Here is a 114854-nt window from a genome sequence, read left to right as displayed (position 1 = left end):
GCAAGGCGGGGCTGAACGCTGCGATCTTTCGGGGAAAGCACGACCAGCGTGTCATAGACGTTGTTCAAGACCTGCACGGTCTCGCGGCCGGTAATGGCGGCGGGATCGAGGGTGAGGATATTGCTCATGGTCGTGGCGACGATGAGCTGGTCCTTCGGCGTTTCGGCAAAGGCGCTGAGCGGCATGGCGCCGATCAGCAGGGCGCCAAGTGCTGCGGTTGCAAGAAAATGTTTCATCTTTCCTCCCAATACGGCCGGTTCATACGGCCTTTCCACGTTTTGATCCACACGCCCGGTTCCTCCTCGGGCGTCGCAGGATCAGCCAAGAATCTCTCTGACCGGAGCTGCGAGCGCCCGGCCGATTGCCGCCGTTGCCGGCGCATCCAGATGCACGCCATCTACAGGTGAGGCGCTGGCGACCGACCCGGCATCGAAGAAGGCATGTCCGAGTTCGGCGGTGAGTTTGCGGTAAAGCGGCGCAAGCCTGAGCGATTGCCCTACATCCCGCCCGCCGGCAGGTTCGCCGCCCGGGCCTGCGACGCAGGGCGGCGGGGAGACGATCAGCAGTTTCGGCACGGCCTCTCGCGGTTTGTAAATGAAGGTCTCGACGATCTGCGCCAGCCGCCGCATGCCGGAAACTGCGGCTTCCGCCCGCCCGCCATGCACCGGCTTGATGTCGTTGGTGCCGAGCATGATGATGACGAGATCGAGCGGCATGTGGCAGGACAGCGCGATTTCCAGCGCCCGCGCGCCGTTGCGGCAGGCCGGGCCGGCATGGTCGTCGTAACAGGTGGTGCGCCCGCCAAGTCCTTCCGGGTGAACCTTCACCTTTCCGGAAAGCGCGGCCTCCAGAACCTCCGGCCAGCGGTGTTCGGCGGGGTGCCTCAGACCCGTGGCCGGGTCCGCGCCCCAGGTGAGGCTGTCTCCGAAGGCGAGCACCGTTTTCATGGCCCGTTACCTCACCCGGTTGTTGTCGATGAAGGTAAAATCGATGTCCTCGCCAAGACCCGGCCGATCAGGAACATGCACGAAGCCGTCGCCATCCATCGGGTCGGACAGCGACTTCAGATAATCGTGGCCGTCATCATATTCGAGGAAGGGGTGCAACAGGCCGCGCTCATACCAGCGGCAATTCTTGGTGGCGGCGACAACATGCAGGTTCATGGCGGTATTGCCATGCACCTCGCATTCCATGCCGAAGGCTTCTGCCAGATGCATGGTCTTCAGCGCCGGGGTGATGCCGCCGACATCGTTGACGCCGGTGCGCAGAATATCGCAGGCGCCGGCCTTGATCCATTCGGCCCGGTGCCAATGCTTGCCGGCCGCACTTTCCGGGCCGACGACCGGAATATCGAGATTGTCGGAAAGCCATTTGTAGGAGGACAGAGATTGCTCATCCATTGGCTCCTCGATCCAGTCGAAGCCGAGTTTTTCGAGGCCACGCCCAAGCGCCAGCGCATCGGTGCGGGAATACCAGTGGAAGGCATCGATCATCAGGCGAATATCGGGGCCGACCGCCTCGCGCACGGCGGCGCAGGCCTTGAGGTCCATCTTCACATCCGGCGCCCAGCTGACCGGGGGCATCCAGGTGTGCAGCTTGATGCCCTTGTAGCCGCGCTTCACCAGCGTTTCGGCAAAGCGGCCGTAGTCCTCAGGTGTCGCAAGCCCGCCTTCAAGCTCGTCGCCGCACATGATGGAGCCATAGGCCAGCACCTTGTCGCGATAGCCGCCGATCAACTTGTATACAGGTTGGTTGAGCGAGCGGCCGGCAAGGTCCCACAGGGCGCAATCCACCACCGCCAGCGTGCGGTCGGTCAGCTGCGCGGCCGAACCACGCTGCCAGTGAGCAAGGTCCTGCCATAGCCGTTCGCGGTCGCGATGGTCCTCACCGATCAGAACTTTCTTGACGAATTTTTCGATGACATGCGGGCGAACGATCTCCGGCGCGGTGAAGGAGTGACCTTCCTGACCGTCTTCGGTGCGGATGGTCAGCATGGCCTGTTCCACCTGATGCGCCGGACCCGGATGCGCGTGACCGGCACTGTCCGAGTGCCGACGGGTCGTCGTGCGGAAAACACGGACCTCGACGTCGGTGATGATCATAATTCCTCCCTCATGCAGGTATGGCAGCGTTTGCGGTTGCTGCAATGTCATACATGTATGCGTTATTTGTCAACATGTATGATAATCTGTATTACATGTTGATGCGGAAAATCAAGACCATTTGCGCACCGTGTTGCGCAGCTCTTCAATGTGAGAGGGCGACTGAGGGATATCTTGCCCTTCGGAGAAGAAGGTCCGACGGGGGCGTGAGCGCGGCCTATTCCAAAGGAGGGGTGGTAATCCATAATTTTAGTAGACTATTGAATCGCGCAATGATCTTTCAACAAAGGCCGGGACTATAAACGAACATGCCGTGCCAGGCGTGCCTGTCATCATGCATTCTGCATGGGTATGCGCCGCATTGAACGGCTGTCCGGAACGGGGATGGCTGCATCTGCGCTGCTGAGCTTCAACACTCATTTCCGGACCTTACAGCCATGCCCCTTTCCCATATCTCCCACTTCGCCTTTCTGGTTCCCGGCAATTATCACGATGATGATCCTGCCGACGGGCTGGAAGAAACCCTGCAGCTTTTCGAAGCCGGAGAGGTGCTGGGTTATCACAGTGCCTGGGTTCGCCAGCGCCATCTGGAAAGGGGCGTTTCATCGGCGGCAACTTTCCTCGCGGCGGCATCGCAGCGCACGAAACGGATCGGCCTCGGCACCGCTGTCATTCAGCTTGGTTACGAAAATCCCTTCAGGCTGGCGGAAGATTTGGCCACCGTGGATGTCCTGTCGCGTGGGCGATTGAATGTCGGGGTTTCGGTGGGCGCGCCGCCCTTCGCCCATCTCATTTCGGATTATGTCGATACGGTTCCCGAGGCGGACTACAGCCATGCCCGCGCCGAAAAGCTGGCGAGGGCCTTGAGATCGGAACCGCTATCCAGTGAGACGGAAGCGGGCAATGCGGCCGGTGCGCAGGTGCCACGCCTGCGGCCAGTCGCCGAGGGGCTGACGGATCGGCTATGGTATGGCGGCGGATCGCAAAATTCCGCGCGCTGGGCCGGCAAGACGGGCTTCAATCTCCTGACGGGCAATATCGTCAGCGGCGAAAATACCGATGATTTTCTGACCGCGCAGGCGGCATTGGTCAGCCGCTTCCGGCAGGAATGGGCGCATGAGCGCCAGCCGCGTGTCGCTCTTGGCCGCGTGATCCTGCCGACCGATAGCGCGAGCCCCGCGACCCGCCGCCGTTATCAGGAATTCGCCGCCGAGCGTGACAGGCGCACGACCACGCCGCATGGCGCGCGCCGCACGCTTTTCCTGCCCGATATCGTTGGGACGACGGACGAGATTCTGGAGAAGCTTTCGCGCGATCCCGTTCTGCCGCTCGTCTCGGAATTCCGTCTGGAACTGCCCTATGAATTCCAGCCGGAAGATTATCGCCAGATCGTCACGGATTTCGCCGCCGTCCTGCCGCAGCTTTCCGGCGGGCGGCCGGTTTTGAGAGTGGCGACGGGCCAATAATATGTCCCGTTCCCGCCATTCCCGTTTCCAGCGGGAAGTGGCGGGAGATGGGTATATGACACCTTCAACAGCGCCGTATCTGCCGTTCAATCTGGATAAAGCAGGCCATAGCGGTCGCGGATCGTCGCGCCTTCATATTCGCGCGGGTAAATACCGCGATCCTGCAACACCGGCACGACCTTTTCGACGAATTCGGCAATATCGTCCGGCGCGCGCGGTGGCTGCAGGGTGTAACCATCCACCGTGCCATCCTGCCAGAGGTCGATGATGCCATCCGCCACTTCTTCCGGCGTGCCGAGCAGCAGCCGGTGATGCCCTTCGGAGCGGCGCACGGCCTCACGGGCGGTGAGCTTTTCGTGGGTCAGCAGTTCGGAAAGGCCAAGCCCCATGCCAACGGCCCATTGCCGGTTCTGGTCGGGAATGAAGCGCTCGCCATCGAGTTTTATATCCGGGTTGAAGTCGCGCGGATCAATGCCGTTTTCCTTGGCGAAACGCGCCAGAAGCCCGTCTTCCGAGCCTGTCCCGCTGAAGAGTTCATGCTTGCGCAGCGCTTCCTCACGGGTCTCGCCCAGAATGACGACAAGGCCCGGAACGATGCGGATGCCGGAGGGATCGCGGCCGAGGGAGATGGCACGGTCGCGGACCTTTTTGCCGAAGGCCTGACCTGCCGGGCGTGACAGGATGTTGCAATAGATGATCTCGCCATGGCGTGCCGCCAGATCGATGCCGCCTTCGGAGGCGCCGGCCTGTGCGATGACGGGATGCCCCTGCGGCCCACGCGGAACGTTGAGCGGGCCTTTCACATGGAAATATTTGCCCTCATGATCGATGGTCTCGGCCGTTGCCGCATCCCAGAAACGCTCTTCCGGCACCTCGCCTTCGCGGCGCGGATCCCAGCTCGACCAGAGTTTTTTCGCCACGTCGAGAAATTCGGTGGCCTTGGCATATCTCTCGCTGCGCGGCGGCAGCGGATCGTTGCCGAAATTGGCGGCGACATTGGGATTGAAGGAAGAAACGATATTGACGATCAGCCGGCCGCCGGTGACGAGGTCGATGGATTGCGTCCGCCGGGCGAAATTATAGGGCGAATTATAGGTGGAAGACACCGTTGCCACAAAGCCGATGTCCGGCACCTGTGCGGCAAGCGATGTCGAGAGAATGAGCGGATCGATGGTGTGAAACGGGCGGCTTGCCGGGTCGGTCAGCAGTGCGGGGTGGTCGGAAAGGAAAACGGCGTCGAACCGGCCCTTATGGGCCAGTTCAGTCAGCCGGCGATAATAGCCTATGTCGTTGATGTCGTGCCGGTCTCCGCTCCGGTATTTCCAGGCATTGGCGAGGTATCCGGTGGTGTTGATGCCGACATTGAGATTGAGCCGGCGTTTGGTCTTGCTCATGCTGCCACGTTTCTTTCAGGTCTGTTGGATTGCCGGCCTGTATGACCGGCGCAATTGCGGGAAGCGTAACAGCCGGGGGGCCGGTCGCGAGTTAAAAATCCTTGCTGCGCGGAGAAGAAAAACTTTCATCCGTGGCAGCACCCAAGCGGCGGTCGAATGTGAGGGATGGGTGCGGCAGGCTGGGGAATCCGACCCGAAATCCTGCCATTATCGAAAGGATATTCCGTCGTCTTGGCGAACCAATCACAAGATGGAAACGAATTTCCTCAATCGCGCCTGAAATAGTACACTTTATCTATAGAAAATATTTTATGGCGTGTAGCGTGCCGTTCAGATCGCAATTTCGAGGACGAACGCCATGGCTGATGCCGCCCTTCGCCAGATAACCCAACCCGTAACCGTGTGGTACACACGCTGCCCGGCGCCCACGCCGCTTTCCATCGCGGCGCAACTGGGCTGGATCGAGGACAGTTTCGGTGCCCATGGCATCTCTGTTTCCTCCATTCGCGACGCGGCCGATCCGGCCATTCGCCAGAGCCATTTCGATCATCGTCTGGACTGGTCTTTCCGTCAGGGCGGCAATATTCCGCCGATCTGGGCGAGATCCGGCGGCCGGAAAACACGGCTGGTGGGGTTGACGAGAACCGACGAGTTTCAGGCCGTCATCGCCTTGCCAGCAAGCGGAATAAGCAAGGGCAGCGACCTGAAGGGACGGCGCATCGGCCTGCCGAAACGGCCGAATGAAACCATCGATTTCCAGCGAGCGACATCGCTCAAAGGCATCGTTTCGGCGCTGACGGTCTCGGGCCTCGCCGTTGCGGATGTCGAGCTTGTCGATCTCACGGCGAAAGAGCCGGTGTTGCTCGATCCGTCTGACGACAGGTTCCATGGTCTGCGCCGGCGGTTTCCTTATGGTGAGGAGATTGCAGCGCTGCATCGGGGCCAGATCGATGCGTTTTTCGTCAAGGGTGCGGAAGGCGTCACCGTCGCCAATCTCATCGGTGCGCAGGTCGTGGTGTCGACGGGGTTTCACCCCGATCCGAAAATCCGCATCAACAATGGCACGCCGCGCCCGTTGACGGTGGACGCCACCTTTGCCGATGAGCGGCCCGATCTGGTGGCGGAACTCGTCGCCACCGTACAGCGGGTTGCCCAATGGGCAAATGACAATCCGGCGGAAGCCGTGCGTTTCATCGCCCGCGAGATCGGCGTCAGCGAGGAGGCGGTTCTGGCTGCGAATGGCCCGGATGTACACCGCAATCTGAGGCTTGATCTCGATCCGGCCGAGCTGGATGCACTGAGCCATTTCAAGGATTTCCTGCTGGAATGGAGATTCATTCCGGCGGATTTCGATGTGCAGGACTGGGCCGATCCACGCGCCCTTTCTTTCGAGCAAGATGCTGCGCAACGCAGTGCGGGAAAGTGAGGGCGTCATGACAGCCACCATTCTTGTAACGGGCGCAACCGGCAAGCTCGGCCGACGTGTCGTCAGCCGTCTCTTGCAGAAAGAGGCGAAGGTTCGGGTGCTGACCCGCAGGCGCGAGGATGCGCTCAAGCTCTGGGGCGACAGGGTCGATATCTCGGAGGGAAATTTCTCCGACCCGGCCAGCCTGAAGGAGGCCTCGCGCGGTATCGAGACCGTCTTTCTGCTTTCCCCCATCGGTGAAACGCTGGCGGCGGACCAGAATGCGGTCATCGATGCCGCCCTCTCCGCCGGAGCGTCGCGGATCGTGAAAATATCCGGCTCCGACTGGACCATTGAGAATGCCGTACATTCCATTTCGGGGGCGGCGCATGCTGAGGTGGAACGGCATCTGGCCGCAAGCGGCATCGCGCATACCGTGCTGCGGCCGAATGCCTGGATGCAGGTTGCGCTGGAACCCGTTGTCGCTGCGCTGCGCAAGGGTGAGGATGTGCCCGCCCGCTTCGGCAATGCGGCCGTTTCCTTCATCAATGCCGACGATATTGCCGACGTCGCCGTTCACGCCCTGACATCAAGCGCGCCGGTTTCCGGCACTTTGGTGCTGACCGGCGGGGAAGCCCTGACGGCGCTGGAAATCGCCCGCATCGCTGCGCGCATCCTGCATCGTCCCGTCGGGGTTTCGCACAATGCCGCCCCGGCCTTTCCGCCGCATATCGGTGCGTTCGAAGAGAAGGCGATCGGGGAATTCGGGCAACTCATTCGCGAAAATCTCGCGGCATCCGTCAACGACATTATCCAGCAGATTACCGGCCGGTTGCCCCGCAGCGTCGAAGACTATCTGCACGCTCGGTTGGTGGCGGTTGCCCCGAAGGGCGACGATTCCGAAGGAGAAAAGACATGGCGCTGACTGTTCCGCTGCCTGAAGGTCCCGAGCTGAAAGATCTGGAACTGAAAAGCCCGGCTGATTTCGAAGACAGCCCGCTCAGCCGGGCGGTGAAGCAGCCGCTGATGCTGGGCCTATTCCTCAATCTGCAGGACATCAATTTCTCCAGCCTGCCGACCAGCAACAGCTGGACCTTCGATTACAATGTCGAACTGGTGAAGCGCGCGGAGGAGTTAGGTTTCGAGATCGCCTTCAGCCGCACGCAATGGCTGCCCAAGGGCGGTTATGACGGTGAATCCTCGCTCGACAGCTTCATCGCGCTTGGCGCCATGGCGGCGGTCACGAAGAGCATCCTTCTGATCTCCACCATCCATGTGCTTTATGGGCCTCTGCATCCGCTGCATCTCGCCAAATATGGTGCGACGCTGGATCATATCGCCAAGGGGCGCTGGGGTATCAACATCGTCACCGGCCACCGCGCCATCGAGCATGAAATGTTTGGCTGGCAGCGTATCGACCACGACAAGCGCTATGACATGGCCGGCGAATTGTTCGATGTTCTTCATCGCCTTTGGGGTGAGACCGAGAATTTTTCCTATGAAGGCAAGCTCAATCCCTGGGCGATCAACAATGGCTGGATCACGCCGAAGCCTGCTTTCGGACGCCCGCCGCTGGTGACCGCGACAGGTTCGCCCGCCGGTATCGATTTCGCCGCCCGGCATTCCGATCTGGTTTTCGTCACTTCGCCCGGCGGCGCGCATATAGACAGCGCGCTGGAAACGCTTCCCAATCATGTTGCGACTATCAAGAACCGCGCCAAGGCCTATGGCCGGCAGGTGAAGACGATCATCAACCCGATCATCGTCAGCCGCGATACGGAGAAGGAGGCAATCGCCTATGCGGATGCCATCGAGGCCGGAAAACCGCAGCCCGGCACCCGCGCCTTCGCCACCAATAATTACGACAGCGACGCCCATGCCTGGCGCGGCCGCGGCGATGCGCGCCATAAGCAGGGGCGCAATCTTGGCGGCAATATCGAGATCATCGGTTCGCCAGAGCAGGTGGTAGAGCAGCTTGTCGGTCTGAAAAAGGCCGGGATCGATGGGGTTCAGCTGAATTTCTACGATTTCCGCGAGGACCTCGATTATTTCGCCGAGCGCATTTTGCCGCTGATGAAGGAGGCGGGCCTGAGGCTCTGACGCCTCTCCCGCTGCATTTTCCAGTCCCGAAACCCACACTTCGCAATTGCCTGATTGCGGAAACGATATTTTTTACACTGAGGAGATGCCGTGAATATCGCCGTCGATCCCGTCAAAACGCCCGCACCCAAAATCATAGACCGGATTGGGACCTATGTTCCCGAACTCGTCTCCATCCGCCACGATCTGCACCAGCATCCGGAAATCGGTTTCGAGGAGGTCCGCACCTCCGGCATCGTCGCGGAAAAGCTAGCCTCTTGGGGCATCGAGGTGCATCGCGGTTATGGCAAGACCGGCGTGGTCGGCGTGCTGCGTGGTAGCCATGCGGGCAACCGCTCCATTGGGCTGAGGGCGGATATGGATGCCCTGCCGATGCCGGAGGAGACCGGTCTGCCCTACGCGTCGGTCTATCCCGGCAAATTCCACGGCTGCGGGCATGATGTGCACACCACCATCCTGCTCGGCACCGCCCGTTATCTGGCGGAAACCCGCGATTTTGCCGGCACGGTGGTGTTCATTTTCCAGCCGGCCGAGGAAGGTCTTGGCGGCGCGCGCGCCATGATCGCCGATGGGTTGTTCAAGGATTTCCCCGTTGACGAGATTTACGGGCTGCACAATTCCTCCCATGCCGCGCCCAATCATTTGAAGGTTTCGCGCGGCACCATTCTGGCGGGGGCGGATTTCTTCGATATCCGGCTGAAGGGCAGGGGTGCCCACGCCGCTCACCCCGATGTTTCGCGTGATCCGGTGCCGGCGACCGGCGAACTGATCCAGGCGCTGCAAACCATCGTCAGCCGCAATGTGTCGCCGACCGATCCCGCTGTCCTGTCGATCACCCGCATCGAGGCGGGATCGGCCTATAACGTCATTCCCGAAACGTCAGCGATTGCCGGCACGGTTCGGGCTTTCTCCGACAGCGTGCGCGAAACCATAAGGGAGCGCATCCGCACGATTTCCGATCACATTGCCGCAGCGCACGGCCTCACCGCCGAGGTGGATATTCGCGACATATTCTCGGTTCTCACCAATGACGATGCATCGGTGGGGATCGTCGCCGGCGTGGCGCGTGAGGTTCTGGGAGACGAGCGCGTTTCCACCGAGCCCGGCCGCTTCATGGGCAGCGAGGATTTCGCCGATCTCCTGAAACACGCGCCCGGCGCGTTTTTCACCCTCGGCCATTCCGGCACGGTGCCTGCCCATAATCCCGGTTTCATCGTCGACGACGCCATTCTGCCCGTCGGCGCCACTCTGTTTGCCCGGCTGGTGGAAACCCGGCTGAAACCTGCCTGAACATTTAAAAACAAGCCTGCAAGAGGAAACATCCATGGATATTACGAGACGTAAGACATTGCTTTTGAGCGCAGCGTTAACCGGGGCAATGCTGTTGCCCTCCCTGCCGGCTCTGGCGGCGGAAACGCCGAAAAAGGGCGGCATCGTCACCCTTGCGGGTCTTGGCGAGCCGACGACGCTGGTGCCGCTTTCCGATTCCAATACGCGCACCCGCGCCATTTCCACGAAAATCCTCGAAGGGCTGGTGCGGTTCGACAGCGAGTTCAAACCGCACCCGGTTCTGGCCGAAAGCTGGGAAACATCGGCTGACGGGCTGCGCCACACTTTCAAGCTGCGCAAGGGCGTCAAATGGCATGACGGCAAGGATTTCACGTCGCAGGATGTCAAATTTTCCCTGCTGGCCTTCAAGAAGGTTGGCCCACGCGGGCGCATCACTTTCGCCAATGTTGCCGATATCGAAACGCCCGATCCGCTGACGGCCGTGGTGGTGCTTTCCAAGCCCGCGCCCTATCTCCTGCGGGCGCTGACGGGCGGCGAAACACCCATTCTGCCGGCCCATGCCTATGCTTCGGAAAATTATAACGAAAGTCCCAATGGTAACGCGCCAGTCGGCACCGGCCCCTTCGTCTTCGAGGAATGGAAGCGCGGCAGCTATGTGAAGCTGAAGAAGAATCCGAACTACTGGCAGGCCGATCTTCCCTATCTCGACGGTTTCGTGGCCCGTTTCGTCGCGGATTCGGCTTCCACCACCATTTCCGTGGAGACGGGCGAGGCGGATTATACCGCTGATGTGTCCTACAGCGATCTGGAGCGTCTGCGGCAAAATCCGAAGCTTGCCGTGGAGGTCTATACCGACTCCTATCTCAACAATGCCGCCGTGTTCGAATTCAATCTTGAAAATCCGATCCTTGCCAAAAAGGAGGTCCGGCACGCTTTGGCCCATGCCATCGACCGCGATTTCATCAACGATGCCATTTTCTTCGGGACGGCAAAACCGGCCGGTTCGAACATTCCGGCTGTCTTCACCGCCTATAATGACGAAAAGCCTTTCACCTATCCCTTCGATCTCGCCAAAGCGAACGAATTGCTGGACAAGGCCGGCTACCCGAAGGGTGCTGATGGCACCCGTTTTTCGCTGCGGCTGGCCTTCCTGCCTTCCGACGTCTTCCGCAAAACCGCCGAATATCTCCGCTCATCCTTCGGCAAACTCGGCGTGAAGGTGGATATTGTCGAAGGCGATCTCGCCACCTTCATCAAGCGGGTCTATACGGAGCGCGGTTTTGACCTGACGGTGAACGGCATCAGCCGGCTGTTCGATCCGACGGCGGGCGTGCAGCGCCTCTATTGGTCCGACGGGATCAAGAAACCCGCGCCCTATGTCAACGCCGCCCATTACAATAATCCAAAGGTGGATGATCTTTTCCGTGCCGCCGCGATTGAAGTGGACGAAACGAAACGGGCGGGGCAGTTCCACGATATCCAGAAAATCACCGGCGATGACCTGCCGAATTTCTCGATCGTCGCTTTGCCGACCGTCATTCTGCGGAACACCAATCTGAAATCGCTCGTGACGACCATCGACATTGCTTATGGCGATCTGGCGACGGCCTGGAAAGGCGAGTGAGCGTTTGTCAAAAGGGGTATCCAAGCTCCGTCACCCCGGACTGGATCCGGGGTACAGCGCGATCAAGTCCTTGATCGCGAGAGACTCCTCTCACGGCGCAGACGCGCCGTGGCTGGATGCCGGGTCAAGCCCGGCATGACGGAGGAAGGGTCTGCGATCATCACCATTAACCCGGCAATTTTGCCGGGTTTTTTATTGCCGAAATCCGCCTTCCATCCTTTTTTGCACCTTCGCGCGGCGCGCCCGTTTCAGGGAAAAACTTTGCGCAGGAAACAGGTCGGGTAAAACAGCGATGCCACACGTGAAATTTTCGAAAAAATAAGTTTCATCAATAATTTAGCGCAAAGCAATTCTTCGCCGCGAAGCAAGAATTGCTTTCTGGACCCGCACTCTGGCCACCGGCACTGTGAGCTGGAAATCTCACCCTCGCATGATGGATGCCATGGCCAAGGATACGCTTTTTTTGATCGCCCCCGGTTTTGAAGACCCCAAACACCCCGGTGTCCGCTTCGTCTGCCCGCATTGCAACCAGATCGAAGGCCTGCTTGCCGCCTTTCCGGATCTTGCCACCGGGATCGATATCCGCCGCGTCGGTTTCCAGCGCCCGCGTGAGGCTGTCATCGCCGCCGTGGGGGAGGAAAACCAGTCGCTGCCGCTGTTCATCTTCGCAGGCGACGCGCCTAGCGACGCTACGGCCAAGGGCGAGACGCATTTCATTCAGGACACCAAACGCATTTTGCAAATCCTCGCCGAGCGCCACGGTTTCCCGCAGCTGCACTGAGTTGCCGCGCCCACTATCGGATTTTTTCGGAGACAGACATGACCATTTCCAGACGCCAGTTTCACAAGATTGCACTTGCCGCCGGCGCTTTCGTCGCGCTTCCAGGAGGTTCCTTTGCCGCTGCCGAAGAGCCGGTTTCGGGCGGCACGCTCAAGATTGTTTATTTTCCCGAGCCGACCCAGCTCGTGGCGATCAATACCAGCGCGGGCGGTCCGCAGTTTATCGGCTCGAAGATTTATGACGGGCTTTTGACCTATGATTACGAGCTTTCGCCCAAGCCGAGCCTCGCCAGGGAATGGAGCGTTTCGGCCGATGGGCTGGAATATGTCTTCCATCTGCAGCCCAAGGCGAAGTTTCACGATGGCAAACCGGTGACATCGGCAGATGTGGAATTTTCCATTCTGCGGCTGAAGGAAGCCCATCCGCGCGGTCGCGCTACTTTCTCGCATGTTGAAAGTGTCGATGCGTCCGATCCGCTGGTCGCGAAAGTGAAGCTTTCCAAGCCGGCGCCGGGCCTGATCACCGCGCTCGCCTCGTCGGAATCGCCAATCGTACCGAAGCACATCTTCGAGACCTTCAAGCCGACGGATAATCCGAAACCCGCCCAGATCATCGGCAGCGGCCCCTTCGTGCTCAAGGAATGGGTGCCGGGCAGCCATATTCTTCTGGAGAAGAATGCCGACTACTGGGATGCGCCGCGTCCTTATCTCGACCGCGTCATCATCCGCCTTATCAACGATGCGGGGGCCCGCGCTGCGGCACTGGAGACCGGAGAAGGCGATATCGGCCCGAACCCGGTGGCGCTTGCCGATCTGGAGCGGCTGAAATCCATTCCCACATTGAAGGTGGATGACCGCATCTATGCCTATGCCGGCCAGCAGAACCAGCTGGTGATCAACCTTGAGAACGAATATCTCAAGGAATTGAAGGTCAGGCAGGCCATTGCCCATGCCATCGATGTTCCGGCGCTCATCGATACTGTGCTTTATGGCTACGCCGTGCCATCGCCGACGCCGATAAGCCCCGGCCTTGCGAAGTTCCACAATCCGGATATCGGTTTCGCCAAGTTCGATGTCGCACAGGCTGAAAAGCTGCTGGATGAGGCCGGTTTCCCGCGCAAAGATGGCGGCAAGCGCTTCAAGCTTCGGGTTACCACCAACCCGTTCAATCCACAGACCTATTCGGATTTCATCGCGCAGGCGCTGTCGAAAATCGGCATCGAAGCGGATATCCAGAAATTCGATTTCGGCACCTATGTGAAGGTGGTCTATACCGACCGTGCCTGGGACCTTTCTGTGGAATCCCTCTCCAATACCTTCGATCCGACAGCGGGCGTGCAGCGCGTCTACTGGAGCAAGAACTTCAAGATCGGCCTGCCATTCTCCAATGCCAGCCACTACGCCAATCCGGAGGTGGACCGGCTGCTGGAAGCGGCGGCGGTGGAGCCGGATATCGAAAAACGCGCCGCCTTCTTCAAGGAGTTTCAGGCCGTTATCGCAAAAGATCTTCCCGTCATCAATCTCGTCTCCCCCATCCAGCCGGTCGTCGGCAGCGTGCGCATCAAGGATTATGCGACCGGGGCGGAGGGGCTGAGCGGCAATCTCGCCAAGGCCTGGGTGACGAAGGAGGCGTGAGCGCCTCCCAACCCTTCGGTTCAGAGCGAATAAGAGGTCATTTCCATGAGCAGAAAATCCGAGAAGCTGGTTCTCAATGCCTTCATCTATCCGGGCGGACATCACGAGGCGGCCTGGCGGCATCCGGATTCGGAGCCGCACCGCGTCACCGATATAAGGCTCTATCAGGATATCGCCCGCAAGGCCGAGGCGGCCAAGCTGGATGCCATCTTCTTTGCCGATGCGCCGGTGCTGGATGCCAATATCCGCTTTGCCGCCCGCCACCGGCTGGAGCCGATCACCATGCTGGCGGCCCTCGCCGCCGTCACCGAAAAGATCGGCTTCATAGCCACGGCTTCCACCACCTATTACGAGCCGTATAATCTCGCGCGGCTGTTCGCGTCCGTCGATCATATCAGCGGCGGCCGGGTGGGCTGGAACATCGTGACGACCTCTGCGGATGCGGCCGCCGGCAACTTCAATCTCCAGAAGCATCCGCCGCATGCGGATCGTTACCGTCAGGCGATCGAGTTCGTGGATGTGGTGACGAAGCTCTGGGACAGCTGGGAAGATGACGCCATTGTTGCGGATAAGGAAAGCGGCCTTTTCGCCGATACCGACCGCATCCATCCGGCCAATCACGATGGCGAGTTCTATCGGGTGCGGGGCGCACTGAACGTGCCGCGTTCACCGCAGGGCCGGCCGGTCTATGTGCAGGCTGGCTCCTCGGAGGAAGGGCGTGGTTTCGCCGCCCATTATGCCGAGGCAATCTTTACCGCGCATCAGACTCTGGAGAGTGCGCGGTCTTTTTATTCCGACATCAAGCGACGCGTCGCGGCCACGGGGCGCAATCCCGCCCATGTGAAAATCCTGCCGGGCATCAGCCCCTTCATCGCGTCAACCGAAGAGGAGGCGCGCAGACTCGAGGCGTCTTTCAACGATCTCATCCAGCCGGCCTTTTCTCTCGGGCAATTGCAGCGCATCACCGGCATCGATCTCTCATCGGCCGATCTCGATCAGCCTTTGCCGAAGGAGGCCGTGGAAGCGACGCGGGCTCAAGCGGATAGCAGCCGCCATCAGCTGGTTCTCGATGTCATCGACCGGGAAAATCCGACGATCCGGCAATTGCTGCACCGGCTTGCCGGCGGACGTGGCCACAAGGTGATTTCCGGAACGCCGGAGCAGGTGGCGGACTGGATAGAGACCTGGTTCCGCGAGGGTGCGGCCGATGGCTTCAATATCATGCCGCCATGGCTGAATGGCGGGTTCGACAACTTCGTCGACGGGGTCGTGCCGATCCTTAAACAGCGTGGGCTGTTCCGTGAGGATTACGAGGGCGACACGCTGCGTGACCATTATGGCCTGCCCCGGCCGGAAAATATCTATGCGGCGAGAGAGTTGCAAAGGGAACGCGCCTGAGGTGGGACGGGCGTGTTCAGGCGGCGGCCTCGAGAGAGCGCATATCCTCGCGCAACAAAGCGAGTAGAGATGCGACCTCCGGCAGCCGCCGCCTGTCAGGACTGGTCAGCAGGTGATAACGGCTGGCGGTCGGCTGCGGTGCGCCAAAGGGAGCGATCAGCCGGCCGTTTTTCAGTTCCTCCGAAATCAGGGAATGGCGCACGAGGCCGATACCGTGGCCGGATGAAATCGCCTCTATCAGCGCCGTCTGGCGTGAAAAACGCGGGCCGGTCACAGAGAGCCTGAGTGGAATGCGGCAGGCGCGAAGCCAGTTCGCCCATTCGAAGGCCGGGTCCAGGCCATTGCCGCGCAACATCGCAAAACCGAGATCTCGCAAGCGTTCCGGTTCGTCTGCAAGCCCATGGCGAGTAGCGAATTCCGGGGTGCAGACGGCGCTGACGGTATCGGCGAAAAGCGGCTCATGAATGAAGCCCGGAATCTGCGCATGGGTGGCGACGATGGCGCAATCGGCATCGAAATGGGTGAGATCGATGGTTTCGCTCTCTAGGGATTCAATGGAAAGCTCCACATCTCCGAGCGCCGGAACGATGCTGCCAAGCCGCGGCGCTAGCCAGCGGGCGGCAAAGCAACCTTCCGCCAGAACCTTCAGTTGCGGTCGGGCGTTCGAAACCATCAGGTCGGAAAGACTGCCGATCATGGTCTCGAAAGCATCGGCAAGGCCGGGATAAAGCGCGCTGCCGGCATCGGTCAGCAGCAATTCACCGCGCTGGCGGCTGAAAAGCGGCTGGCCGAGATGGGTTTCGAGAATACGGACCTGCTGGCCGATGGCGGCGGTGGAGACATGCAGCTCCTCCGCCGCCCGCGAAAAGCTCGCATGGCGGGCGGCGACGACAAAGGCGCGCAAGGCGGTCAGCGGTGGCAGCCGGGAAAGTGTCGGCAGGCGAAAAGCCGCCCGGCTCCCGGCGGGAGCGATAAACTCCGTTCTCATTGCTGTTCCTCCTTTGCCGCGCATTCTCGGTATGGTCAGAATACCCGGCCTTCCCTGAGATGCGTCGTTGTGCCGTTGAGATAATAATCACCGATCACCCGCGCCTTGTGGGCAAGCGGATTGTGATTGTAGACCGTGCGGATATTGCGCCAGTGGCGGTCGAAATTCCGCTCGCTCGATGTCGCCGAGCCGCCGCCGAGTTCATAGAGATTGGTGGCGACCGTCAGCGACAGCTGCGAGGCGATGATCTGGGTGCGGGCTGTGGCGAGCGAGCCTTCCAGCAGGGCTGCCTCTATCGCCTCTTCGTCCCCGGTGGCGAAGGCGGCGGCGGTGCGGTCGAGCGTTCTTGCCGCTTCGCGGATCAGGGTCTTCACCGCGAAAGCACCGGCGCTGATTTCGCCGAGCATCTTCTGCACGAACGGGTCCTGATTGGCGGTTTCGGCGCTGCTGTGAAGCGTGGTGCGCGCCTGGCGCAGCACATAATCCACGCCGTCCTTCAGCGCGCCCTGAACGGCGCCGGCGGCCGAGGCGGCGAGATGCAGCTGCCGCATGGCCGAGCTGTGGCGGCCGATCTGGCTGCCGAGCTTGCGGGTCGTCAATTCATGCGGCAGCACCTCGACATTTTCCAGCAGAACACCGCCGCTTGCCGTCATGCGCTGGCCCATGCTGTCCCAGTCGTCGAGAATGGTGATGCCGGCGCGATCAAGCGGAATGAGAACGCCAATCGGTTGTTCGTCATCGCCAATGGCGCTGAAGGTGCCGAAATCGGCAAAGGCCGTGCCTGTCGCATACCATTTGCGACCATTCAGCCGGTAGCGGTCGCCATCGGCACTCAGCCGCGTGGTGATTTCGCCGGGGCGTTTGGTGCCCTGTTCGGTGCTGGCGCCTGCGAAGAGCTTGCCGGCAAGTACATGTTCGAGATGCCGCCGGTCCTCGAGCTCGATGGGTGCGAGAGCAAGGTTTTCGGTGAAATTGAAATGGCTGCGCAGCGCGTGCGGAATATTGCTGTCGGCTTCGCCGAGGATCATCAGCACTTCAATATAGTCGGCAATCGAGCCGCCCGGTCCGCCCTTGGCTTCGGGAACGCGCAGCGTGCCGATCTTCGCCTCCTTGATAAGGGCGAAGATATCGAAAGGAAGTTCCCGCTGGCGTTCGCGACGGGCGGCATCCTTGGCCGCGATGGCCGCAATGTCCTTTGCCCGGGCCAGAATCTCGTCACGGCTCGGTACGCCGGAATTGTCGGTGGTGGTTGTCTGCAGTTTCGGATTGGACATTGCGGTTTTCCCTGAGCGGATGTGAGGGCCTGCGGCACGGGTGCGCCGCAGGCATGGTCTTCTGGACGATCAGGCGACCGCGCGCGGCTTGAGCGCCGGGCGGTGTGCGGCCTCGAGATTGCGCGGCACGCGGCCTTCGACGGGATGGCTCGGATCGTTGAAGCCGGGCGTGGAGGGATGGCCGGTCGTCACAAGGCTGTCGACCAGCGCTTCATCTTCCGCATCGATCTTCACATCGAGCGCGCGGATATATCCGTCCCAGTGCTCTTCGGTGCGCGGGCCGGTGATGGCGGCGGTGACGAACTTGTTGTTCAGCACCCAGGCAAGCGCGAAATCCGCCGCCGAAACACCCTTCGAAGCGGCATGGGCTGCGACCTTCTGCGCGATCTCGACCGATTCCGGACGCCATTCCGTTTCCAGAACACGCTTGTCGCCACGGCCAACACGGGTATCGGCGCCCGGCTGTTCGCCCGGCTGGTATTTCCCGGTCAGCACACCGCGTGCGAGCGGTGAATAGGACACGACACCAAGGCCATAATGATTGGCCGCCGGCAGCTGCTCGGCTTCGGCCGTGCGGTTGACGATGTTGTAGAGCGGCTGGCTGGCAACCGGCCGGTCGATGCCGAGCTGGTCGGCCAGATGCGAAATTTCGGCGATGCGCCAGCCACGGAAATTCGAAACGCCGAAGTAACGCAGCTTGCCGGCGCGGATGAGATCGGCGATGGCGCGCACCGGCTCTTCGAGCGGCGCATCGAAGACGGCGCGGTGGAAATAGAGGATGTCGATATAATCGGTGTTGAGGCGGCGCAGCGAATTCTCGACGGTCTCGATCACCCATTTGCGTGAATGGCCGCCAAGATTCGGGCCCTTGGTGTGGGAATTGACGAATTTCGTCGCCAAAACCCAGTGATCGCGGCTGGCCTTGATGCCGCGGCCGACGACTTCTTCCGACTTGCCGTCGTGATAGACATCGGCGGTGTCGATGAAATTGATGCCCTGCTCGCGCGCCTTGTCGATGATGCGGAAGGCCACGTCATCCGGCGTCGGGCCTCCGAACATCATCGTGCCGAGGCTCAGCGGTGAAACTTTCAGCGCGCTGCGTCCGAGATAGCGATAGTCGACCATTATGGTTGCTCCTTCAGTTTATTGGGCATGGTGGCAGGCCACGGCGTGGTTCTTGCCGAAAAGGGTGTAATCCGGCGCTTTTTCGCGACAGAAATCGGTTGCAAGCGGGCAGCGGGTGTGAAACCGGCAGCCGGATGGCGGGTTATGCGGGCTCGGCAGGTCGCCGGAAATCGGCGCGGCCTGCTTGCGGCGGGCGGGATCGGGAACGGCAGCGAGAAGGGCGCGCGTATAGGGGTGCTTCGGGGAAGCCCAGAGTTCCGATGTCGGCGCGCTTTCGACGATCTTGCCGAGATACATGACCAGCACGCGGTCGGAGAAATAACGAACCACGGAAAGGTCGTGGGAAACGAAGAGATAGGAGAGCGAAAGCCGCTTCTTCATCTCCACCAGAAGATTGAGGATTTGCGCCTGTATCGAAAGATCGAGCGCCGAAACCGGCTCGTCGCAGACGACCAGTTCCGGTTCCAGAACTAGCGCGCGGGCAATGCCGATGCGCTGGCGCTGGCCGCCGGAAAATTCATGCGGATAACGGTCGAGCGAATCCGCGGGCAGGCCCACCTGTGCCACGATGGCCTCGACGATCTCCCGCTGGCGCGCCCGGTCACCGATGCCATGCACTTTCAGCGGGCCGGTGAGGATGGTGCGCACCGTCTGGCGCGGGTTGAGCGAGGCGAAGGGGTCCTGAAAGATCATCTGGATGCGGCGGCGGATGCCGCGCAGTTCGGATGACGTCATTGCCGTCACATCAGCGCCCTTGAAGGTGATCCGGCCGGAAGATGGCTCGACCAGCCGCATCAGTGACTTGCCGAGCGAGGATTTGCCGCAGCCGGATTCGCCCACCAGAGCCACTGTCTCGCCCGCCTCGATATCGAGGGAAACATCGTCGACGGCGCGCACGGTGCCGCGTCCGCCCGCATAATGGGTGGAAAGACTATGCACTGACAAGAGCGCCATCGGGTACCTCGTGGGATATGGGAGCAACGAAGGGGCAGGCGGCGTAACGGCCTTGTGAGATTTGCCGCAGCGGCGGTACGAACTGCCCGCAGAAGCCGCGGGCGCTCGGACAGCGCGGCCGGAAGGCGCAGCCGCGTTCCCCCGTGGCGGAAACGATGGAGCCCGGAATCTCGATGAGCGGCCCGTCGCGATAATGCTGCCCGTCTTCCGCACGCGGCGAGGCGGCAAGCAGGCCGCGCGTATAGGGATGGTAGGGGTTTGAGAAAACCGGTTCCGGCAATCCCTCCTCCACCTTGCGGCCGGCATACATGACCATCACCCGGTCTGCCCACTGCGCCACGATGCCGAGATCGTGGGTGATGAGGATGACGGCCATGTTGAGATCGCGGCGCAGATTGTCGAGCAGTTGCAGGATCTGCGCCTGTATCGTCACGTCGAGCGCTGTCGTCGCCTCGTCGGCGATCAGCAATTTCGGGTTGCAGGCGACGCCGATGGCGATCATCACGCGCTGGCGCATGCCGCCGGAAAGCTGGTGCGGATAATCGTCTACCCGGCGGCGGGCGTCTGGAATATTGACCAGTTGCAGAAGCTCGATGGCGCGTTTGCGCGCCTGATGCCGGTCGATCTTTTCATGGATGCGCAGCACCTCGATGATCTGTTCGCCAACAGTTAGGACCGGGTTCAGCGAGGTCATCGGCTCCTGAAAGATCATGCCGATATCCCGGCCGCGAATGCCGCGCCACTGACGCTCGGAAAGCGGCAGCAGGTCGCGACCCTCGAGCAGAACCCGCCCGCCGGTCTTGGCGTGGGAGGGCAGGAGGCCAATCAGGCCAAGCGCGGTCAGGGATTTGCCGGAGCCGCTTTCGCCGACGATCGCCAGCATTTCGCTGGGGCTGACATCGAAACTGACGCCTTTGACCGGTTGGGCGGAGCCGAAGCTGACGGAGAGATCATGGACTTCAATCAGTTTGCTCATCGGCGTTCCTCCGAAAAACGGGGGTTGAGCGCATCGTTGAGGCCATCGCTGATGAGGTTCAGCGAAATGACGGTGAAGACGATGGCAAGGCCGGGAAGGGCGGTCAGATACCAGGCGGTGCGGATGACATCGCGGCCGGAACCGATCATCGACCCCCAGGAGACACGGTTGGGATCGCCAAGTCCCATGAAGGAAAGGGCTGCTTCCATGAGGATAGCGCCGGCCACCATGACGGAGGAGGTGACGATGATCGGCGGCAGGGCATTGGGCAGGATTTCCTGAAAGACGATGCGCGCATGGCCGTAACCGAGGCTGCGGGCGGCGAGCACATAGTCCTTTTCGCGGATGGCGCGGAACTCGGCGCGCGTAAGGCGCGCCACCAGCGGCCAGGTGATGATGCCGATGGCCGATGTAACCGTGGTGACCGACGGCTGGGCGATGGCGACGAGCACGACGAGCAACACGAAATTCGGCAGGGTCTGAAAGATTTCGATCAGCTTGACGAGAATATCGTCAATGACGCCGCCGAAATAACCGGCGAATGCGCCGACCGCGATGCCGATCGTCAGCCCGATCAGAGTCGCGACGACCCCGACCGTGAGCGAGATGCGCGCGCCGTGCACGATGCCGGCCAGAACATCCCGGCCCATGGAATCGGTGCCGAGCGGATAGGCGGCATTCTGGCCGGGCCACAGGAATGGACGGGCCACCATTTCCAGGGGATCGCCGGGATAGATCAAGGGGGCAATCAGCGCGGTGACGATGACGGTTGCGAGAAACAGCAGCCCGACGATGGCGTTGGGATTGGTGAGGAAGATTTTCAGTTCCCGCCGCAGGCCACGCCGGGGCACGGAGATGGAGCGGGCCGAAAGCGCATCCGGCGCATGGATATAGGGCCAGGCTTTTTCTTCCGGTTTCTTCGGTTTGGGATTGTTGTCTTCGACGCCGAGTTCGGCCGTGCCGAGGACAGCGGTGGTATGGGAGGAATTCATCGGCTTTCTCCGATGCGGGGGTCAAGCCAGGCCTGCAACAGGTCCACGGCTGCATTGACGATGATGACGACGAGGGAGGAGAGAAGCAGAATGCCGAGCAACACGCTGAAATCCCGCGCCATGACGGCTTCGAAAGCAAGACGGCCAAGGCCCGGCCAGCTGAAGACGGTTTCGACCACGACTGCGCCGCCGAGCAGGCCGCCGATATGCATGCCGGCCATGGTGGTGATGGGGATGAGCGCATTGCGCAGGATATGGCGCGTCGTGAGCCGGAGCGGAGAGACGCCCTTGGCGCGCGCCGTGCGCACATAGTCCTGGGATTTCACTTCCAGCATCGCCGCGCGGGTAAGGCGGGCATAGATGGCCAGAAAATAAAGCGCCAGCGAAAGGGCAGGGAGAACGATATAACGCAGCCTGTCCAGCAGGGCGTCGAGACCGGTAAGACTGCTGCCGATTGTGCTGTCGCCGCCCGAGGGAAGCCAGCCGAGCTTCACTGAGAAGATCAGGATCAACATCAGGCCGATCCAGAAACCCGGCACGGAATAGAAGATCAGCGAGCCGATGGAAATGATCCGGTCCGGCAGCTTGCCGGAAAAAAGCGCCATGATCGAGCCGAGAAACACGCCGACGAAAATCGCAATGCCGAGTGCCGCGCCCATCAGGGCGAGTGTACCGGGCAGACGCTGGCCGATGAGGTCTGCCACCGGCATGCCGTAACGCGGCGAAAAGCCGAGGCTGAATTGCGCGAGATTGCCGAGATAATTCATCAGCTGATGCAGAACCGGCAGATCGAGCCCGAAGCGGTTGCGGATTTCCGCCATGGTTTCGACGGTCGCTGAACCCGCTTCCGCGGCCAGCACATCGGCGGCATCGCCGGGCGCCAGTTGCAGCAGGAAAAAGTTCAGGATGACGATACCGAGGACCGTCGGGACGGCCTGAATGGCCACCCGCCTTGCCTGCGATAAAATCCGTTTCGAATTCGACATCGGCTCCAGTCCGTAAGCGTGGAAATATGAAATCGGCCCCTGAAGGCGCTGGTATTAGTTGACTAATTTTATGGAATTTGTCAAAGAGTAATAGAATTATTTTCTGAAATTTACGGAAATATGCGCCATAAAGAAAAGATAATTCCTGTTTATGAGAATGGTTGGTTCTTCATGCCAAGCTCGCTCTCGTCTGCGGAACAAACTTCTTCCTAAGCGCGGCCGTTCAGTTTGCCGGTTTTTCGCCGGTTCAATCAAGGAGAGGGTATCGCATGACTGTTTTCAACCAGACGACGCGGCGTGGATTTCTGCTGGCGTCCGTGGCCCTTGGCGTGGTGTCGCTGCCGGGGCTGAAGCTAAAGGCCGCAGAGCCGGCGCGTGGCGGCACGGCCACTTTGCTGATTTCGTCGGAACCGCCGGTGCTGACGACGATTGCGCATACGGCCTATAATTCCGTCTATATATCGCCCAAGGTCACCGAAGGGCTGTTGACCTATGATTTCGATCTCAATCCCAAGCCGCTGCTGGCCAAATCATGGGAAGTGAGCGCGGATGGTCTGCGTTACACCTTCAATCTGAGGCCCGGCGTGAAATGGCATGACGGCAAGCCTTTCACCTCCGCCGACGTGGCCTTTTCCATCAACACCATCAAGGAAGTGCATCCGCGCGGCCGCAATACATTCCTGAACCTCACTGCTGTCGAGACGCCGGACGAGCTGACGGCGGTTCTGGTTCTTTCCAAACCTGCGCCCTATCTGATAACCGCGCTTGCCGCCGCCGAAACGCCCATCGTGCCGAAACATCTTTATGAGGGTACGAAGGTGACCGAAAATCCGGTCAATCTCGCACCCATCGGCACCGGTCCGTTCAAGTTCAAGGAGTGGGTGCGCGGCAGCCATATCGTTTTTGAGCGCAATGCCGATTATTGGGATGCGCCGCGCCCCTATCTCGACAAGCTCATCGTCCGCTTCATTCCGGACGCTTCGGCTCGCGCGATTGCCATCGAAACCGGCGAAATCGATCTCGCGCCCAGCACGCCGGTCGCCTATAGCGATCTTGACCGGCTGAAGGAACTGCCAAGCCTCGGCTTCGAGACCAACGGCTATCAATATACCAATTCGATCAGCCGCGTGGAATTCAACCTCGAAAAGGACGTGTTCAAGGATGTTCGCGTCCGCCGTGCCTTCGCGCATGTGATTGACCGCAACGTCATCTTCAACACCGTCAATTTCGGTTATGGCGCGACGATTACCGGGCCGATCAATCCGAAGCTGACGAAATGGTTCGTGGATGATCTGAAGACCTATCCGATCGATCTGAAGGCGGCGGAAGCGCTGCTGGATGAGGCCGGATACAAGCGCGGTGCGGATGGCATCCGTTTCAAGCTCAATCTGGACTATGTGCCGAGCACCGAGGCCTATCCTCGCGGTGCGGACTATATTCGTCAGGCGCTGGCGAAGGTCGGCGTGGACGTGACGGTGCGGACGCAGGATTTCGCCACCTATACCAAACGCATCTACACGGATCGCGATTTCGATTTTGCCTATGAGGGCATGAGCAATCTCTTCGATCCGACCGTCGGCGTCCAGCGGCTCTACTGGTCGAAGAACTTCAAAAAGGGCGTGCCCTTCTCCAACGGTGCTGCCTACAGCAATCCGAAGGTGGATGCGCTGCTGGAGGCCGCCGCCATCGAGATCGATCCGGACAAGCGTGTCGCGCAATGGAAGGAAATCCAGCAGATTCTCGTCGAGGACGTGCCGGCCATCGATATCGTTGCGGCACCGGAGATCACCATCTTCAACAAGCGCATTGCCGATCACACCATCGGCGCGGAAGGTGTGGCGGGAAGCCTCGCCTTCGCGCATATCGCCGCATCCTGATCGTTTCACCAGACCCGGCCCCCTTTGCTGCGGGCCGGGACTTTTCCCTTTCATCGAGGCTAAAGCCATGAGCACGACACTTTCTGAAATCTGGTACACACGCTGCCCGGTGCCCACGCCCGTGGGGCTGGCGGCACAGCTCGGTTATCTCGAGCAGACCTTCGAGGAGGTCGGCATAGCGTTGAAATCCATCATCGATTCGCCTGACCGTTCCGTCCGCCAGAGCCATTTCAACCACACTCTGGAATGGTCCTTCCGCCATGGCGGCAATGTGCCTCCCATCCGCGCCCGCTCGGAAGGGCGCAATACGCGTCTCATCGGGGTGACGTGGACGGATGAGTTTCAGGCAATCATCACCCTGCCGGAAACCGGTATCCGCTCGCTTGCCGATCTCGTTGGCCGCCGTTTCGGCGTGCCGCGCAGACCGGAAGGCATTGTCGATTTCATGCGCGCGACGGCGCTGAAGGGCATTGTATCGGCGCTTTCGCTGGAAGGTCTGAAGGTTGAGGATGTCGAACTCAAGGACATCGTCATCAAGGATTCGGTGCTGGCCTCGCAGGAAGGGCCGTCGTTGTTCGGCCTGAAGCGCCGGCAGTCCTTCGGTGAGGAGATCATCGCGCTGTTGCGGGGTGAGGTCGATGCGATTTTCGTGAAGGGAACGGCTGGTATTGCCGCCGCGAACCTGATCGGTGCGGTGCAGGTGGCGGAGTTCGGTTTTCATCCCGATCCTAAGATCCGCATCAATTCCGGTTCTCCGCGGGTGCTGACGGTTGACGGACGGCTTGCCGATGAGCGCCCCGATCTGGTGCAGCGGCTGGTTGGCGCCATTGGCCGGGCCTCGCTATGGGCGGAACAGCACCCGGAAGAGACGCGCCGTTTCATCGCGCGCGAGGCCGGCGCGACGGAGGAGCAGGTTCTGGCCGCCAATGGCGCTGAGGTTCACCGCCATCTCGGTCTCGGCCTCGATGCCGATCTTGTCGGCGCCGTCGGCCATTACAAGGACTTCCTGCATCAATGGGGCTTCCTTGAAAACGACTTCGATCTGGGCGACTGGATCGACGACCGTTTCGTTCCGGCAAATGAAAGGGCGGTGGCATGAGCATTGCACTTTCCGCCGTTGCGACCGCGCCGGCGCAGCGGCCAGATCCCGTCGCCGTTGCAACCGCGCTGGCCGGGGATTTCAGCCTGACCGCTGCGGACCACGATAAAAGCGGCGAATTCGCCGCCGGTAATTTCGGGGCGCTTTTCAAGTCCGGCCTGCTGGGTCTCGTCACGGCTGAAAAGGATGGCGGCTGGGGCGAGGGCATGGAAACGGCGCATGCCGTCATTACCGCAATTGCCAGGGGCGATCCATCGACCGCCCTCATCCTCGCCATGCATTACAGCGTTCATGCCGCGATCCGGCGCGGCAAGTGGCCAGCAGCACTTGCTGCAAAGGTACTGGCCGCCAATGGCAGGGAACCGGCGCTCCTGAACAATGCGCAGGCGGAGCCGGGTGTCGGTTCGCCCGCCCATGGCGGCCTGCCGGAAACGACGGCGCGGATCGAGGGCGATTTTTGGGTGGTCAATGGCCGCAAGAGCTTCGTCACCGGCCTGCCGGGCCTGAAATGGGCGATCGTGCTTGCCGTGACGACGGAAGAGACGTCGCGCCTCATCCAGCTTCTTGTTCCTCTCGATGCGGCTGGCATCGCCCAGGAAAAAGCATGGGAGGCGACCGGCATGTATGCCACGGCCAGCCATGATCTGGTGCTGGAAGATGTAAAGGTGCCGCTTGCCGATATCGTCGCCGAACAGCCGGCGGATGAGCCGCTGCGGCGCGATGAAGCGGACGGGTATAATTTCTTCGTGCTGCTGGCCTCCGTCTATCACGGTGTCGCGCTTTCGGCGCGGGACGATCTGTTGCGCCATCTGAATGGCCATGTTCCGGCAAGTCTTGGCGCACCGCTGTCCTCCATCCCCCGCATTCAGGAGGGTCTCGGCCAGATCGAGGTGCTGCTTGCGGCGAACCGACGCCTCCTTCTCTCCGTCGCCCGCGATGTCGATGCGGGGGAGAGGGTGGGAACCGATGCACTGGCCGTTCGCCATGTGGTCATCGACAATGCGGTTGCGGTGACGGATCTGGCACTGGAGCTTGGCGGCAATCGTGGCCTGCGCCGGGATTACGACCTTGAACGCCATCACCGTGACGCCATAACGGCAAGGGCGCATGCGCCGCAGAGCCATATGATCCGAACGATCCTCGGTCGTCAGAGCATCAAGGCGGCGGGCGGTTGACCGACGAAGCAAAAAGGCGGCCTTGTCCGAGGCGGGCCGCCCATCTTCAAGCCACGCCCATCAATCCCGCAGCAGCGGCAGCAAGCTGTCGCCCTGCCGTTCGATTTCCTTGAGATAGGGCGTGTCGGAAAGAACGAAATGGCTGATGCCCAGCGCGCGGTATTTGCGCAGTGACGCTGCGACATCTTCCGCCGAACCGACAAGCCATGTGGTTCCCGCCCCGCCGCCGCCGAACTTGCCGGGCGCGGTGTAAAGATTGTCGTCCAGCACGTCGCTCTCACGATGCAAATCCAGCAGGCGGCGCTGGCCGACCGCCACGACCTGAAGATGGTCGTTCCAGCGTACGCCATTGTTTGCGGCCATTTCGGCAACTTTCGCTTCCGCATCGCGCCATGCCTCGGCCGTGGTTTTTCGCACCAGCGTGGTGATCCGCAGGCCGAATTGCAGCGGCGGCAGATCGCGGCCGAGCTTTTCGCTGAAGTTTCTCAGCCGCTCGATCCTTTCGCGCACGCCGGCGAGCGGTTCTCCCCAGAAAAGCTGCACATCGGCTTCGGTTGCGGCAACCTGCTCGGCTGCTTCGGAAGCGCCCCCGAAATAGAGTTTGGGATGCGGCCTGCCTTCGCGCGCGGCGACGCGTGGCGAAACGGTGGAGTTCGTCACCCGGAAATGATCGCCATTAAAAGTTACGTTTTCCTCGGTCCAGAGCCGCCGCACCAGCCGCATGAATTCTTTCGTGCGGGCATAACGCTGCTTCTGATCGCCTTCTTCATCGCCATAGGCGGCAAGCTCATCCCTGCCGGAAACGATGTTGATCCGAACTCGACCGCCGGAAAGCTGGTCGAGCGTGGCGGCGGCCGACGCGAGGTTGGCGGGCTTCCAGTAGCCGGGACGGATAGCGATCAGCGGCTCGAATGCGGTGGTGCGGGCCGCAAGCGCCGCCGCCACCGTAAATGTATCCGGACGTCCCCAGCCGGTGCCGAGCAGCGCGCCTTTCCAGCCATGGGTTTCAAGCGCTTTGGCATGGCTCGTCAATGTATCGAGACTATTGTGATTTTCGCTGACGGCGTCGCCCCGGTGGCCGGGTTTGACGTCGTTGGGGATGTACCAGAGAAATTCGCTTGTGCTGCTCACATTATCCGCCTGAATTTTCGTTTTATGGTGCGGTGGAATGGCCCTGCTGACGTTTGGCCTTCACCGCTTGGGCCTACGGGAGGCGCAAACCTCCGCAGGTGCGAGAATGGCAAAGCGGCGGCGGCCCGGCGAAGCAGCGACGTTTCTTTTGTCATGCGGTGGAGGAAAAGCTTTCCGTCTGGAAAGCCTATATTGCACATATTTTCTATATAAAAAATTTGAGGAAATGATTCCCTCTGGACGAAATTATTTCTGTCATGGAGAACGCATTTTCTGCATGATCGAAATTGTCTGGATCGATTTTTCGCAAGGCTCCAAAAGGTGAGCAAGGCAATAGTCGACGGAAATCGCGAAATTCACCATGCTTGCGACATACCGCCCACAACCCATGGAGCAGGCATGTGTACCACCTTGATTGTCCCTGGCCTGAATGGTTCGGATGAAGGACATTGGCAGCGGCACTGGTTGCTGGATGATCCCGACTCGCGGCTGGTCGATCAGGACAATTGGCAATGCCCGGTTCTCGAGGACTGGCTCGATCGTCTCGAGGCCGCGCTGGCGACAGTCGAAAGCGCTTATATCGTCGCCCACAGCCTCGGTTGTCTGCTGGTAGCGAACATGGCGTCTCGCCCCTCGGCCGCCAAAATCAAGGGCGCGCTTCTGGTCGCACCCGCTCATCTCGATCGCGTGGAGGCGATGCATCCCTGTATCGTCCGGTTCGGTGCGTTTCCGCAGCAACCGCTTGCGTTTCCCAGCCTCGTCGTGGGCAGCATGAACGATCCCTATATGGATTGCGAGGAGCTCGCGCGCAGTGCAAGTCTGTGGGGGAGCGATCTCATCAATCTCGGCGCCGTCGGACATATCAATATTGCCAGCGGCTACGGACGATGGCCTGAGGGTTATGCTCTTCTCGAACGGTTGAAGGCAGATGGCGCACCTGCAAAGGCGGTGGCCGGATCGCGGCTGCGCAGATTGGCTGCCCTGGGCGACGCGCATTTTTAGAGAAAGGCTAGGGCTTTCCAGTCTTCCTTGGCGCATGGGATGAGTGCGGGTTGGTTGATCGCTTCTTTTGGTTTCGGCATCGTTTACAACCTTTGGGCGCTTTATTGGCGATTTTTACCGATGGAATTTTGAATTTCGCCTGAAGATTGTTTTTGAGTGGCCGCATTTATTTTCTATAAAAAATATAGAAAAGCATTTCTTCGCTCCGGTCGGTTTTGCCGTCACCTTTCATTGGTCATCAAATCAGGAAAGGGGTAAGGAAATGTCCAGGATCAAGCTTGTAACGTCGGCTCTCGGCGGGTTGTTGTTGTCGACGGTATCGTTGGCCACGGCTGGGGCTTCGGAAGCGCTGGTAACGGCCGACTGGCTGAAGGAAAATCTCGACAATCCGAAAGTTCGGGTCTTTGAAGTCAGCGTTGATACGGGTGTCTATGAGCGCGGGCATATTCCCGGTGCGGTGAACCTCAACTGGCATACGGATCTCGTCGACAAGGAAAAACGCGACATTGCCGCACGCGACAATTTCCAGTCCCTGCTGCAGAAGGCCGGCGTGGGTGACGATACGACGATCGTTCTATATGGCGATAACAACAACTGGTTTGCCGCCTGGGGGGCGTGGATTTTCGAAACCTACGGTCTGGGCGACCGGGTGAAACTGCTGGATGGCGGTCGCAAGCTCTGGGAAGCGCAGGGACTGCCTTTCGACACATCCGCACCGGCAACGGCCGAAACGAAACTGAAGCTTGCCGAGCCCGACACCTCGGTCCGGGCGCGCTTTGTGGACGTCGTTGCGGTGGCCGAGGGCAAGCACAACATCAAGCTGGTGGATATCCGCTCGGCGGATGAATATTCCGGCAAGATTTTCGCGCCGGATGGCGTCAAGGAACTGTCCGTCCGGGCCGGCCACATTCCCGGTGCCGTCAATGTTCCTTGGGGCACAATCGTCAACAAGGATGGAACCTTCAAATCGGCCGAAGAGATCAAGGCGATCTATGCCGAGAAGGGCGTCGACGGCTCCGCGCCCATCATCACCTATTGCCGCATCGGCGAGCGTTCCAGCCACACCTGGTTCGCGCTGAAAAAGATCCTCGGTTACGACGTCCGCAATTATGACGGTTCCTGGACCGAGTACGGAAATGCGGTCGGTGTGCCGATCAGCAATCCGACGGGAACGGTCTGGACGGGCAAATAAGCCTTAGCTGCCTTCATCCGTGAGCCGGCGCGTCGGGTGGCGCGCCGGCATCCATTCTTCCTAAATCGCCGGTATTCCATGCGCTCGACCCTTTCCCGCCTCGTGGCGCTTGCCATCTTATGTGCCGTGACGGTTGCTGCTTATCGAGTGGAGCTGCTTGAGAACGGCAGGCCGCTTGCATTTTCCCTTCTGGCCGGGGCCGCTTTCGGCATCGTGATGCAGCGCGGACGGTTCTGCTTTCTCTGCAATTTTCGCGATTTCATCGACGGCAGGCGTTCGGACGGTGTTGTGGCTATTCTTGTCGCCCTGCTGGCGGGCGTGGTGTTTTACCAGATCGTCATCGCGGCATGGATGCCGGTGCCGCAACCCGGCCGTCTGCCGCCCAATGCGCATATTGGCCCCGTCGGCTGGATTCTGGCGGTGGCGGCGACCGTCTTCGGTTTCGGCGCAGCACTTTCCGGCTCCTGCCTGTCAGGGCATTTTTACCGGCTAGGCGAGGGGGCGTTCGGTTCCGTACTTGCCATAGTGGGAGCGGGGGTCGGTTTCCTGCTGGCGTTTCTCAGCTGGAATTTTCTTTATACGGTCAGCATTTTCGACGATTGGCCCATCTGGTTGCCGCATCATCTGGGATACGGCCCGGCGCTGCTGATCGCCTGCACTGTGTTGATCGTTCTGATCCTTCTCGTTCTGTTTTTCGATAAAGCCGCCCCCGCTTCTGCGGCCGAGGCCCCGGAAAACCGGCTGCAACAGGCATTCCGAAGCGCCTTCATCGACCGCTGGCCGCCCGTCGTCACAGGGGTTCTCGTCGCGGCCATCAGCGCCTTCTCCTATTTCCGCGTCGCACCGCTCGGGGTGACGGCCGAACTTGGCAGCATCGTCAGAACGGCAGGGGCTGCGGCGGGTTGGGTGCCGGAAACGCTTGCGGGGCTCGACACGGTGCGGGGATGCATCAGTGCCGTTAAAACGACGATCCTGTCGCCGAACGGCCTGTTCGTTTCGGGACTGATATTTGCAAGTCTCGCGTCTGCGCTTTCGGCAGGAAAATTTCAGCCCGCATGGCCTTCCGCCGGTGGCTTGGCAACACGGTTTGCCGGTGGCGTGCTGATGGGCTGGGGCGGCATGACAGCGCTTGGCTGCACCATTGGCGTGCTGCTGTCGGGCATCCATGCGGGCGCGCTTTCCGGCTGGGTATTTCTTGTTTTTTGCGGTTTGGGCGCATTTGCCGGCCTTTTTCTCAAGCGCCGGTTTGCCCTGCCGTGAGGCCGGACACCTGAAAATCACCGCCGTCGCAAGATGAAGCGGCGATGGCCCCATTATCGGCGGCCGGAAACGGATTTTTTTCCGCCGCCGCAACCTTAGTCCACATTTGCCGGCGATCCTCCAATTATAGAATAGTAATTTTATGGAAAATATTGACGATTTCGGACGGTCGCCCGAGGATAAGGGGAGTTGAGCAAAGGAGGCGCACATGCCGCAGGGACTTCATGCGTTTACTTTCGATCTGTTCGGTTTGACCCGGCGTCAGCCGCGGGAAGAGGAACAGGTCAGCCTTCATCCTCTGGATCATTCCGGACGCATCAGGCAGGAGAAAAGCGATCTCGAACTCGAACGGGAAGAGATTTGCGAAATGAACTTTGCGATGCTCGGCCTTTATCCGGTCTTCTGACGACCATCAGCGAGGGCTCCTTTTCCCTTCGCAGCGCCGTTTATCCGGGAGAGAAACTCTCCTCGCCGGATGGAAATTGGAACAAAATTTCTTAAACGCGCCGGGGAATTGGCTACCCTTTTATCATCAAGCGCATTGCCCGAGGGCAGATTGCAAAGGACCTGCCGATGAGCACATCCGATAAACCACTCGATTTTCTGTGGTTCATACCCACCTCAGGCGATGGTAGCTATCTCGGCTCGGATGATCTTTCGCGTCCTGCCGATCCCGGCTATTTCCGGGAAATAGCCCAGGCCGCCGATCGGCTCGGTTATTCAGGCGTACTCATCCCCACCGGTGTCGCCTGCGAAGAATCCTTCATCCTTGCGGCCAATCTCGCTGCCTATACCGAAAAGCTGAAATTCCTCGTCGCCATCCGTCCGGGCGTCGCTTCGCCCGCCTATTATGCGCGGCTTGCTTCGACGCTCGATCGCGTTTCCCATGGCCGGCTGCTTCTCAACATCGTGGTTGGCGGCAGCGCGCAGGAATTGGCCGGTGACGGCATTTTCCTGCCGCATGACGAGCGTTACGATCACGCCGATGAGTTCTTCCAGGTGTTCAATTCGCTGATCGAAACCGGCAAGGGAAGCCTCGACGGCAAATATATCAAGGCGGTGGACGCGAAACTCGGCCTGCCGCCGGTGCAGGAACCGCGCCCGCCGCTTTATTTCGGCGGCTCTTCCGATGCCGGCATCGAGTTTTCGGCCGGTATCACCGACAAATATCTCACCTGGGGCGAACCGCCGGCGCAGGTGGCGGAAAAAATCGCCAAGGTGCGCGCCGCCGCCGCCAAAAAGGGGCGCAAGGTTACCTTCGGCATCCGTCTGCATTTCATCGTGCGTGAAACCGACGAGGAAGCATGGGCCGATGCCGAGCGGCTGATCTCGAAGCTCTCCGACGAAACCATCGCATCCGCTCAGGAGGTCTTCTCCAGGGCTTCGGATTCCGTCGGCCAGGCGAGAATGCAGGCGCTGCACAATGGCCGGCGCGACCGGCTGGAAGTCTCTCCGAATTTGTGGGCAGGCATCGGTCTCGTCCGTTCGGGTGCGGGCACGGCGCTGGTCGGTTCGCCGAAGACGGTGGCGGCACGGCTCAGGGAATATCAGGCGCTGGGCATCGATACCGTCATCGCCTCGGGTTATCCGCATCTGGAGGAAGCCTATCGGCTATCCGAACTGCTGTTTCCGGAAATCGGGCTTGGCGGGCCTCGCAACCAGATACGATCTTCTTTCGGCGCGAAACAGGTTTTCGGTGGCGGCGGTCATGGCGGCAACGTCAAGCTGGTGTCCGGATCCTGATCCTTCGAGGGGAGGCGACCTGTGCCTCCCACCTTTTCGGCAGATAACCTTGCAGTGGGAATAAATCGGACGGCGGCACATAAAACATTATTTCTATAGAATATTATCATTATGGAAAACGATGTCTATTTCATCCCCCGCTGCCGCTGCTAGCTATTGAACAATTCAGCTGTTTTCAGGAGCAACCCGATGACATTGCAATATGCGGCCAAGGATCAACAATTCATCAACCTCCGCGACCCGGTCGCCGGCAGGGCGGCGGATGCCGACAGCCTCAAGGCGGCGCTGAGAACGCTGGGCGGCGGTGTCAGCGTGATTACGGCGGGTGAGGGCGACGAGCGAACGGGCGCGACCGTGACCTCGGCCACCGCTTTGTCGGTCGATCCGCCGCGCATTCTGGTGGCGCTCAACCGATCCTCATCCACATGGCCGGTGGTGCAGCGTTTCGGTCATTTCGCCGTCAACATCGTCGGGGCGAACCATCAGTTCGTCGCCAATCAGTTTGCCGGCATCGGCGGCCTGAAGGGTCCGGACCGGTATCGCGGTGCGGAATGGACACGGCTGTCGAGCGGTGCGCCCATTCTCGAAGACGCTGTTGCCGCGATCGATTGCACCATTGAAGAGACGATCGAACGGCACAGCCACGTCATCGTCATCGGCAAGGTTGAGGCGATCCGCATCGGCTCCGGCCATTCGCTGCTCTATCAAAACGGGCGTTATCATTCTCTGGACTGAGCGCCGGTCGTTCGGCGCTTTCACTTTGTCATTCTTTGAGGGAGTTGAGCATGGGATCCGTCACGCCTCTCGGCGAAAGACTTCGTTTCGTTCCTCCACGCCTCGGCGCGGATGTCGATGTGCTGACCGTTGCCTGCACGATCGCCGAAAACTGCGCCGTTGAAAGTCCCGGGCAAATCCATGCGCGGATCGCCCGTTCCGGTCTTCTTGCTCTTTCCGTTCCAACGGAACTGGGCGGGACGGACATCACCAACGATGTTCTCTCGCAGGCGCTCGCCATCATTTCCGCAGCCGATGCGGCGGCGGCGCATGATCTCGTCGAACATTTCACCGCGCTTGAATTCATCAGGAATGCCGGCAGCGAAGACCAGCGCAAGGCGCTCTTCGCCCGTCTCGATCTTGGCGAGACCTTCGCACTGGCAATATCTGCCGCGGATCTGGATCAGGCCGTTACGGTGACGGAAGACGACTACGCCCTGCGGCTTCCCGATAACGTTGCGGGGTCGGTGAGGGGCCACGCGGACTGGATTGTCGTGCCAGCCGTCAACACGGCCGGGCAGCCTTTGCTCGTTGTTCTGCGCAACCGCCCCAATACGTCATGGGAAGGTCTGTTACGCGCGGATCAGGTGGTGTTTCTGGCTCAGGGCGCCGGAAATCTGGCCGTTTCCGTTTCCACCCTTTTGAAAGCCGCCGTGGCTCTGGGGCAGAAGCAGCGTGAACTTTCGGCGCTGCTGATCGACAGGCTGGCCGGCGATGGCGCGGCGCGACCCGTGATAGGCGAAATATTTCTCGCCATCGAACTCCTGAAGGCGCAAATATCCAGCCTTGCGGCCAATATCGATGCGGCCCAGGTGGGAGCGGAAAACGTCACCTTTCGTTCGGTTCGCAACAATGCCATCACGCTTGAAATCCTGATGGCGCGCCTCGGTCTTGTCGAAGGCGTCAGTGAAGCCGGGCTGATCGCGTCGCTGGACGACGATCTGCGCAGGCAATAGGCGAAGCTCGAATGAAGGGCCGTGCGGAATCCTATTCGCCGGCCGGAATGGAGCGGGCGTTCTGCCCGTCCTTGGCCACGAATTGTGCGAGTGTCATGTTGTCCAGAATGGTTGCGATGGCGTCACGCACGTCCGTCATCGAAACCCTGACCTGACAGGTCTCCGGATCATCGCAGTCGTCACAGGCTTCAAAGGCCGTGCGGCTTGCACAGCGGATGGGGGCCAGAGGTCCGTCCAGCGTGCGGATGACCTGCCCGATCATGATTTCCGATGGCATTTTCGACAGCGAATAACCGCCATTCGGGCCCTTCTTGGAGCGCAGAATGCCGCTATTGCGCAGCTCCAGAAGAATAGTATCCAGGAATTTTTTCGGGATATTGTTGCGGGTCGCAATTTCGGTCACGAAGGCGGTCTCGCCCTGGGGCAACCGCGCCAGATCGACAAGAGCCTTTAATCCGTATTTGCCTTTTTTGGTCAACATCGCATGATCCGAAAAGAGAGTCGGCACGTTTTACGGCGCCGGGCCATATTATTCCTAACTTACTAAGTAGTTTTTAGCGAATTCCGGCGCAAGCCCGTTTCGTCCGGGTTTGGCGTTGAAAGCGGCCTGTTGCACCCATTTTGGGCCATTCCTTCGGCTTTACCGATGGCTTTGTCAGGGCTGGCTTCCGAAAACATCACTGAAAACAATATTTTCTCTGATCGCGCTGCAACGTGGAACGATCATCCTTTATTAGAATATAAAATCGGTAGACAAAGTATGCATCAAAGACACGCGAGGTGATGATGTATACGCTCAGTTTGCTGGACAAGAGCCCGGTTCCAACGGGTGAGGACGCGGCGAGTGCATTCCGCGACACGATCAATCTTGCCAGACGCGCCGAAGAGCTGGGTTACCGCCGTTTCTGGGTGGCCGAACATCACAATTCGCCGGAGCTTGCCGGTTCCGCACCGGAAGCGTTGGTTGCGTGGATATTGGCGAAGACCTCCCACATCCGCGTCGGCTCGGGCGGCGTCATGTTGCAGCACTATAGCCCTTACAAGGTCGCCGAGGTTTTCAACGTGCTGTCGTCGCTCGCGCCCGGCCGGGTCGATCTCGGCATAGGCAAGACACCGGGCGGGTTGCCGCTGGCGACGTCGGCCTTGCAGCAGGCCTATGATCCTGCCCGTAAACCCGATTTCGAAACGGCCTTCAGTGAACTCACCACGTTTTTGTCCGGCGCCGCGCCGCAGGACCACGCACAGGCCGGGCTGCGGGCAACACCTGTACCGCCGGTCGCTGCGGAACGATTCCTGCTCGGCGCCAGCCCGGAAAGCGCAAGGCTTGCGGCTTCAAGGGGATGGAATTTCGTCTTTGCCGGCCACCTCAATGGCGATGCGGAGGTTCTTCGCCGCAGCCTCTCGGCTTTCCGGGAAGAAAGCGGCGGAAGCGCTCCGATCCTTGCCCTGTCGGCTTTTGCGGCCAGTGACCCCGCCCATGCTGCGAGACAGGTGGAAGGTCAGCGCATCTACCGGGTATTCCTCAGCGACGGCCGGGCATTCAACCTCGGCCGGCGTGAACAGGCGGAGGAATTCGCCCGCCAGTCCGGCGATACCGATTACCGCATCGAAGAGCGAAAACCCAACGTCCTGCATGGCGGGCCGGAGGATATTCACAAGGCGCTTCGTGCGCTTTCCGAGGAGCACGGCATCGAGGAATTCATCATCGAGCCACCGCATGTCGGGGCCGATCAGCGGCTTGCCTCGATAGAACTGCTTGCCACGCATCGCCTTTCCCGGGCGGCGTAATTTTCTCTGAGGAGGGAATGACATGACGAGAAAGAAAATCCGTTTCGGCATCATGCTTCAGGGCCCCGGCGGGCACATGAATGCCTGGCGGCACCCCAAAAGCCCGGTGGATGCCAGCGTCAATTTCGACTTCTTCAGGAAGACCGCGCTGAAGGCGGAAGCGGCGGGCATCGCCTTCGCTTTCGTGGCGGACGGGCTCTATATCAATGACAAGTCGATCCCGCATTTCCTCAACCGGTTCGAGCCGCTGACGATCCTTTCGGCGCTGGCCTCCGTGACCTCGAAGATCGGTCTCGCCGGCACCGTTTCGACCTCCTATAGCGACCCCTTCACCATTGCTCGCCAGTTCGCCTCGCTCGATCTCCTGAGCGGCGGCCGCGCCGGGTGGAATGCCGTGACGACGCCGCTTGAAGGTACGGCGAAGAATTACAGCCGCAACCACCCCGAACATGCGCTGCGTTACGAGATTGCCGACGAATATCTCGAAGTGATCAAGGGCCTGTGGGATAGCTGGGACGACGACGCTTTCCTGCGCAACCGCGAGACAGGACAGTTCTTCGACCGCGCCAAACTCCACACGCTCGGCCATAAGGGCCGTTTCTTCCAGGTGGAAGGCCCGCTCAATATCCAGCGTTCGCCGCAGGGGCAGCCGGTCGTGTTCCAGGCCGGCTCCTCCGATGCCGGCATCGGTCTTGCGGGCAAACACGCGGATGCGGTCTTCACCAATTCCGCTTCGCTTGAGGAAAACCAGACTTTCCTCAAGCGTGTGAAACAGAGCGCCGTCGCGCAGGGCAGGTCGGCTGCCGATGTGAAGATTTTCCCCGGCATCGGCCCGATTGTCGGCGAGACGCAGGAGGAAGCGGAGGCGAAATACGACGTCATTCGCAACCTCATCACCATCGAGGATGCGCTGGCCTATCTCGGCCGTTTCTTCGATCATCATGATTTCAGCGTCTATGCGCTGGATGAGCCTTTCCCCGAACTCGGCGAGATCGGCAGGAACAGTTTCCGCTCCACGACCGACCGCATCAAGCGGCGCGCCAAGGAAAAGAACCAGACGCTGCGCGAGGCGGCGCTGGAGGCAGCGACCCCGCGTGAAGGTTTCATCGGCACACCGGACAAGGTGGCCGACGAAATCATCCGCTGGGTGGAGCACGATGCGGCCGATGGCTTCATTCTGGGCTTCCCGGTGATTGCCGAGGGGCTGGACGATTTCATCCGTCTCGTCATCCCGGTGCTGCAACGGCGCGGTTATTTCGATCCGCATCTGGAAGGGGTGACGCTGCGCGACCATCTCGGCCTGCCTTTCAGGGAAAGCGTCTATTCCCGCCGCGAAAACGGGTCGGACAGGGCTATCGCCTGAGCTTGCAGCCGGGCGGAGACGATTGCCGCACGGTGCAGATTTCAAGACGCGGCGCGTAGCGAGCCGCGCAGGAGACAGAACAATGAATATCCGCATTGACGGCGCGCGTCCGCAGGACGACGCCGAACGGGGAATCCTTGCCTTCATCGATGAGAGCATGGCCATCCGGCATGATCTCCACCGGCATCCGGAGCTTTCGCTCAAGGAAAAACGCACGGCGGCGCTCATCGCCCGCTATCTCTTGTCGTTCGGATATGAGGTGACGGAAGGTGTCGGCGGCCACGGCGTTGTCGCCACGTTGAAACGCGGTCATGGCGAAAAACGTATCGGAATCCGCGCCGATATCGACGCCCTGCCGATTGTCGAGGAAACCGGCCTTGCCTATGCCAGCCAGACGCAGGGCGTCATGCATGCCTGCGGTCACGATGGCCATACGACGATCCTGCTTGCCGCCGCCCGGTATCTTGCCGAAACATCGAATTTTTCCGGCACGCTGACGCTGATCTTCCAGCCTGCCGAGGAGATTGGCGCCGGGGCAAGGGCAATGATAAAGGACCGGCTTTTCGAGCGGTTTCCGGTCGATGCTGTCTTCGGGCTGCATAATTGGCCGGGTGTCGACACCGGGCAGTTCGGTTTCGTCGAAGGCCCCGCCATGGCCTCCGTCGACAAGGCGAAGGTGCGGATTGTCGGCAAGGGCGGGCATGGCGCCGCGCCGCATGAGACGGTCGATCCGGTTCTCGCCTCGGCCAGTTTCATCACCGCCCTGCAGAGCATCGTTTCGCGCAATGTCGATCCGCGCGAGATGGCGGTGCTGACGGTCGGTTCCATCCATGGCGGAACCGCCTCCAACGTCATTCCCGAGAGCGTCGAGCTTCAGATCACCGCCCGGGCTTTTTCGCCTGCCGTGCGTGACAGGCTGGAGGAGCGGCTTCCGGTGCTGGCCAAAGCGCAGGCCGAGAGCTTCGGCGCGAAGGCCGAGGTCGCCTATTCCCGCGGTTTCCCGCCGGTCATCAATCACATCTCTCAGACGATCTTCGCCCGCGATGTCGCCAAACGGCATTTCGCCGCCGGGCAAGTTGCCGAAGCGTTCCAGCCGCGCACGGCGAGCGAGGATTTCGCCTTCATGCTGCAGGAGCGGCCCGGCTCTTATCTCTTCATCGGCAATGGCGACAGCGCGCCGCTGCACAGCCCCCACTACGATTTCAACGACGCGATCATCGCGCCGGCAGCACGCTTCTGGGTGCGGCTGGCGGAAGCCTATCTCTCCTGACGCGAAAATTAGGACAAGGACATGAGCGACAGTTTTTTCTACACATCGGTCAAGGATCCGCTCGCAACCCCGCTTCTGGAGGAGTTGCTGTTCGAATATGACAGCCGTTACGGCACATTCTTCAATGCGGAAGGGGCCAAGGCGGAGCTGAACAAATATCCGCCGGAAGCCTTCAGCCCGCCATCGGGCAATTTCCTGCTGCTCCTGCGTGACGGCAAAGCGATCGCTGGCGGCGCCTTCATGCGTTACGACGACGAAACGGCGGAATTCAAGCGGGTCTGGACCCATTCCGCCCATCGCCGGCAAGGACTTGCGAAAATCGTGCTCCGGGAACTGGAGCAGCAGGCGATCCGGCAGGGTTATGCCCGCGTATATCTGACCACCGGTTTCCGTCAGCCGGAAGCGGTCGGCCTTTATCTCACCAATGGTTATCGCGCTTTGTTCGATACCGCGGCCGATCCCGAGACGATCCGGTCGTTGCCCTTCGAAAAATTTCTTTCCGACACGGCCACCTCCATCCCGGATGGTGCGCCAATAAAGGCCGCCCGGCCGCAACTTTCACCGGCTCATCCCTGAAAGGCTTTCTCCGATGACAATAGCCTCCGATTTTCCGCATGTTGCGGTGAGCGAACAGAAGGGTGAGCCGGCCAGGCACGGCTATGCGCATTTTCGCGTCGTCCCCGCCCGTTATCCGCTGCGCACGGCGGGCACCGTGCTTGCGGTTCTCATCATTGCCGCCATCCTGCATTCCGTCTTCGGCAATCCCCGCTGGGGCTGGAACGTGTTTGCGGAATGGTTCTTTGCCGAACCGGTGCTTGTGGGGCTCGGCCGCACACTGCTGCTGACCGTGCTTGGCGCTTTTCTGGGTTTCGTGCTCGGCACGGTTCTGGCGCTCGCCCGTGTTTCGGGTTCGCCCCTGCTTGTCGCGATCTCCTGGACCTATATCTGGATATTCCGTTCCATTCCGCTAATCGTGCTTTTGCTGATTCTCAACAATCTCGGCTATCTCTACGAGACCGTGACGATCAGTGTGCCCTATACCGGCATCAATTTCTTCAGCTGGAATACCACGCAGCTGATGACACCCTTTGCCGCAGCGGTTCTGGGGCTGACATTGCATGCCGCGGCTTTCTCATCGGAAATCGTGCGTGGCGGTATCCTCTCGGTAGAGCAGGGTCAGCTCGAAGCGGCGGCCTCCCTCGGCCTGCCGCGCCGCCGACAGTTTTCCCGGATCGTGCTGCCGCAGGCGATGCGGACCATTTTGCCCAATGGTTTCAACGAGATCATCCTGCTCGCAAAGGGCACGTCGCAGGTCTATATCCTCGCGCTGCCGGAGCTGTTCTATACGATCCAGATCATCTATCGCCGCAATCTGGAAGTGATCCCGCTGCTGATGGTCGCCACCGTCTGGTATCTGGTGATCCTGACCGCGCTTTCCATCGTTCAGCACCACATCGAACGCCACTTCTCGCGCGGCGCGCTGCGCAATCCGCCGCCCTCGCTGTTTGCCACGCTCTATCGCACATTCCCGCCGCGCAAGCCTTTGCCGGAAGCGGTGGAGACGCCAGCGCTCGCCATTGAAAGACCTGAACGACCGGCTGCCGCCAGGACGGGAAGTTTCCAGCTCGGCAATCGTGGCGGTTCGGTCAATATCCACGGCGTTTCCAAGTCCTTCGGAACACTGAAGGTGCTGGACGATGTCACGCTCTCCATTCCGGCAGGCAGCGTCACCACCATTCTCGGCCAGTCCGGTTCCGGCAAGTCCACCTTGCTGCGCTCCATCAACCATCTGGAGCGTGTCGACGACGGTTTCATCGCCATCGACGGTGAACTGGTCGGATATCGCCAGAAAGGCGACACGCTTTATGAGCTGAAGGAAAAGGACATTCTGAAGCGCCGCGTCGAAGTGGGCATGGTGTTCCAGAGCTTCAACCTGTTCCCGCATCTGACGGCGCTTGAAAACATCGCCGAAGCGCCCGTCGTTGTTCGCGGCATATCGAAAGAACAGGCGGAAGCCGAGGCGCGCGATCTTCTGGCCCGCGTCGGTCTGGCCGAAAAGGCCGGCGCTTATCCTCGTCAGCTTTCCGGCGGGCAGCAGCAGCGCGTGGCGATTGCCCGGGCTCTGGCGCTGCGGCCGAAGGTGCTGCTCTTCGACGAGCCGACATCCGCGCTCGACCCGGAGCTGGTCAATGAGGTTCTGGATGTCATCAAGGAGCTGTCCCGCTCCGGCGTCACCCTCATCATCGTCACCCACGAAATCGGCTTTGCCCGCGAAGTCTCCGACAGGGTCGTCTTCATGGAACAGGGTCGCATTCTCGAAACGGGCACGCCGGAGAAGGTGTTCAACAAGCCGGACCACCCGCGCACGGCCGAATTTCTCGCAAAAGTTCTCTAATCAACAACAAAGGAAACACTCACATGGCATTTTCATCGAAATTATTGTCCCTGCTTGCCGGCGGTCTTTTCACCGCCACCGCTGCGCTCATCCCGGCCGCACATGCGCAGGAGGTTGACCTGTCGCCCGAGCAGAAGGGACGGGTGCGCGCCGAAAAAGTGGAAGAGGCAATCAAGCTTCTGCCCGCCGGCCACAAGTTCATTGCCGACGGAAAGCTGACGGTCGCGACCGTTCCCTTCCGCCTGCCGCTGGTGGATTATGCGAGCGACACAAAAACGCCGATCGGCGTGGAGCCGGATATCGCCCAGCTGGTCGCCGACAGCCTTGGCCTTGAGCTGCAGCTTGTGCCCATCGCTTGGGCGGACTGGCCGCTCGGTCTTGCATCCGGCAAATATGACGCCGTTACTTCCAACATCACGGTGACGGAAGCCCGCAAGGAAAAGTTCGATTTTTCCAGCTACCGCAACGATCTGCTCGGCTTCTACGTCGGCAATAACAGCAAGGTCACGTCCATCGGCAAGCCGGAGGATGTCGCAGGGCTGAAGGTCATCGTCGGGGCCGCCACCAATCAGGAGCAGATCCTGCTGAAATGGATCAAGGACAACAAGGCGAAGGGGCTGGCCGATACCGAGGTGCAATATTATGACGATCAGGCCGTGCTTGACGTCGCCCTGCAATCCGGCCGCGCGGATGCCTATCTCGGCCCCAACGCGACCTCTGCCTTCCAGGCGGCAAGCCAGAAGAAGACGAAGCTTGTCGGCACCTTCTCCGGCGGCTGGCCGGAAGCGGCCGAGATCGCCGTCGCTTCGAAAAAGGACGCAGGCATAGCCGAGGCCATCACCGCCGCGCTGAACGCCCAGATCAAGAACGGCAATTACGGCAAGGTTCTCGCTCGCTGGAATCTCGGTTCCGAAGCCATCACCGAATCCCACACCAATCCGCCCGGCCTGCCCAAGAGCTGAGGCCAGATTTTCGAAAAAGCTGAGTTGAAGGTAGGACATCACTCAGCCGGTAGCGCGGGCATCCTCCCGTCCGCGCTACCTCCGTCCCGCAGTCATTCTATCGGGCATTCTATCGGGAAACCACAATGACCTTCACCTCTCGTCTCGCCACGGCCACGCTCGGCGTCGTTCTCTCCATCGTCGGTCTTGGGTCGGCTTTCGCAACCGATGTCTTCGACCTGTCGCCGGATCAGCCCGGCCGCATCCGGGTTGAGAAAGACCCCGGCGCAATTGCCGCCGTTCCGAAGGATTTCAAATTCGTCACACCGGGCAAACTCACCGTCGCGGTCGCACCCGGCGGACCGCCGCTCGCAACCTATGCGACGGATGCAAAAACGGTGGTCGGCGCAGATCCCGATTATGCGCTTGCGGTGGCCGACAGCCTCGGCTTGGAGCTGGAACTGGTGGCGGTCGCCTGGGCGGACTGGCCGCTGGGGCTCGCCTCCGGCAAATACGATGCGGTGATCTCGAATGTGGGCGTTACAGAGCAGCGCAAGGAGAAGTTCGATTTCTCCACCTATCGTCAGGGCCTGCACGGATTTTTCGTCAAGGCAGACAGCGGCATAACCGCCATCCGCGAGCCGAAGGACGCGGCCGGCCTGAGGATCATCGTCGGCGCCGGCACAAATCAGGAGCGCATTCTGCTGAAATGGAGCGACGAAAACGTCGCCGCCGGATTGAAGCCGATCGAGCTGCAATATTACGATGATGAAGCGACCCGGCTTGTGGCGCTTTCAGCGGGGCGGGCGGATGTGATCGTCCAGCCGCATGCGCAGCTGGTCTTCATCGCCGCGCGCGACAAGACCATCAAGCGTGTCGGAACACTCTCGGCCGGCTGGCCGGAGCGGTCCGATGTCGCCATCACCACCCGCAAGGGATCGGGACTGGCCGATGCGCTGACGCTTGCCACCAACGATCTGATCAAGAGCGGCGCTTACGCGAAGATTCTGGATCGTTGGCAGCTATCGGAGGAAGCCCTGCCGGAATCGCGGACCAACCCGCCCGGCCTGCCGAAAAGCTGATCGTTCGAACACATGCGGCGGACTGCAATACCCGCAGGCTCAGGCCTTGCGGGTATTGTTTTGTCCGTCAATTCTGGGCGGGAAGGGCGCGAACGAGCTTTCGCAATTCACCGACGAAGGGTTTGAAGAAGCGCGAGAGCGGCCGGGCCGTGTTGGTGGAAACGGCGACATTCATCGTTACTTCAGGCATGAACGGGCGCACCGTCACCCCCTCGAAACTGTTCCAGCGCACCAGGCCGTCGACAAGGGCGATGCCGATGCCGCCGCGTACCAGCGGTACCGCGCCGACCGATGAGGTGACCTGCACCGAGATATCCCGCATAAGCCCGTCGCGTTCGAAGGCTTCATTGAGCTGCGGGCCGATCTCGTCCGCATGGTTGCCATAGGAAATCAGCGGCCTGCCGGCGAGGTCGCGGGGCGTCACCGTCATCATTTCGGCGAGAGCATCATCATGCCGCATCACCGCCACGACCGGTACGGAGGCGAGAATTTCGCTGCGCACCGTCGGCGCCTGAATGGTGGAGAGCGTTACCGCAAAATCGATGTCACCCAGCAGCAATTGCTCGGCAATCTCTTTTTTGGGCAAGGCATTGAGGTGGATTTTGACGGTCGGATGCGCCTGCCGGAAGGCAAGCAGCGCCTCGGGTAGCACGGAATAGGTGACCGGCAGGCTGGCCCCGATGCGCAGAAGGCCAAGCTTGCGCTCGCCGATGGTGCGCGTCAGCTTTTTCAGAACCTCAAGTTCGCGAAAAACCCGATCGGCATCCTCATAGATCAGATGCGCTTCCATCGTCGGCACCAGCCGCCCGCCAATGCGCTCGAACAGCTTGTAACCCAGCTGGCTTTCCAGATGGTGCAGCACCTTGCTGACGCCGGGCTGGGAAACGGCAAGCGAATTGGCGGCCGCCGTCACGGAGCCGTCGCGCATGATGGCGCGGAAAATTTCAAGCTGTCGGGCGTTCATGGAAACCTCCGGCGTCATCTCTTCCATAACCCAAGGTTCTGTTCAAGCGACCATTTGCGATTGGCGGCAAACCTTCTGCCGTGGAAATCTGTGAGGGTGCAGGAGAGGTGCCTGCGAAGGTTTCGGGAAAGGAAACGCGGATGCTGGCCAGACTCAGGCGCATTGCCGAAGAGCGACGCGCGGCTTGTCCTGTCCTGATCGACGGCATGCCGGTCGAGGCGCTGGAGGGCGACACAGTGCTGACGGCGCTGATGCTCTCGCGCGGCTTTGCCCGTTTGTCCGAGTTCGCCGATGGCGAGCGGGCGGGGTTTTGTCTGATGGGCGCCTGTCAGGATTGCTGGGTCTGGACGGGTGAAGGCGAGCGGCTGCGCGCCTGTTCCACCGCCGTACTCCCGGGCATGGATATCAGAACCGAGGTTCCGGAGGGGTTATGGCCGATTTACGCGTCGTGATCGTGGGCGCCGGCCCCGCCGGTACACGTGCCGCCGAGATGCTGGTGCGGGCGGGGCTCCGCCCCGTCGTCATCGATGAGGGAGATCGCAGCGGCGGCCAGATTTATCGCCGCCAGCCGCAAAATTTCCGGCGTTCCTATGCGGCCCTTTACGGCACGGAAGCGGGCAAGGCGAAGGCTTTGCACGAGACATTCGACGGGCTTTCTGACCACATCGATTACCGCCCGCAGACCCTGGCATGGGCAATCCGCGACGATCGCATTCATATTCAGCGCGCCGAGACATCCGAAGCTCTGGATTTCGATGCCCTTATCATCGCATCGGGTGCGACCGACCGCATCATGCCTTTGCCGGGCTGGACGAGGCCGGGATGTTTTTCGCTTGGCGCTGCGCAGATATCCCTGAAAGCGCAAGCCTGTGCGATAGGTCGGCGGGTGGTTTTCATGGGCACCGGGCCGCTGCTTTATCTCGTGGCCTATCAATATATGAAGGCAGGCGCGGCGCCCGTGGCGGTGCTGGATACCACACCGTTTTCCACGCAGATCAAGGGTCTGCCGGGGATGATGGCGCGACCGTCGCAGCTCCTCAAGGGCATGCGGCTCGTTGGGGCCCTGCTGGCTGGCGGGGTGAGGATCGAGCGGGGTATCGTGCCGTTCGAGATTCTCGGTGACGCCGAGAGCGGCGTGACCGGTATCCGCTACCGGGATGCGTCCGGTGAGGAAACACGCCTCGCCTGCGATGCGGTCGGTATGGGCTATCATCTACGGGCGGAAAGCCAGCTTGCCGATCTTGCCGGTTGTCGCTTCTCCTTTCATCCGCTGATCCGGCAATGGTTGCCGGATGTGGACGATATGGGGCGCAGTTCGGTGCCGAATGTCTATCTGGCAGGCGATGGCGTGCGTATTCTCGGTGCAGATGGTGCGGAAGCCTCCGGGCGGCTTGCCGCCTTCGCGCTTCTTGAGGATCAGGGTTTGAAGCCATCACGCACGGAGATCGGCCGCTGCCGGAAGCAATTGAGAGCTGCGAGGCGCTTTGCGCAGGGAATGGCTCGAGCCTTCCCCTGGCCGCACCAGTTGGCGCAGGCGCTTGCTGACGACACGATCATCTGCCGCTGCGAGGTTGTGACGGCGGGAGAGCTGCGCGCGAGCGTCACCGGCAAGGGCGCAACGGAAGTCAATCGCTCGAAAGCTTTCTCGCGGGCTGGCATGGGCCGGTGCCAGGGGCGGTTCTGCGGGCAGGCGGGACAGGAGATTGTCGCCGCCGCCTGTGGTCTGCCGGTGGAATCGGCGGGACGGCTGCGCGGGCAGGCGCCCGTAAAACCGTTGCCGCTGGCGATTGCGAGGGGAGACGATAATGCGTAACGCGCTTGCGGAGGCGGATGTCATTATTGTCGGCGGCGGCATTGTCGGAACCGCCACGGCGTTTTTCCTGCGGCAACGGGGCGTCAGCGTCATTCTGCTGGAGCGTTTCCTTGTGGGTCAACAGGCGAGCGGCACCAATTTCGGCAATGTCCGCCGTCAGGGCCGTTACCTCGGGCAGCTTCCGCTCGCCAACAGATCGCGGGATATCTGGAGCCGCATCCCGCAACTGACCGGTGCGGATGTGGAATTCATGCCCGTCGGCCATATCCGGTTTCTCTGGGCGGAAGAACAGATTGCCACGGTCGAGAAATACCGCGACGATGCCGCGCAATATGGTCTGGAACTGCATGTCCTCCCGCGCGAGGTCATCCGGCAGAAATTCCCTTTCATCGGACCGGAAGCGGTTGCCGGATCATGGTCGCCGCATGATGGTCACGCCAATCCGCGCCTCGTTGCGCCCGCCTTTGCCCGTGCGGCGCGGCGGGATGGCGCAACGATCGTAGAAAATTGCGAGGTTCTGGCCATCGAAAAGGCCGGTGAGGATTTCCGGGTGACGACGGAGGAAGGGGATTATCGCGCGCCCGTGGTGCTGGTCGCCAGCGGTGCATGGGGCGGCGGGTTTGCCGGCGCTTTGGGGGAAGCGGTGCCGCTGGAAGTGGCCGGCCCGCAAATGGGCGTGACGGAACCCTTGCCATGGTTCATTCACCCGGTCGTTGGCGTCTCCACCAAAATTCCCGGCGAAGTGATCTATATGCGGCAAATCCCGCGCGGAAATGTCATTTTCGGTGGGGTGAAACGATGCGCCGCCGCGCTGGACGAACGCCGGGCGAAATACGATCCCGCCGGGCTCGATGCCCAGCTGCGTCAGCTTCTGCGGCTGGCACCCGCCTTGCGCCATGCCCGGCTGATCCGCACCTGGTCCGGCGTGGAGGGCTATATGGCCGACGACCTGCCTGTCATGGGAGACAGTGCCGCAACCTCCGGCCTCTATTACGCTTTCGGTTTCAGCGGCCACGGTTTCCAGATCGGCCCGGGTGTCGGCGACGTGATGGCGGAGCTGATAGCGACCGGAAAGACCACGACGCCGATTGCGGATTTTCACATCGGCCGTTTCCGTCGTGGTCAGCCTGCCGCATCCCATTAAGGGAGGGTCAGAAATCCGCGACCTTGCCCCAGGACGAATTCAGGAATCGGCTGGGGTGATAGGGGGCGGCATCGACGATCGGGTTCGAGCCCGTCACGATATCGGCGATCAGATGGCCGGCGCCCGGCCCTATACCGAAACCGTGGCCGCTGAAACCGGCGGCGAGAATGAAGCCGGGCAATTCGCTGGTTTCGCCAATGGCGGGCACGCCATCGGGCGTGCTGTCGATGAAACCGGCCCAGGCGGCGGAAATCTGCGTTTTGCCGAGGGCGGGCAGAAGCTCCAGCGCCCTTCTATGGGTCTCGCGGATGGCGGCGGCATTGGGTTTCGGGTCGAGGATACGAACCCGTTCCATCGGTGTCGGCGCATCGAGCCGCCAGCGTTTCAGCGTCTCGTGGCCGCCGCGAATGCCTTCCAGCCCGCCCGGCCGCAGGCTTCGCCAGCGCTTGAGGAACATCGGGATGAATTCACGGGCAAACCGCATCTGCTGCGCCGTCGGGTCGATGCGCCCCAGCCCGCTGATGGCGAGCGTGTAACCGCCGTCTTTTCTCTTCGTTGCCGAAACGGCGGCGGTGTGCAGCGCATCTGGCAGCCCTTCCGCACCCGGTGTGACGGAGAGGATGGAAGAGCGGACGGAGGCCTGCGGGAAACGAATGCCGAGCTGCCGGCAGAAGGACGACGCCCAGGCCCCGCCGGACATGATGGCGGTTTTGGTACGGATCGTGCCTTTTTCGGTGACGACGGCGCTGACCCGGCCGCCTTCTGTCTCAAGCCCGCGTGCGGCGCAATTCTGATGCACCGTGCCGCCCAGCTTGATGATGGCGCGCGCCACGGCGGGCGCCGCCATTGAAGGATCGGCCGTGCCGTCGGTCGGCGAAAATACGCCGCCCTTCCAGCGCTTTCCCGTGGATCGGCCGCGTTCGCTCGCTTCATCGGCACTCAGCATATGGGTCGTCACCCCTGCGGTAATGGCAAAGTCGCGCCAGCGCGCCCAGCCGGCAAGTTCGGCCTCATTGTCGCTTAGGTAAAACAGCCCGCAGCGGCGAAAACCCGTGTCCTCGCCGCTCTCTGCGCCAAACTCTTCCCAGAGCGCCAGGCTCTTGGTGGAAATCGGCAATTCGCGGGCGTCGCGGTTCTGCTGGCGGCACCAGCCCCAGTTGCGGCTGGATTGCTCGGCCCCGATCAGGCCTTTCTCGACCAGCGCCACTTTCAGGCCGCGCCGGGCAAGATAATAGGCGGCGAAGACACCGACGATGCCGCCGCCGATAATGACGGCGTCTGCGGATGTGGGCAGTTCCGGCGATGTCGTGATCTGTTGCAGCGGGGCGGGCATGGTCGGACTCCTTGTATTCGTCCTAATTTACCTCAGCCGGCGTGTAAACGCTGCCAGACTGGGCCTCTTGCCGGAATCTCCTGCTGTTGGGCGACGCCTCTGCAACTCTTTATGCTGCATCAAAAAAATATCCCCACGTCGACAGGGCTCGCCCATGTGGTAAGATTTCCTTTGCCGCGCCAGAATTTTATGCCGCGTGTTCAAAAAACAAAAAAGGGGTTCCGCACGTGATGAAACTTGACCGGATCGATATCAAGATCCTCTACGAATTGCAGAAAAACGGTCGCATCACCAATGTCGAGCTGGCGGAGCTTGTCAATCTGTCGCCAAGCCCCTGCCTGATGCGGGTGAAGAAGCTGCAGGCGGAAGGTTATATCGAGGGTTATTCGGCGCAGATCAACATCAACAAGCTCGGCCAGACGCTGACGGTGTTTACGGAAATCACGCTCAAGAACCATCGCCAGATCGATTTCGCCCGCTTCCTCGGCGTTGTCGAAAAGATCGACCAGGTGGTGGAATGCCACCTCGTTTCGGGCGGTTACGACTACCTGCTGAAATTCGTCACCTCTGGCATCGTCGAATATCAGTCGATCATGGAGCGGCTGACCGATATGGACGTGGGCATCGACAAATATTTCAGCTTCGTGGTGCTGAAATCGCCGATCATCAAGTCGCATATGCCGCTGACCAGCCTGTTTCCGCTGTGAGGTGGAGGGAGCGCCTCAGACATCCGCAGAACCGATGGATTTGGCACGGGCGTTGCATTCACATTCCGTCACCCCGGACTTGATCCGGGGTCCAGCGCGATCAAGTCTTTGATCGCATGAGACTCATTTCACGACGCAGACGCGTCGTGGCTGGATGCCGGATCTAGTCCGGCATGACGGAGGAGAGGTTCTCTTACCTGTTTGGCATTGGTCCAGCTCACCTTTTCGAAAACGCCCGCACCAGTTCCGCATCCTGCTGGAGATTGTCGAGCCATGTCGGGTCGAGTTTCGGCACGGAGGAGAACAGCAGTTTCGAATAGGGGTGGGATGGCGCTTTGATCGCTTCGGTTTCCAGATGCTCCACCTTCTGCCCGCCATACATCACGACAATCTCGTCGCAGATGGTCTCCACCACCGAAAGATCGTGGCTGATGAAGATGTAGGAGAGGTTCAACTCCCGCTGCAGTTCTCCGAGAAGATCGATGATCGCGGCCGCCACCACGGTATCGAGCGCCGAGGTGATTTCATCGCAGATGATGAGCGAGGGTTCGGCGGCTAGTGCGCGGGCGAAATTGACGCGTTGCTTCTGCCCGCCGGAAAGGCCGGAGGGGTGGCGGTGACGCACCGAGCGCGGCAGCTTCACCATATCGAGAAGCTCATCGATCCGGGCGTCGCGCGCCTTGCCCTTCATGCCGTGATAGAAGGTCAGCGGCCGGCCGAGAATATCCTCGATGGGTTTCGACGGGTTGAGTGCGGTATCGGCATATTGGAACACGATCTGCATCCGGCGTAGCTGGTCGCCGGTTCGACGCCGTGCATCCGCATCCAGTTCTCGGCCTTCGAAGATGACATGGCCGCCGGCCGCCGGCAGAATGCCGGCAATGGCGCGTGCCAGCGTCGATTTTCCGCAACCGGATTCGCCGATGATGCCGAGATTACGACCGGGATAGACCGAAAGGCTGACGCTATCCACCGCACGCACCAGCGGCATCTTGTCTTCGCCCTTCGTTCCGTAACCGGCGATCAGCTTTTCGATATCCAGCAGCGGCGTTGCCTGCTCCTGTTTGGCGGGTGTGATGACACGCGCCTTGTCGTGAAAGGCCGTCAGCAGTTCCTTCGTGTAGGGATGCTGGGCATTTTCGAGGATATCCGTGGTCGTGCCGGTTTCCTGAACCTCGCCGCCTTTCAGTACAACGATCCGGTCGGCGATCTGGGCGACGACGGCGAGATCATGCGAAACATAAACGCCGCCGATGCCGTTCTTGCGCATTGCCGATTTGAAGGCGCGCAGCACCTCGATCTGGGTCGTGACGTCGAGCGCGGTGGTCGGCTCGTCGAAGATCACCAGCTTCGGGTTGCCGATCAGCGCCATTGCGGCGGAGAGGCGCTGAAGCTGGCCGCCGGACACCTGATGCGGGTAACGCTCGCCGATGGTCTCGGGGTTGGGCAGCGATAGCGCCTTGAAAAGTTCCACCGCCCGCGTGCGTGCTTCCTGCGGCGGCATCAGATGGTGGATGCGGGTGACTTCGATGACCTGATCGATGATCTTTTGCGCCGGGTTGAAGGCGGCGGCGGCGCTTTGCGGCACATAGGCCACTTTTGTGCCGCGGACTTTGGCGCGTTCAGCCTCGGAAAGCTGCACCATGTCCTGGCTCGCCACCTTGACGCTGCCGCCGGAAATGCGGCAGCCTGGCCGGGCATAGCCCATCAGGGTCAGCGCGATGGTGGTCTTGCCGGAACCGCTTTCGCCGATCAGTGCGACGATTTCGCCATCGGCGATGTCGATGTCCACGCCCTTGATGATGTCGATACGGCGGCCGGAATCGGTGGTAGCCTCGACTTTCAGTCCACGGATTTCAACGAGATTGCTCATTATTCGCTCCTGTCGCGGATTTTCTGCGGCAGATTGTCGATCAGCAGGTTGACGCTGATCGTCAGGCTGGCAATGGCCAGCGACGGGAAGATGACGGCGGGGGCTGCAAACGGCAGGCCGCCGATGTTTTCACGCACCAGCGCGCCCCAGTCCGCATTCGGCGGCTGCAGGCCGAGGCCGAGGAAGGAAAGGCCCGACAGAAGCAGCACGATGAACACGAAGCGCACGCCAAGATCGGCCAACACGGGCCGGACGATGTTCGGCAGGATTTCAGAGCCGATGAGGTAGAACAGGCTTTCGCCGCGCACCCGGGCGACGGTGACGAAATCCATGGTGTTGACATTGACGGCGAGCGCCCGGGCGAAACGATAGGCGCCCGGAGTATAGATGACTGAGAGCGTGATGATCAGCACCGGAATGGAAGAGCCGACGGCGGCGACGACCACGAGGCCGAAAAGCTTGCTCGGAATGGAATTCACCGCATCGAGAAACCGGCTGAGCGCCGCATCGAACCAGCCGCCGATGACGGCGGCGCACATGCCGAGCACGACGCCGGAGGTGCAGGCGATGGTGACGGCGGCGAGCGATATGCCGACCGTGAAACGCGCGCCCATGAGAATGCGGGAAAACACGTCGCGGCCGAGATAATCGGAACCGAGCCAGAGATCGGAGGTCATCGGCCCGAAATAATCGAGATCGACGATTTCACCGACCGGATGCGGAATGAGATAGGGCGCGAAGATTGCGACCATGGCCCAGACAAAAATGACGAGAAAGCCGAAAACGCCGACTGCGTTGATCTTGTAACCCAAACGCGAGGTCCCCGAAGTTGTTTTGATATTGTCGGCCATCAGCGCAGCCTCGGATTGGACATGATGGCGATGATGTCCGCCGTCGTGATGAGGAGGAGATAACCGACGCAGAAGATCATCGCGCAGCTCTGGATCAGCGGCAGGTCGCGGGTCGCGACGCCATCGACCATCAGCTTGGCGATGCCGGGATAATTGAAGATCGTCTCGACGATGATGACGCCGCCGACGAGATAGGAAAGCGACAGCGCCACCGCATTGACGATGGGACCGAGCGCATTGGGAAGCGCATGGCGAAGCACGATGCGCATGCGCGGCGCGCCCTTCAAAAGCGCCATCTCCACATAGGGCGTATCGAGCGTCTCGATGACGGCGGCGCGGCTCATGCGGATCATCTGTGCGGAAACGACGAAGGTCAGCGTGATGACCGGCATGGCATAGACCCGCAGCACATCGAAAAGCGTGTGAACTTCGCTGACCAGCGACAGCGCCGGAAGCCATTTCAGATAGACGGCGAAAAGCAGCACGGCGAGTGTGGCGATCATGAATTCCGGCACCGAAATGACGCCGATGGTCAGCACGGTGACGGCCCGGTCATAAAGCGTTCCGCGCAGCATGGCGGAGCTGATGCCGAGGGTCAGCGCCAGCGGCACGGCGATGATGGTGGTAATGCCGGCAAGCTTCATGGAGTTGACGAAGCGTGGGCCGATAAGATCGGCAATCGCCATGTTGTTGGCGTAGGATGTGCCGAGTTCACCCTGCAGCAGGCCGAGAAGCCAGCGGACGAAACGCAGGAGGGCCGGATCGTCGAGATGCATGGCGGTGCGCAGGCCGGCCACGGCCTCCGGCGTCGCCGCTTGGCCAAGAAGAATCGTCGCCGTGTCGCCGGGCAGCAGGCTGGTGGCGGAAAAGACGATAAACGAGACGATCAGCAGCGTCGTCAGCATGACGACCAGCCGCCTGGCGATAAGGGATAATATCCGGCTGTTCATTCACATGCTCCTGCGACGTGCCTGATTGTGGAGGCTTTCCGCAATGACGGAAAGGCTGCCGGGCGCATTTTCGCGCCCGGCTCCATGGTCTATCAGGCTTCGAGCCAGACGTATTCCGCAAAGGCATAGCCCATCATGCCGCCGAGCGGATTGGCTTCCAGCCCCTTCAACTTGGAGGTGATGGCGTCGACGTTCGAAATATAGGCGGGAATGATGGTGCCGGCTTCGTCGGCGATCATCGTTTCCAGTTCGAAGTAGATCTGCTTGCGCTTGTCCATATCGAGCATGCCGCGTGCTTCGAGCATCAGCTTGTCGAATTTCGGCGACTTGTACTGGCTTTCGTTCCACGGTGCGTCGGAAGCGTAGAGCAGGGAGAACAGGATGTCCGGTGTCGGGCGCGGGTTGATGTTGCCGAAATGGACCGGCGCCTTAAGCCAGTAATTGCTCCAGTAACCGTCCGAAGGCACGCGCTGCACATCCAGCTTGACGCCGATTTCGGCGGCGGAAGCCTGGATGATCATCGCCATGTCGACGGAAGAGCTTGCCGCATCCGATGCGATGACCGGAATGGATTGGCCAATGAGGCCGGCCTTCTGGAAGTGGAACTTCGCCTTGTCAGGATCGAAGGCTTTCGGCTTGAGGTCGGGATTGTGATAGGGGTTCATCGGCGGAACCGGCTGGTCGTTGCCGACTTCACCCAGACCGCGCAGCGCCGCCTTGACGATCTGCTCGCGATTGACGATCGACTTCATGCCGGCGATGAAATCGGCATTGTTGCCCGGCGCCTGGTCAAGACGCATGTTGAGGTTGGTGTAGTTCCCCGATGTCGTCTTGGAAAGAACGACACCTTCCTGCTTGTCGAGCAGGCGAAGTGCACGCGGGTTGATCGAAGCCGCAAGCTGGATATCGCCGGAGAGAAGGGCGTTGACGCGAGCATTGTCGTCCGAAATCGCCATGAATTCGAAACTGTCAATGTGAGGGCCGCCGGACTTCCAGTAATTGGTGTTCTTGCTCATGATCGAACGCACGCCCGGCTCGAATTTTTCGAGCTTGAAAGCGCCAGTGCCGTTGCCCTTGGAGAAATCCGTGGTGCCGTCGGCAACGATCATGAAATGGTGCAGGGCCAGAATGGATGGCAGGTCGGCATTCGCGTTCGCGAGCGTGATTTCGACTGTGCTCTTGTCGAGAGCCTTGAAGCCGGTCATCTGCGCGGCAATCTTTGCGACCTTGGAACCGACGGCCGGATCAAGATGGCGCTTCAGCGAATAAACCACGTCGTCGGCCGTCAGAGCCTTGCCGTCGTGGAAGGTGACGCCGGAACGCAGCTTCACCGTCCAGGTTTTGGCGTCCTTCGTTTCGATAGCTTCGGCCAGCTCCAGCTGTGGTGTTCCGGAAACATCGAGGAAGCTCAAACGGTTATAGAGCGCGCAGCAACGGACATAATCCGTCGAAAGCGAGGCTTTTGCCGGATCGAGCGTATCGGCGGTGGAGGAGGACCAGCCGGCAGCTTTCAGCGTGCCGCCGGAAACCGGTGTTGCGGCCACGGCATTTGAAGCGCGGCCGAGGATGGCCGAACCGGCGGAAAGGGCGACGCCGCCCGCCAGCAGCATGTGAAGCAGCTCACGCCGCGTTGCGCCGCGTCGGATCGCCTGTTCAACGGCGGCATCGTCGGAGCGGGTCCAGTTTGTAATCCTGTCACTCATGGTCTTCCCCTTTTGTATGATTTGTTGAAATGCGTCAGAAGAAATTTCCGGCATGCCGCATCCCAGTTCGCGGCACGCCATTGTCGGGGCGGCTCAGCCGCCCGTCTGTTTCACTGCTTCGGCAAGGCCGGCCATGGAGGTGAAGTGGTAGTCCGGCTCGGTAAAGTTTTCCGGCTCGATCGTACCGCCATATCCTTTCTGGGCGTGGCGACGCTCGATCCAGCAATTTGTCATGCCCAGTTTCCGGGAAATGCCGATATCGTGGTACTGGCTTTGTGCGACGTGCAGAATGTCGTCCTTCGACGCGCCCTCGCTTTCCACAAAGGCAAAGACCTTTTCGAAGAAGGCGGGATCGGGTTTTTCGGTGCCGGTGTCATCCGCCGTGAAAGCGGCATGAAAGGGATTGCCGAGTTCCTTCGAGAAATATTCGAAGGCCCAGCGCTGGGCGTTGGTCATCGCGATGAGGCGATGCGTCTTGGCAAGCTCGGCCATGGCGGCGCGGCTGTCTTCAAAGCCTTTCCAGCTTTTTGCCGCATCGCGCAGGCGTTCACCGAATGCGCGTTCCGCCGGTAGGCCAAGTTCGGGAGCGATGATCAGGTATACGCGGACGAGGTCATCCGGAAACAGGTCGGTCGCGTCGGAATAACGGGCCGCGCGGTAAAGCGCGAGCGTCTTTTCACCATCGACCTCCACGCCGTTTTCCGCGCCGATTGCGGCCAGCGTCGATTTCAGGCCGCCTTCGAAATCGATGAGGGTCCCCACCACGTCGAAGCTCATATATTTGAAGTCGCTCAGTTTTTTGGGCAATGTCGGTCTCCGCTTTGCCGCCTCGGCCTCTTGGGGAGCCTGCGGCAGATTATTCTGTTCCCGGACGGGATCCTTGCCCCGTTCCCATTTGCGATTACGCCCTTTTTTATGGCGTTTAGTGCCGTTTGCATTAATAGTTTGGCACTTTCGGCACGCCGGATTCGCCGAAATGGATCGGCTCTTCGGCAGAATATTGCGAATATGCGGTGCATTGCGACATTTCGAGAGGGTGCCGCAACGCCACCCGGCTATCGCCTCAGGCCATGGCGGCCCGTACCGCGGGGTCTTCGAGCGTCTGGTCGAGGGTCTTCAGCGTCCGCTCGATGATGGCGTCGATCTCGCTGTCGGTGCAGCAGAGGGGCGGCGCGTAACCCAGAATACCGTTCGCAAAGGCGCGCACAATCAGACCGTTTTCCCAGGCGCGGTCGAAAACCTTGCGTGCGGGGGCCGCAGCGGCCGGCAGCGGCGTTTTCTTGTCCTTGTCGGTCACGAGTTCGACGGCGGCGAGCATGCCGCGCCCGCGGACATCGCCGACCAGCGGATGGCCTCTCAGGCTCTCAAGCCCCGCCATCAGCCTTTCACCGGCGCGGCGGCCGTTTTCCAGCAGCCCGCCCTCGTAAAGTTTCAGCACTTCGAGGCCGACGGCGGCGCTGACGGGATGGGCGGAATAGGTGTAGCCATGCCCGATTGCGGCCTCGCCTGCGAAGTCGGCTATTGTATCATAGACGTGGTCCGCCATGAAGACGGCGCCCATCGGCACGTAGCCGGAGGTGAGACCCTTGGCGGTGGTGATGAAGTCCGGCACGATATCCTCGTCGGCACAGGCAAATAGCGGCCCCGTGCGGCCAAAGCCGGTGATGACTTCGTCGGCGACGAAAAGGATGCCATAGGACCGGCAGAGGTCGCGCATGGCCTTGATCCAGCCGGGAGGCGGCACGAGAACCCCGCCGGAACCCTGGATCGGCTCCGCATAGAAGGCGGCGACGCGGTCCGGACCGATCGTCTCGATCTTGTCCTTCAGGATTTGCAGGGAGGATGCGATGATGGCGGCAGGGTCGCTTCCCACCGGGTTACGGTAGGCGTAGTGCGACGGGATTTTGTGCTGCCAGTCGTAGGGCACGCCGAAACCGGCATGGAAAGCGGGCAGGGCGGTGAGGCCCGAACCGGCGGTGGTGGAGCCGTGATAACCCTGTTCGATGGAAATGAACTGGTCGCGCTGTGGCTGGCCCTTGGCATGCCAGTAATAGCGGATGAACCGAATGGTGCTGTCCACCGCATCGGAACCGCCAAGCGTGAAATAGACGTGGTTGAGATCGCCCGGCGCGCGGTCGGCAAGTTCCGAGGCCAGCCGGATGGCCGGTTCGCTGCCAATGTCGAAATAGGCCGTCGCATAGGGCAATTCCCGCATCTGCTTTGCCGCCGCCTCGACGATGCTGTCATGGCCGTAACCGGCATTGACGCACCAAAGGCCGGCAAAACCGTCGATGAGCTGATGGCCAGTCATGTCGGTGACCGTGGCGCCCTTTGCCGATTGCAGCACCCGCACGCCCAGCTTCTCATGGCCGCGGAAGGAGGAGACAGGGTGCACCAGATGGGCGCGATCCAGTTCGATCAGTGAATTGCTTAACATGGGGTCTCTCCGGATTCAGCCCAGCGCCTGGCTGGTCAATGCGAATGTTTTCAGTTTTTTGTCAGCGGGGATTTCGGTTTTCGACCGGCGCATGGCGATGCCGCCGCCGACATGGCCAAGACCGCGTTCGGCAAGCCAGGGGGCAAGGCCCGTATCGGCGGTAGTATCCACGCGCAGGAATGCGCCGGGACGTTCAGAAAACACGAATGCGATCAGTTCTTTCGCGATTTCAGCATTTTCCGCCACGACCGGGCCGATGACTTCGCCGCGCCCGAAGGCGCGAAGTGCTGCAAAGCCCTTGATGACGCCCTGTTCCTGCACGAGTGCGAAACGCGCCCTTTCGGCAAGTGCTGCAAAAAGGGCCGTGCGATCCGCACCGAAAGCCTGCGCATCGAGCGCGGCGAGTTCGGCCGGATCAATGGTTTCCGCCCAGGTGACACCTTCCGGCCTGTCGGTTGCGGCCGGAATGCCCTGATGCTGGAGCACTTCGCCGCAGGCGGCGAAGCCCAGCTTTTCATAAAGGGGCAGGCCGTCGGCCGTGGCTACAAGACGGCACTCGCGATTTTCTGCTGCGTCCATTGCCGCGCCCATCAACTGGCGTCCAAGGCCGCGGCCGCGCATGCTCTCGTCCACGATCACCATATTGACGGTGGCGCAGGTGTCTCCGAGAATTGTCGCCATGGCGGTTCCGACGACACGCCCGTTTTCCAGGGCGACGAACCCCTTGCTCAGGGAAAGGACCAGCGCCCAGTCTTCTTTCCGGTGCGGCCAGCCGGCCTGGCGGGAAAGTTCAACAGCCGCGTCGAGGTGGTCCGGTTGAAACGTTTGGATATCGATCAGGCTCGCCTGCATGCCGGAACTCCGTTTTTCTGCTTATTCATTGATAGACCGATGCCGAAAGAAGATTGTCCCGACAAATGGGAAGGTTCGATATGTTTCGCTGTTGCTTTTATCCGCCGCCGCATCTTATGCCGCATCTTGTCCGCACCCGGCCGTAAACCGGGGACCGGCGGCGGCTTCCGGTTTGCCTCAACGCAACTCTCTGCCAAACTGGCGGCTGCATACGCAACAATCTGCTTCCGCGAATGGCAATTGCGGTGCGTCGACCGGGCAAAGGCTTTCTATGATCAATTCATTCCGGCACGGCCGATCCCCAAGCAAGGATGACGACGACATGACCATCTTCCGCCCGAAATACATCTCTTTCGATTGCTACGGCACGCTGATCAATTTCCAGATGGCAGAGGCCGCCCGCGATCTTTATGGCGATCGTCTCGATGAAGCGCAGATGCAGCAGTTCATCAAGAATTTTGCGGCCTATCGTCTGGATGAGATCATGGGCGACTGGAAGCCCTATGCCCAGGTGGTTCACAATTCGCTTTCGCGCAGCTGCAAGCGCAATGGCGTGGCCTTCAAGGATGAAGATGCCACCTTCGTTTACGAGCGCGTTCCGACCTGGGGCCCGCATGCCGATGTTCCGGCCGGGCTTGCCAAGGTTGCGAAGGAAATTCCCCTCGTCATCCTGTCCAACGCCATGAATTCGCAGATCATGTCGAATGTCGAAAAGCTCGGTGCGCCCTTCCACGCGGTCTACACCGCCGAGCAGGCGCAGGCCTACAAGCCGCGCTTCAAGGCTTTCGAATATATGTTCGACATGCTGGGCTGCGGTCCGGAAGACATGCTGCATGTTTCCTCCTCGTTCCGTTACGACCTGATGTCGGCCCATGATCTCGGCATCAAGAACAAGGTCTGGGTCAATCGCGGTCACGAGCCCGCCAATCCCTACTACGGTTATGTCGAAATCGCCGATATTTCCGGCCTGGCAGGCGTGGTTGGATTGTAAGGAAAGGTCGGGACCATGAAGTTCGTCTCCTATTGGCACGATACCGCGCCGCAATTTTCAGGTGCCGCGCAAGGTCCCGTCGAAGGTCATTACGATGTCGCCGTCATCGGTGGAGGTTTCACCGGTCTCGGGGCCGCGCGCCAGCTGGCCAAGGCCGGTGCGCGGGTGGTCGTTCTTGAAGCGGAGCGGGTCGGCTGGGGCGCCTCCGGCCGCAATGGCGGGCATCTCAACAATGGTCTTGCCCATTCCTATCTCTCCGCCAAGGCCGAGCTTGGCAAGGAACGCGCGATCGCCCTCTACAGGGCGCTCGATTCCTCCATCGATACGCTGGAGGGGCTGATCGCGGAGGAGGGCATCGATTGCAACTTCCGCCGCTCGGGCAAGCTGAAGCTCGCCTCCAAGCCGCAGCATTTCGAAGGGCTGGCGAAGAATTTCGAGGCGCTGCATGCCGAGGTCGATCCCGATACCGCGCTTCTTTCCGCAGCCGATCTCAAGTCGGAGATCGGCTCGCCCTTTTATGGCGCCATGCTGTCGAAGAAGAGCGCCATGATGCATATGGGTCGCTACGTGGCCGGCCTTGCCGAAGCCGCCAGCCGTCATGGCGCGGTGATCTTCGAAAATGCGGCGGTGACGAAGCACATCCAGAACGGCAGGACCCATGAACTGGAAACCTCGCGCGGCAAGGTGACGGCCGACAATGTTCTGGTGGCGACCGGCGCTTACACGCCGCCCGGCTTCGGTTATTTCCGTCGCCGCATCATCGCCGTCGGCAGTTTCATCATCGCCACGCGGCCGCTGACGGATGCCGAGGTTCAGGCCTCGGTTCCGGGTAACCGCACCTATGTCAACTCGATGAATATCGGCAATTATTTCCGGCTCGCGCCGGATAACCGGCTGATCTTCGGCGGCCGTGCGCGCTTTTCCGCCACGTCGGACCAGCGTTCAGACGCCAAAAGCGGTGCGATACTGACGGAAAGCCTGCATCGCATCTTCCCGCAGCTTGTCCATGTGCCGATCGATTATTGCTGGGGCGGTCTGGTGGACATGACCAAGGACCGTTATCCGCGCGCCGGTTTCCATGACGGCGTCTGGTACGCCATGGGCTATTCCGGCCACGGTGCGCAGCTTTCCACCCATCTCGGCATGATCATGGCCGACGCCATTCTCGGACGGCCGGATAACAACCCGCTGAAGGGACTGGAATGGCCGGCGGTGCCGGGTCATTTCGGCAAGCCGTGGTTCCTGCCGCTGGTGGGCTTTTATTACAAGATGCTGGACAAGATTCAGTAGAGTGCGGTCGCTTCCTGTCGCTCAGGCTTCTTACGAACCATCCTCCACATTCGACGTCATCCTCGGGCTTGTGTGGAGGATTTGTGGTTTACTGGATGCATCAGCCGGGCATCGCAAACCCGGCTGATGCAGGCAGGCGGCCGTTTTTTCGGGCTGGTTTAGACAGCCGAGGACAAGCAAGGCCCTGCCTGCTCCCTTTGACCCCGAACGGTTGATCGGGCTTTTGCCCGCACCACAAGCCTGGGAGCAAGGCCATGATACACGATATCGCCGTCGTCGGCATTGACGTTTCCAAGCAGTATTTCGACATCCATATCCACCCCGCCGGTAAAAGCTTTCGTTGCGGTTCGTCACCGCACGAGATCACGCAGCTTGCCCGGCGTCTTTGGGAGCTGGGGCCGGTCGCCGTCGGCCTCGAAGCCTCGGGCGGCTATGAAAGTAGGCTGGCCGATGGTCTTCATGCCGCCGGCCTTGAGGTTTATATCGTCGCCCCCGCCCGCGTGCGCAGCTTTGCCCGCGCCATCGGCCAGCTGGCCAAGACCGACCGCATCGATGCGGCCATGATTGCGCGTTATCTGGCGGCGGTGCGGCGTGACCTCACACCCTACGCGCCTGATCCGGCTTGCCGCAGGATGCATGCGATCAGCGCCCACCGCCGGCGCCTGCTGGCCGAAAGGAGTGGGCTCGTCAGCCAGCTCGACACCATCGACGAACCGCTGGTGCGCGACCTGATCGAGGAGCGTCTGCGGACCATCGCACAGGATATTGCCACATTGGATGCGGCAATCGACGATGTGCTGACGCAGACGCCGAGGCTGCGCAAAAGCCATGCCCGCCTTCGCCAGGTCACCGGCGTCGGGCCGGTCCTGGCAACGGCGTTGCTTGCCGACATGCCGGAGCTGGGAAAAGTCTCTGCAAAAGTCGCCGCCGCCCTTGTCGGGGTGGCGCCTTATGCTCGCCAGTCGGGCGCAACCGAACGAAACGGGCGATGTGCAGGGGGCAGAAAACATCTGCGCGACATCGCCTATATGGCCGTACTCAGCGCCATCAAGGTCAGAGACCCTGTTCTTGGCGGCTTCTATCAACGGCTCAGAATGCGCGGCAAGCCTTTCAAACTCGCCATCATCGCAACCGTGCGAAAGCTCATCACAATCCTCAACGCAATCGCTCGATCAGACCCGGCATTCGCACAGTAGATCCACGGTTGCTTGTCCCGAGGATCTGTCCACCTATCGTAAAATCAATCGGTAGCAGATGCTCGGGACAGGCCCGAGCATGACGGAGGAGAGGTTTGTGGGCGTTCCATCAGTCTAACAGCAGCTGTCCGGCCGTTTTATTGCCTCCACACAAAAAGAAGGGCCGCAGAGCGGCCCTTTAGGCGGGGAGAAGGAAGCGGGCTCAGGAAAGCCCGCCAATATGAAACGTCTTGATCTCCAGATATTCCTCGATGCCGACCTGTGCGCCCTCACGGCCGAGGCCGGATTGTTTGACGCCGCCGAAGGGGGCGACTTCGGTGGAGATCGCGCCGGTGTTGAGGCCGACCATGCCGAATTCCAGCGCCTCACCCACGCGCCAGGCGCGTTTCAGGCTTTCGGTATAGAAATAGGCGGCGAGGCCGAAGGGCGTACCGTTGGCGATGGCGATGGCTTCTTCTTCCGTCTCGAAACGGAAGAGCGGTGCTACCGGTCCGAAGGTTTCTTCGCTTGCCAGCCGCATCCCGGTCGTGGCGCCGGTCAGCACCACGGGGGCGGTATATTGCGGACCTTCCGGCAGATCGTGCGGCCTGGTGATGATCTTCGCACCCTTGGAGACCGCGTCATCGATATGGGCGCGGATCTTGGCGATGGCCGGCTCGTTGATCATCGGGCCGATGGAAACGCCTGCTTCCGTTCCGGGTCCGACCCGCATGGCGTCGACACGATCCGCCAGTTTTTTCGCAAACGCGTCATAAACGCTCGACTGCACGAGAATGCGGTTGGCGCAAACGCAGGTCTGGCCGCCGTTGCGGAATTTCGAAACCAGCGCGCCTTCGATGGCGAGATCGAGATCGGCATCGTCGAAAACGATGAAGGGCGCGTTGCCACCCAGTTCGAGTGACAGGCGTTTGACGCTGTCGGCAGCCCCCCGCATCAAAAGCGAGCCGACACGGGTGGAGCCGGTGAAGGAAATTTTCCGCACCGTCTCGTTGGCCATGATTTCGTTGCCGATTTCCGTCGGCATACCGGTGACGATGTTGATGACGCCCGCGGGAATGCCGGCCCGTTCGGCGAGCACGCCGAGCGCCAGGGCCGAATAGGGCGTGAATTCCGAAGGTTTGATGACCACGGTGCAGCCGGCCGCAAGTGCTGGCGCGACCTTGCGGGTGATCATGGCGTTCGGGAAGTTCCACGGGGTGATGATGCCGCAGACGCCGACTGCTTCTTTCAGCACCACGATACGCCGATCCGGCGTCGGTGAAGGAATGGTGCCGCCACTGATACGCCGGGCCTCTTCAGCAAACCATTTGACGAAGGATGCGCCGTAGCGGATTTCGCCCTTCGCTTCATCCAGCGGTTTGCCCTGTTCGGTGGTCAGGATCAGGCCGAGATCGTCGACATTGTCGATCATCAGCGCGAACCATTTTTCCAGAAGCGCTGCGCGCTCCGCGTGGGTCTTTTTCTTCCACGGTCCGAAGGCGGCATTGGCGGCTTCGATTGCCGCACGGGTTTCCGCGCCGCCCATATCCGGCACGGTGCCGATGACCGCCTGCGTCGCCGGGTCGATCACGTCGACCGCCTTGCCCGATGCCGCCGCCTTCCATGCGCCGCCGATCAAGCCCGTCTGGCGAAAGAGTTCCTTGTCCTTCAAACCCTGCATCATAATTCTCCGAAATCAGTCGAGTGCCGCGAGAACCGCGGCGGTGATGGCGTCTGTCTTGTCCTTGCCCGGCACAGTGCCGATACCCCGGCCGGTCGCCGTTTCCAGCGCCGTCATGATACGCACGGCCGCGTCTTTTTCGCCGAGATGCTCGAGCATCATCGCGCCGGACCAGATGGCGGCGATGGGGTTGGCGATGCCGAGATGGGCGATATCCGGGGCCGAACCGTGCACCGGCTCGAACATCGAAGGCGCGCTGCGGTCGGGATTGATATTGGCGGAGGCGGCAAAGCCGAGGCCGCCCTGAATGGCTGCGCCGAGGTCGGTCAGAATGTCGCCGAAGAGGTTGGAGGCGACGACGACATCGAGGCTTTCCGGGGCCATAACCATGCGGGCCGCCATGGCGTCGATGTGGTAGCTGGAAACCTCGACGTCTGGATACTCGGTGGCGAGCTTGTGAGTCACCTCGTCCCAGAACACCATCGAATATTTCTGGGCATTGGACTTGGTGATGGAGGCAAGCTTGCCGCGACGCTTCTGCGCCTGTTCGAAGCCGAAGCGCAGGATGCGCTCCACACCCTTGCGGGTGAAGATCGAGGTTTCGACCGCAACTTCATCGTCGGTGCCCTGATGCACGCGGCCACCGGCGCCGGAATATTCGCCCTCCGTGTTCTCGCGGATGCAGAGAATGTCGAAGCCATCGGCCTTCAAAGGCCCCTGCACGCCGGGCAGAAGCCGGTGCGGGCGGATATTGGCATATTGCACGAAAGCCTTGCGGATCGGCAGCAGCAGGCCGTGCAGCGAGACCGAGTCCGGCACTTCCGCCGGCCAACCGACTGCGCCGAGCAGAATGGCGTCGAAGCCGCGCAGTGTTTCGATGCCGTCCTTCGGCATCATCACGCCGGTTTCCTTGTAGAAGGCGCAGGACCAGGGGAATTCCGTTCCTTCAAGCGCAAAACCGGAGGTTTTGGCGGCGGCGTTGAGCACCTGCCATGCGGCGTCCGTCACGCTTTTGCCGATGCCGTCTCCGGGAATGAGTGCGATGCGATGCGTTTTCAAGACATTTCCCCTGTTACAGTCCGATAAGGACGCTTTTGCTCTTGCGGTTGGCGAGATAGGCCTCGCGGCCGAGATCCTTGCCGATGCCGGAGCGCTTGTAACCGCCTGTCGGTAATATGTGGTCGCGGGAGCGGCCGTAACGGTTGACCCAGATCGTTCCCGCCTGAATGGCGCGTGACAGGCGCATCACACGCGAGATATCACGGCTGAAAAGACCCGCCGCCAGACCGTAAGTCGGATGATCGGAAAGCGCCAGAGCCTCTTCTTCCGTCCGGAATGTCTGCAGCGTCAGCACCGGCCCGAAGATTTCTTCGGTGACGGCGGGCGATGTCTGGTCGACATTGGCGATCAGCGTCGGCTGGTAGAAATAGCCGGGGCCGTCCATGATCGCGCCGCCCGTCAGGCATTCGCCGCCATGGGCGACCGCGGCCCGCACGATACCGTCGATGCGTTTGCGCTGCACCTCGGAAATAATAGGTGAATATTGCGTCGTCTCGTCCCATGTCGGGCCGGGCTTCACCGCCTTCATGCGGGCGATGATCGCGGCGGAAAGGGCATCTGCCGCACTTTCCTCAACGATGATGCGGGAACCGGCCACGCAGGCCTGCCCGGCATTGGAGAGAATATTGCCGGCAATTGCCGCCGCCGCCTTCTCGATATCGGCATCGGCGAAGACGAGTTGCGGGCTCTTGCCGCCGAGTTCCAGCGTCATGGGCCTGATGCCGGTGCGGGCGATATTGGCCATGATGGCCGAACCCGCGGCCGTGGAGCCGGTGAAGCTGACCTTGGAGATATCAGGGTGTCCGGTGATGGCATTGCCGGTCACGGGCCCGTCGCCCAGCACGATGTTGATGAGACCTGCCGGCAATCCGGCCTTGATCGCCAGCTGCGCCATGAAGATGCTGGAGAAGGGCGTCATTTCCGATGGTTTCAGCACCACGGCATTGCCTGCCGCGAGCGCGGGGCCGAGCTTCCAGCCGGCCATGGAGACGGGGAAATTCCACGGCGTGATGGCGCCGACGACGCCATAGGGTTCGGTCATGATCATGCCGAGGCTTGCATCGTCGGTCGGCACCAGATCGCCGCCTTCCTTGTCCGCGAATTCGGCGAAGAAGCGGATCTGTTCGGCGGTGACGGCGATATCGCCGGCGATCAGCTGGCCCACCGGTCGTGTCGAGGACAGCGCCTCGATTTTCGCCAGCGTCTCGGCTTCCTGTTCGATCAGGTCGGCCCAGCGCTGCAAGACCTTTGTGCGCTCGCGCGGGCGCACGCCGCCCCAGTTGCTGCTCTTCAACGCGGCCTTGGCAGTCTGTACTGCCTCATCGACCAGGGCCCCATCCGCCTTGGGGCAACCGGCATATTCGATGCCGTCCGAAGGGCGGTGCATGTCGATGCCGTTTGCCGCTGGAACCAGCCGGTCGCCGATGAAGTGGCCGATCGGCAGGGATAAGCTGTCTGGATCGAAGCTGAGCGTCATGTGGAATCCTCTTTGGATATGCCCCAACGCTAATCCCTGATGGCAAGCAGCATCGACCGACTGCGGCGCGGGCGGTGAATGAAAATCCTGTTTTGCCACCGGCAGACAGCGCAATCTTCGGCGGCCGGTATATGCCGCAGGTCAAACGCCGTAGCGGGCGCTTATCCGGTCGAAAATCCCGGCCATCCGCTCGCTAAGGGGGCGGGGATCATCGCCCTCGTTTTCGACCGCTTCAAACACCCGGTGTTTCAGGAAAAAGCGCCATCCCACGGGCGATTTTTGCAGGAATTGCGTCAGAAGATCATAACGTTCCCGGGTCCATACCGCCTCGAAGGCGAGCCGCTCCGGTCCGTAGCTAATGATATCGTCCGTCTTCCGGCGCGGCGAGGCGCGCAGGGCAGCCGTCGCCTCCTCATTGATCTCGTCACCGTTGAGCACCACCCCATAGTGTCTCGCAGCATTTTCTGCCGAGACCGCACCACGCCGCACATCGCGCAGCACGGCCTGCTGCGGGCGGGTGAAGGGGTCGCCGTAACCGCCGGCTCCCGGTCCAACGACTCGAATGACATCGCCCGGACCGCAATGAACGATATCGGTATTGCCGAGCGAGATTTCGCCCTCGGTATCGGGATTGCGGAGGAAGCGGGAAATCAGCCCCGGACCTGCGCCATTGACACCCCAGCTCGCCATCACCGAACGGTTGCGGTTGCGGGCCGTGACCACCGTTTCCGGGGAGGATATTTCAAACTCCATGACAGCCGAAAGCCCGCCGCGAAAACGGCCCGCCCCGCCGGTGTCGCGTTGCAGCCCATAACGGCGGAAAAGGATCGGTACTTCCGCTTCGCTGATTTCAATCGGCGTGTTGCGCAGAAAACCGGTGGCGCCGCCCGCGCCGTCGCTGCCGTCGCAGAAGGGCGTGCCGCCGCCGCCGCCGCCGACCGGGCCGATGGAGGCCATGACCGGGCGGCCGTTCCTGTCGCTGGTCTTGATGTTCATGATGGCGTTTCCGCCGGGTGAGGCGGCGGGAATAAGCTCCGGCAGCGCCTTTGCAAAAGCGCCGATGGTGACGATCTGGGTCATGGCGCAGGTCAGCGAACGCATGCCGACGGCGGCCGGGCGCTGGCAATTGACGATCGTGCCTTCCGGCAGCACGGCCCGCGCCGGGCGCAGGGTGCCGGCATTCAGGAGCAGGCTGTTATCGAGCGTATAAAGCACATAGGTCAGTCCGACCATGACGAGTGAATGCCGCTCGCGGCCGCCGGTTGGCATGTTCAGCGACGAGCCGAGCTGCGGGTCGCTGCCGGTATAATCGAGGACGGCTTCGCCGCCGCGGATTTTCAGCGTCAGCGCCACGCGGCATGGCCGCCCGCCGACGGAATCCTCATCGGCATAATCGGCAAAGAAATAGTCGCCATCGGGCACCCGGGTGAGGATTTGCCGGGTCTGCTCTTCCGCATAGTCGAAAATCTGGCGCACACCGTCCAGAAAATCGTCAAAGCCGAAACGGGCGACGATCTCCTGCATCTTGCGTTCGCCGATATTGACGGAGGCGATCTGGGCGTGGAGGTCGCCGATATTCTGCTCCGGCATGCGGACATTGGCCTTCATCATGTCGATGATGAAGGGATCGAGCCTGCCTTTGCGCACGAGCTTGACCGGCGGGATGCGCAGGCCTTCCTGCTCGATTTCGGAAAGCGAGCGGGACAATGAGGCGGGAACCGCGCCGCCGACATCGGTATTGTGGATGTGTCCAACCACGAAACAGGCAATTTTGCCCTCATGGAAGACCGGTTTCCAGATGTGGATATCTGGAGAGTGAGTGGCGACGAAACCGCTATAGGGATCGTTGGTGATGCAGATATCGCCCTCTTCATATTCCTCGAACATGGAAAGCAGCGGCGCGTAGTCGATACCGCTATACCAGGGCGCGCCGAATTGCCGGGGATTGGCGAAGGCCAGCCCCTCGCGCGTCACCACCTGGCAGGAAAAATCCTCGGTCTCCTTGACGAAGGCGGAATGGGCGGTGCGCATCAGCGTAAAGGCCATGGCATCGGCGGCGGCCGAGCAGAAATTGGCGAGCACCTTGAGATTGCGGCGATCGATGGTCATGGGTCAAAACTCCCGCTTGGTAATGACGAGATTGCCGAAACGGTCCACATGGACCGAAAAGCCGGGCGGCACGACGGTGGTGGTATCGTCCTGAAGGACGATGGCGGGGCCGTCGAAATCGTGACCGCTCGCCAGATCGTCACGATGATAGATCGCCAAGTCGTGCTCCATGCCGCCAAACCAGCCTTTCGTGTGAAAGCGCGGCGTTGCGGGGCCAGTGGCCACGCCTGTCTCGCGAAGCGGCGGCTTCGGTGTTTTCCCGGAGACGACAAGTCTGAGATTGACCATCTGCACCGCCGCCCGTTCATCGGAATGACCGTAGAGGCGAGCATGCTCCTCATGGAAAGCCCCGTTTATCGCACCGGCGTCGCCGCTGCCCAGCCATTCCGGCTGGAGCGTTGTTTCGATTTCGTAGGATTGGCCGCGGTAGCGCATGTCGGCGGAAAGCCGCATCTCGCAATCGCCGTCAAAACCCTGTTCCTTCAGCCAGTTGCGGCCGGTTTCCTGCATTTCGGCGAGAAGGGGGGCGAGATCGGAGGCCTCCCTGTCGTTCACATCGCAATAGGTGGTGCGGATGAAATCGTTCTTCAGATCGGCAATCAGGCCGCCGAGCGCGGAAACGACGCCCGGGGTGGGCGGCACCACCACACCCTTCATGTCCAGCTCGCGGGCGAGGAAGCAGGCGAGCATCGCGCCGGCGCCGCCGAAAGCGAAGAGGTGAAATTCGCGTGGGTCGATGGCGAAACGGGAGGTGAGGGCGTTCACCTCCGCATACATGCCGGAGACGGCGATATCGACGATGTTGCCGGCGAGCGCCTCGACGGAAAGGCCGAGTTTTTCAGCGAGCGGCGAGAGCGCGGCGCGCGACGCGGCGTGATCGACGGTCACCGCGCCATAACCGAGCGGCATATGGCCAATGAGATTGGCGGCCGCCATGGCATCCGTGATCGTCGGGCGGTCGCCGCCGCGTCCGTAACAGGCCGGCCCCGGCGTCGAGCCGACACTTTCAGGCCCGACCTGCAACAGCCCGAGGCTGTCGACCCATGCGACCGAGCCGCCGCCCTGGCCGACGGAGCTGACCGAAACGGAGGGGACATGAATCTGGAAATCGCCGATCAGCTCGCCGACCCCATATTGGGCCTCGCCATCAAGGATAACGGCCACATCGGCGCTGGTGCCGCCGATATCGAGGCTCATCACTCGCTCAAAGCCGCTGGCCTTTGCCAGATAACCCGCGCCGATGACGCCGGAAGCGGTGCCCGACAGGATCATCTGCACACATTCCCGCCGCGCCTGATCGATGCCCATGACGCCGCCATTGGTCTTGGTGATGAGCAGCGGGCAGGCAATGCCTTGCCCGCGCAGCACCGTTTCGAAACGGTCGAGGTAATGTGCGACGCGCGGCTGGACATAACCGCTGATGACGGCGGTGACGGTGCGCTCATATTCCCGGATGATCGGCCATGTCTCGGCAGAGGAGACCACCGGCAATTGCGGCGCGATGCGTTCGATCATCGCCTTCACGGCAAGTTCGTTTTCGGGATTGCGGTAGGAATGCAGGAAGGCGAGCACAATACCGTCGCAACCGGCGGCAAGTGCGCCGGCGACAGCCTGCGCCACATTCTCTTCGTTCGGGGCGAGCTTTACCTCGCCGGTCGCCAGCATGCGCTCGGCTATGCCGAAAACCCGTTCACGCGGGATGAGCGGTTCCGGCCGCACGGAATAGAGATTGTGGATCTGCGGAATTTTAAGGCGTGCAACGCCCAGCACGTCCTCGAAATTTTCGGTGGTGAACAGCGCGACGTTCTGGCCGTTGCGCTGGATCACGGTGTTGACGCCGACGGTGGTTCCATGGGTGAAGTAGGAGACGTCCTTAGCTTCGATGCCGTCGCGCTTTTTCAGCGTATCGAGCGCGAGAAGGATTTCTTCTCCGGGCGCATCGGGGCGGGAAAACACCTTCAGGGTGGAAAGCGAGCCGGTCCCATCGTCGAACACGGCAAAATCCGTAAACGACCCGCCCACATCGACGCCGATGCGATATCCCATCTCTTCCGTCTCCTTTTCCAGTCCGGACGATGCTGTCATCGGGACCGGAAAAGGGCCAAGCATTTATGGGGTAAGGGTCATAGCCCCAGGTTATGAGGATGGCCGGGGTGACCCATAGGGAGGGTTGTTCAACCCTCGCCGGGTTTCGGCACCGTCATGTAATATTCGGGATGAGGTGCTGCGCGATAGCCGGCCTTTTCGTAAACGCCATGGGCGTCGCGGGTCGCCAGCATCCAGCTCGATACCGTCGAAAGCTCCGGGTGTTTGCGTATCTCGGTGGCGATCCACGACGCAAGGCCGCGACCGCGATGATCCTCCACCGTGAAGACATCGCGCAGATAGCCGAAAACGGCATAATCCGTCACCAGACGGGCGAAGGCGGCCATGGAGCCGTCAGGGGCGTAAACGCCGACCGGCAGCGAATGCGAAAGCGCCCGCTTCAGCCGGTCGGCGGTCATTCCCTGCGCCCAGTAGGAATCGCGGGCGAGAAAACCATGGACCAGATCGAAATCCACCCGTGCCGGATCGGTGCTCAGCACGTAGCCGTCGCGGGTGATTTCGAAAATGGCCGGTTCCCAGTTCATCCGTTCACCGTAACATAGATCTTGCGGACGGTTTCGATGGTTTTCCACACGCCGACGAAGCCCGGCTTCATGACGAAGCTGTCGCCAGCCGTATAACGCAGCGGTTCGCCGCCTTCCGGCGTGATTTCGATGACGCCTTCGAGAATATGGCAGAATTCGAAGGTTTCGCCCTTGATCGAACGGCTTTCGCCCGGCGTCGCTTCCCAGATGCCGGTGTGGACGGTGCCGTTGCGGGCTTCGTCCAGCGGCCAGGTCTTGAAGGACGGATCGCCGGAGATAAGGCGTTCCGGCAGAGCCTTGGAGGCTTTCGGTTCGAAGGCGGGGTGCGTGTCGATGGTCTTGAGAAGCGGCATGGGTGTCCTTTCCTGGAACGGTATGATCAATATCCGCGATTGCGGTCGACGAGGCCGAGCGGCTCGAGGCCGGATTGGTATCGTTTGATGTTCTCGACAACGGTGCGCGCTGCCGAATGCGGCTGGGTGACGCTGGCGATGTGCGGCGTCAGGAGAATTTTCGGATGCGTCCAGAAGGCATGGTCTTCCGGAAGCGGTTCCGGATCGGTGACGTCGATCACGGCACCCGAAAGCCTGCCGCTGTCCAGCGCATCGATGAGGGCGTCGTGGTCGAGCTGTTTGCCGCGCCCGGCGTGAACCAGCCCCGCCCCCTCGGGAAGCATCCCCAGGCGTTCGCCATTCAGAAGTCCCGTCGTTTCGTCGGTCAGCGGCAGCAGGCAAACGAGAATATCGCTGGTCGAAAGGATCGTGGACAATCCGGCTTCGCCATGATGGCAGGTCACGCCATCGATCTCGCGCGGTGAACGGCTCCAGCCGGAGAGCGGAAAGCCGAAGGGTTTCAACCGTTCCAGCGCCGCAACGCCCAGCATGCCGAGGCCGAGAACGCCCACCCGGCAGTCTTCTGCCTGACGCTGCGGCAGGGCCTTCCAGAGTTGCTGGCGCTGCTGCTTCAAATAGAGCGGCAGGTTGCGGTGAAGCGCCAGCACGCCGAGGCTCACATATTCCTGCATCATGCGGATGATGCCTTCATCCACCATGCGCACGACTTTTACATGCGCAGGGACGGCATCGATGTGAAACTGATCGACGCCCGCACCGATGGAAAACAGGATTTCGAGATTGCGGTAGCGGCCGATATCATCAGGCACGGTCCAGGTGATGAGGTATCGAACCGCATCCGGATCGACGCTTTCGGCATCCATCGAAAAGGGTAGTTCCGGCAGGTCGCGGGCCAGAGCCTGCCGGAAAATCTCGCCGCGCTTCGCGTCGGAATTGAAGAAGAAAGTCATCTGAAATCCGTGGTTACGAAGGTTTAAACCGTGCAGCGGTTCGCCAGTGTTTCCAGCATTGACTGGCAGGCCAACAATTCGCCGGCCGTTATGAATTCGTCCGGTTTGTGGGCGCGGCCGATATCGCCCGGTCCGCAGATGATGGCGTCGATGCCGGCCGCCTGAAAAAGCCCGGCTTCCGTGCCATAGCTGACGGCGGCGATGCAGGGCGCGTCGGTCAATTCTTCCAGAAGTTTCACGAGCGGCGCATCGGCGGCAAGGGAGAGCGCCGGATAATCGCTCATCGGCGTCCATTCTATGTCGATACCCCTGGCGGCGAGCGCTTCGACGCCGTCGCGCACCGGTTGGAGCAGGGCGACCGGCGACACGCCAGCAATCGCCCGCGCTTCCAGTTCGATGGCGCAGAGATCGGGGATGATATTGATCGCCTGTCCGCCTTTCGCCGTGCCGATCTGCAGGGAGGAATAGGGCGGCTCGAACGTCGCTTCGAAGGGACCCTCGGTGAGAGCCTGTGCGGTCTCGACCGCCTTTGCCATGATGCCGGTCATCAGATGAATGGCGTTCACGCCCTGATCCGGCCGCGAGGAATGGCCGGAGCGGCCGCGAATGGCGATGCGTGCGGCGGCCTTGCCCTTGTGGGCGCGCACGGCGCGCAGATTGCTCGGTTCGCCGATGATCGCGCCCGCCGGTTTTGCACATAGTTCCGGCAATCGGGCGATGAGATGCGGAACGCCGCGGCAGCCCGCCTCCTCGTCATAGGAAAAAGCGATGTGAACGGGCCGCTTCAGCGCCATGCGTGAAAATGCCGGTGCTGCGGCGAGAACCGTGGCCAGAAACCCTTTCATGTCGGTGGTTCCGCGTCCGTAGAGGCGCTCGCCCTCGGCTCTGAGCGTGAAGGGATCGGAGGACCATTCCGGCTCACCGGCAGGCACCACATCCATATGGCCGGACAGGATGTATCCGCTGGCATCGGTCGGGCCGAAGCTGGCGAAGAGATTGGCGCGGTCGCCTTCCGGGCCGGCAAGCAGCGATACTTTCGCGCCGTGGCTTTCCAGATAATCGGCGATCCATCCGGCGATGTCGCCATTGGCGGTTCCGACCACCGACGGGAAGCCGACAAGACGCTCCAGAATGTCGATTGCGTTCATGGCTGTCTCCGTCGCTTCAACGCCGAAAAGCTTAGAGCGGCCTGCGGCGTTTATCTGCTGAAATACGGGTGATTTCAGTAGATTGTTGTGTCCTTCCAGCGCTTTCGGAAAATTCCTGCTGACGAGGCTGGTTATCTTCGGATGTCGTGAGCTGGGCTGCCGGGATCAAGGTTCCGCGCCGGAGGGAATGAGAGCCGTTTGTCATGGAGCTGCTCAAAGTCGATAGTTTCGAGTTGCGGACAGTGGATATCGCCGATGTAGAGGCCGATCATCTGCATGCTTTGTCCATGGCTGTCGGATGGCGATATCACGCGAACGAATGGTGTTTCCTGCGGCAGTGCGGCGTCGGCCTTGCCGCGCTTGACGAAATCGATCGCGTTGTCGCAACGGCAATGCTGTTTCCTTATGATGAGGGTTTCGCCACGGTCGGCATGGTCATCGTTTCCCCTCGTTTGCAGGGGCAGGGCGTCGCACCATGGCTGGTGGGCCAGCTCATTGCGGGCTACCCTGAAGCCGCCCTGCGGTTGAACGCCACGGAAGCCTCGCGACGGCTTTTCGCACGGCTGGGTTTTTCCGGAGATATGGAGAAAGTACATCTCCTGCGCGGCAAGGCGCGCTGTCCTGCCGAGATGCCGACGCTTGGAAGAAAACAGAGAATCGAGCCGCTGTCCGAGGATCATTTGTCCGCCGTGGCGGATCTGGATCGGGCGGCTTTCGGTGTTTCGCGCCGGGGTGTCCTGCAACGCCTTCTCCGGGAAAATACGGGTTACGGCCTGTTCGAGGCCGATCGTCTTGCCGCCTTTGCATTGCGGCGTGCTGCGGGGCGGGGTCATATTGTCGGTCCGGTCGTTGCCGGTGACGAGGCGGATGCGATTGCGCTGGTGAGGCGACATTTTTCCGATCTCGACGATCAGCTTGTCCGTCTCGATGCCGTGCGGGATAGCGGTCTTCTGACCGAGTTCCTGGCGCAATCCGGGCTGGTGGTGATCGAAACGCTCACCGCCATGTCGAAAGGCGCGCCGCAACCGGCAGGCTCCGGTTCCGCAAAGATTTTCGCCCTGGCGGGCCCGTCTTTGTGCTGAGGTGCGGCACTATCGCAATTGACGCCCCGCCTCTTGCCCCTTATGTGAGAAAGCGACGGTTCCTGCAGCCGAAAGGCGAAGGGATTAATAGGGAACATGGTGCGGGCGAACTTTTTCGCCCAATGCCGTGGCTGCCCCCGCAACTGTAAGCGGATTGTCGTTCATCCCCGTGACGCTTCAAGGCGTCATGCCACTGTATTCTCCGGAATGCGGGAAGGCAGATGAGTGACGCAAATCCGTGAGCCAGGAGACCTGCCGTCGAAATATAGACCATCGTTACGGGCGGGGAAGCCCGGAGGGGGAGGTTGTAATGTTATTTCATAACATTTCGTTTGCGTCCTATTGCCGTTCTCCGTACAAGACGTCCCGCTGTTGCTGCGCGTTCTGACGCCTGCTGCTCTGGAATAAGATTTACTTTCGACTGGAGAACACATGTTTCATTCTAGACGCCTGCCGGCCCATGCCGGCTTTCTGGCCGCTGCGCTTGCGGTTTTGCCTGTCGCTGGCGCCAATGCTGCCGAAACCACCTATCCCCTGACGATCAACAGCTGCGGTCAGGACATCACCTTCAAGCAGGCACCCGCCCGCACCGTGTCCGTCGGCCAGAGCACAACCGAGGTTCTTTACCTCCTCGGCCTCGCCGACAAGGTGGTCGGCACGGCGCTGTGGATCGGTCCGGTTCTGAAGGGTTACGAGGAGGCCAATGCCAGGGTCGAGCGTCTGGCTGACAATGATCCGAGCTTCGAGGCGGTCATCGGCAAGAAGCCGGACCTCGTGACGACGCAGTTCCAGTGGCAGATCGGCCCGGAAGGCGTTGTCGGAACACCGGCGCAATTCGCCGAGCTTGGCGTTCCCGTTTATACCTCGCCCGCCGATTGCATGGGCAAGGATAATTCCGGCGGCGGCGACGGCGTGCGCAACACCGTCTTCACCATGGATCTGATCTACCAGGAAATCCGCGATCTCGCCAAAATCTTCAACGTGCAGGATCGCGGTGAAGAGGTCGTTGCCGATCTGAAGAAGCGTGAAGAAGCCGCCCGCGCCAAGATCGCCTCCGCCAACGGCAAGCTTTCGGCCGTCTTCTGGTTCTCCAGCGCCGAGCTGGATATCGATCCCTATGTGGCCGGCCGCAATGGCGCCCCCGGCTACATCATGTCCGCGCTGGGCTTAAAGAATGTCATCGAAAGCGATGAAGAATGGCCGACCGTCGGCTGGGAAACCATCGCCAAGGCCAATCCGTCCATCATCGTTGCCGGCAAGATGGATCGCCGCCGTTTCCCGGCTGACGATGTCGCCGTCAAGCTGAAGTTCCTCGCCACCGATCCCGTGGCCAGCATCATGCCCGCCGTCAAGGAAGGACATGTATTCGAGATGGATGCGCAGGCGATGAACCCGACCATTCGCACCATTGAAGGCATCGAAACGCTGGCCGAGGCGATTTCGGCTGCCGGCCTCGCCAAGTGAACGGTCTTTCCACCCATCTCGGCAGGGTAGGGCTGGCTTTTGCCGCGCTCGCCCTGCTGCTCGTCGCGCTGATGGCCGGGGCGGCCATCGGCGAGACTGCCATTCCTTTTGACGTCGTGGCGAAAACAATCGCCAACCGCGTCTTCCATGCGACCTATCCGCTGGAACCGCTGGATGAGGGCATTGTCTGGAGTTACCGCCTCAGCCGCGCCGTCGTCGCCGCCTGTTGCGGCGCTTCTTTGGCGCTGGCCGGGGCGGTGCTGCAATCGCTTTTGCGCAATCCGCTTGCCGATCCTTATATTCTCGGCATTTCCGCCGGCGCCTCCACCGGTGCCGTCGCTGTCGCGCTGCTTGGCTTCGGAGCGGGGTTCCTGACGATGCCGGCCGGGGCGCTCATCGGTGCTTTCGTCGCGTTTTCGCTGGTCAGCCTTCTGGCAGTGCGGGCGGGACATGGCAACAGCGCTATCATTCTGGCCGGGGTGGCCGGGTCGCAGCTGTTTAATGCCATGACCTCTTTCATCGTCACCAAATCCGCCAATGCGGAACAGGCGCGCGGCATCATGTTCTGGCTGCTGGGCAACCTCTCGGGCGTGCGCTGGCCGGATGTCTGGCTGGCGCTGCCGGTCAGCCTTGCGGGACTTGCGGTGTGTCTCTGGTATGCCCGGGCGCTCGATGCCTTCGCCTTCGGCGGTCAGGCGGCTGCCTCGCTTGGTATTCCGGTGCGCTGGGTCTATGCGGTGCTGATCTCCGTTTCGGCGATCATGACGGCTGCGATGGTGTCGCTGGTCGGCTCCATCGGCTTCGTGGGACTCGTCATTCCGCATGCCGCGCGCATCTTCGTCGGCGTTCGCCACGGTATATTGCTGCCGGTGACGGCGCTGACCGGCGCGGTTTTCATGATCGTCGCGGATATTCTCTCGCGCATTGTCATTCCGGGGCAAGTGCTGCCCATCGGCGTCATCACCGCGCTCGTCGGCGCGCCCGCCTTTGCCTTCATCCTCGGGCAGAAGAGGGGGCGTTCATGAAATTATCCGCCCACGACCTGCATTTCCACGCCGGCAATATCGACATTGTGCGCGGCGTTTCGCTCGATGTCGGTTCCGGTGAGTTTCTCGGCATCATCGGACCGAACGGTTCCGGCAAAAGCACGCTGCTCTCCATGCTGGCAGGCATTCGCAAGCCGCGCCGGGGGCACGTTACGCTCGGGGGTGAGCCGCTTGCCTCATTGGGACGGCGAGACCTTGCCCGCCGGCTCGCCTTCGTGGAGCAGCAGGCCGAAACCACCGAACGCATCACCGCACGACAGGCGGTGGAGCTTGGGCGCACGCCCTATCTCGGGCCGCTTTCCGCCTGGTCGCAGCAGGATGACGCCATTGTTGATGCAGCACTTGCCAATGTCGACATGGCCGACAAGGCGGAGCGCAACTGGCACCATCTGTCCGGCGGCGAACGCCAGCGCCTGCATATCGCCCGCGCATTGACGCAGGAGCCGCATATCCTGCTTCTGGACGAACCGACCAACCACCTCGACATAGGCCATCAGATCGGTCTGCTCGATCTAGTGCGCCGGCAAGGCCTGACCGTTGTGGCGGCGCTGCACGATCTCAATCACGCCGCCATGTTCTGCGATCGCGTCGCCATCATGCATCGGGGCGAGATGATCGCGGTCGGTCCGCCGCGGGAGGTTCTGACACCGGCGAGAATAGCCGCCGTCTTCGGGGTGGAATGCGTCGTCACCACGGATGAGGGCGGCTTTTCCCATATTCGGTTTCTGCCGGCCCACGGGCGGGCCGAGCATTCAAGGAAAGTATTGGCACGATGATGACATTGACGACGCTCGCAAACGCTGCCGCAAGGACCAGCCTGTTTTGGGCCGCTGCCGTCATTGCCGTGGCGGTCACGGGCTTTCCGCTTCAGGCTTCAGCCGAGACCTTCGAGGTGAAAATGCTGAACCGGGGCGAAAAAGGCCCGATGGTATTCGAACCCGATTTTCTCGAAATAGCGCCCGGCGACCGCGTGCGCTTCGTGCCTACCCACAAGAGCCACAATGCCGCGACCATCGATGGCATGATCCCGGAAGGTGCCGAAGGTTTCAAAAGCCGGATCAATGACGAGTTCGAGACCGGTTTTGAAAAGCCGGGCTTTTACGGCATCAAATGCTCGCCGCATTACGGCATGGGCATGGTCATGCTGATCAAGGTCGGTGAGGCGACCCTGCCGCAGAGCTACCGGACGGTGGACGTGCCGGGTCGCGCCAAACCGCGATTGGACGATCTTTTCGAGCAGGCGGAAAAATGAGGCTGCACTGAGCTCTCATCCGTCATGCCGGACTTGATCCGGCATCCAGCCGCAGCGCGTCTGCGCCGTGGGAAGAGTCTTTTGCGATCAATTATTTGATCGCACTGGCCTCCGGATCTAGTCCGGGGTGACGGAGTAGCCTCCCGGCTTCACCGCGCACACGGCGTAACGATGCTGCAGCCCGCGCAGAATGCCTTTCAGCAGGCTGAAATTTTTCGCCTGGGCGCGGTGAATGGCCTGAAGCTCCTGATCGATTGCGACAGGTTCGAAGCCGGTCGCACGCAACAGCGCCGCGACATCGCCGGCCCTTGCGCCCTTCGAAAAATAAACGCGGGAAAGAATGCTGTTGAATGTGTTTTCCGGGTCCGCCGGCTTGTGCGGCTGGTCCGCTTTGACGAGGCCGATGCTTTCCAGACCGGCCGCCAGTTTCTTCACCAGTTTTTCGCGCCAGCCGGTATTCACAAAATCGCCGTCGACGATCAGAAGCCGTCCGCCCGGTTTTAGAACGCGGAACCATTCGGCAAAGCTTGCCTGTGGGTCCACCAGCGTCCAGACCAGATGACGGGTGATGATGACATCGGCGCTTTCATCCGGCTCCATCGTGTTTTCGGCATCGCCGACGAAAAAGCGGATGCTGCGGCCACGGCTTTTCGCTTTTTCACGGGCAAGCGCCAGCATGGTTTCCGACCAGTCCATGCCCGTGACCTGAAAACCGAGATCGTCCATCAGGTGCGAGATGACGCCGGTGCCGCTGGCAAGATCGAGCGCCCTGCGGCCCTCTCCGCGGCCGAGATGTTTCAGGATAAGCGCGTGCCAGGCCTCGCGCTCGTCTTCGGAGAAAATTTCATGCCCGGGGGAAAGGTCGAAAGTCGCGGCGCGGCCGGACCAATAGGATTTGATTTCGTCTCTCAGACTGTCGTTTTTGCCATATTGGATTGTGTCGATCATCGGTCTTCAACTCATGTACCGGTCAGTTAAGAATGGCTCTAAAACATAAATGTTGACTAGTATAGTCAGAAAATAATACAGCCGCGCCAGTCAACACTGGAGAGCAATATCCGATGCGCATCTCAGCCAAATCTGCGGCACTTGCCCTTGGCCTTCTCGTATCCGCCGCATGGCCGGCATTCGCCGAAAAGGTCACCGTCAAGGATGTGACGGGCCGCGATGTCGAGGTGAATGTGCCGGTATCGCACGTCATCCTCGGTGAAGGTCGCCAGATTTATTTCCTGGCTGCGCTCGACAAGGAAAACCCTTTCCAGCACGTGGTTGGCTGGCGCGACGATCTGACGAAAGCCGACCCGGAAACCTATGCGGCCTATCTCGCCAAGTATCCGGAAATCGCCAAGCTGCCGACTTTCGGCGGCATGAAGGACGGCACTTTCGACATAGAGCAGGCTGTCGCCCTGAAGCCTGACGTGATCCTGATGAATATCGACGCCAAGACGGCGACCGAAGAAGCGGGCTATATCGAAAAGCTCGCCAAGGTCGGCATTCCGCTGGTTTACGTCGATTTCCGTGAAAAGCCGATGGAAAATACCGAGCCGAGCATGCGCCTCATGGGCCAGCTGACGGGCAAGGAAAAGATCGCCGAGGACTTCATCAAGTTCCGCGCCGACTCCATCGCCAAGGTTACCGATACGCTCGAAAAGGCCAATCCGAAGAAGCCCGTCGTGTTCATGGAGCGCGCCGGCGGTTACTCCGACGATTGCTGCATGTCCTTCGGCAACGAGAACTTCGGCAAGATGGTGGAGCTTGCCGGCGGCGTTAACATGGCCAAGGACATCATTCCCGGCACCTTCGGCACCGTCAATCCGGAACAGATCATTGCCTCCAACCCGGAGCAGATCATCATCACCGGCGGCAACTGGAACGGTTATGTTCCGGGCGGCAACTGGGTCGGCGTCGGTTATGGCGCGGATCTGAAGGAAGCCCATCGCAAGCTTGAAAACCTGACCAAGCGCCCGGCTTTCACCGGCGTGCAGGCGGTGAAGGACGGTAATGTCCACGCCATCTGGCATCAGTTCTACAACAATCCCTATCAGTTCGTGGCCGTTCAGGAAATCGCCAAGTGGCTGCATCCGGACCTCTTCAAGGACCTCGACCCCGAGGCGACCTTCAAGGAACTGCATGCCCGCTTCCTGCCGCTCGACTACAAGCCCGGCTACTTCGTTTCGCTGAAGGACGCCAGGTAATAAAGGGACGGTGAAGGGGAGCGCCGTCCGACCGATGGATAAAGCCGCAGCCATGCGGCTTTATCGCTTTGTTTTGGAACTCAATGAGGACTGCTCATGCGGCTCAATGCTCTCAGGCATCTCGCGGTGCTGGCTTTCTCCCTTCTCGCCGTGCCGGTTCTGGCGGCTGAGATTACCGATGTCACTGGACGTAAAGTCGAGCTGGATTTGCCGGCCAGACGCGTCATCGTCGGTGAGGCGCGCCAGGTGCATGTCATTGCCGCGCTCAAGGGCGACAAGACCTTTGACACCATCGTCGGCTGGCGTGACGATCTTCTCAAGAAGGACCCCGACAGCTACACCGCTTATGTCGAGCGTTTTCCGCAGATCGAGAAACTGCCGCGCTTCGGTTATGTGCCGCAGGGCGATTTCAGCCTGGAAACGGCCATCACCCTTTCACCCGATGTGATCACCCTCAATCTGGAAGCGGAGAAATCCGCCAAGGAGAGCGGTTTCGAAGAAAAGGCCGCCGCCGCCGGCATCAAGATCATCTATCTCGATTTCCGTATCGATCCTGAAAAGAACAGCGAAGCCTCGGTCGAAATTCTCGGCAAACTCTTCGGCGCCGAAGAGCGCGCGAAGGAGTTCATCGCCTATCGCCGCGCCGAAATCGCTCGCGTGACCGACCGGCTCGCCAGCGTCAAGGACCTGAAGCGCCCGAACGTCTTCATTGAACGCGCGCCCGGCATCTCCGGCGAAAACAATTGCTGCCGCACTTTCGGACCGGTCAATTTCGGCGCGATGGTCGATCTCGCCGGCGGCCACAACATTGCCGACGGCATCATCAAGACGACCTTCGGCGATCTCAATCCCGAACAGCTCGTCGTTGCCGATCCGGACCACGTCATCGTCACCGGTTCCAACTGGGCTGCCGAATCCGACATCAACCAGTTCGTTCCGGTCGGACGCGGGGCGGATATGGCTCTTTCCCGTGAGCGACTGGCCAATCTGATGAAGCGCACGCCGTTTCCGGAACTGAAGGCCGTGAAGCAAGGCAATGTCCATGCCGTCTGGCACCAGTTCTATGGCGCGCCCTACGAATTCTTCCCGATCCAGCAATTCGCCAAGTGGTTTCATCCCGATCTCTTCGCCGATCTCGATCCGGAAAAGAATTTTGAGGAATTTCACCGCAAATTCCTGCCCGTCACCTACAAGCCGGGCTATTTCGCCTCGCTCGAAAAAGGTTTGAACCAATGAGTTCGCTGAATGAAAGCGCGGTTGGCATCAGTGGGCGCGATCAATATCGCGCCCTTGCCGCGCGCAGGATAATCATCCTCTTCGGGCTTTTTATCGCGCTGTGTTTCAGCATGGCCGCCGATATGGCGCTCGGTCCAGCGCGCTATACGCTCTCCGAGGTTCTGGCGACGATTGCCGATCCGGCAGCCGTCGGAAACCAGCTTCGGGTGGTGATCTGGGATATTCGCATGCCGATCGCGCTGATGGCGGTGACCGTCGGAGCGTCGCTTTCGGTTGCGGGTGCGCAGATGCAGACCATCCTGTCGAACCCGCTCGCCAGCCCCTTCACGCTCGGCATTTCGGCTGCGGCAAGCTTCGGTGCGGCGCTGGCGCTGGTTGGCGGCGTGGCGATCTTTCCGGGCGCCGTGCATTACATGGTGCCGATCAATGCCTTCATCATGGCCATGGTCGCTGCTCTCTTCATCCATTTCGCCTCGACGCTTCGCGGGGTGACGGTCGAAACCATCGTGCTGCTCGGCATCGCGCTGGTGTTCACCTTCAATGCGGCGTTGTCGCTGCTCGAATATCTCGCCTCCGAACAGGCGCTTGCCGCCGTGGTTTTCTGGACCATGGGCAGCCTGACGAAGGCGACCTGGGACAAGGTCTATATTACCGCCGCCATCCTCCTCGTCACTGTGCCGTTGTTCATGCGTAATGCCTGGGCGCTGACGGCGCTGAGGCTCGGCGATGACAAGGCGGCTAGCATGGGCATCAATGTCCGGCGGCTGCGGTTGACGACCATGCTGACGGTCAGCCTGCTGGCGGCCATCCCGGTTTCCTTTGTCGGCACAATCGGTTTCGTCGGGCTGGTCGGTCCGCACATCGCCCGCATGGTGGTGGGTGAGGACCAGCGTTTCTTCCTGCCCGGCTCGGTGATCTGCGGCGCGCTGCTTCTGTCGGCAACCTCGGTCATCAGCAAGATTCTCATTCCCGGCGCTATTCTGCCGATCGGCGTCATCACGGCGCTCGTCGGCGTTCCGTTCTTCTTCGCGCTTATTTTCGGCAACAGGAGGCGCGCATGGTAGCGCTCGCACTGAAAGATGTCGGCGCCGCCTATGGGCGCATCACGGTTCTCTCCAAGGTTGGCATCGATACGCTGGAAAGCGGCAGTGTGACGGCGGTGATCGGCCCGAATGCCGCCGGCAAGTCGACGCTTTTCAAGCGCATCGCCAGCCTGATTTCCGGTCCCGGACTGGTCGAGCTTTCCGATACGGCTCGCGGCAACCGCGCCATCTGCTACATGCCGCAGGATACCGGCGCCAATGCCGTTCTGACTGTCTATGAATCCGTGCTTCTTTCCGCCAAGCAGGGCGGCGGCTGGCGGGTCCATGACGATGAGCTTTTCGAGATCGACGCCATTCTCAAGGCGCTGAAAATCCATGACCTTGCTTTCCGCGGGCTTGGCGAATTGTCCGGCGGTCAGCGGCAGCTTGTTTCGCTGGCGCAGGCGCTGGCGCGCAAGCCGGAAGTGCTGCTGATGGACGAGCCGACCTCCGCGCTCGATCTTCACCGGCAGATCGAGGTTCTGGGTTTCGTCACCGATCTGGCGCAGAAGACCGGCATGATCGTGCTGATCGCCCTGCATGACCTCAACCATGCACTTCGTTATTGCGCCAATACGATGGTTATCGCGCGTGGCGAAATGGTGGTGAGCGGTAGCACGGAGGCGGTGATAACCCCGGAGATGCTGCGCGATATCTATCGCATCGATGCCCGTATAGAGCCCTGCTCGCAGGGCAGACCCATGGTCATCGTCGACGGGGCCATCTGACAGGTCAAGAACCGGCCGCTTTCGCTGCCGGGTCCGCTCGATGCGGGCTGCACAAATTCTTGATGACAATAGTCATGAAATATCTGTTCGATCCACGGTTTGGGTGCTAGAGCTTTGAACGGCAAAACTGCGCGGCCATTCGGCGGTCCGGCAGGTTTCGTTGATCCTTGAAATTTCTCTCGGTTGAGACATGGGCATACGGGAAGATGACAAGCGTTATAACGCTTACGTCGCGCATAGGGTCGACCTGATCAAATACGCCACCCTCATTCTGGGGTCGCGGGCGGATGCGGAGGACGTGGTTCAGGAAGCCTTCCTGAAATTCGTTCCCGAGGCCTCCGGCAATCCTTCCAATCTCAAATCCTATCTCTTCCGCATTGTTCGCAATCTTGCGCTCGACAATCGCCGGCGCAGCCGCCAGGACCTTCGGGAACGGCCGGACGATACGCCGTTCTGGGGCGTGCCGCAGGACAATGGTACGCCGGAGGAGCATGCCCTTTTCTGCGACGAGGTCCGGCAGATGCGGACTATTTTGGCCGGCCTGCCGGTTCAGGCAAGGGTGGCATTGGAAATGCACAGATTCGGTGGTTACAATATGGAGGAGATTGCGCGTCACCTTGGCGTGTCCGTGGCCAGCGCACATCGTCTGATCAAGGGCAGCATTGCCGCGATTACCAAAGAAATGAAGTAAAATAGTCCCGATTGTCCCGCCCTGTGAAAAAAATCTCTTCCTTAAACGTCTTTATAGCAATGCAGAAGACGACGCTTCTCCTCCGCCCCGCAAAGGAACTGGCCCGGTTCAATGACCATTGATCCAGAGAAAAAAATTGAATTGCCGGCCGGTAAGGCGGAAGAGGCGGCCGACTGGCTGCTGCGCTTGCAGTCTGGCTCGGCGGAACCTCGGCTGAAGGCGGAATTCGAGCATTGGCTGGCGGCAGCGCCGGCAAACCGCCTCGCCTGGGAACGAACATGCAAGACGTGGCGCAATCTCGGCCTGGTGGAGCCGGAATTTAAGAACCTCTGGGAAGATGCGCCGCATCTGTCCGGCAAGGCCGCGACAAAGCCGCAGCGGCGGCGCTGGTCCGTGCGGCACTATGCCGGCGCGGCCGTGGCGGCTGCGTCCCTCTGTCTTGCCGTATTGTTCGTTCCGGCATTTTTCGTTCGCCTGGAGGCGGACTATCAGACCACCACCGCCGAAAGCCGCACGATCACCCTCGAAGACGGCAGCAAAGTGCAGCTTGCCGCCGCGAGCGCGCTTTCAACGGATTTCACGAATGGCCGTCGCAATGTGACGGTGCTGAAGGGGGAAGCCTTTTTCGACGTCGTGCCGGACAAAACGCGTCCCTTCGTCGTGGAGGCAAAAAACGTGACCGTTCAGGTGTTGGGCACGGCTTTCGACGTCGACCTGACGGATGGCGTAACCCAGGTGGCGCTGGCGCACGGTTCCGTGGAGGCGTCTTTCCGCAATGCGCCGCCAACGCGGCTGGTGCCGGGCGAGATGCTGATTGTCGACGCTTCCGGCGCGATCCGCAAAGAGACTGTTTCCGTCGAGGATATTGGCGGCTGGCGCAATGGTGAACTCTATGTGGTCGATGCGACGATAGGCTCGGTCGTGGAACAGATCCAGCGCTACCATCCGGCATGGCTGACCATGGCCGACAAGCGGCTTGCCGAGCAGAGGGTGACAGGATTTTACGATCTGCGCGATCCGGATCGCGCGCTGGAAGCCCTGGTGGAACCCTACAAGGGCAAGGTGCATGCGATTGGAGGCAGCGCCCGCATCATCACCCGCTTCTGAAACAGTCCGAAACAAAAAATCATATTTATTTTCAGTAATTTATAAAATTTCTTCCGAAAGCCTGAAAAAAATCGACGAGGCAATCGTCTTTTTGTTGAGTAATCCGGTCAAGATATATCCGGAGCGAAAGACAGGAAGACAAAAGCAATATGCGCCTCCAGACATGCAAGACCGGTTCAGGGGAAAAAGCAGCAAAGCAGGCTCGCAGGGCCGTTCTGCTGGCGACAACGGCGGTCGTCGTTTCATTCGCGACGCCCGCTCTGGCCCAGACCGGAGCTGACACCGCCAATTCCCTGCGTCCAGGCGGCGAGCAGGGGGCGACGCGGCCGTTCAATATTCCCGCCCAGTCGCTGTCATCGGTCGTGGGTGCTTTCGGGCGGCAATCCGGCCTTCAGGTCACGCTTGCCACGCCGGCGGCCGGAAATGTGCGCACCAATGCCGTCACCGGCAGTTTCACGGTGCGGGAGGCGCTGTCACGGTTGCTGGCGGGAACGGGCGTCAATTTCCGTATCGCCGGCAATGGCAGAACCGTCGTCATCGGCACGGGGCAATCGACCGTCGATCTTTCCGCCGCGGAGGGTACGACGGTTCTGGAAACCATTACCCTGACCGGCAAGACCGGGCGCAACTCTATTGCCGGTTCCGGTTATCAGGGGACACCCGACTGGGTGTATGAAACGCCCGCCAGTGTCAGCGTGGTCGGCCGTGAGGCGATCCAGTCGGCCGGGGTGCGCAACACGCGCGATGTTTTCAACCGGGTTTCCGGTGTTTATGCCGGCGAGGGCAATGGCAGCTTCCCAACCGTTTCGCCGAATGTGCGCGGTTTGCAGGAAAGCGGCCGCGTGGTCGTCTCCATCGACGGGGCGCGGCAGAATGCGCAGCGTGGTGCGGCCTTCGGCGGCGCCACGAGCTACACCGCAAGCGCCGGGCAGGGTTATGTGGATGTCGCTTTCATCCGTGCCGTCGAGATCGAGAAAATAACCAATGCGCGCTCAGGCAATGCCGGCTCTCTGGGCGGCAAGGTCGAGTTCCGAACCGTCAGCGCCGACGATCTGATTGCCGAGGGTGAAAACAAGGGCGGGGAAGTGAATATTTCCCGCGGCACCAATGGTTATGATTTTCAGGGTTCGGTTCTCGGCGCCGTTCGCTCACCGGATGGTCCTCTCTCCTTCGTCGCCGGCTACAGCCGCACGATCATGGATGAATACAAGGTCGGCACAAAAGGCGAGGCCCGCAGCACCGCGCTGACAATGAAGGACTTGCTCGGTCGCGACGGCTGGTCGACCTTCTTCAAGGGAGAAGGCGACTTCGGCGACGTGAAGGCCTCACTTTCCTGGATGCATCAGGAGAATGATTTCGTTCAGGGCGCATCTGAGGTGATCGACCGGGAAAGCGTGCGAAACGACAGCGTCGTTGCGAAGCTGGACTGGGACCCGGAGAGCGAACTCATCGACTTCAAGTCGTCGCTGTGGCTCAACGATAATATGACGCATGAACTGCGTGCGGCGCGCAAATATGCGGTGGAGACAAACCTCGATATGGGTCTGCGCAGCTTCGGTGGCAGCCTGGAAAATACCAGCCGCTTTGACACGGTGGCGGGTGCGCTCAGTCTGAACTATGGGGCCGAAGCTTTCCGGGACATCGCCACATCCGTCGCAACAAGCGCCAAAATCGCGGAAAATCCCTCCTTCGCCAGCAGCTACACGTCATTCAGCCCTGCCGGGCGGCGCGATGTCGCCAGCCTGTTCCTGAATGGCGAGCTTGAGCCGGCCGATTGGATCACGCTGAGTGGCGGCGTGCGTTACGACTGGTCGCGTCTCAAGGGATCAGCGACCTATTATAGCGTTCGCGATTACACGGTGACCACGACCGTACCCTGCGATGCGATCCGCAATCACTATACGGCTCTCGATTATTTCAATCAGGTCTTCGCCCCCGCCAACCCGAGCTGGGCGGCGCGTTATGCCCTCTATCTTGCGCGCGTCTGGCCCACGACCTCGGCCAACTGCATGCCGGGCACCGGTACAACCACCAATACACCCGTCACCGAGTACCCTGAGCACAATGTCGATATCGATCGCACCTATAGCGCCTGGCTACCCTCCGCCACCATCGAACTGAAACCCGTCGACTGGTTCCGCCCCTATGTGAGCTATTCCCAGAGCCTGCGTCCGCCGACAATTCTCGAGGCATTTTTCGCCGGTGCGCGTCCGGGCGACAGCGCTGGATACGAATACGCTCCGAACCAGGCCCTGCGTGCCGAAAAGGCGACGACCTATGAAATCGGCGCGAATATGAGCTTCGACGGCGTGCTGCTGGACGACGATTCCATTCGCATCAAAATGGCTGCCTTTCGCCGCGAGGTGAAGGACTATATCGCGCTCGGTTATCTCGTTACGGATCAGGTTCTCGACCGTACCTATACCAGCTTCGTCAATCTGGACGGCACGACCTATATGCGCGGGCTTGAATTCGAGGGCAATTACGATGCACGCAGTTTCTGGATCGGCGGCTCGGCAACATTTCTGAAAACAGAATGGCCTGAAAAGACACAGGTTTTTTCCAACGGCACGACCACCACAACGGGCGAAATCGTTGCCTGGCCGGGCGACGTCGCGCCCAAGGTGAAGCTGACGCTCGATGGCGGCATGCGTTTCTTCGATGAAAAATTCTCGCTGGGCGCAAGGCTCAACCACGTTACGCCGACACAGTCGCGCACGCTGGATACGGAGGGCAATCTGCGGGAGGTGACCGATCCCTACACGACGGTGGATCTCTACGGTTCCTATGCCTTCAACGACAAGGCCACGCTTCGCTTCGCCGTCAATAACCTGACGGACCGCAAATACATTCCGGCGGCAAGCGCCTACACGGCGCCCGGCCGCACCTTTATCGCGACGATGAACGTGAAGTTCTGAACCGTGGAAGAAATTCTCCGGGCTGGGTTGCAGCCCGTCCCGGAGATGAAACGCCTTCGCCACAGGACGAAGGTATCGATATTGGCCAGCAAAGGAGTACACCTATGGCTACCACAATTCAACTGACGCAGTCTTCCTCCGATCTGATCGGCTACCTCAACGGTTGGACGAGCGGTTTCGGTTCGACCTATGGTGCGTTCTACGACGCTCAGACCAGCTCTCTCGCCACCACCACCATCGATCCGAACACGACCTATGAGGCGTGGGGCGATGGCAGCACCGGCGGCAAGGGCATCGTCATGAGCGGCGCTCTGCAGTACTCCCAGGGCAACCTGACGGGTTCGGTCGACAGCATCGTTCTGGGCACCGGCTACAGCCAGTCCACCAGCGGCATCGCCGTCAGCCAGCAGGAACTGCTGATCGATCCCGACAGCGCCTATTCGCTCGCCGGTGCCCGCGATCTTCTCGATCTCGCCGTCTACCAGCTTGCCCGCTTCGGCTCGCTGGCCGGCTTCTATGATTACTTTGCCGCCACCGGCACGGTGATCGAGGACACAGCTGCCTCCAACACCCTGACCGGTTTTGCCGGCGCAGACACCTTCGTATTCTCCGGCGGCAACGATGTCGTACAGGCCGGCCCGACCGGAACCTACGGCTATCAGGACGGCACGGATACGCTCGATGTCTCCGCTTGGGGCGCAACTTCGGTGGACGATTTGTTGTGGTATAATGATAACGGAAATGCCGTTATCCTTTCGGCTACAGACACGTCCGTCTCCGTCACACTGAATGGCGTCGATGCAAATGTGCTCGACGCATCGGACTTCATTTTCGCCAGCGCATCGGCGCTTGCCGCGTAAAGGAAAATCAGGCTGTGGGCTTTCAAAACCACCAGCAGACGCCGCCGCAGTCCCTCACTGCGGCGGTTGTTTCGCCCCTTAAAAGCACGTTTCTAGGCGTTGCGCTCGTCAGCGGCGTGGTCAATATACTCGCGCTCACGTCGCCGCTCTTCATGCTGCAGGTTTATGACCGGGTTCTGGCAAGCGGCAGCCTGCCGACGCTGGTCGGGCTCGCCATTCTCGCACTTGGCCTTTACGGCTTCCAGTGCCTGCTCGATATCATCCGCGCTCGCGTTCTGATCCGCATCGGCGAAGATTTCGACATGCGTTATTCCGGCAGGGTGCATGATGCGGTGGTGCGCCTGCCGCTCGTCAACCGCATGCCGGGCGACGGTCTGCAGCCGCTGCGCGATCTCGATAACGTGCGCGGTTTTCTCTCCGGCACCGGGCCGACGGCCTTTTTCGATCTGCCGTGGATGCCGCTTTATCTCGGCATATGTTTTCTGTTTCATTTCTGGATCGGTGTGACGGCGCTTGCCGGCGCGATATTGCTTGTCTCCCTCACGATCCTCACCAATATCTTCTCGCAGAAGCCGATCCGCGACACCATGGTCGAGAATATGGCCCGCAACCGGCAGCTGGAGGCCTCGCGCCGCAATGCCGAAGTCGTGCAGGCCATGGGGCTTGGCGGCCGGCTCGGAAAACGCTGGCAAATTTCCAACGAGGCCTATCTTGCCGCCAATCGCAAGGCGGGCGATGTGGCAGGCGGCCTCGGCAACATCGCAAAGTCTTTGCGGGTCGTGCTGCAATCGGCCATTCTGACGGTCGGCGCGTGGCTCGTCATCAATCAGGAGGCCTCCGGAGGCGTGATGATCGCCAGCTCGATCATGATGGGCAGGGCGCTGGCACCCGTCGATCTCGCCATTTCCAACTGGAAGTCCTTCGTGGCCGCCCGGCAGAGCTGGGCGCGGCTGAGGGAGCTTTTTGCACAGATGCCGGCCAATGCCGCCGCCATGGCCCTGCCGAAGCCTGAAAAGGAACTGCGGGTCGAAAACGTCACCATCGTTCCGCCGGGGGAAAGAAAACCGACCGTCACCGGCCTTGGCTTCATCGTGACCGCCGGAAACGCGCTCGGCGTCATCGGTCCCTCCGGCTCGGGTAAATCCACGCTCGCGCGCATTCTCACCGGCGCGTGGATGCCGGCGGCCGGAAAAGTACGGCTGGACGGTGCAAGTTTCGAGCAATGGGACCGTGAGGCGCTGGGTCGCCATATCGGCTATCTGCCGCAGGGCGTGGAGCTGTTCGACGGCACGATCGGTGAAAATATCTCCCGTTTCGAGGATAATCCCGATCCTGACGCCATCATCGCGGCGGCCAGGGCTGCGGGTGCGCATGAACTGATCCTGCGTTTCGAAAAGGGTTATGACAGCGATATCGGCGAGGCGGGTTCGGCGCTTTCCGCCGGGCAGCGCCAGCGCATCGGCCTTGCTCGCGCGCTATACCGCGATCCTTTCATCGTCGTGCTGGACGAACCCAACGCCAATCTCGATGCGGAAGGCGAAGCCGCCGTGGTCAAGGCGATTGCCTCGGTCAAGGCGCGGGGCGGCATTGCCGTCGTCGTTGCCCACCGGCCGAGTGCCATCGGTGCTGTCGATTTCATTCTGATGATGGAAGAGGGGCGGATGAAGGCCTTCGGCCCGCGCGACGAGGTTCTGTCGAAGGTACTGCGCGTTCCGCAGGCGCAGGCGGCCAAGGGATTTACCGCATCCGCCCAGACGATCTCGCCGCTGCGCGTCGTCGCCAATACCCAGCCGCAGGCGTTGGTGCTGGAAGACGTTCGTGAAGAGAACAGCCAGGAAGGAGATGCGGATGTCAAACATTGATCAGCGCAGCCATGTGTCCCGCTCCATCCGCAAACATCTTGTTGCCGGCCTTGCCGCGGGTGTAGCGCTGCTGGCCGGTGTCGGCGGATGGGCTGCGACGACCAATCTTGCCGGCGCGGTTGTCGCCTCCGGCCATCTGGTAGTGGATTCCTATAGCAAGAAGGTGCAGCACCCGAGCGGCGGTGTCGTTGGCGAAATTCTCGTGAATGAGGGCGACAGGGTGAAGGCCGGCGATGTGGTCATGCGCCTTGATGCGACCCAGACCCGCGCCAATCTCGCCATCGTGACCAAGCGTCTGGATGAGCTGAATGCGCGCATGGCAAGACTGGAGGCCGAGCGCGACGATCTGCCGGAGCTCGTTTTTCCACAGGCGCTGATGGCGCGAAAAGACGATGCCGATGTCGCCTCCGCCATGCGCAGCGAGACCAAGCTGTTCGAATTCCGCAAATCCTATCGCGAAGGGCGCAAAGCGCAGCTTTCCGAACGCATCACCCAGTTCGAACATGAGATTGAGGGGCTGAAGGCGCAGGAAGTCGCCTATGATAACGGCCTTGCCGTGCTGGAGGCTGAAATCACCTCGCAGAAATCCCTGCGCGAACAGGGTATCGTTTCGGTGCAGAGGCTGAACAGCCTGCAGACGCAGGCCGCGACATTCGGCGGCGAGCGTGGCGAAAAAATCGCCTATCAGGCGCAGACGGCAGGACGCATCACCGAAACCAGGCTGCAAATCCTGCAGATCGACCAGGAATTGCGCACCGAGGTCGGGCGGGAACTGCGGGAAATACAGGCGCAGATGGGTGAATTCGTCGAGCGCAAGGTTGCCGCCGAAGACGAGCTGAAGCGCATCGATATCGTCGCGCCGCAATCCGGCATGGTGCATGAAATGGCCGTGCACACCGTGGGCGGCGTGGTGACGCCGGCGGATCCGATCATGCTCATCGTGCCTGACGGAGACGAGCTGGCGCTGGAGGTGCAGATCGTGCCGAAGGATATCGATCAGCTTCAGGTGGGGCAAAAGGCGATGCTGCGCATGACCGCTTTCAATCAGCGTGTCACGCCGGAACTGGAAGGCCATGTCAGCCGCATCGCGGCGGATATCACCACCGATCAGCGCAGCGGCCTCTCCTATTATCTGGCGCGGATTTCCGTGCCGGTCTCCGAGCGGCAGAAGCTGAACAATGCGCCGCTGGTGCCGGGCATGCCGGCCGAGGCGTTCATTCAGACCAGCGAAAGGACGGCGCTGTCCTATATCGCCAAACCGCTGACCGACCAGATCAGCCGCGCCTTCCGTGAGGAGTAGGAACCTGAGCCCGGTTTCCGGGCTCTATCCACCTTCGCCAAAACGGAAGGCGGCAAAGCCCTTCGTCTGTGTCGGGATCGCCCAGACGCCGCCCGAAAATGGTGCTTTCGCCAGCCGGTCTTCGGACATGTTGTGTCGGTGTGACGTCAGGAAAAGGATGCTGAAATCAGGTCCTCCGAAGCACGGCATGGTGGGGTGCGGCACAGGAGTCGCAATCACATCCGCATGCTTGCCATCAGGTGTGAAAACGTTCAACAGGCCGGCGGAAACGCCAGCGCTGTAATAGGTGCCGCTGCTGTCGAGACAGCCGCCATCGGGTCTTCCCGTCTCTTCCGTCATCCGGGCCACCAGCACGCCCTCATCGAATGTGCCGGTCCTGCCGTCGAATTTTCGCCTGCGTATCCATTTCTGGACGGAATCGCTCTGCCACATGATGGAGCCGTCCGGGGAAAAGGCGAGGCCGTTCGGGCATGTGAGGCCAGTCTGCATGCGCTCGGCGCTTTTTTCGGTGATTCGCCAAAGTTCACCATGGGGCTCCATGTCCGTGAGTGGCACATTGTGCATGGTTCCCACCCAGAAGGCGCCGTCGGGGCCGATCCGTCCGTCATTCAGCCGGCAGGGAATGCCGTCCGGTGACGGGAGGGAGTGGAGAAGGCGTGTTTCGCCACTCTCCGGATCGAGGATGACGATATCCATGCCGCAGGCGACGATGAGATCGCCGTTCTGACAGAGACCGAGACTCGAGACCGTATGGGGAAACGCCCATTCGCGATAAAGGCCGGGCTCAAGCGCTGCAGACCGCACCGTCCTGCCGAGTATATCGCACCAGAAAAGCACCTGTCGCCGCTCATCCCAAACGGGGGATTCCGCAAGCGTGCTCACCGTGTCGCACAGAAGTTTCGCCTGCGACATGGCAAGCGCTTTTTCGGGAGTTGCCGTATTCATGATGCTCGAACCGTTGAAGATGATGGCGCGGAATTATTCGAAATAGTCCTGGTGGTTCTCGAAAACCTGCGAAAGAATGCCGAGGACGCGTCTCAGGTGCTTGCGCAAACCATCGGTCGCGCGGGCTTCGTCCCCGGCCTTGATCGCATCGTAAACCGCTTCATGTTCGGAGAGCAGCCGCGCCATATGCGCCTCGTCGGTGATGGCGAGCGCGCGCAGGCGGTCCAGCCCCGCCTTCTCGCGGATCAACAGCGTCTCCAGCCTCTCAAGCCCCGTCGCGGCGGCAAGCGCGCTGTGGAACTGGTCGTCATGCACACGAAAAGCTTTTCTGTCGCCGCGGTGCATGGCTGCGCGCTGGCCGGTAAGGGCGTGTTCGATCTCCTGTTCGGCCTCCGCCGTTATGCCGATCTGGCACAGCCTGCAAACCGCAGCGACCTCCAGCGCCTCGCGGATGAATTGCGCGCTGCGAATGTGCTTTTCCGATAATCTGGAGACATAGGTGCCGCGGCTTGGCAGGGTGACGATCAGGCCGTCATCCCGCAGGCGGCTCAGCGCTTCGCGCACCGGCGTTCGACTGGAATTGAACAACTGTCCGATTTCGTTCTCCGAAACCGCCTGGCCGGGAAAAAGCTCACGGGAAAGGATGGCCGATTTCAGCGCAGAATAGATCTGGTCCACGACTGGACGGTTAAGGTCCAGTCGTTCCATTGTCGGCACGGTGCCACCTGTTACGGGAATTTTCGGCATATACCCTCCAGCGTTTTCATAACCGGTATACCGGAACACAAGTCTGTTGACAACCGGCATACCGGTATGCAAATGATCGCTTATTGGGAAGGAGGCTCCCGAAATGCAAAATATCAAGACCTGCGTCATCGTTGGCGCCGGAATGGTGGCGAAGACGCATGTGCTCGCCTGTGCGGCAAGTCCGGAAAAAATTCGCCTGAAGGGTTTAGTCGATGGCGGCTCCGGCCGCGCCAGCGCGCTGGCCGCCGAAGCGTCGAAACATACCGGATATGAGGTCGTCGTTTATTCCTCGGTGGAGGAAGCCGCACGCGATGCGGATGTCGATTTCGCCATCGTCGCAACGCCGCCGAATGCCCGCATCGATATCGTCGGACAGCTCGCAAAGGCGGGCAAACACATTCTGATGGAAAAGCCAGTCGCCCGTAACACGCAGGAAGCCGGCGGCCTTGTCGCCCTCTGTCGTGACGCCGGCGTCACGCTCGGCATCATCTTCCAGCACCGCATGCGGGCTGCATCGCAAAAAGCCCGCGAGCTTGTGGATGGCGGGACGCTCGGAGCGCTGGGTCTCTGCGAAATTTCCGTGCCGTGGTGGCGCGCGCAATCCTATTATGATGAACCCGGCCGCGGCACACTCGCACGCGACGGCGGCGGTGTTCTGATCTCCCAGGCAATCCACACCATCGATCTGGCGCTGAGCCTTGCAGGGCCGGTCTCGCGCGTTCAGGCCATGGCGGCGACGACGCGGTTTCATCGCATGGAAACCGAGGATTATGTCGCGGCCGGCCTGCGCTTCAAAAATGGCGCCGTTGGCTCGCTGGTGGCAAGCACCGCAAGTTTCCCCGGTGCTCCGGAAACGATTGTCCTGCATTTCGACAATGCCAGCCTGCGGCTCGCCTCGGGCCTCCTGCATGTCGACTGGCGCGATGGCCGGCAGGAGACCTTTGGAGGCGCGGCATCCGGCACGGGCGGCGGCGCCGACCCTATGGCTTTCACGCATGAATGGCATCAGGGCGTCTTCGAAGATTTCGCAGACGCCATTTCCTCAGGGCGCCCCCCGGTCGTCACCGGTGAAGCGGCTCTTTTGTCTCACAGATTGATCGACGCGATCATCAACTCGGCCGACACCGGCAAGGAAGTGGAACTGCAGGATGACTAAAGCAATCAAGTTCGTCGCTCTCGGCATAGAGCACCGGCATATTTTCGGCATGGCCCAGAACATGCTGGATGCCGGCGCGGAATTCGCCGGCTGGTGGACCGAAGGCGAGCCAGACGTGGTGGAAGGCTTCGTCAAGCGCTTCCCGGATGTGCCGCGCGCGGCCTCGAAAGAAGCTTTGCTGGCCGATGGCAGCATCGATCTCGTGCTGATCGCCGATATTCCCTCCAAGCGCGCCGATCTCGCCATCGCCGCCATGGAAGCCGGCAAGGATGTCATGTCCGACAAGCCGGGCTGCACCACATTCGAACAGCTCGATCGCCTTCGTCAGACCGTGGCGAAGACCAAGCGCATCTGGACCGTCGATTTCTCCGAGCGTTTTGAAGTTCCGAGCGTGACCAAGGCCGCCGAACTCGTCGCGCAGGGTGCGATTGGCCGTGTGATCCAGACCGTCGGCCTCGGCCCGCATCGTCTGAACCGCCAGATCCGTCCGAAGTGGTTCTTCGAGCGTGAAGCTTATGGCGGCATCATCACCGATATCGCCAGCCATCAGATCGATCAGTTTATGTTCTTCACCGGCTCGACCGAAGTGGAGATCGTGGCTGCCACCGTTGCCAACTATGCCAACCCTGATGATCCGGGTCTGCAGGATTTCGGCGAAGTCGTGCTGCGCGGCGACAAGGGCCACGGCTATATCCGCGTCGACTGGTACACGCCGGATGCGCTGCCGACCTGGGGCGACGGCCGCCTCACGATCCTCGGCACCGAGGGTTACATCGAACTGCGTAAATATGTCGATGTCGGCAACAAAGAAGGCACCGACCGCCTCGTTCTCGTGAATGGCGACCGCTGCGAATATATCGATGCCTCCGGTGCCGGCCTGCCCTATTTCGGTCGCCTGTGCGACGACATCCGCAACCGCACCGAAACGGCGATGACGCAGGAGCATGTGTTCAAGGTATGCGACCTGTCGCTGCAGGCGCAGGCCAAGGCCGAAGGAGCAAAGGCATGATTGGCGTTGCAATCGTTGGCGCCGGCATCGGCGCCCTGCATCTGAAGGGTTATCAGGCGTTGCCGGAGCGCTTCTCCGTCAAGGCTATCTGCGACCTCGATCTGGAGCGCGCGCGCTCCGTGGCGGGCGAGGATACGTCCATTCGCCTGACGACCGATCTCGATGAGATTCTGGCGGACGAGAGCATCCAGCTGATCGACGTCTGCCTGCCGCCTCACCTGCATTTCCCCGTGACGCTGAAAGCGCATGCGGCGGGCAAGGATGTGGTCTGCGAAAAGCCGCTCGTCCGCTCGCTTGAAGAGGCAAATGCGCTGATCGACTCCGTCAAAAAGACCGGCCGTGGCGTGTTTCCGGTCTTCCAGTACCGTTTCGGACATGCGATGCGGCAGCTTCGTGCGCTCATCGATGCCGGCCTTGCGGGCAAGGCCTTTGTCGCGAGTTCGGAAGTTCACTGGAACCGTGGCGCCAGCTATTACGACATTCCGTGGCGCGGTACGTGGAAGGGCGAGTGCGGCGGCGCGATCCTCGGCCACGCCATCCACGCTCATGATCTTCTCTGCCACGTTCTCGGCCCGGTCGATGAAGTGTTCGCCATGGCCGATACGCGCGTCAACAAGATCGAAACCGAAGACTGCGCGGCGCTCAGCTTCCGCATGAAAAGCGGTGCGCTGGCGACGAGCTCGGTGACGCTCGGTGCCGCCGAAGATACATCCCGCCTGCGTTTCTGCTTCGAAGGCTTCACTGCCGAGAGCGGCACGTTGCCCTATCGCCCGGCCGAAGACACATGGCGTTTCATCGCCCGTGCGCCGACCACGCAGGACCAGATCGACGCAGTTCTGGAAACGGTCGCCGATGGCGAAAACGGCTTTGCTGGTTTTGTCGAAGCCATTGCCGACGCGATGGAAGGACGCGGCGGCAAGGAAGTGACTGTGAACGATGGCTTGCAGTCCATCGAACTCGTCACCGCCATCTACCGCTCGGTGCGGGAAGGAAAGCCGGTCCGCCTGTCCGACGCCGCAGAAGGCGAATGGATCAAGGGCTGGGCTCCGCGCGCATCCGCCAACGCATAATCATCTAAGGGAGGAAAAGAGATGATCGGTAAATATAGCATGGCATTGGCGCTCGCCATTGGCGCGGCGTCCTTTGCAGGCGCCGCTCAGGCGGCCCAGGAAGTGCGCTTCACCTGCGCTTATGACGGCAACGGCTGCGAAATTCTGAAAGATATTCTCGCGCGTTACGAAAAGCAGCATCCGGACGTGAAGATCGTCACTGACGTCGTGCCCTACAAGGCGCTGCTGGAAGGCCTGCCCGTACAGCTCGCCGGCGGCAGCGGCCCGGATTTCGCAACCGTGACCGACCTTGGCGGTCTCAACCGCTATTATCTCGATCTCACGCCCTATGTGGATGCGAAATATTGGGAAGACAATTTCTCCAACGTGCTGAAATGGTATCGCAGCGGCCCTGACGACAAGGGCATCTATGGTATGCATACCCAGCTCACCATCACCGGCGCCTTCATCAACCGCACTTTGTTCGATCAGGCCAATGTCGCCGTACCCGGCAAGGATGCGACGCTGGACGACTGGGCGAAGGCTGCAAATGCCGTCGCCAAGGCAACTGGCACGCCTTACCCGATGGCCATCGACCGTTCCGGCCACCGTATTGCCGGCCCGGCCATTTCCTACGGTGCGAAGATTTTCGATGCGGAAGGCAAGCCCATTCTCGTCGATGAAGGCTTCACGACTTTCGTGAAGAAATTCGTGGAGTGGAACAAGGACGGCACCATGGCGCGTGACGTCTGGGCCGGGCAGGGCGGCAATACCTATCGCGATGCCGCGCAGGAATTCATCAACGGCCAGCTCGTCTATTACTACTCCGGCAGCTGGCAGACCGCGCGGTTCGACAGCCAGGTCGGCGATGCTTTCGACTGGGAAGTCGTGCCGCAGCCCTGCGGCGGCGCTGCCTGCACCGGCATGCCGGGCGGTACCGGTGTTGTCGGCTTCAAGCAGACCAAGAACCCGAAAATCGTTGCAGACATCCTGAACTTCCTCGCTCAGGACGAGAATTATCTCGACTTCACCGTGCGCACCCGCAACGTTCCGGCCCACAAGGCCGTGGCCGACAAGGGCGTGACCTATACGGGTGCGACGCCTGCGACGCAGAAGGCCATGAATGCCTGGCTGGACCAGATCCCCGGCCTCAGCCCGATTGCCTACACCTATCAGGGTTACAAGAACAATCGCGCCATGTTCAACATCTCCGTCCAGCGCATCACGCAGGCCATCGTCGGTGAAAGCACCGTCGATGAGGCCATGGCCCGCGCGAAGACGGACCTCGAGGAAGCGTTGAAACAGGCGAAGTGATCCATCGCCTTCCGGTGCGGCGCATGCCGCGCCGCGCCGGATCGAAGGAGGACCCTCATGTATAAATTTCTTGCGCCCGTCATGGGCATCGTCGAACTGCCCTTTGCCTTCCTGCAGAAGGTTCTCGGCCACCGGCGGATCGCCTGGGTGTTTCTTACACCCAACCTGATCCTGTTTGCGGTCTTCGCCTTTCTGCCGATCGTGCTGAACATGGCCTATTCCGTGACCGGCAGCGAACACATATTGCTTTCTGAGCGCCCTTCGGTGGGCGGTGAAAACTTTTCGGTCCTTCTTTCCTGTCAGAACTACCTCGACCCCAATTCCTGTCAGCGCGACCTGTTCTGGCGCTCGGTCTGGAACACGGTTTTCTTCGTGGTGCTGCAGGTCGGTTTCATGGTCGGTTTTTCGCTGATCACAGCCATCGTGCTTAACCGCGATATCCGGGCGCGCGGATTCTTCCGCGCCGTCTTCTTCTTCCCCGTGCTGCTGTCGCCCGTCGTCGTGGCCTTGATCTGGAAGTGGATTCTTCAGCGTTTCGGCGTTCTCAACGCGGCGATGGAGGGCCTCGGCCTCGGTTCGGTCGACTGGTTGCTTGAAGCCAATCTTGCCTTCGGCTGGTCGGTGTTCCTGTCGGTCTGGGCGCATATGGGCTTTTACACGCTCATTCTTCTGGCCGGGCTGCAGGCGATCCCGCGCGATGTCTATGAGGCGGCGCAGCTCGACAAGGCGAGCCCTTGGCGCATCTTCCGGCGCATCACGCTGCCGCTGCTGGCACCCACCATGCTCGTCGTTCTCGTCCTGTCGCTTATCAAGGGTGTGCAGACCTTCGATGAAGTCTTCGCCTTCACGGGCGGTGGCCCGGGTTCGGCGACCACCTTCATCATTCAGTTCATCTATCAGACCGGCTTTGCCGGGACGCCCCGCAATTTCGGCCTTGCGGCTGCCGCTTCGCTGCTGCTCGCCATAGTGCTCGTGGTGCTGACCGCTCTGCAATTCCGGGCAAACAGGAGTAAGGTCGATGGCTAGGATTGGCGCATTTCTGACCCGTACCCGCGGCCGCAACGGCAAGCTGCACTGGACCGACTGGCTGTCCTACGCCTATCTCGGCGTCGCCGTGCTGATGATGTTCGGTCCCGTCGTCTGGCTCGTGCTCTCCTCGTTCAAGACGGAAGCCGATCTCCAGCGTTTCCCGCCGCGCCTCCTGCCCTATACGCAGGAAACCGTGGTGGTGGATGGGCAGGCAGCGCCGCTGCCGGCCTATGTCGACAAGGATGGCCGCAAGTTCGGCATGGTCCGCCGCATCGGTCTCGTGGCCCAAGTGGTTGACCCTGCCAAGCCAAGCGAAGTGCTGAAGATGCCGTTCAACGAGCTGAAGCCGGCTGAAAAGGTGGCGCTGGCGACGGAAAACTACACCGAGCTTTTCCAGCGCTTCAATTTCCCGCTCTATTTCTGGAACTCGACCTTCATCACGGTGACGTCAACCATCATCATGCTGATCGTCAATTCCATGGCGGCCTTCGCGCTCTCGAAATACCAGTTCAAGGGCAGGGGTGTGGTGCTGGCGCTGGTTGTCGGCACGCTGATGATCCCGCAGACCGTCGTGCTGGTCCCACTGTTTCTCATCACTAGCCAGCTCGGCATGATCAACAGTCTCTGGGGCGTCATCATTCCGGGAGCGGCGACACCGACAGGCGTCTTCCTGCTGCGGCAATATATGCTGACGATCCCGGATGAAATCCTCGATGCCGCCCGCATGGACAAGGCCAGCGAGTGGAAGATCTACTGGCGCATCATTCTGCCGCTTTCGGCCCCGGCGCTTGCCGTTCTTGCGATCCTTGCGATCATGTGGCGCTGGAACGACTTCCTCTGGCCGCTGATCGTGCTGACGCGCAACGACAACTTCACCCTGCAACTGGCGCTCAACTCCTTCCAGGGGGAGATGACGACGGAATGGAGCAACCTGCTGGCCATGACGGTGCTGACACTCGCCCCGATCGCGCTGGTCTTCATGTTCCTGCAAAAATACATCGCCACCGGCATTGCATCGACGGGCGGCAAATAATCCTCAGGGAGGAAACACGACAATGGCAAGTATTCAGCTTCGTCAGGTCAAAAAGACATATGGTGCCCTCGATGTGATCAAGGGTGTCGATCTCGATATCAAGCACGGCGAGTTCTGTGTTTTCGTCGGCCCTTCCGGCTGCGGCAAGTCGACCCTGCTGCGCATGATCTCCGGTCTCGAGGAACTGAGCGGCGGCGATATCGTCATCGGCGGTGATGTGGTCAACACGGTTCCGGCCGCAGATCGCGGCCTCGCCATGGTGTTCCAGTCTTATGCCCTTTATCCGCATATGACGGTGCGCGAAAACCTGTCCTTCGGACTTGAGAACATCGGCACCTCCAAAAAGGACATTGCTGAAAAGATCTCCCAGGTTTCCAAGATGCTGCAGATCGACCAGCTTCTCGAGCGCCGTCCCAAGGACCTGTCGGGCGGCCAGCGCCAGCGCGTCGCCATCGGCCGCGCGGTGGTGCGCGAGCCGCGTGTGTTCCTTTTCGACGAGCCGCTTTCCAACCTCGATGCGGAACTGCGCGTCGACATGCGCGGCGAGATTTCAAGCCTGCACCGGCGTCTCGGCAATACCATGATCTATGTGACGCACGATCAGGTGGAAGCCATGACCATGGCCGACAAGATCGCCGTTCTGCGCGCCGGCAAGCTGGAGCAGTTCGGCGTGCCGCTCGATCTTTATAACCGTCCGGCCAATCTCTTCGTGGCAGGCTTCATCGGCTCGCCGAAGATGAACTTTTTTGCCGGCGAAGTGACTTCGGATGCAACGCCGTCCCTGAAGATCGCCACCGGCGAATTGATCCCCCTGCCGCAGACCGGTTTTGCCTACAAGCCCGGTCAGAAAGTGACGCTCGGCGTCCGCCCGAACCATGTGCAGCCGGGTGAGGGCGGCGCGCTGACCATGTCGGTACGCACCGCGGAACAGCTGGGCGGGGAATCCTATCTCTATGGTAATCTCGGCGATGGCACTCCGGTGACGCTGCACCTTTCAGGTCAGACCTCGACCTCGGCGGGCGAAGTCATCCGCCTGTCGGCGCCGCTGGAACACATTCATCTTTTCGATACGACGAGTGGGCTGACGCTCCGGCAGGACTGACAGCCTTTGGCGCAACCCGCAAAGCAGGACCATTGACATGACCGATAAAAAACTCCGTTCCGACCGCTGGTTTGCTCCCGACGACCTGCGCAGCTTCGGCCACCGCTCACGCATGATGCAGCTCGGTTATGCGGAGGAGGATTTTGTCGGCAAACCCGTCATCGGTATCCTGAACACCTGGTCGGAGCTGAATACCTGTCACTCGCATTTCCCCGAGCGCGTGCAGGATGTGAAACGCGGTGTGCTGCAGGCCGGCGGCTTCCCCGTGGAGATGCCGTCGCTTTCGGTGGACGAGAGCTTCACCAAGCCGACATCGATGCTTTACCGGAACATGCTGGCGATGGAGACGGAGGAAATGATCCGCTCGCATCCGCTTGACGGTGTGGTGTTGATGGGCGGTTGCGACAAGACGACGCCCGGCCTCGTCATGGGGGCGATCTCCGCCGGCGTGCCGATGATCTATCTGCCGGCCGGCCCGATGCTGCGCGGCAACTATGCCGGCAAGGTGCTGGGTTCGGGTTCGGACGCCTGGAAATATTGGGACGAGCGCCGTGCCGGCAACGTCACGGACGAGGAATGGCGCGGCGTGCAGGGAGGCATCGCCCGCTCCGCCGGTGTCTGCATGACCATGGGCACCGCCTCGACCATGACTGCCATCACCGACGCCCTTGGCCTCACCCTGCCGGGAGCTTCCTCCATTCCGGCGGTAGATGCCGAACACCAGCGCATGTCGGCAGGTTGCGGCCGGCGTATCGTGGAAATGGTGACCGAGGAGCTGACGCCGGACCGTATCCTGACCGCGACCGCCTTTCGCAATGCCGCCATCGTCGCCATGGCGACCGGTTGCTCCACCAATGCCGTCGTGCATCTGATCGCCATGGCCCGCCGCGCCGGCGTGCCGATGACGCTGGACGAACTGGACGAACTTGGCCGGGTCACGCCGCTCATCGCCAATGTCCGCCCCTCCGGCAAAGACTATCTGATGGAGGACTTCTATTACGCCGGCGGCCTGCGGGCGCTGATGAAGCAGCTCGAAAGCCGTCTCGACTGTTCGGCGCTCACCGTGACCGGCCGCAGCATGGGCGAAAACCTCGAGTGTGCGAAGGTCTATAATGACGACGTCATCCGCTCGCTGGATAATCCCGTCTATGCGGAAGGCTCGCTTGCGGTGCTGCGCGGTAATCTTTGCCCCGATGGCGCCGTCATCAAGCCCGCCGCCTGCGATCCGAAATACCATATCCATGAAGGCCCCGCGCTGGTCTTCGACAGCTATCCGGAGATGAAGAAGGCCATCGACGACGAAAACCTCGATGTCACGCCGGATCATGTTCTGGTGCTGCGCAATGCCGGCCCGCTCGGCGGTCCCGGTTTTCCGGAATGGGGCATGCTGCCCATCCCCAAGGCGCTGATCAAGAAGGGCCACCGCGACATGGTGCGCATTTCCGATGCCCGCATGTCCGGCACCTCCTATGGCGCCTGCGTGCTGCATGTCGCGCCGGAAAGCTTCGTCGGCGGCCCGCTGGCGCTTCTGAAGACCGGCGATATCGTGCGCCTCGATCTGCCGCAGCGTCGTCTCGACATGCTGGTCAGCGAAGAGGAAATCGCCAGCCGCCGCGCCGCCTGGCGGGCGCCCGCGCCGCGTTATGAACGCGGTTATGGCTATCTCTTCTCCAAACACGTCACCCAGGCCGATCAAGGTTGCGATTTCGACTTCCTGCAGACGGATTTCGGCCGTACCGCCGGCGAGCCCGATATTTTCTGAGGACGCCATCATGCTGAAGCGATTGCTCATCACAGGCGCCGGCGGCAAGCTGGGCAGCATGCTGCGCGGGCGGCTTGGCCATGTCGCCGAGACGATCCGCCTTTCGGACGTCGTCGATCTCGGTGAGGCAACCCCCCATGAGGAGCTTTTTCACTGCCGGCTCGAAGACGAGGCGGCGGTTCATGAACTGGTGAAGGGCTGCGATGGCATCGTCCATCTCGGCGGTATTTCGGTGGAAAAGGCTTTTGATCCCATCGAGGCCGCTAATCTTCGCGGCGTTTACAATCTTTACGAGGCGGCGAGACAAAACGGCCTGCCGCGCATTCTCTTCGCTTCCAGCAACCACACGATCGGTTATTATCCGCAGGGACAGCAGCTAGAGCCGGAAACACCCTTTCTGCCGGACGGCCTTTACGGCGTCTCGAAGATTTTCGGTGAGGCGATGGCAAGCCTCTACCACTCCAAATTCGGCCAGGAGACGGCCATCGTCCGTATCGGGTCGTGCGAAGAAAAACCCACCAACTGGCGGATGCTGTCGACCTGGCTCAGCTACGGCGACTTCGTCTCGCTGATCGAGGCCACCTTCCGCGTGCAAAAACTCGGCTGCCCGGTCATCTGGGGCGTTTCCGCCAATGACGACAGCTGGTGGGATAATTCCCATGTCGATTTTCTCGGCTGGCAGCGCCGCGACAATGCCGCGCACTACCGTGCGGAAATCGAACGCGATGTGCCTCGGCCCGATCCTAAGGCCGCAATCGCAAAATATCAGGGCGGTGTCTTCACAGACGAGCCCATTCACAGGACTTGAAACACATCCATCCGCCCATTGCGAGGAGACAGACATGAACAATGAAACGCGCGAAAAACTGCTGACGATTTCCGTCGCTACCCTGGCGACGGCGCTTTACAAGCGGGGTCTGCGCAACCAGGTCATTCAGGGCGTGCGCCCGCTGGGCTACAAGGGCAAGAACATGGTCGGCCCGGCTTTTACCCTGCGCTACATGCCGGCCCGCGAAGACCGCAACCAGCTTGTCGAATTCCGCAATCCCGCCCATCCGCAGCGCGTCGCCATCGAAACATGCCCGCCGGGCCATGTGCTTGTCATGGATAGCCGCAAGGATGCGACCGCCGCCTCGGCCGGCGATATTCTTGTGACCCGCCTGATGGTTCGCGGCGGTGCCGGCATCGTCTCCGATGGCGGTTTCCGGGATGCGGCCACCATTGCCGAGCTCGATATTCCCGCCTACCACACCCGCCCTTCCAGCCCCACCAACCTCACCAAACACGAGGCAATCGAAATCAACGGTCCGATTGGCTGCGGCGATGCGCCCGTGTTTCCGGGCGATATCATCGTCGGTGACGCCGATTGCGTTATCGTCATCCCGGCGGGCATTGCCGACGACGTGGCGACCGAGGCGGTGGAAATGACGGCTTACGAAGATTTCGTGGTGGAGCAGGTCAAGGCCGGCCAGACGATCATCGGGCTTTACCCCTGCACGAAGGAAGAGCACCAGACGGCTTTTGCCGAATGGCGCAAGAAGAACAACCGCTGAACCTTACAGCCAACCCAGTGCTTTCGCCGCGCGGATAGCCTCCGCGCGGCGTTTGCAATCCAGCTTGCGGAAAAGGTTGCCGAGGTGAAACTTCACCGTCACTTCCGAGATGTTGAGCGTCTGGGCGATCTTCTTGTTGGACATGCCGCTGGCCAGCAGTTGGAGCATCTGCGCCTCCCGCTGCGAAAGCCCACCATGCAGGGCACGCGCCTGCGGTGAATTCACCGAAGCGGCGAAAATCGACAGCGCGGTGCGGACATCGGAAGAGGTTTCGATGAAGCTGCGGATGCGGCGATTGTTCAGAAGCGGTGAGAGGAAGATGCGCTCCTCCGACAGGACGCCGCTGCAGCCAAGGCGGGTTGCCGATTCAAGGGCGGTGAGGATATGGGCGCGGGCGGCGGCATTGTCGCGGCGCTGGTGCGCGGCGTAACTCTGCCAGATTCTCAGCGCGACCTTCTCGCGGTTGGTGACCTTGGGATTGGCGATCATCGCGTCGATCTGGCGGGAGAGATAGGCACGCGGCGTGAAAAGATGCACCGCATCGCGCAGCCAGGCCATGACATAGGCGATCTCATCGCGGCGCGTCAGCCGGGAAAGATCCTCATGCGCGCTCTCCACCCAGTTGCGGCCCATGGGCATGCGGATCGCCGAAAGCGTCGCGGCCGCGTCCGCCCAGCGGTTGGCGTTCTGATAGGCGATGGCCGTCCTGATCTCCATCATTGCATGGAATTGCAGCCCTTCCGAAAGATGGATCCACAGACCGTCGAGAAAACCGGGGCGAACGGTCATCGGAAAATGATCGATCAGCACCTGCGAGGCATAGTGCAGAGCGAACTGCATCAGGCTCGGCCATATCTCGGCCGCAGCGAAATGATCGAATTCATGTTCGACAAAATGCAGCAGGTCGCGCGGTTTTCCCGCCTCATAGGCGAGAGAGGCTTCCGCCAGCCGCAGCATCCGGAACTCCTGCACGGCATCATGCTGCACCTGTTCCAGCCGCGCGCGCGCCTCCTGCGCCGCGTGGCGCGCCAGAAGCGCATCGCCGCTCATCAGCCGCAGCACGATCTGGTGCAGATGGATGAAAAATTCGAGCAGCGGCTGACCGCCCATCTTGCGCAGATAGATGAGCGCACGGGCGGCGGCCGCCTCCGCCTCGCGGAAATTGCGGCGACGAATTTCGAATTCCAGCAGCGCATTGTAATAGGCCGCCCATTTGCCGTGGTCGTCCATGGGGTAGTCGGCCATGAACTCGGCGAGACGGGTTATCACCGCGTCATTGGGGGTCAGATCCTCGGCAATCATCAGGTTCAGCCGGAAGGTGCGGGCGGCGAAGGAAAAACGTGAGCCACGGGCAAGCACTTTCAGCGGATCGAGATAATCCGACCCGAGACTCTTGCCGAGCAGATGGCGCACGCGCTGCAATTCCCCCTGTTTCAGCAGGGCACGGGTAACGGCAAAGAGCACGGTTTCATTCGTTGCGATCATATCCTGCGAAAACCGCATGATAATCTCGCGAAACCTGTCGACGCTGCTCCTGTAGATGAGTTCACGGCCATGGGCGCGTTCCAGGATTTGCGCGGCATGGGTCTCGTAACCACGGTCAAGCAGCATCGCCATGGCCGCAAGCGCCCGCCCTTCCTTTTCGAAAGCCGATGCGACCTCCACCACGGCGCTTCCGGCCTGCAGCGTGGCGAGACGTTCCCGTGCAGCCACGCCCAGAAGCCGTATCAGGGTGGGGTGGTTTTCGGGATTTCCGGTGAGGAAAGGCGGCAGCAGTTCGGTCCAGTCCGCCTCGGGTTCCGCAGAGGGGTTTTCCAGCCAGAACGAAAGTTCAACCGTCTGGGCGGGAGAGAGATGCGGCAGGTAGTTTTCCCGCAGATAATCGGCACACAGCGTTTCATTCGGAAAACGCGCCAGTGACAGAAAAGCCGGCCAACCCGCATAGTCGTGAAGGGCGAGGCGTTTCTGCTCAGGTGGCAGGTCTTCCACCTCATCCTCACCAAGAAGCAGTTCATTCGGCCCGATGGTGAGCGAACCGCGATGCAGGATTTGCCGGGCCAGTCCGCTAATCCGCTGATCCGGCCGGCAGGCGATGACGACCAGACGCACCGCCTCCAGAATGGCGGCCGGCATACGCGCTGCCCGCGCGAAAACCGGCACGTCCCAAAGGAGACAGCCATTTTCGATCTCGTCGCTTCGCGGCTGGTGCGTGCGGCACACCGGCGTTTCGAGCTCTTTTGCGATCATTTCCAGCAGCACGCTTTTTCCCGCACCCGCAGGCGCCCGCAGAAAGACCACGCCGGCGGTTTCGCTGGCGATGCGGCGGCAGAGGCGGGTGCGGGGCAGGAGCGTCATTCGCAAAGGCATAGGGGATTTAAGCTTAAAAACCTATACGCATCTTTCAAAAAACTATACCTTTCGGCAATTGTTCAAACGGACATGTGGTGAAAACTTGTGCTCACGCAACCGATGCACAAGGAACGTCCCACCGATGCAGCAACATCCGCTGGTCGCGATTTTGAACAGGCTCGGCACCTTCGTGCTGGTCATGATCGCCCTGTCCATCATGATTTTCGTGCTGGCCCGCGTGGTGCCGGGTGACCCCGCCCGCATGGCGCTGGGGCCTGCGGCAACGCAGGAGCAGGTGGATGCGCTGCGCGGTGAGATGGGTCTCGATAAGCCGCTCGCCGTCCAATATCTCGACTATATCGGCAATGCCCTGCACGGCGATCTTGGTTTCTCGCTGGTGTCGCAACGCCCGGTGACCACCGATCTGGCGCAGACCGTTCCTGCGACCGTCGAGCTGGTACTTGTCTCGGTCATCTTCATGTTTGCCGTCGCCATCCCGCTCGGCGTCATCACGGCGCATTACCGCGACCGGCCGCTGGATCATATCGGCCGCATCCTGTCGCTTACTGGGGTCACGATCCCAAGCTTTCTCTTCGCCATCACGCTGCAATTGCTGGCAGCGCGCTTTCTCTCCGGCTGGCCGATCATCGGAAGGCTCGATCATTCGCTTGGCTGGCAGGGCGGCCCCACCGGTTTCATCCTTGTCGACGGCGTGCTGGCCGGACGTTTCGACGTCGTGCTCGATGCGCTGAAGCATCTCGCACTGCCGGCCTTCGCACTTTCCATGGCAGGCATCGGCCAGATCACCCGCATCACGCGCTCCTCGATGATCGAGAACCAGCGCAAGGACCATGTGCTCACCCTGCAAAGCTTCGGCGTGCCGGAGCGGGTCATCATCTTTCGTTACCTGCTGAAGCTCTCTTCCATCGCGCCGCTGACGATCATGGGCCTCGAATTCGCGTCCTTGATCGGTAATGCCTTCGTGATCGAAATGGTCTTCGCCTGGGGCGGTTTCGCTTCCTACGGGCTGAACGCCATCCTGCAAAAAGACCTCAATGCCGTGACCGCCGTGGTGCTGGTGGCCGGCCTGTTCTTCATCGTTGCGAACCTGATCGTGGATGTCCTGATCTCGATCATCGACCCGCGCCTGCGCCGCAAGGAGGCTCGCTGATGGCCGATATGAAAATGCTCGAACCCACTGATCGGGGCTTAAGCGCCGGTTACATGATGTGGTATCGCTTCAGCCGCAATCCGGCGGCGGTCATCGGCTCGCTGATCCTTCTGTCGGTGCTGGTGCTGGCGGTCTTTGCACCATGGCTCACGCCCTATCCCAAACATATCGGTGCGGTCGTCGATTTCCGTGCCCGCCACATGCCGCCGGATCTGGAGCACTGGTTCGGCACCGATAAGGCCGGCCGCGACATCTTTTCCCGCACCATCTTCGGGCTCCGTGTTTCCCTTCTTCTCGTCATCGGCGTGCTCGGCATTTCGGTGCCAGTCGGCACCGTACTTGGCCTCATCGCCGGTTATTTCGGCGGCTGGACCGAGAAGCTCATCAGCGGCCTGACGAATGTGATGCTGGCCATGCCGCCGCTCGTCATGGCGCTCGCGGTCTCCAACCTGCTGGAACCGACGCTGATGAACGCCATGATCGCGATCACGCTGCTGTGGTGGACCTGGCATGCGCGGTTGATCTATTCGGTGTCGAAGTCCATCGCTTCGGAAGATTATATCGAGGCGGCGCGTCTTGCCGGTGCCGGTCCGCTGCACATCCTCTTTCGCGAAATCCTGCCCAATTGCGTCTCGGTCATATCGGTCAAGACGACGCTGGATGCCGCCTTCGTCATTCTGTTCGGCGCAACGCTGAGCTTCCTCGGTTTCGGCGTCAAACCGCCGACCCCCGACCTTGGATCGATGGTTGCCGACGGGCGCCAGTTCATGCCGGATTTCTGGTGGGAAGTGCTCTGCCCCGGCGCGGCTGTGCTTTACGTGACGCTGGGCTTCAACCTGCTGGGCGACGGCCTGCGTGACATGTTCGACGTGGAAAGCTAAGGCCATGACTGAACCGCTTCTCAAGGTCGAAAACCTCAACGTCACTTTCACCAATTACGGCCGCACCCGGCAGGTGCTGCGCGATGTCGCCTTCACGGTTGCCGCCGGCGAGCGCGTGGCGCTGATCGGCGAAACCGGATCGGGAAAATCCGTCACCGCCAAGGCGATCATCGGCACTTTGCCGAAGAATGCCGCGATCACATCAGGCGCGATCGTCATCGATGGCCGGGATGTGCTGTCCATGCCGCGCAGGGAGCGCGAGGCCCTGAAAGGAACGGCGTTTTCGCTGATCATGCAGGACCCGCTTTCCTCCTTCAATCCGGTCTTCAAGATCGGCACGCATCTCGATGATGTCATGCGTTTTGCCGACAAGCGCGACGGCGTCAACTCGTCGAAGGCGGAGCGCCGCAACCGCATAGCGGCGGTGCTGCGCCGGGTACAGCTTGCCGATACCGAGCGGGTCATGAACGCCTATCCGTCCGAACTTTCGGGCGGCATGCGTCAGCGCGTTCTGATCGGGCTCGCCCTGCTGCACCAGCCGAAGCTCCTGATCGCCGATGAGCCGGGTACGGCGCTCGACGTGACGACGCAGGATGAAATCCTCAACCTCATCAACCAGCTGGTTGCCGAAGAAAACATGGCGCTCTTGATGATCACCCACAATCTCGGCGTCGTGCGCAAGGTGGCGGATCGGGTTGTGGTCATGCATCATGGCGATATCGTTGAGACCGGACCCTGCACGCAAATCCTCCATAGCCCCACCAAGGATTATACGCGTTCACTTCTGGATGCCGTGCCTCCGCTTTATGGCCCGCGCGTCACCGATCTGGAGCAGAGCACGCGGCAGCCGATCATCACACTCGAAGGGCTGAACAAGATTTATGGCCGGCGCAATGGCTACCATGCCGTGCGGGATGTGAACCTGACGCTGAAGCAGGGCGAGGTTTTTGGCCTTGCGGGCGAATCGGGTTCCGGCAAGACCTCGGTCGCGCGCATGATCATGGGCCTTTCGCGTCCTACCTCCGGCAATCTTGTCATTGACGCCCCCGCGCCTGCGCGCGGCAAACGGCTGACGCAGATCGTCTATCAAAATCCGGGCACCTCGCTCAATCCGAAGCGCACGGTGAAACAGACGCTTGCCCTGCCGCTGAAATCCATCGGCATGGATGGGCCTGCGTGTGAAAGCCGCATGCAGGAACTGATGGGGCTGGTGCGGCTGCCGCAATCCTATCTCGGCAAATATCCGCACGAGCTTTCCGGTGGTCAGAAGCAGCGCGTGGCGATTGCCCGCGCGCTGGCGGCAGAGCCGAAAATCCTCATCCTCGATGAGCCGACGGCCGCACTCGATGTCTCCGTGCAGAAGACGGTGATCGACCTTTTGCTGCAGCTGCGCGAGGAGCTTGGCCTCACCTATCTGATGATCTCGCACGACCTGTCGCTGATGCGCAATTTCTGCTCGCGCATCGCCATCATGCTGCGCGGCGAGATTGTCGAGGAGGGCGTGACGTCGGCGGTCTTCGCCGAGCCGACCCATCCCTATACCCGCGCCCTGATCGCGGCCATCCCCGTCGTCACCGACGAGGAAGAACGTCTCAAACCCACCGTGACCGAGGAAGAGCGCATGCACTTCCTCGTAAAAACGACCGATTGATGAAAGAGGAGCCTGACGTGTATCGCGTTGGAATTGACGTCGGCGGCACGAATACCGATGCCGTTGTGTTGCAGGATAAAACCGTTCTGGCGGGGGTGAAGGCCTCCACCACAGAGGATGTGACATCCGGTGTCATCGAAGCCCTTGAAAAGGTCATCGAGGCTTCGGGCATCGACCGGGCGCGCATCGGCGCCGTGATGATCGGCACCACGCATTTCACCAATGCGGTGATCGAGCGCCGGCATATGGACGAGGTGGCCGCCATCCGTCTCGGCCTGCCTTCCGGCGCCGGCCTGCCGCCCATGGTCGACTGGCCGGACGATCTCAAGGAAATCGTTGGCAACCACGGTTATCAGGTGCGTGGCGGTTACGAATTCGACGGCCGCGAAATTTCGCCGCTCGATGAGGACGAGATTGTCCGCATCGCCGCCGATATCCGCGCCAAGGGCCTGAAGGCCGCAGCTGTCACCTGCGTTTTCAGCGGCATCAACGAAGCGATGGAGCTGCGGGCGAAGGAAATCCTGCAGGAACGTTGCCCCGGCCTGCCGGTGGTCATGTCCAAGGATATTGGCCGCCACGGTCTGCTTGCGCGTGAAAGTGCTGCAATCATGAATGCCAGCCTGCTGTCGCTGGCGGACCGCACCGTTGCGGCTTTCGGTGAGGCGCTGAAGGCTGCGGGCATTACCTGCCCGTTTTATATTACCCAGAACGACGGCACGCTGATGGCGGCCGACGTCGTGCGCGGATTCCCCGTGCTCACTTTCGCGTCCGGCCCGACGAATTCCATGCGCGGTGCGGCCTTCCTCACCGGCCTCAAGGATGCCGTCGTTGTGGATGTCGGCGGCACTACGTCCGATGTCGGCTCACTGTCCCACGGCTTCCCGCGTCAGGCCTCGACCACGGTGGATATTGGCGGCGTACGCACCAATTTCCGCATGCCTGACGTCTTCTCCATCGGTCTCGGTGGTGGTTCGCTGGTGGTCAATGGCGACCACGGCCTGACCGTCGGGCCGAAATCCGTCGGTTACCGTGTTCGCCGCGATGCACTCTGCTTCGGCGGCTCGACCCTCACGGCGACAGATATCGCCGTTGCCTCCGGCAAGGCCGATGTGGGCGAAAAGGCGCTGGTCTCCAGCCTCGACAAAAAGCTCGTGGATTCGGCGGTCGACAAGATCAACGACATGCTCGAAGCCTGCGTGGAACGCAGCCGCATCTCGTCGTCGCCGGTGCCGGTGATTGCCGTCGGCGGCGGTTCCATCCTGATGCCGGATCGTATCGGTGACCTTGAGGTCATCCGGCCTGAGAATTTCGCGGTGGCCAATGCCGTCGGCGCGGCGATTGCGCAGATCAGCGGCGAGACCGACCGGGTCTTCTCGCTGGTGGACGGACGCACGCGCGAGAGCGCGCTGGCCGAGGCAGAAGCGGAGGCACGCGAAAAGGCGGTTGCCGCCGGCGCGATTGCCGAAACGCTGGAGGTCATCGAGCGCGAGGACATGCCGCTTGCCTATCTGCCCGGCAATGCCACCCGCATTCATGTGAAAGTTGTTGGAGAAATGGGAGCCAATCATGGCTGAGACACGCAAGCTGAAATATGACGAAGCGGCATTGCGGACGCTGACCCGTGAAGATCTCGATGCGCTGGAAATCGGCGCCGGCATTCTCGGCACGGGCGGCGGCGGCAATCCCTATCTCGGCAAGCTGCTGGCGCTGGAAGCCATGAAGGCCGGTTACGAGATGAAAATCCTCGCAACTGATGCCATCGAGTCGGACGCGCTCTGCATGTCGATCGGCGGTATCGGCGCGCCTGTCGTCGGCGTCGAGCGCATTCGCGAAGGCCGCGAAGGCCTGCGTTGCCTGCGGGCGATGGAAGAGCTGATCCGCACGCCCGTAGACGCCATTGTCTGCGAGGAAATTGGCGGTTCCAATTCCATGAACCCGCTGGTGACTGCGGCGCTTGGCGGCCTGCCGATCCTCGATTGCGACGGCATGGGCCGGGCTTTCCCGGAAATGCAGATGACCACATTCTCCATCTATGGTCATAGTTCCACACCGTCGGTGATGTGCGATCTGCACGGCAATGCTGTTATCTTCAGCCACGCCGTTTCCGAAGTCTGGCACGAGCGCATGGCGCGCGCCTGCGTCGTTTCGCAGGGCGGCGGCGCGATGCTGGCGACCGCGCCGATGCAGGCGCATTACGTGCACCAATACGGCATTCCGAAAACCTATACCAAGGCGATCGCCATCGGTGAGGCAGTGATCCGCGCCCGCAAGCAGCAGGAAGATCCGATTGCCGCGGTCTGCGCGCTGGAAGGTGGAAAGCGCATCTTCAACGGCAAGATCACCGATCTGAAACGCCACCTGCGCGGCGGTTTCGCGGTCGGCGATCTCACGCTCTCCGGCTTCGATGATTGCGCCGGCCAGACGGCGGGCGTCGCCATCCAGAACGAATTCCTGCTGTTTTCCCGTGACGGCAAGGTGGAAGTGACGGTTCCCGACCTGATCGTCCTGCTCGATGTCGACACCGGTTATCCGATCACCACCGAAGTCCTGCGTTATGGCCAGCGCGTGGCCGTCATCGCCATCCCCTGCCATGACCTGCTGCGCAGCGCCCGCGCGCTTGAGGTCGTCGGGCCGGCGGCCTTCGGTTACCCGGACATTCCTTTCTCACCGCTGCCCGTTCCGGTCAGCAAGGCTGCCTAACCATAAGCGGGGCCAATGCTCCGCAATAAAGAGGAGAACGATAATGAAAATGCCTGTACTTGCTTCCCGTCTCGCCGCGCTGGTGCTCGGCACGGCAATCGCCCTGCCGCTTGTTTCTTCCGCAGCCCTTGCGGAAGACAAGGTGTCGGTCGCGGTCAACACCATGCAGATATTCAGCTCGCTCGACCCGGCGAAGGTGACTGATTACACCGGCTACATGGCCATCGTGAACATGTATGACGGCCTGACCACGGTGAACGCCAAGGGCGAAATCGTGCCGCATCTGGCGAAATCCTGGGATATTTCGGAAGACGGCCTGACCTACACCTTCCACCTGCGCAACGATGCTAAGTTTCAGGATGGCACGGCGGTGAAGGCTGCCGATCTTGCCTGGTCGATCCAGCGCTTGCTCGGCATCAACAAGGGCCCGTCTAACCTCATCGTCGGCGTGCTCAAGCCCGAAAACGTGACTGCGCCTGACGATGCTACGCTGGTCATGAAGATCGAGCGCCAGTTCTCGCCCTTCATGGCGGCGACGCCGCTGATGATGGCGATGAACAAGACGCTGATCGAAGCCAATGCCAAGCCCGAAGACAAATGGGGCGAGGCCTATGTCGGCGAACATTCCGCCGGCTCCGGCCCCTACAAGCTCGTCAGCTACAACCGTTCCGCCGATATGGTCATCGCCCGCAATGCCGATTATTTCCTCGGCTGGACCAAGGGCAAGCCTATCGATGAAGTGCGCTTCGTGCAGACCAGCGACGACGCCACCGTCAAGGCGCTGGCGGAAAAGGGCGAACTCGGCCTTTCCTCGCATGGGCTTGGCAACGACACCTATGAATCCATCGGCCGCATGAAGGGCTACAAGCTGATCCAGACCCGCACCGCCGGCGGTTTCGTCATCAAGCTCAACACCAAGGCCTATCCGACCGACGACGTCCACGTGCGCCGCGCCATCGCCTATGCGACCGACTACAAGACGATCCAGGAAGTGATCTATCCCGGTTTCGACATGAAGGGACCGCTCTCCGACGCGTTCAAGGATGCGCATAACGGCGACATCCAGCCCGGCGTCTACGATCTGGAGAAAGCCAAGGAAGAGTTGGCGAAGTCGAAATATGCCGGCCAGAAGATCACGCTGGTCAACAGCTATGTCGCTTCGCTGGCCTTCGAGGCGGAAGTAGCGCTGCTTCTGCAATCCAGCCTCGAGCAGATCGGCATCACGCTCGATATCAAGCCGGAGCCGTGGAACCGTATCGTCGAGCTGTCCTCCAAGCCCGAAACCACGCCGGCATCGACGCAGGTGAATATTTCGCCGACCTATCCGTCGCCGGATTCGATGTTCTACAACCAGTATCACTCCAAGGCTTCCGGCACCTGGATGTCAATGGAATGGTTGCAGAATGCGGAAATCGACGGCCTGATCGACAAGGTCCGCGCCATCACCGATGTCAACGAGCAGAACGCCACCTACAAGGAACTGCAGACGAAGATCGCCGATCTGCAGCCTGACGTCTGGGCCGTTGCGCCGAACCGCCGTTACGCGGCGAACA

Annotated in this window: 101 protein-coding genes and 1 riboswitch (2 of these 102 cut by a window edge); of the genes, 66 read left to right on the top strand and 35 right to left on the bottom strand. The window is 61.0% G+C overall.

Translation table 11 applies throughout. The features are described from left to right. The 3 genes from FGF54_RS17290 to FGF54_RS17280 form a co-directional block, all read right to left on the bottom strand. A protein-coding gene (locus tag FGF54_RS17290; RefSeq protein ID WP_142780549.1) for an ABC transporter substrate-binding protein crosses the window boundary here: on the bottom strand, positions 1–236 show its 5' end (the start). The gene continues 1363 nt to the left of window position 1, outside the view; 236 of the gene's 1599 nt are visible here — the first part of the coding sequence; the start codon lies at positions 234–236; the stop codon falls past the left edge of the window. Between the two features lie 81 nt (positions 237–317). Continuing rightward, complete coding sequence (locus tag FGF54_RS17285; RefSeq protein ID WP_142780548.1) at positions 318–947, bottom strand: SGNH/GDSL hydrolase family protein; 630 nt, start codon at positions 945–947, stop codon at positions 318–320. A gap of 6 nt (positions 948–953) precedes the next feature. Further along, the gene (locus tag FGF54_RS17280) at positions 954–2102 is read right to left on the bottom strand and encodes a mandelate racemase family protein (protein ID WP_046801469.1); all 1149 of its coding nucleotides are present in this window, start codon (positions 2100–2102) and stop codon (positions 954–956) included. A gap of 437 nt (positions 2103–2539) precedes the next feature. Here FGF54_RS17280 and FGF54_RS17275 point away from each other — a divergent pair, with 437 nt between their 5' ends. Then, on the top strand, positions 2540–3568 hold the full coding sequence (locus FGF54_RS17275) for an LLM class flavin-dependent oxidoreductase (RefSeq protein WP_142780547.1): 1029 nt from the start codon (positions 2540–2542) through the stop codon (positions 3566–3568). Between the two features lie 86 nt (positions 3569–3654). Here the strand turns inward: FGF54_RS17275 and FGF54_RS17270 are convergent, their stop codons facing one another. Further along, the gene (locus FGF54_RS17270; protein WP_142780546.1) at positions 3655–4962 is read right to left on the bottom strand and encodes an NtaA/DmoA family FMN-dependent monooxygenase; all 1308 of its coding nucleotides are present in this window, start codon (positions 4960–4962) and stop codon (positions 3655–3657) included. A gap of 358 nt (positions 4963–5320) precedes the next feature. Here FGF54_RS17270 and FGF54_RS17265 point away from each other — a divergent pair, with 358 nt between their 5' ends. The 8 genes from FGF54_RS17265 to FGF54_RS17230 all read left to right on the top strand — a co-directional run bounded on the left by FGF54_RS17265 (position 5321) and on the right by FGF54_RS17230 (position 15194). Then, entirely contained in the window at positions 5321–6388 is a 1068-nt protein-coding gene (locus FGF54_RS17265) for an ABC transporter substrate-binding protein (RefSeq protein ID WP_142780545.1), read from the top strand. Positions 6389–6395: 7 nt separating this feature from the next. Then, positions 6396–7292 carry an NmrA family NAD(P)-binding protein gene (locus tag FGF54_RS17260; RefSeq protein ID WP_142780544.1) on the top strand — a complete coding sequence of 299 codons (897 nt, stop codon included), beginning with the start codon at positions 6396–6398 and terminating at the stop codon, positions 7290–7292. Next, the gene (locus tag FGF54_RS17255; RefSeq protein WP_142780543.1) at positions 7283–8467 is read left to right on the top strand and encodes an LLM class flavin-dependent oxidoreductase; all 1185 of its coding nucleotides are present in this window, start codon (positions 7283–7285) and stop codon (positions 8465–8467) included. The genes FGF54_RS17260 and FGF54_RS17255 overlap by 10 nt, the downstream gene beginning before the upstream one ends. Positions 8468–8557: 90 nt before the next feature. After that, positions 8558–9757: a M20 aminoacylase family protein gene (locus tag FGF54_RS17250; RefSeq protein ID WP_142780542.1), complete on the top strand. Its 1200-nt coding sequence runs from the start codon at positions 8558–8560 to the stop codon at positions 9755–9757. A 34-nt stretch (positions 9758–9791) separates the two neighbouring features. After that, positions 9792–11381 (top strand): ABC transporter substrate-binding protein, encoded by a 1590-nt coding sequence (locus FGF54_RS17245; protein ID WP_168208170.1) that lies wholly within the window; start codon positions 9792–9794, stop codon positions 11379–11381. A gap of 430 nt (positions 11382–11811) precedes the next feature. Continuing rightward, on the top strand, positions 11812–12162 hold the full coding sequence (locus FGF54_RS17240) for a DUF3088 domain-containing protein (protein ID WP_142780540.1): 351 nt from the start codon (positions 11812–11814) through the stop codon (positions 12160–12162). A gap of 38 nt (positions 12163–12200) precedes the next feature. Next, complete coding sequence (locus FGF54_RS17235; protein WP_080857364.1) at positions 12201–13796, top strand: ABC transporter substrate-binding protein; 1596 nt, start codon at positions 12201–12203, stop codon at positions 13794–13796. Between the two features lie 45 nt (positions 13797–13841). Next, complete coding sequence (locus FGF54_RS17230; RefSeq protein WP_142780539.1) at positions 13842–15194, top strand: LLM class flavin-dependent oxidoreductase; 1353 nt, start codon at positions 13842–13844, stop codon at positions 15192–15194. A gap of 16 nt (positions 15195–15210) precedes the next feature. Here the strand turns inward: FGF54_RS17230 and FGF54_RS17225 are convergent, their stop codons facing one another. The 7 genes from FGF54_RS17225 to FGF54_RS17195 form a co-directional block, all read right to left on the bottom strand. Further along, positions 15211–16182, bottom strand: a complete 972-nt coding sequence (locus FGF54_RS17225; RefSeq protein ID WP_142780538.1) for a LysR substrate-binding domain-containing protein — start codon at positions 16180–16182, stop codon at positions 15211–15213. Between the two features lie 35 nt (positions 16183–16217). Then, positions 16218–17456, bottom strand: a complete 1239-nt coding sequence (locus FGF54_RS17220) for an acyl-CoA dehydrogenase family protein (RefSeq protein WP_142780537.1) — start codon at positions 17454–17456, stop codon at positions 16218–16220. Positions 17457–17525: 69 nt separating this feature from the next. Next, positions 17526–18581, bottom strand: coding sequence for an aldo/keto reductase (locus FGF54_RS17215; RefSeq protein ID WP_142780536.1), 1056 nt, complete (start codon positions 18579–18581; stop codon positions 17526–17528). 18 nt (positions 18582–18599) lie between these two features. Beyond that, positions 18600–19535: an ABC transporter ATP-binding protein gene (locus tag FGF54_RS17210; RefSeq protein ID WP_142780535.1), complete on the bottom strand. Its 936-nt coding sequence runs from the start codon at positions 19533–19535 to the stop codon at positions 18600–18602. Next, positions 19513–20511 (bottom strand): ABC transporter ATP-binding protein, encoded by a 999-nt coding sequence (locus FGF54_RS17205; protein ID WP_142780534.1) that lies wholly within the window; start codon positions 20509–20511, stop codon positions 19513–19515. The genes FGF54_RS17210 and FGF54_RS17205 overlap by 23 nt, the downstream gene beginning before the upstream one ends. Then, positions 20508–21503 carry an ABC transporter permease gene (locus FGF54_RS17200; RefSeq protein ID WP_142780533.1) on the bottom strand — a complete coding sequence of 332 codons (996 nt, stop codon included), beginning with the start codon at positions 21501–21503 and terminating at the stop codon, positions 20508–20510. Before FGF54_RS17200 ends, FGF54_RS17205 begins: the two co-directional genes overlap by 4 nt. After that, entirely contained in the window at positions 21500–22489 is a 990-nt protein-coding gene (locus FGF54_RS17195) for an ABC transporter permease (protein WP_142780532.1), read from the bottom strand. The genes FGF54_RS17200 and FGF54_RS17195 overlap by 4 nt, the downstream gene beginning before the upstream one ends. 269 nt (positions 22490–22758) lie before the next feature. On the opposite strand from FGF54_RS17195, the gene FGF54_RS17190 reads away from it, so the two are divergent. The 3 genes from FGF54_RS17190 to FGF54_RS17180 all read left to right on the top strand — a co-directional run bounded on the left by FGF54_RS17190 (position 22759) and on the right by FGF54_RS17180 (position 26640). Beyond that, positions 22759–24366, top strand: a complete 1608-nt coding sequence (locus tag FGF54_RS17190) for an ABC transporter substrate-binding protein (protein WP_142780531.1) — start codon at positions 22759–22761, stop codon at positions 24364–24366. 67 nt (positions 24367–24433) lie between these two features. Further along, entirely contained in the window at positions 24434–25465 is a 1032-nt protein-coding gene (locus FGF54_RS17185; protein ID WP_142780530.1) for an ABC transporter substrate-binding protein, read from the top strand. After that, on the top strand, positions 25462–26640 hold the full coding sequence (locus tag FGF54_RS17180; protein WP_142780529.1) for an acyl-CoA dehydrogenase family protein: 1179 nt from the start codon (positions 25462–25464) through the stop codon (positions 26638–26640). Before FGF54_RS17185 ends, FGF54_RS17180 begins: the two co-directional genes overlap by 4 nt. Before the next feature lie 60 nt (positions 26641–26700). Here the strand turns inward: FGF54_RS17180 and FGF54_RS17175 are convergent, their stop codons facing one another. Continuing rightward, on the bottom strand, positions 26701–27771 hold the full coding sequence (locus FGF54_RS17175; RefSeq protein WP_142780528.1) for an LLM class flavin-dependent oxidoreductase: 1071 nt from the start codon (positions 27769–27771) through the stop codon (positions 26701–26703). Positions 27772–27808: 37 nt separating this feature from the next. Here FGF54_RS17175 and FGF54_RS27290 point away from each other — a divergent pair, with 37 nt between their 5' ends. The 8 genes from FGF54_RS27290 (at position 27809) to FGF54_RS17140 (ending at position 34698) form a co-directional block, all read left to right on the top strand. Continuing rightward, positions 27809–28096 carry a hypothetical protein gene (locus FGF54_RS27290; RefSeq protein WP_168208169.1) on the top strand — a complete coding sequence of 96 codons (288 nt, stop codon included), beginning with the start codon at positions 27809–27811 and terminating at the stop codon, positions 28094–28096. Between the two features lie 74 nt (positions 28097–28170). Then, positions 28171–28773 carry an alpha/beta hydrolase gene (locus tag FGF54_RS17170; protein ID WP_080854475.1) on the top strand — a complete coding sequence of 201 codons (603 nt, stop codon included), beginning with the start codon at positions 28171–28173 and terminating at the stop codon, positions 28771–28773. Positions 28774–29035: 262 nt separating this feature from the next. Next, positions 29036–29965, top strand: a complete 930-nt coding sequence (locus tag FGF54_RS17165; RefSeq protein ID WP_142780527.1) for a sulfurtransferase — start codon at positions 29036–29038, stop codon at positions 29963–29965. 78 nt (positions 29966–30043) lie between these two features. Further along, on the top strand, positions 30044–31225 hold the full coding sequence (locus FGF54_RS17160; protein WP_142780526.1) for a YeeE/YedE family protein: 1182 nt from the start codon (positions 30044–30046) through the stop codon (positions 31223–31225). Between the two features lie 208 nt (positions 31226–31433). Next, on the top strand, positions 31434–31631 hold the full coding sequence (locus FGF54_RS27285) for a hypothetical protein (protein ID WP_003524684.1): 198 nt from the start codon (positions 31434–31436) through the stop codon (positions 31629–31631). A 167-nt stretch (positions 31632–31798) separates the two neighbouring features. Next, a complete protein-coding gene (gene ssuD / locus FGF54_RS17150; protein WP_020808882.1) occupies positions 31799–32968 on the top strand; it encodes an FMNH2-dependent alkanesulfonate monooxygenase in 1170 nt (389 codons plus the stop codon). Between the two features lie 189 nt (positions 32969–33157). Next, positions 33158–33703: a flavin reductase family protein gene (locus FGF54_RS17145; protein WP_142780525.1), complete on the top strand. Its 546-nt coding sequence runs from the start codon at positions 33158–33160 to the stop codon at positions 33701–33703. A 50-nt stretch (positions 33704–33753) separates the two neighbouring features. Then, positions 33754–34698, top strand: a complete 945-nt coding sequence (locus tag FGF54_RS17140) for an acyl-CoA dehydrogenase family protein (protein ID WP_142780524.1) — start codon at positions 33754–33756, stop codon at positions 34696–34698. Between the two features lie 31 nt (positions 34699–34729). Here the strand turns inward: FGF54_RS17140 and FGF54_RS17135 are convergent, their stop codons facing one another. Next, positions 34730–35179, bottom strand: a complete 450-nt coding sequence (locus FGF54_RS17135) for an Rrf2 family transcriptional regulator (RefSeq protein WP_059753414.1) — start codon at positions 35177–35179, stop codon at positions 34730–34732. Between the two features lie 302 nt (positions 35180–35481). Between FGF54_RS17135 and FGF54_RS17130 the strand changes: the two genes are divergently transcribed. The 7 genes from FGF54_RS17130 (at position 35482) to FGF54_RS17100 (ending at position 43537) form a co-directional block, all read left to right on the top strand. Continuing rightward, a complete protein-coding gene (locus tag FGF54_RS17130) occupies positions 35482–36486 on the top strand; it encodes an LLM class flavin-dependent oxidoreductase (protein WP_168208168.1) in 1005 nt (334 codons plus the stop codon). A 22-nt stretch (positions 36487–36508) separates the two neighbouring features. After that, the gene (locus FGF54_RS17125; protein WP_142780523.1) at positions 36509–37849 is read left to right on the top strand and encodes an LLM class flavin-dependent oxidoreductase; all 1341 of its coding nucleotides are present in this window, start codon (positions 36509–36511) and stop codon (positions 37847–37849) included. An 82-nt stretch (positions 37850–37931) separates the two neighbouring features. Next, positions 37932–39119 (top strand): M20 aminoacylase family protein, encoded by a 1188-nt coding sequence (locus tag FGF54_RS17120; RefSeq protein ID WP_142780522.1) that lies wholly within the window; start codon positions 37932–37934, stop codon positions 39117–39119. A 21-nt stretch (positions 39120–39140) separates the two neighbouring features. After that, positions 39141–39695, top strand: coding sequence for a GNAT family N-acetyltransferase (locus FGF54_RS17115; RefSeq protein WP_142780521.1), 555 nt, complete (start codon positions 39141–39143; stop codon positions 39693–39695). Between the two features lie 13 nt (positions 39696–39708). After that, complete coding sequence (locus FGF54_RS27775) at positions 39709–41514, top strand: amino acid ABC transporter permease/ATP-binding protein (protein WP_142780520.1); 1806 nt, start codon at positions 39709–39711, stop codon at positions 41512–41514. A gap of 23 nt (positions 41515–41537) precedes the next feature. Beyond that, a complete protein-coding gene (locus FGF54_RS17105) occupies positions 41538–42476 on the top strand; it encodes an ABC transporter substrate-binding protein (protein WP_142780519.1) in 939 nt (312 codons plus the stop codon). Between the two features lie 125 nt (positions 42477–42601). Continuing rightward, positions 42602–43537, top strand: a complete 936-nt coding sequence (locus FGF54_RS17100) for an ABC transporter substrate-binding protein (protein ID WP_080819222.1) — start codon at positions 42602–42604, stop codon at positions 43535–43537. Between the two features lie 67 nt (positions 43538–43604). Here the strand turns inward: FGF54_RS17100 and FGF54_RS17095 are convergent, their stop codons facing one another. Next, positions 43605–44528 carry a LysR substrate-binding domain-containing protein gene (locus tag FGF54_RS17095; RefSeq protein WP_142780518.1) on the bottom strand — a complete coding sequence of 308 codons (924 nt, stop codon included), beginning with the start codon at positions 44526–44528 and terminating at the stop codon, positions 43605–43607. Between the two features lie 113 nt (positions 44529–44641). Here FGF54_RS17095 and FGF54_RS17090 point away from each other — a divergent pair, with 113 nt between their 5' ends. Genes FGF54_RS17090 through FGF54_RS17080 form a run of 3 tightly spaced genes read left to right on the top strand, consistent with a single transcriptional unit; the run spans position 44642 to position 47458 of the window. After that, entirely contained in the window at positions 44642–44953 is a 312-nt protein-coding gene (locus tag FGF54_RS17090) for a (2Fe-2S)-binding protein (RefSeq protein WP_142780517.1), read from the top strand. Further along, on the top strand, positions 44932–46314 hold the full coding sequence (locus FGF54_RS17085) for an NAD(P)/FAD-dependent oxidoreductase (RefSeq protein ID WP_142780516.1): 1383 nt from the start codon (positions 44932–44934) through the stop codon (positions 46312–46314). The genes FGF54_RS17090 and FGF54_RS17085 overlap by 22 nt, the downstream gene beginning before the upstream one ends. Further along, positions 46307–47458, top strand: a complete 1152-nt coding sequence (locus FGF54_RS17080; RefSeq protein ID WP_142780515.1) for an FAD-binding oxidoreductase — start codon at positions 46307–46309, stop codon at positions 47456–47458. Before FGF54_RS17085 ends, FGF54_RS17080 begins: the two co-directional genes overlap by 8 nt. 7 nt (positions 47459–47465) lie before the next feature. Here the strand turns inward: FGF54_RS17080 and FGF54_RS17075 are convergent, their stop codons facing one another. Next, positions 47466–48791, bottom strand: a complete 1326-nt coding sequence (locus tag FGF54_RS17075; protein ID WP_078053492.1) for an FAD-binding oxidoreductase — start codon at positions 48789–48791, stop codon at positions 47466–47468. Between the two features lie 230 nt (positions 48792–49021). Here FGF54_RS17075 and FGF54_RS17070 point away from each other — a divergent pair, with 230 nt between their 5' ends. Continuing rightward, a complete protein-coding gene (locus FGF54_RS17070; protein ID WP_003506856.1) occupies positions 49022–49498 on the top strand; it encodes an Lrp/AsnC family transcriptional regulator in 477 nt (158 codons plus the stop codon). A gap of 217 nt (positions 49499–49715) precedes the next feature. Here FGF54_RS17070 and FGF54_RS17065 read toward each other — a convergent pair whose 3' ends face one another. The 7 genes from FGF54_RS17065 to FGF54_RS17035 form a co-directional block, all read right to left on the bottom strand. Continuing rightward, the gene (locus FGF54_RS17065; protein WP_142780514.1) at positions 49716–51371 is read right to left on the bottom strand and encodes an ABC transporter ATP-binding protein; all 1656 of its coding nucleotides are present in this window, start codon (positions 51369–51371) and stop codon (positions 49716–49718) included. After that, positions 51371–52222, bottom strand: coding sequence for an ABC transporter permease (locus FGF54_RS17060; protein ID WP_003524665.1), 852 nt, complete (start codon positions 52220–52222; stop codon positions 51371–51373). Before FGF54_RS17060 ends, FGF54_RS17065 begins: the two co-directional genes overlap by 1 nt. After that, on the bottom strand, positions 52222–53172 hold the full coding sequence (locus FGF54_RS17055) for an ABC transporter permease (protein ID WP_003524664.1): 951 nt from the start codon (positions 53170–53172) through the stop codon (positions 52222–52224). Before FGF54_RS17055 ends, FGF54_RS17060 begins: the two co-directional genes overlap by 1 nt. Before the next feature lie 92 nt (positions 53173–53264). Further along, on the bottom strand, positions 53265–54875 hold the full coding sequence (locus FGF54_RS17050; RefSeq protein ID WP_003524663.1) for an ABC transporter substrate-binding protein: 1611 nt from the start codon (positions 54873–54875) through the stop codon (positions 53265–53267). 93 nt (positions 54876–54968) lie between these two features. After that, on the bottom strand, positions 54969–55682 hold the full coding sequence (locus FGF54_RS17045; RefSeq protein WP_142780513.1) for an HAD-IA family hydrolase: 714 nt from the start codon (positions 55680–55682) through the stop codon (positions 54969–54971). A 256-nt stretch (positions 55683–55938) separates the two neighbouring features. Continuing rightward, positions 55939–57312, bottom strand: coding sequence for an aspartate aminotransferase family protein (locus FGF54_RS17040; protein WP_142780512.1), 1374 nt, complete (start codon positions 57310–57312; stop codon positions 55939–55941). 15 nt (positions 57313–57327) lie between these two features. After that, a complete protein-coding gene (locus FGF54_RS17035) occupies positions 57328–58164 on the bottom strand; it encodes a GNAT family N-acetyltransferase (RefSeq protein ID WP_142780511.1) in 837 nt (278 codons plus the stop codon). Between FGF54_RS17035 and FGF54_RS17030 the strand changes: the two genes are divergently transcribed. The 4 genes from FGF54_RS17030 to FGF54_RS17015 all read left to right on the top strand — a co-directional run bounded on the left by FGF54_RS17030 (position 58129) and on the right by FGF54_RS17015 (position 61641). Then, a complete protein-coding gene (locus FGF54_RS17030) occupies positions 58129–58479 on the top strand; it encodes a hypothetical protein (protein ID WP_137004789.1) in 351 nt (116 codons plus the stop codon). The two genes, FGF54_RS17035 and FGF54_RS17030, sit on opposite strands and share 36 nt — an antisense overlap. Before the next feature lie 7 nt (positions 58480–58486). Continuing rightward, positions 58487–59155, top strand: coding sequence for a haloacid dehalogenase type II (locus FGF54_RS17025; RefSeq protein WP_035221404.1), 669 nt, complete (start codon positions 58487–58489; stop codon positions 59153–59155). 15 nt (positions 59156–59170) lie between these two features. Then, positions 59171–60445 carry an FAD-binding oxidoreductase gene (locus FGF54_RS17020; protein WP_142780510.1) on the top strand — a complete coding sequence of 425 codons (1275 nt, stop codon included), beginning with the start codon at positions 59171–59173 and terminating at the stop codon, positions 60443–60445. 254 nt (positions 60446–60699) lie between these two features. Beyond that, a complete protein-coding gene (locus FGF54_RS17015) occupies positions 60700–61641 on the top strand; it encodes an IS110 family transposase (protein WP_142778744.1) in 942 nt (313 codons plus the stop codon). 202 nt (positions 61642–61843) lie between these two features. Here the strand turns inward: FGF54_RS17015 and FGF54_RS17010 are convergent, their stop codons facing one another. The 9 genes from FGF54_RS17010 to argE form a co-directional block, all read right to left on the bottom strand. Next, on the bottom strand, positions 61844–63301 hold the full coding sequence (locus tag FGF54_RS17010; RefSeq protein ID WP_003524657.1) for an NAD-dependent succinate-semialdehyde dehydrogenase: 1458 nt from the start codon (positions 63299–63301) through the stop codon (positions 61844–61846). Positions 63302–63316: 15 nt separating this feature from the next. Continuing rightward, positions 63317–64360, bottom strand: coding sequence for a tartrate dehydrogenase (locus FGF54_RS17005; RefSeq protein WP_142780509.1), 1044 nt, complete (start codon positions 64358–64360; stop codon positions 63317–63319). Positions 64361–64373: 13 nt separating this feature from the next. Then, positions 64374–65837 carry an aldehyde dehydrogenase gene (locus tag FGF54_RS17000; RefSeq protein ID WP_142780508.1) on the bottom strand — a complete coding sequence of 488 codons (1464 nt, stop codon included), beginning with the start codon at positions 65835–65837 and terminating at the stop codon, positions 64374–64376. Positions 65838–65978: 141 nt separating this feature from the next. Then, a complete protein-coding gene (locus FGF54_RS16995; RefSeq protein WP_142780507.1) occupies positions 65979–67946 on the bottom strand; it encodes a hydantoinase B/oxoprolinase family protein in 1968 nt (655 codons plus the stop codon). A 3-nt stretch (positions 67947–67949) separates the two neighbouring features. Then, on the bottom strand, positions 67950–69992 hold the full coding sequence (locus FGF54_RS16990) for a hydantoinase/oxoprolinase family protein (RefSeq protein WP_142780506.1): 2043 nt from the start codon (positions 69990–69992) through the stop codon (positions 67950–67952). Positions 69993–70120: 128 nt separating this feature from the next. After that, entirely contained in the window at positions 70121–70576 is a 456-nt protein-coding gene (locus FGF54_RS16985; RefSeq protein ID WP_078053503.1) for a GNAT family N-acetyltransferase, read from the bottom strand. Then, a complete protein-coding gene (locus FGF54_RS16980) occupies positions 70573–70929 on the bottom strand; it encodes a cupin domain-containing protein (protein WP_035264219.1) in 357 nt (118 codons plus the stop codon). Before FGF54_RS16980 ends, FGF54_RS16985 begins: the two co-directional genes overlap by 4 nt. Before the next feature lie 26 nt (positions 70930–70955). Then, positions 70956–71879 (bottom strand): glyoxylate/hydroxypyruvate reductase A, encoded by a 924-nt coding sequence (locus FGF54_RS16975; RefSeq protein WP_142780505.1) that lies wholly within the window; start codon positions 71877–71879, stop codon positions 70956–70958. Between the two features lie 23 nt (positions 71880–71902). Beyond that, positions 71903–73027, bottom strand: a complete 1125-nt coding sequence (argE, locus tag FGF54_RS16970; RefSeq protein WP_142780504.1) for an acetylornithine deacetylase — start codon at positions 73025–73027, stop codon at positions 71903–71905. A 203-nt stretch (positions 73028–73230) separates the two neighbouring features. Between argE and FGF54_RS16965 the strand changes: the two genes are divergently transcribed. The 5 genes from FGF54_RS16965 to FGF54_RS16945 all read left to right on the top strand — a co-directional run bounded on the left by FGF54_RS16965 (position 73231) and on the right by FGF54_RS16945 (position 77871). Further along, the gene (locus tag FGF54_RS16965; RefSeq protein ID WP_142780503.1) at positions 73231–74109 is read left to right on the top strand and encodes a GNAT family N-acetyltransferase; all 879 of its coding nucleotides are present in this window, start codon (positions 73231–73233) and stop codon (positions 74107–74109) included. A gap of 39 nt (positions 74110–74148) precedes the next feature. Beyond that, a riboswitch (cobalamin riboswitch) is annotated at positions 74149–74384 on the top strand. A gap of 157 nt (positions 74385–74541) precedes the next feature. Beyond that, entirely contained in the window at positions 74542–75573 is a 1032-nt protein-coding gene (locus tag FGF54_RS16960; RefSeq protein WP_142780502.1) for an ABC transporter substrate-binding protein, read from the top strand. Further along, positions 75570–76598 (top strand): iron ABC transporter permease, encoded by a 1029-nt coding sequence (locus tag FGF54_RS16955; protein WP_142780501.1) that lies wholly within the window; start codon positions 75570–75572, stop codon positions 76596–76598. Before FGF54_RS16960 ends, FGF54_RS16955 begins: the two co-directional genes overlap by 4 nt. Further along, positions 76595–77395: an ABC transporter ATP-binding protein gene (locus FGF54_RS16950; protein WP_142780500.1), complete on the top strand. Its 801-nt coding sequence runs from the start codon at positions 76595–76597 to the stop codon at positions 77393–77395. Before FGF54_RS16955 ends, FGF54_RS16950 begins: the two co-directional genes overlap by 4 nt. Next, positions 77392–77871 (top strand): pseudoazurin, encoded by a 480-nt coding sequence (locus FGF54_RS16945; protein WP_142780499.1) that lies wholly within the window; start codon positions 77392–77394, stop codon positions 77869–77871. The genes FGF54_RS16950 and FGF54_RS16945 overlap by 4 nt, the downstream gene beginning before the upstream one ends. A gap of 117 nt (positions 77872–77988) precedes the next feature. On the opposite strand, the gene FGF54_RS16940 is transcribed toward FGF54_RS16945, so the two are convergent. Further along, positions 77989–78819: a class I SAM-dependent methyltransferase gene (locus tag FGF54_RS16940; protein ID WP_142780498.1), complete on the bottom strand. Its 831-nt coding sequence runs from the start codon at positions 78817–78819 to the stop codon at positions 77989–77991. Positions 78820–78932: 113 nt separating this feature from the next. Between FGF54_RS16940 and FGF54_RS16935 the strand changes: the two genes are divergently transcribed. The 10 genes from FGF54_RS16935 to FGF54_RS16890 all read left to right on the top strand — a co-directional run bounded on the left by FGF54_RS16935 (position 78933) and on the right by FGF54_RS16890 (position 91850). Continuing rightward, a complete protein-coding gene (locus FGF54_RS16935) occupies positions 78933–80066 on the top strand; it encodes an ABC transporter substrate-binding protein (RefSeq protein ID WP_035262089.1) in 1134 nt (377 codons plus the stop codon). Between the two features lie 96 nt (positions 80067–80162). Beyond that, complete coding sequence (locus FGF54_RS16930; RefSeq protein ID WP_059753331.1) at positions 80163–81302, top strand: ABC transporter substrate-binding protein; 1140 nt, start codon at positions 80163–80165, stop codon at positions 81300–81302. Then, positions 81299–82366, top strand: coding sequence for an iron ABC transporter permease (locus FGF54_RS16925; protein WP_020813248.1), 1068 nt, complete (start codon positions 81299–81301; stop codon positions 82364–82366). Before FGF54_RS16930 ends, FGF54_RS16925 begins: the two co-directional genes overlap by 4 nt. Beyond that, positions 82360–83112, top strand: a complete 753-nt coding sequence (locus FGF54_RS16920; protein ID WP_003524635.1) for an ABC transporter ATP-binding protein — start codon at positions 82360–82362, stop codon at positions 83110–83112. Before FGF54_RS16925 ends, FGF54_RS16920 begins: the two co-directional genes overlap by 7 nt. Positions 83113–83302: 190 nt before the next feature. Further along, positions 83303–83803, top strand: a complete 501-nt coding sequence (locus tag FGF54_RS16915; RefSeq protein WP_003524633.1) for an RNA polymerase sigma factor — start codon at positions 83303–83305, stop codon at positions 83801–83803. A 111-nt stretch (positions 83804–83914) separates the two neighbouring features. Then, a complete protein-coding gene (locus FGF54_RS16910; protein ID WP_142780497.1) occupies positions 83915–84910 on the top strand; it encodes a FecR family protein in 996 nt (331 codons plus the stop codon). 149 nt (positions 84911–85059) lie between these two features. After that, on the top strand, positions 85060–87828 hold the full coding sequence (locus FGF54_RS16905) for a TonB-dependent receptor (RefSeq protein ID WP_142780496.1): 2769 nt from the start codon (positions 85060–85062) through the stop codon (positions 87826–87828). A gap of 104 nt (positions 87829–87932) precedes the next feature. Next, positions 87933–88688 carry a hypothetical protein gene (locus FGF54_RS16900; RefSeq protein WP_003524629.1) on the top strand — a complete coding sequence of 252 codons (756 nt, stop codon included), beginning with the start codon at positions 87933–87935 and terminating at the stop codon, positions 88686–88688. Between the two features lie 14 nt (positions 88689–88702). After that, the gene (locus FGF54_RS16895; protein WP_142780495.1) at positions 88703–90550 is read left to right on the top strand and encodes a type I secretion system permease/ATPase; all 1848 of its coding nucleotides are present in this window, start codon (positions 88703–88705) and stop codon (positions 90548–90550) included. Further along, positions 90537–91850, top strand: coding sequence for an HlyD family type I secretion periplasmic adaptor subunit (locus FGF54_RS16890; protein WP_059753316.1), 1314 nt, complete (start codon positions 90537–90539; stop codon positions 91848–91850). Before FGF54_RS16895 ends, FGF54_RS16890 begins: the two co-directional genes overlap by 14 nt. Before the next feature lie 24 nt (positions 91851–91874). Here the strand turns inward: FGF54_RS16890 and FGF54_RS16885 are convergent, their stop codons facing one another. Further along, on the bottom strand, positions 91875–92795 hold the full coding sequence (locus FGF54_RS16885; protein ID WP_168208167.1) for an SMP-30/gluconolactonase/LRE family protein: 921 nt from the start codon (positions 92793–92795) through the stop codon (positions 91875–91877). 33 nt (positions 92796–92828) lie between these two features. Then, complete coding sequence (locus FGF54_RS16880; protein ID WP_035240481.1) at positions 92829–93542, bottom strand: GntR family transcriptional regulator; 714 nt, start codon at positions 93540–93542, stop codon at positions 92829–92831. A gap of 103 nt (positions 93543–93645) precedes the next feature. Between FGF54_RS16880 and FGF54_RS16875 the strand changes: the two genes are divergently transcribed. From FGF54_RS16875 to FGF54_RS16830, 10 genes are read left to right on the top strand one after another with little or no spacing between them, the layout of a single operon-like run. Then, complete coding sequence (locus FGF54_RS16875; protein WP_142780494.1) at positions 93646–94698, top strand: Gfo/Idh/MocA family protein; 1053 nt, start codon at positions 93646–93648, stop codon at positions 94696–94698. After that, on the top strand, positions 94691–95707 hold the full coding sequence (locus FGF54_RS16870) for a Gfo/Idh/MocA family protein (protein ID WP_142780493.1): 1017 nt from the start codon (positions 94691–94693) through the stop codon (positions 95705–95707). Before FGF54_RS16875 ends, FGF54_RS16870 begins: the two co-directional genes overlap by 8 nt. Then, a complete protein-coding gene (locus FGF54_RS16865; RefSeq protein ID WP_059753305.1) occupies positions 95704–96777 on the top strand; it encodes a Gfo/Idh/MocA family protein in 1074 nt (357 codons plus the stop codon). The genes FGF54_RS16870 and FGF54_RS16865 overlap by 4 nt, the downstream gene beginning before the upstream one ends. Positions 96778–96798: 21 nt before the next feature. Continuing rightward, positions 96799–98070 (top strand): ABC transporter substrate-binding protein, encoded by a 1272-nt coding sequence (locus tag FGF54_RS16860; RefSeq protein WP_142780492.1) that lies wholly within the window; start codon positions 96799–96801, stop codon positions 98068–98070. Between the two features lie 57 nt (positions 98071–98127). Beyond that, entirely contained in the window at positions 98128–99096 is a 969-nt protein-coding gene (locus FGF54_RS16855; RefSeq protein ID WP_142780491.1) for a carbohydrate ABC transporter permease, read from the top strand. Beyond that, the gene (locus FGF54_RS16850) at positions 99089–100132 is read left to right on the top strand and encodes a carbohydrate ABC transporter permease (protein WP_142780490.1); all 1044 of its coding nucleotides are present in this window, start codon (positions 99089–99091) and stop codon (positions 100130–100132) included. Before FGF54_RS16855 ends, FGF54_RS16850 begins: the two co-directional genes overlap by 8 nt. A gap of 22 nt (positions 100133–100154) precedes the next feature. Further along, on the top strand, positions 100155–101234 hold the full coding sequence (locus FGF54_RS16845; RefSeq protein WP_142780489.1) for an ABC transporter ATP-binding protein: 1080 nt from the start codon (positions 100155–100157) through the stop codon (positions 101232–101234). A gap of 37 nt (positions 101235–101271) precedes the next feature. Next, a complete protein-coding gene (araD, locus tag FGF54_RS16840; RefSeq protein WP_142780488.1) occupies positions 101272–102996 on the top strand; it encodes an L-arabinonate dehydratase in 1725 nt (574 codons plus the stop codon). A 10-nt stretch (positions 102997–103006) separates the two neighbouring features. Next, positions 103007–103804, top strand: a complete 798-nt coding sequence (locus tag FGF54_RS16835; protein WP_142780487.1) for an NAD(P)-dependent oxidoreductase — start codon at positions 103007–103009, stop codon at positions 103802–103804. A 34-nt stretch (positions 103805–103838) separates the two neighbouring features. Continuing rightward, on the top strand, positions 103839–104549 hold the full coding sequence (locus FGF54_RS16830; RefSeq protein ID WP_020813265.1) for a ribonuclease activity regulator RraA: 711 nt from the start codon (positions 103839–103841) through the stop codon (positions 104547–104549). Positions 104550–104552: 3 nt separating this feature from the next. Here FGF54_RS16830 and FGF54_RS16825 read toward each other — a convergent pair whose 3' ends face one another. Further along, complete coding sequence (locus tag FGF54_RS16825; RefSeq protein WP_168208166.1) at positions 104553–106904, bottom strand: LuxR C-terminal-related transcriptional regulator; 2352 nt, start codon at positions 106902–106904, stop codon at positions 104553–104555. A 136-nt stretch (positions 106905–107040) separates the two neighbouring features. Between FGF54_RS16825 and FGF54_RS16820 the strand changes: the two genes are divergently transcribed. The 6 genes in view from FGF54_RS16820 to FGF54_RS16795 are tightly spaced (at most 43 nt apart) and all read left to right on the top strand, a layout consistent with a single transcriptional unit that may run on beyond the window. Continuing rightward, the gene (locus FGF54_RS16820; protein WP_142780486.1) at positions 107041–108069 is read left to right on the top strand and encodes an ABC transporter permease; all 1029 of its coding nucleotides are present in this window, start codon (positions 107041–107043) and stop codon (positions 108067–108069) included. Beyond that, the gene (locus FGF54_RS16815) at positions 108069–108950 is read left to right on the top strand and encodes an ABC transporter permease (RefSeq protein ID WP_020813268.1); all 882 of its coding nucleotides are present in this window, start codon (positions 108069–108071) and stop codon (positions 108948–108950) included. The genes FGF54_RS16820 and FGF54_RS16815 overlap by 1 nt, the downstream gene beginning before the upstream one ends. Positions 108951–108954: 4 nt before the next feature. After that, positions 108955–110601: an ABC transporter ATP-binding protein gene (locus tag FGF54_RS16810; RefSeq protein WP_142780485.1), complete on the top strand. Its 1647-nt coding sequence runs from the start codon at positions 108955–108957 to the stop codon at positions 110599–110601. 17 nt (positions 110602–110618) lie between these two features. Further along, complete coding sequence (locus FGF54_RS16805) at positions 110619–112175, top strand: hydantoinase/oxoprolinase N-terminal domain-containing protein (protein WP_142780484.1); 1557 nt, start codon at positions 110619–110621, stop codon at positions 112173–112175. Further along, on the top strand, positions 112168–113301 hold the full coding sequence (locus FGF54_RS16800) for a DUF917 domain-containing protein (RefSeq protein WP_020813270.1): 1134 nt from the start codon (positions 112168–112170) through the stop codon (positions 113299–113301). Before FGF54_RS16805 ends, FGF54_RS16800 begins: the two co-directional genes overlap by 8 nt. Positions 113302–113344: 43 nt before the next feature. Next, positions 113345–114854 carry the 5' portion of an ABC transporter substrate-binding protein gene (locus FGF54_RS16795; RefSeq protein WP_168208165.1) on the top strand. Its footprint extends 86 nt past the window's final position, so 1510 of the gene's 1596 nt are visible here — the first part of the coding sequence; the start codon lies at positions 113345–113347; its stop codon lies off the right edge, out of view.

It is taken from the genome of Agrobacterium sp. T29 (genome assembly GCF_006970545.1).
Taxonomy (GTDB): domain Bacteria; phylum Pseudomonadota; class Alphaproteobacteria; order Rhizobiales; family Rhizobiaceae; genus Agrobacterium; species Agrobacterium leguminum.
The sequence above is the reverse complement of the archived record's forward strand: the minus strand, read 5'-3'. Positions and strand labels throughout refer to the sequence as shown.

What these genes read in the sequence shown, in the direction of transcription:
- FGF54_RS16875 (WP_142780494.1), top strand. Translation starts at nt 93,646, where the DNA reads ATGCAAAATATCAAGACCTGCGTCATCGTTGGCGCCGGAATGGTGGCG.
- FGF54_RS16995 (WP_142780507.1), bottom strand. Translation starts at nt 67,946, where the DNA reads ATGACCATCGATCGCCGCAATCTCAAGGTGCTCGCCAATTTCTGCTCG.
- FGF54_RS16885 (WP_168208167.1), bottom strand. Translation starts at nt 92,795, where the DNA reads ATGAATACGGCAACTCCCGAAAAAGCGCTTGCCATGTCGCAGGCGAAA.
- FGF54_RS17095 (WP_142780518.1), bottom strand. Translation starts at nt 44,528, where the DNA reads ATGGAAGAGATGACGCCGGAGGTTTCCATGAACGCCCGACAGCTTGAA.
- FGF54_RS17020 (WP_142780510.1), top strand. Translation starts at nt 59,171, where the DNA reads ATGAAGTTCGTCTCCTATTGGCACGATACCGCGCCGCAATTTTCAGGT.
- FGF54_RS16915 (WP_003524633.1), top strand. Translation starts at nt 83,303, where the DNA reads ATGGGCATACGGGAAGATGACAAGCGTTATAACGCTTACGTCGCGCAT.
- FGF54_RS16865 (WP_059753305.1), top strand. Translation starts at nt 95,704, where the DNA reads ATGATTGGCGTTGCAATCGTTGGCGCCGGCATCGGCGCCCTGCATCTG.
- FGF54_RS16835 (WP_142780487.1), top strand. Translation starts at nt 103,007, where the DNA reads ATGCTGAAGCGATTGCTCATCACAGGCGCCGGCGGCAAGCTGGGCAGC.
- FGF54_RS17235 (WP_080857364.1), top strand. Translation starts at nt 12,201, where the DNA reads ATGACCATTTCCAGACGCCAGTTTCACAAGATTGCACTTGCCGCCGGC.
- FGF54_RS17195 (WP_142780532.1), bottom strand. Translation starts at nt 22,489, where the DNA reads ATGTCGAATTCGAAACGGATTTTATCGCAGGCAAGGCGGGTGGCCATT.
- FGF54_RS16880 (WP_035240481.1), bottom strand. Translation starts at nt 93,542, where the DNA reads ATGCCGAAAATTCCCGTAACAGGTGGCACCGTGCCGACAATGGAACGA.
- FGF54_RS17010 (WP_003524657.1), bottom strand. Translation starts at nt 63,301, where the DNA reads ATGCAGGGTTTGAAGGACAAGGAACTCTTTCGCCAGACGGGCTTGATC.
- FGF54_RS17055 (WP_003524664.1), bottom strand. Translation starts at nt 53,172, where the DNA reads ATGAACAGCCGGATATTATCCCTTATCGCCAGGCGGCTGGTCGTCATG.
- FGF54_RS16940 (WP_142780498.1), bottom strand. Translation starts at nt 78,819, where the DNA reads ATGATCGACACAATCCAATATGGCAAAAACGACAGTCTGAGAGACGAA.
- FGF54_RS16920 (WP_003524635.1), top strand. Translation starts at nt 82,360, where the DNA reads ATGGTAGCGCTCGCACTGAAAGATGTCGGCGCCGCCTATGGGCGCATC.
- FGF54_RS16905 (WP_142780496.1), top strand. Translation starts at nt 85,060, where the DNA reads ATGCGCCTCCAGACATGCAAGACCGGTTCAGGGGAAAAAGCAGCAAAG.
- argE (WP_142780504.1), bottom strand. Translation starts at nt 73,027, where the DNA reads ATGAACGCAATCGACATTCTGGAGCGTCTTGTCGGCTTCCCGTCGGTG.
- FGF54_RS16815 (WP_020813268.1), top strand. Translation starts at nt 108,069, where the DNA reads ATGGCCGATATGAAAATGCTCGAACCCACTGATCGGGGCTTAAGCGCC.
- FGF54_RS16860 (WP_142780492.1), top strand. Translation starts at nt 96,799, where the DNA reads ATGATCGGTAAATATAGCATGGCATTGGCGCTCGCCATTGGCGCGGCG.
- FGF54_RS16965 (WP_142780503.1), top strand. Translation starts at nt 73,231, where the DNA reads ATGGAGCTGCTCAAAGTCGATAGTTTCGAGTTGCGGACAGTGGATATC.
- FGF54_RS17115 (WP_142780521.1), top strand. Translation starts at nt 39,141, where the DNA reads ATGAGCGACAGTTTTTTCTACACATCGGTCAAGGATCCGCTCGCAACC.
- FGF54_RS17100 (WP_080819222.1), top strand. Translation starts at nt 42,602, where the DNA reads ATGACCTTCACCTCTCGTCTCGCCACGGCCACGCTCGGCGTCGTTCTC.
- FGF54_RS17125 (WP_142780523.1), top strand. Translation starts at nt 36,509, where the DNA reads ATGACGAGAAAGAAAATCCGTTTCGGCATCATGCTTCAGGGCCCCGGC.
- FGF54_RS16830 (WP_020813265.1), top strand. Translation starts at nt 103,839, where the DNA reads ATGAACAATGAAACGCGCGAAAAACTGCTGACGATTTCCGTCGCTACC.
- FGF54_RS17245 (WP_168208170.1), top strand. Translation starts at nt 9,792, where the DNA reads ATGGATATTACGAGACGTAAGACATTGCTTTTGAGCGCAGCGTTAACC.
- FGF54_RS17105 (WP_142780519.1), top strand. Translation starts at nt 41,538, where the DNA reads ATGGCATTTTCATCGAAATTATTGTCCCTGCTTGCCGGCGGTCTTTTC.
- FGF54_RS16945 (WP_142780499.1), top strand. Translation starts at nt 77,392, where the DNA reads ATGATGACATTGACGACGCTCGCAAACGCTGCCGCAAGGACCAGCCTG.
- FGF54_RS17200 (WP_142780533.1), bottom strand. Translation starts at nt 21,503, where the DNA reads ATGAATTCCTCCCATACCACCGCTGTCCTCGGCACGGCCGAACTCGGC.
- FGF54_RS17140 (WP_142780524.1), top strand. Translation starts at nt 33,754, where the DNA reads ATGGGATCCGTCACGCCTCTCGGCGAAAGACTTCGTTTCGTTCCTCCA.
- FGF54_RS17080 (WP_142780515.1), top strand. Translation starts at nt 46,307, where the DNA reads ATGCGTAACGCGCTTGCGGAGGCGGATGTCATTATTGTCGGCGGCGGC.
- FGF54_RS16930 (WP_059753331.1), top strand. Translation starts at nt 80,163, where the DNA reads ATGCGGCTCAATGCTCTCAGGCATCTCGCGGTGCTGGCTTTCTCCCTT.
- FGF54_RS17070 (WP_003506856.1), top strand. Translation starts at nt 49,022, where the DNA reads ATGAAACTTGACCGGATCGATATCAAGATCCTCTACGAATTGCAGAAA.
- FGF54_RS17050 (WP_003524663.1), bottom strand. Translation starts at nt 54,875, where the DNA reads ATGAGTGACAGGATTACAAACTGGACCCGCTCCGACGATGCCGCCGTT.
- FGF54_RS17170 (WP_080854475.1), top strand. Translation starts at nt 28,171, where the DNA reads ATGTGTACCACCTTGATTGTCCCTGGCCTGAATGGTTCGGATGAAGGA.
- FGF54_RS16950 (WP_142780500.1), top strand. Translation starts at nt 76,595, where the DNA reads ATGAAATTATCCGCCCACGACCTGCATTTCCACGCCGGCAATATCGAC.
- FGF54_RS17215 (WP_142780536.1), bottom strand. Translation starts at nt 18,581, where the DNA reads ATGGTCGACTATCGCTATCTCGGACGCAGCGCGCTGAAAGTTTCACCG.
- FGF54_RS17060 (WP_003524665.1), bottom strand. Translation starts at nt 52,222, where the DNA reads ATGGCCGACAATATCAAAACAACTTCGGGGACCTCGCGTTTGGGTTAC.
- FGF54_RS16850 (WP_142780490.1), top strand. Translation starts at nt 99,089, where the DNA reads ATGGCTAGGATTGGCGCATTTCTGACCCGTACCCGCGGCCGCAACGGC.
- FGF54_RS16870 (WP_142780493.1), top strand. Translation starts at nt 94,691, where the DNA reads ATGACTAAAGCAATCAAGTTCGTCGCTCTCGGCATAGAGCACCGGCAT.
- ssuD (WP_020808882.1), top strand. Translation starts at nt 31,799, where the DNA reads ATGAGCACATCCGATAAACCACTCGATTTTCTGTGGTTCATACCCACC.
- FGF54_RS17220 (WP_142780537.1), bottom strand. Translation starts at nt 17,456, where the DNA reads ATGTCCAATCCGAAACTGCAGACAACCACCACCGACAATTCCGGCGTA.
- FGF54_RS16935 (WP_035262089.1), top strand. Translation starts at nt 78,933, where the DNA reads ATGCGCATCTCAGCCAAATCTGCGGCACTTGCCCTTGGCCTTCTCGTA.
- FGF54_RS17145 (WP_142780525.1), top strand. Translation starts at nt 33,158, where the DNA reads ATGACATTGCAATATGCGGCCAAGGATCAACAATTCATCAACCTCCGC.
- FGF54_RS17240 (WP_142780540.1), top strand. Translation starts at nt 11,812, where the DNA reads ATGATGGATGCCATGGCCAAGGATACGCTTTTTTTGATCGCCCCCGGT.
- FGF54_RS16845 (WP_142780489.1), top strand. Translation starts at nt 100,155, where the DNA reads ATGGCAAGTATTCAGCTTCGTCAGGTCAAAAAGACATATGGTGCCCTC.
- FGF54_RS17225 (WP_142780538.1), bottom strand. Translation starts at nt 16,182, where the DNA reads ATGAGAACGGAGTTTATCGCTCCCGCCGGGAGCCGGGCGGCTTTTCGC.
- FGF54_RS17040 (WP_142780512.1), bottom strand. Translation starts at nt 57,312, where the DNA reads ATGTTAAGCAATTCACTGATCGAACTGGATCGCGCCCATCTGGTGCAC.
- FGF54_RS16900 (WP_003524629.1), top strand. Translation starts at nt 87,933, where the DNA reads ATGGCTACCACAATTCAACTGACGCAGTCTTCCTCCGATCTGATCGGC.
- FGF54_RS17280 (WP_046801469.1), bottom strand. Translation starts at nt 2,102, where the DNA reads ATGATCATCACCGACGTCGAGGTCCGTGTTTTCCGCACGACGACCCGT.
- FGF54_RS17270 (WP_142780546.1), bottom strand. Translation starts at nt 4,962, where the DNA reads ATGAGCAAGACCAAACGCCGGCTCAATCTCAATGTCGGCATCAACACC.
- FGF54_RS17265 (WP_142780545.1), top strand. Translation starts at nt 5,321, where the DNA reads ATGGCTGATGCCGCCCTTCGCCAGATAACCCAACCCGTAACCGTGTGG.
- FGF54_RS17015 (WP_142778744.1), top strand. Translation starts at nt 60,700, where the DNA reads ATGATACACGATATCGCCGTCGTCGGCATTGACGTTTCCAAGCAGTAT.
- FGF54_RS17090 (WP_142780517.1), top strand. Translation starts at nt 44,642, where the DNA reads ATGCTGGCCAGACTCAGGCGCATTGCCGAAGAGCGACGCGCGGCTTGT.
- FGF54_RS16825 (WP_168208166.1), bottom strand. Translation starts at nt 106,904, where the DNA reads ATGACGCTCCTGCCCCGCACCCGCCTCTGCCGCCGCATCGCCAGCGAA.
- FGF54_RS17135 (WP_059753414.1), bottom strand. Translation starts at nt 35,179, where the DNA reads ATGTTGACCAAAAAAGGCAAATACGGATTAAAGGCTCTTGTCGATCTG.
- FGF54_RS27775 (WP_142780520.1), top strand. Translation starts at nt 39,709, where the DNA reads ATGACAATAGCCTCCGATTTTCCGCATGTTGCGGTGAGCGAACAGAAG.
- FGF54_RS17000 (WP_142780508.1), bottom strand. Translation starts at nt 65,837, where the DNA reads ATGACGCTCAGCTTCGATCCAGACAGCTTATCCCTGCCGATCGGCCAC.
- FGF54_RS17230 (WP_142780539.1), top strand. Translation starts at nt 13,842, where the DNA reads ATGAGCAGAAAATCCGAGAAGCTGGTTCTCAATGCCTTCATCTATCCG.
- FGF54_RS17205 (WP_142780534.1), bottom strand. Translation starts at nt 20,511, where the DNA reads ATGAGCAAACTGATTGAAGTCCATGATCTCTCCGTCAGCTTCGGCTCC.
- FGF54_RS17085 (WP_142780516.1), top strand. Translation starts at nt 44,932, where the DNA reads ATGGCCGATTTACGCGTCGTGATCGTGGGCGCCGGCCCCGCCGGTACA.
- FGF54_RS17180 (WP_142780529.1), top strand. Translation starts at nt 25,462, where the DNA reads ATGAGCATTGCACTTTCCGCCGTTGCGACCGCGCCGGCGCAGCGGCCA.
- FGF54_RS16800 (WP_020813270.1), top strand. Translation starts at nt 112,168, where the DNA reads ATGGCTGAGACACGCAAGCTGAAATATGACGAAGCGGCATTGCGGACG.
- FGF54_RS16980 (WP_035264219.1), bottom strand. Translation starts at nt 70,929, where the DNA reads ATGCCGCTTCTCAAGACCATCGACACGCACCCCGCCTTCGAACCGAAA.
- FGF54_RS17275 (WP_142780547.1), top strand. Translation starts at nt 2,540, where the DNA reads ATGCCCCTTTCCCATATCTCCCACTTCGCCTTTCTGGTTCCCGGCAAT.
- FGF54_RS17075 (WP_078053492.1), bottom strand. Translation starts at nt 48,791, where the DNA reads ATGCCCGCCCCGCTGCAACAGATCACGACATCGCCGGAACTGCCCACA.
- FGF54_RS16820 (WP_142780486.1), top strand. Translation starts at nt 107,041, where the DNA reads ATGCAGCAACATCCGCTGGTCGCGATTTTGAACAGGCTCGGCACCTTC.
- araD (WP_142780488.1), top strand. Translation starts at nt 101,272, where the DNA reads ATGACCGATAAAAAACTCCGTTCCGACCGCTGGTTTGCTCCCGACGAC.
- FGF54_RS16925 (WP_020813248.1), top strand. Translation starts at nt 81,299, where the DNA reads ATGAGTTCGCTGAATGAAAGCGCGGTTGGCATCAGTGGGCGCGATCAA.
- FGF54_RS17065 (WP_142780514.1), bottom strand. Translation starts at nt 51,371, where the DNA reads ATGAGCAATCTCGTTGAAATCCGTGGACTGAAAGTCGAGGCTACCACC.
- FGF54_RS16985 (WP_078053503.1), bottom strand. Translation starts at nt 70,576, where the DNA reads ATGAACTGGGAACCGGCCATTTTCGAAATCACCCGCGACGGCTACGTG.
- FGF54_RS17035 (WP_142780511.1), bottom strand. Translation starts at nt 58,164, where the DNA reads ATGCAGGCGAGCCTGATCGATATCCAAACGTTTCAACCGGACCACCTC.
- FGF54_RS16810 (WP_142780485.1), top strand. Translation starts at nt 108,955, where the DNA reads ATGACTGAACCGCTTCTCAAGGTCGAAAACCTCAACGTCACTTTCACC.
- FGF54_RS16990 (WP_142780506.1), bottom strand. Translation starts at nt 69,992, where the DNA reads ATGGGATATCGCATCGGCGTCGATGTGGGCGGGTCGTTTACGGATTTT.
- FGF54_RS17130 (WP_168208168.1), top strand. Translation starts at nt 35,482, where the DNA reads ATGATGTATACGCTCAGTTTGCTGGACAAGAGCCCGGTTCCAACGGGT.
- FGF54_RS17255 (WP_142780543.1), top strand. Translation starts at nt 7,283, where the DNA reads ATGGCGCTGACTGTTCCGCTGCCTGAAGGTCCCGAGCTGAAAGATCTG.
- FGF54_RS17185 (WP_142780530.1), top strand. Translation starts at nt 24,434, where the DNA reads ATGAGCACGACACTTTCTGAAATCTGGTACACACGCTGCCCGGTGCCC.
- FGF54_RS16960 (WP_142780502.1), top strand. Translation starts at nt 74,542, where the DNA reads ATGTTTCATTCTAGACGCCTGCCGGCCCATGCCGGCTTTCTGGCCGCT.
- FGF54_RS17160 (WP_142780526.1), top strand. Translation starts at nt 30,044, where the DNA reads ATGCGCTCGACCCTTTCCCGCCTCGTGGCGCTTGCCATCTTATGTGCC.
- FGF54_RS17285 (WP_142780548.1), bottom strand. Translation starts at nt 947, where the DNA reads ATGAAAACGGTGCTCGCCTTCGGAGACAGCCTCACCTGGGGCGCGGAC.
- FGF54_RS16890 (WP_059753316.1), top strand. Translation starts at nt 90,537, where the DNA reads ATGTCAAACATTGATCAGCGCAGCCATGTGTCCCGCTCCATCCGCAAA.
- FGF54_RS17260 (WP_142780544.1), top strand. Translation starts at nt 6,396, where the DNA reads ATGACAGCCACCATTCTTGTAACGGGCGCAACCGGCAAGCTCGGCCGA.
- FGF54_RS27290 (WP_168208169.1), top strand. Translation starts at nt 27,809, where the DNA reads ATGGCCCTGCTGACGTTTGGCCTTCACCGCTTGGGCCTACGGGAGGCG.
- FGF54_RS16910 (WP_142780497.1), top strand. Translation starts at nt 83,915, where the DNA reads ATGACCATTGATCCAGAGAAAAAAATTGAATTGCCGGCCGGTAAGGCG.
- FGF54_RS17025 (WP_035221404.1), top strand. Translation starts at nt 58,487, where the DNA reads ATGACCATCTTCCGCCCGAAATACATCTCTTTCGATTGCTACGGCACG.
- FGF54_RS27285 (WP_003524684.1), top strand. Translation starts at nt 31,434, where the DNA reads ATGCCGCAGGGACTTCATGCGTTTACTTTCGATCTGTTCGGTTTGACC.
- FGF54_RS17210 (WP_142780535.1), bottom strand. Translation starts at nt 19,535, where the DNA reads ATGGCGCTCTTGTCAGTGCATAGTCTTTCCACCCATTATGCGGGCGGA.
- FGF54_RS16975 (WP_142780505.1), bottom strand. Translation starts at nt 71,879, where the DNA reads ATGACTTTCTTCTTCAATTCCGACGCGAAGCGCGGCGAGATTTTCCGG.
- FGF54_RS17190 (WP_142780531.1), top strand. Translation starts at nt 22,759, where the DNA reads ATGACTGTTTTCAACCAGACGACGCGGCGTGGATTTCTGCTGGCGTCC.
- FGF54_RS17165 (WP_142780527.1), top strand. Translation starts at nt 29,036, where the DNA reads ATGTCCAGGATCAAGCTTGTAACGTCGGCTCTCGGCGGGTTGTTGTTG.
- FGF54_RS17120 (WP_142780522.1), top strand. Translation starts at nt 37,932, where the DNA reads ATGAATATCCGCATTGACGGCGCGCGTCCGCAGGACGACGCCGAACGG.
- FGF54_RS16855 (WP_142780491.1), top strand. Translation starts at nt 98,128, where the DNA reads ATGTATAAATTTCTTGCGCCCGTCATGGGCATCGTCGAACTGCCCTTT.